The 115,343-nt window shown below is 42.5% G+C and carries 94 protein-coding genes and 2 pseudogenes (2 of these 96 running past the window's edge); 49 read left to right on the plus strand and 47 right to left on the minus strand.

The window, feature by feature from the left end:
- Positions 1-134 carry the 3' end of a DNA-3-methyladenine glycosylase family protein gene (locus tag IEE84_RS07225; protein ID WP_191113664.1) on the plus strand. The gene continues 499 nt to the left of window position 1, outside the view, so only the last 134 of its 633 coding nucleotides appear in the window; the start codon falls outside the window, past its left edge; its stop codon occupies positions 132-134.
- Between the two features lie 60 nt (positions 135-194).
- Here the strand turns inward: IEE84_RS07225 and IEE84_RS07230 are convergent, their stop codons facing one another.
- Positions 195-2,120 (minus strand): mechanosensitive ion channel family protein, encoded by a 1,926-nt coding sequence (locus tag IEE84_RS07230; RefSeq protein WP_416383487.1) that lies wholly within the window; start codon positions 2,118-2,120, stop codon positions 195-197.
- Positions 2,121-2,619: 499 nt separating this feature from the next.
- On the opposite strand from IEE84_RS07230, the gene IEE84_RS07235 reads away from it, so the two are divergent.
- The 8 genes from IEE84_RS07235 to IEE84_RS07270 all read left to right on the plus strand — a co-directional run bounded on the left by IEE84_RS07235 (position 2,620) and on the right by IEE84_RS07270 (position 17,522).
- A complete protein-coding gene (locus IEE84_RS07235; RefSeq protein WP_191113666.1) occupies positions 2,620-4,512 on the plus strand; it encodes a TonB-dependent receptor plug domain-containing protein in 1,893 nt (630 codons plus the stop codon).
- Positions 4,513-4,860: 348 nt separating this feature from the next.
- On the plus strand, positions 4,861-6,285 hold the full coding sequence (gene ahcY, locus IEE84_RS07240; protein WP_191113667.1) for an adenosylhomocysteinase: 1,425 nt from the start codon (positions 4,861-4,863) through the stop codon (positions 6,283-6,285).
- A gap of 13 nt (positions 6,286-6,298) precedes the next feature.
- Positions 6,299-7,147, plus strand: a complete 849-nt coding sequence (gene metF / locus IEE84_RS07245) for a methylenetetrahydrofolate reductase [NAD(P)H] (RefSeq protein WP_191113668.1) — start codon at positions 6,299-6,301, stop codon at positions 7,145-7,147.
- A gap of 360 nt (positions 7,148-7,507) precedes the next feature.
- A complete protein-coding gene (locus IEE84_RS07250; protein ID WP_416383488.1) occupies positions 7,508-8,329 on the plus strand; it encodes a 16S rRNA (uracil(1498)-N(3))-methyltransferase in 822 nt (273 codons plus the stop codon).
- 173 nt (positions 8,330-8,502) lie between these two features.
- Positions 8,503-10,215 (plus strand): putative bifunctional diguanylate cyclase/phosphodiesterase, encoded by a 1,713-nt coding sequence (locus IEE84_RS07255; RefSeq protein WP_191113670.1) that lies wholly within the window; start codon positions 8,503-8,505, stop codon positions 10,213-10,215.
- 698 nt (positions 10,216-10,913) lie between these two features.
- On the plus strand, positions 10,914-12,707 hold the full coding sequence (locus IEE84_RS07260) for an acyl-CoA dehydrogenase C-terminal domain-containing protein (RefSeq protein WP_191113671.1): 1,794 nt from the start codon (positions 10,914-10,916) through the stop codon (positions 12,705-12,707).
- A gap of 348 nt (positions 12,708-13,055) precedes the next feature.
- Positions 13,056-14,840 (plus strand): acyl-CoA dehydrogenase C-terminal domain-containing protein, encoded by a 1,785-nt coding sequence (locus IEE84_RS07265; protein ID WP_191113672.1) that lies wholly within the window; start codon positions 13,056-13,058, stop codon positions 14,838-14,840.
- Positions 14,841-15,077: 237 nt separating this feature from the next.
- Positions 15,078-17,522 (plus strand): site-specific recombinase, encoded by a 2,445-nt coding sequence (locus IEE84_RS07270; protein WP_191113673.1) that lies wholly within the window; start codon positions 15,078-15,080, stop codon positions 17,520-17,522.
- Positions 17,523-18,396: 874 nt separating this feature from the next.
- On the opposite strand, the gene IEE84_RS07275 is transcribed toward IEE84_RS07270, so the two are convergent.
- Together IEE84_RS07275 and rsmA are read right to left on the minus strand one after the other, a co-directional pair.
- Positions 18,397-19,233: a symmetrical bis(5'-nucleosyl)-tetraphosphatase gene (locus IEE84_RS07275; RefSeq protein WP_191113674.1), complete on the minus strand. Its 837-nt coding sequence runs from the start codon at positions 19,231-19,233 to the stop codon at positions 18,397-18,399.
- Positions 19,234-19,374: 141 nt separating this feature from the next.
- Positions 19,375-20,238: a 16S rRNA (adenine(1518)-N(6)/adenine(1519)-N(6))-dimethyltransferase RsmA gene (gene rsmA / locus IEE84_RS07280; protein ID WP_057760387.1), complete on the minus strand. Its 864-nt coding sequence runs from the start codon at positions 20,236-20,238 to the stop codon at positions 19,375-19,377.
- A 519-nt stretch (positions 20,239-20,757) separates the two neighbouring features.
- On the opposite strand from rsmA, the gene IEE84_RS07285 reads away from it, so the two are divergent.
- A complete protein-coding gene (locus IEE84_RS07285) occupies positions 20,758-21,537 on the plus strand; it encodes a transglutaminase-like domain-containing protein (protein WP_191113675.1) in 780 nt (259 codons plus the stop codon).
- A gap of 167 nt (positions 21,538-21,704) precedes the next feature.
- Here the strand turns inward: IEE84_RS07285 and pdxA are convergent, their stop codons facing one another.
- Positions 21,705-22,805, minus strand: coding sequence for a 4-hydroxythreonine-4-phosphate dehydrogenase PdxA (pdxA, locus tag IEE84_RS07290; RefSeq protein WP_191113676.1), 1,101 nt, complete (start codon positions 22,803-22,805; stop codon positions 21,705-21,707).
- A 298-nt stretch (positions 22,806-23,103) separates the two neighbouring features.
- Here pdxA and dnaB point away from each other — a divergent pair, with 298 nt between their 5' ends.
- The 3 genes from dnaB to argF all read left to right on the plus strand — a co-directional run bounded on the left by dnaB (position 23,104) and on the right by argF (position 26,933).
- A complete protein-coding gene (gene dnaB, locus IEE84_RS07295) occupies positions 23,104-24,507 on the plus strand; it encodes a replicative DNA helicase (protein ID WP_057760393.1) in 1,404 nt (467 codons plus the stop codon).
- Positions 24,508-24,685: 178 nt separating this feature from the next.
- Positions 24,686-25,792, plus strand: coding sequence for an alanine racemase (gene alr / locus IEE84_RS07300; RefSeq protein ID WP_191113677.1), 1,107 nt, complete (start codon positions 24,686-24,688; stop codon positions 25,790-25,792).
- Between the two features lie 217 nt (positions 25,793-26,009).
- Complete coding sequence (argF, locus tag IEE84_RS07305) at positions 26,010-26,933, plus strand: ornithine carbamoyltransferase (RefSeq protein ID WP_057760398.1); 924 nt, start codon at positions 26,010-26,012, stop codon at positions 26,931-26,933.
- A gap of 136 nt (positions 26,934-27,069) precedes the next feature.
- On the opposite strand, the gene rpiA is transcribed toward argF, so the two are convergent.
- A complete protein-coding gene (gene rpiA / locus IEE84_RS07310) occupies positions 27,070-27,729 on the minus strand; it encodes a ribose-5-phosphate isomerase RpiA (RefSeq protein ID WP_191113678.1) in 660 nt (219 codons plus the stop codon).
- A gap of 306 nt (positions 27,730-28,035) precedes the next feature.
- Between rpiA and ilvA the strand changes: the two genes are divergently transcribed.
- On the plus strand, positions 28,036-29,589 hold the full coding sequence (gene ilvA, locus IEE84_RS07315) for a threonine ammonia-lyase, biosynthetic (RefSeq protein ID WP_101205019.1): 1,554 nt from the start codon (positions 28,036-28,038) through the stop codon (positions 29,587-29,589).
- A gap of 188 nt (positions 29,590-29,777) precedes the next feature.
- Here the strand turns inward: ilvA and IEE84_RS13125 are convergent, their stop codons facing one another.
- The gene (locus IEE84_RS13125; protein WP_224738028.1) at positions 29,778-29,999 is read right to left on the minus strand and encodes a hypothetical protein; all 222 of its coding nucleotides are present in this window, start codon (positions 29,997-29,999) and stop codon (positions 29,778-29,780) included.
- Between IEE84_RS13125 and IEE84_RS13130 the strand changes: the two are divergent.
- From IEE84_RS13130 to IEE84_RS07350, 7 genes and pseudogenes are all read left to right on the plus strand, one after another.
- Positions 29,941-30,081: pseudogene (locus IEE84_RS13130) on the plus strand (excalibur calcium-binding domain-containing protein); the annotation flags it as partial. The gene IEE84_RS13125 and the pseudogene IEE84_RS13130 sit on opposite strands and share 59 nt — an antisense overlap.
- 97 nt (positions 30,082-30,178) lie before the next feature.
- Positions 30,179-30,604, plus strand: a complete 426-nt coding sequence (locus IEE84_RS07325; protein WP_191113679.1) for an RNA-binding S4 domain-containing protein — start codon at positions 30,179-30,181, stop codon at positions 30,602-30,604.
- 207 nt (positions 30,605-30,811) lie between these two features.
- Positions 30,812-31,309 (plus strand): low molecular weight protein-tyrosine-phosphatase, encoded by a 498-nt coding sequence (locus IEE84_RS07330; protein WP_191113680.1) that lies wholly within the window; start codon positions 30,812-30,814, stop codon positions 31,307-31,309.
- A 315-nt stretch (positions 31,310-31,624) separates the two neighbouring features.
- Positions 31,625-32,665, plus strand: a complete 1,041-nt coding sequence (gene murB, locus IEE84_RS07335) for a UDP-N-acetylmuramate dehydrogenase (protein WP_267443141.1) — start codon at positions 31,625-31,627, stop codon at positions 32,663-32,665.
- A 49-nt stretch (positions 32,666-32,714) separates the two neighbouring features.
- The gene (locus IEE84_RS07340; RefSeq protein ID WP_224737680.1) at positions 32,715-33,443 is read left to right on the plus strand and encodes a YdcF family protein; all 729 of its coding nucleotides are present in this window, start codon (positions 32,715-32,717) and stop codon (positions 33,441-33,443) included.
- 115 nt (positions 33,444-33,558) lie between these two features.
- The gene (ccoS, locus tag IEE84_RS07345) at positions 33,559-33,819 is read left to right on the plus strand and encodes a cbb3-type cytochrome oxidase assembly protein CcoS (protein WP_191113683.1); all 261 of its coding nucleotides are present in this window, start codon (positions 33,559-33,561) and stop codon (positions 33,817-33,819) included.
- Positions 33,820-33,916: 97 nt separating this feature from the next.
- Entirely contained in the window at positions 33,917-34,816 is a 900-nt protein-coding gene (locus IEE84_RS07350; RefSeq protein WP_191113684.1) for a sulfite exporter TauE/SafE family protein, read from the plus strand.
- A gap of 106 nt (positions 34,817-34,922) precedes the next feature.
- Here IEE84_RS07350 and IEE84_RS07355 read toward each other — a convergent pair whose 3' ends face one another.
- Positions 34,923-36,077, minus strand: a complete 1,155-nt coding sequence (locus IEE84_RS07355; RefSeq protein WP_102091784.1) for a DEAD/DEAH box helicase — start codon at positions 36,075-36,077, stop codon at positions 34,923-34,925.
- Between the two features lie 290 nt (positions 36,078-36,367).
- Positions 36,368-36,583: a cold-shock protein gene (locus tag IEE84_RS07360; RefSeq protein ID WP_057760416.1), complete on the minus strand. Its 216-nt coding sequence runs from the start codon at positions 36,581-36,583 to the stop codon at positions 36,368-36,370.
- Positions 36,584-37,028: 445 nt separating this feature from the next.
- On the opposite strand from IEE84_RS07360, the gene aroQ reads away from it, so the two are divergent.
- Both aroQ and IEE84_RS07370 read left to right on the plus strand, forming a co-directional pair.
- Positions 37,029-37,565 (plus strand): type II 3-dehydroquinate dehydratase, encoded by a 537-nt coding sequence (aroQ, locus tag IEE84_RS07365; protein WP_191113685.1) that lies wholly within the window; start codon positions 37,029-37,031, stop codon positions 37,563-37,565.
- A gap of 123 nt (positions 37,566-37,688) precedes the next feature.
- On the plus strand, positions 37,689-38,990 hold the full coding sequence (locus tag IEE84_RS07370) for an ABC1 kinase family protein (RefSeq protein ID WP_191113686.1): 1,302 nt from the start codon (positions 37,689-37,691) through the stop codon (positions 38,988-38,990).
- Between the two features lie 33 nt (positions 38,991-39,023).
- On the opposite strand, the gene IEE84_RS07375 is transcribed toward IEE84_RS07370, so the two are convergent.
- Positions 39,024-39,854, minus strand: coding sequence for an ion transporter (locus tag IEE84_RS07375; protein WP_057760421.1), 831 nt, complete (start codon positions 39,852-39,854; stop codon positions 39,024-39,026).
- Positions 39,855-40,171: 317 nt separating this feature from the next.
- Here IEE84_RS07375 and IEE84_RS07380 point away from each other — a divergent pair, with 317 nt between their 5' ends.
- Complete coding sequence (locus IEE84_RS07380) at positions 40,172-40,921, plus strand: YebC/PmpR family DNA-binding transcriptional regulator (protein WP_191113687.1); 750 nt, start codon at positions 40,172-40,174, stop codon at positions 40,919-40,921.
- A 74-nt stretch (positions 40,922-40,995) separates the two neighbouring features.
- On the opposite strand, the gene IEE84_RS07385 is transcribed toward IEE84_RS07380, so the two are convergent.
- Together IEE84_RS07385 and ftsY are read right to left on the minus strand one after the other, a co-directional pair.
- Complete coding sequence (locus IEE84_RS07385) at positions 40,996-41,562, minus strand: methylated-DNA--[protein]-cysteine S-methyltransferase (RefSeq protein ID WP_191113688.1); 567 nt, start codon at positions 41,560-41,562, stop codon at positions 40,996-40,998.
- A 54-nt stretch (positions 41,563-41,616) separates the two neighbouring features.
- On the minus strand, positions 41,617-42,528 hold the full coding sequence (gene ftsY, locus IEE84_RS07390) for a signal recognition particle-docking protein FtsY (RefSeq protein WP_227526712.1): 912 nt from the start codon (positions 42,526-42,528) through the stop codon (positions 41,617-41,619).
- A gap of 762 nt (positions 42,529-43,290) precedes the next feature.
- Here ftsY and IEE84_RS07395 point away from each other — a divergent pair.
- From IEE84_RS07395 to IEE84_RS07405, 3 genes are all read left to right on the plus strand, one after another.
- Complete coding sequence (locus IEE84_RS07395) at positions 43,291-43,437, plus strand: hypothetical protein (RefSeq protein ID WP_191113690.1); 147 nt, start codon at positions 43,291-43,293, stop codon at positions 43,435-43,437.
- A gap of 65 nt (positions 43,438-43,502) precedes the next feature.
- On the plus strand, positions 43,503-44,999 hold the full coding sequence (locus tag IEE84_RS07400; RefSeq protein WP_191113691.1) for a M16 family metallopeptidase: 1,497 nt from the start codon (positions 43,503-43,505) through the stop codon (positions 44,997-44,999).
- 67 nt (positions 45,000-45,066) lie between these two features.
- Complete coding sequence (locus tag IEE84_RS07405) at positions 45,067-46,644, plus strand: M16 family metallopeptidase (RefSeq protein WP_191113692.1); 1,578 nt, start codon at positions 45,067-45,069, stop codon at positions 46,642-46,644.
- Positions 46,645-46,794: 150 nt separating this feature from the next.
- On the opposite strand, the gene IEE84_RS07410 is transcribed toward IEE84_RS07405, so the two are convergent.
- The gene (locus tag IEE84_RS07410; protein WP_191113693.1) at positions 46,795-47,370 is read right to left on the minus strand and encodes a hypothetical protein; all 576 of its coding nucleotides are present in this window, start codon (positions 47,368-47,370) and stop codon (positions 46,795-46,797) included.
- 266 nt (positions 47,371-47,636) lie between these two features.
- Positions 47,637-48,584, minus strand: coding sequence for a D-Ala-D-Ala carboxypeptidase family metallohydrolase (locus IEE84_RS07415; RefSeq protein WP_191113694.1), 948 nt, complete (start codon positions 48,582-48,584; stop codon positions 47,637-47,639).
- 284 nt (positions 48,585-48,868) lie between these two features.
- Here IEE84_RS07415 and rodA point away from each other — a divergent pair, with 284 nt between their 5' ends.
- Together rodA and IEE84_RS13265 are read left to right on the plus strand one after the other, a co-directional pair.
- Positions 48,869-50,011, plus strand: a complete 1,143-nt coding sequence (gene rodA, locus IEE84_RS07420; RefSeq protein WP_057760433.1) for a rod shape-determining protein RodA — start codon at positions 48,869-48,871, stop codon at positions 50,009-50,011.
- A 1,107-nt stretch (positions 50,012-51,118) separates the two neighbouring features.
- A pseudogene (locus tag IEE84_RS13265) lies at positions 51,119-51,460 on the plus strand (septal ring lytic transglycosylase RlpA family protein); the annotation flags it as partial.
- Positions 51,461-51,622: 162 nt separating this feature from the next.
- On the opposite strand, the gene radA reads toward IEE84_RS13265, so the two are convergent.
- From radA to IEE84_RS07480, 11 genes are all read right to left on the minus strand, one after another.
- Entirely contained in the window at positions 51,623-53,059 is a 1,437-nt protein-coding gene (gene radA / locus IEE84_RS07430; RefSeq protein WP_102094543.1) for a DNA repair protein RadA, read from the minus strand.
- A 393-nt stretch (positions 53,060-53,452) separates the two neighbouring features.
- Entirely contained in the window at positions 53,453-54,163 is a 711-nt protein-coding gene (gene lptB / locus IEE84_RS07435; RefSeq protein WP_370587250.1) for an LPS export ABC transporter ATP-binding protein, read from the minus strand.
- 143 nt (positions 54,164-54,306) lie between these two features.
- Complete coding sequence (gene lptA, locus IEE84_RS07440; RefSeq protein ID WP_416383466.1) at positions 54,307-54,864, minus strand: lipopolysaccharide transport periplasmic protein LptA; 558 nt, start codon at positions 54,862-54,864, stop codon at positions 54,307-54,309.
- An 89-nt stretch (positions 54,865-54,953) separates the two neighbouring features.
- Positions 54,954-55,538 (minus strand): LPS export ABC transporter periplasmic protein LptC, encoded by a 585-nt coding sequence (lptC, locus tag IEE84_RS07445; RefSeq protein WP_057760443.1) that lies wholly within the window; start codon positions 55,536-55,538, stop codon positions 54,954-54,956.
- Positions 55,535-56,101: a KdsC family phosphatase gene (locus IEE84_RS07450; RefSeq protein WP_191113695.1), complete on the minus strand. Its 567-nt coding sequence runs from the start codon at positions 56,099-56,101 to the stop codon at positions 55,535-55,537. The genes lptC and IEE84_RS07450 overlap by 4 nt, the downstream gene beginning before the upstream one ends.
- A 63-nt stretch (positions 56,102-56,164) precedes the next feature.
- Complete coding sequence (locus tag IEE84_RS07455) at positions 56,165-57,157, minus strand: KpsF/GutQ family sugar-phosphate isomerase (RefSeq protein WP_191113696.1); 993 nt, start codon at positions 57,155-57,157, stop codon at positions 56,165-56,167.
- Between the two features lie 219 nt (positions 57,158-57,376).
- Positions 57,377-57,904, minus strand: a complete 528-nt coding sequence (hfq, locus tag IEE84_RS07460) for an RNA chaperone Hfq (RefSeq protein WP_160022674.1) — start codon at positions 57,902-57,904, stop codon at positions 57,377-57,379.
- Positions 57,905-58,231: 327 nt separating this feature from the next.
- Positions 58,232-59,398 carry a tRNA (adenosine(37)-N6)-dimethylallyltransferase MiaA gene (gene miaA / locus IEE84_RS07465; protein WP_191113697.1) on the minus strand — a complete coding sequence of 389 codons (1,167 nt, stop codon included), beginning with the start codon at positions 59,396-59,398 and terminating at the stop codon, positions 58,232-58,234.
- Between the two features lie 82 nt (positions 59,399-59,480).
- Positions 59,481-61,265, minus strand: a complete 1,785-nt coding sequence (mutL, locus tag IEE84_RS07470) for a DNA mismatch repair endonuclease MutL (RefSeq protein WP_191113698.1) — start codon at positions 61,263-61,265, stop codon at positions 59,481-59,483.
- Between the two features lie 53 nt (positions 61,266-61,318).
- Entirely contained in the window at positions 61,319-61,849 is a 531-nt protein-coding gene (gene tsaE, locus IEE84_RS07475) for a tRNA (adenosine(37)-N6)-threonylcarbamoyltransferase complex ATPase subunit type 1 TsaE (RefSeq protein ID WP_191113699.1), read from the minus strand.
- On the minus strand, positions 61,842-62,459 hold the full coding sequence (locus IEE84_RS07480) for a 6-pyruvoyl trahydropterin synthase family protein (protein WP_191113700.1): 618 nt from the start codon (positions 62,457-62,459) through the stop codon (positions 61,842-61,844). Before IEE84_RS07480 ends, tsaE begins: the two co-directional genes overlap by 8 nt.
- A 351-nt stretch (positions 62,460-62,810) precedes the next feature.
- On the opposite strand from IEE84_RS07480, the gene IEE84_RS13185 reads away from it, so the two are divergent.
- Entirely contained in the window at positions 62,811-62,933 is a 123-nt protein-coding gene (locus IEE84_RS13185) for a hypothetical protein (RefSeq protein WP_021815223.1), read from the plus strand.
- Between the two features lie 108 nt (positions 62,934-63,041).
- On the opposite strand, the gene IEE84_RS07485 is transcribed toward IEE84_RS13185, so the two are convergent.
- On the minus strand, positions 63,042-63,374 hold the full coding sequence (locus tag IEE84_RS07485; RefSeq protein WP_102091506.1) for a YnfA family protein: 333 nt from the start codon (positions 63,372-63,374) through the stop codon (positions 63,042-63,044).
- A gap of 221 nt (positions 63,375-63,595) precedes the next feature.
- Here IEE84_RS07485 and htpX point away from each other — a divergent pair, with 221 nt between their 5' ends.
- Positions 63,596-64,513 carry a protease HtpX gene (gene htpX, locus IEE84_RS07490; protein WP_191113701.1) on the plus strand — a complete coding sequence of 306 codons (918 nt, stop codon included), beginning with the start codon at positions 63,596-63,598 and terminating at the stop codon, positions 64,511-64,513.
- Between the two features lie 62 nt (positions 64,514-64,575).
- On the opposite strand, the gene IEE84_RS07495 is transcribed toward htpX, so the two are convergent.
- Positions 64,576-65,850, minus strand: a complete 1,275-nt coding sequence (locus IEE84_RS07495; protein WP_191113702.1) for a saccharopine dehydrogenase family protein — start codon at positions 65,848-65,850, stop codon at positions 64,576-64,578.
- A gap of 297 nt (positions 65,851-66,147) precedes the next feature.
- Positions 66,148-67,389, minus strand: a complete 1,242-nt coding sequence (locus IEE84_RS07500) for a carboxynorspermidine decarboxylase (protein WP_191113703.1) — start codon at positions 67,387-67,389, stop codon at positions 66,148-66,150.
- Between the two features lie 99 nt (positions 67,390-67,488).
- On the opposite strand from IEE84_RS07500, the gene IEE84_RS07505 reads away from it, so the two are divergent.
- Positions 67,489-68,154: a DUF924 family protein gene (locus IEE84_RS07505; protein ID WP_191113704.1), complete on the plus strand. Its 666-nt coding sequence runs from the start codon at positions 67,489-67,491 to the stop codon at positions 68,152-68,154.
- 136 nt (positions 68,155-68,290) lie between these two features.
- Here the strand turns inward: IEE84_RS07505 and IEE84_RS07510 are convergent, their stop codons facing one another.
- The 3 genes from IEE84_RS07510 to lpxB all read right to left on the minus strand — a co-directional run bounded on the left by IEE84_RS07510 (position 68,291) and on the right by lpxB (position 72,097).
- Positions 68,291-69,544, minus strand: a complete 1,254-nt coding sequence (locus tag IEE84_RS07510; protein ID WP_191113705.1) for a CAP domain-containing protein — start codon at positions 69,542-69,544, stop codon at positions 68,291-68,293.
- A gap of 335 nt (positions 69,545-69,879) precedes the next feature.
- A complete protein-coding gene (locus tag IEE84_RS07515; protein WP_191113706.1) occupies positions 69,880-70,758 on the minus strand; it encodes a ribonuclease HII in 879 nt (292 codons plus the stop codon).
- Between the two features lie 22 nt (positions 70,759-70,780).
- Positions 70,781-72,097 (minus strand): lipid-A-disaccharide synthase, encoded by a 1,317-nt coding sequence (gene lpxB / locus IEE84_RS07520; protein ID WP_191113707.1) that lies wholly within the window; start codon positions 72,095-72,097, stop codon positions 70,781-70,783.
- A 429-nt stretch (positions 72,098-72,526) separates the two neighbouring features.
- Between lpxB and IEE84_RS07525 the strand changes: the two genes are divergently transcribed.
- Positions 72,527-73,609, plus strand: a complete 1,083-nt coding sequence (locus tag IEE84_RS07525; RefSeq protein WP_057760477.1) for a 3-deoxy-7-phosphoheptulonate synthase — start codon at positions 72,527-72,529, stop codon at positions 73,607-73,609.
- 234 nt (positions 73,610-73,843) lie between these two features.
- Here the strand turns inward: IEE84_RS07525 and pepN are convergent, their stop codons facing one another.
- Positions 73,844-76,444: an aminopeptidase N gene (pepN, locus tag IEE84_RS07530; RefSeq protein ID WP_224737998.1), complete on the minus strand. Its 2,601-nt coding sequence runs from the start codon at positions 76,442-76,444 to the stop codon at positions 73,844-73,846.
- Positions 76,445-76,864: 420 nt separating this feature from the next.
- On the opposite strand from pepN, the gene IEE84_RS07535 reads away from it, so the two are divergent.
- From IEE84_RS07535 to IEE84_RS07550, 4 genes are all read left to right on the plus strand, one after another.
- Complete coding sequence (locus tag IEE84_RS07535; RefSeq protein WP_191113709.1) at positions 76,865-77,473, plus strand: DUF6231 family protein; 609 nt, start codon at positions 76,865-76,867, stop codon at positions 77,471-77,473.
- Between the two features lie 141 nt (positions 77,474-77,614).
- Positions 77,615-78,133 carry a peptidoglycan-associated lipoprotein Pal gene (pal, locus tag IEE84_RS07540; protein WP_191113710.1) on the plus strand — a complete coding sequence of 173 codons (519 nt, stop codon included), beginning with the start codon at positions 77,615-77,617 and terminating at the stop codon, positions 78,131-78,133.
- Positions 78,134-78,341: 208 nt separating this feature from the next.
- Positions 78,342-79,154, plus strand: coding sequence for a 4'-phosphopantetheinyl transferase family protein (locus IEE84_RS07545; RefSeq protein WP_191113711.1), 813 nt, complete (start codon positions 78,342-78,344; stop codon positions 79,152-79,154).
- 654 nt (positions 79,155-79,808) lie between these two features.
- Entirely contained in the window at positions 79,809-81,737 is a 1,929-nt protein-coding gene (locus tag IEE84_RS07550) for an acyltransferase family protein (RefSeq protein WP_191113712.1), read from the plus strand.
- 611 nt (positions 81,738-82,348) lie between these two features.
- On the opposite strand, the gene IEE84_RS07555 is transcribed toward IEE84_RS07550, so the two are convergent.
- Positions 82,349-83,191 carry a hypothetical protein gene (locus IEE84_RS07555; RefSeq protein ID WP_191113713.1) on the minus strand — a complete coding sequence of 281 codons (843 nt, stop codon included), beginning with the start codon at positions 83,189-83,191 and terminating at the stop codon, positions 82,349-82,351.
- Positions 83,192-83,784: 593 nt separating this feature from the next.
- Here IEE84_RS07555 and IEE84_RS07560 point away from each other — a divergent pair.
- Positions 83,785-84,543 (plus strand): IclR family transcriptional regulator, encoded by a 759-nt coding sequence (locus tag IEE84_RS07560; RefSeq protein WP_191113714.1) that lies wholly within the window; start codon positions 83,785-83,787, stop codon positions 84,541-84,543.
- A 203-nt stretch (positions 84,544-84,746) separates the two neighbouring features.
- Here the strand turns inward: IEE84_RS07560 and mmsB are convergent, their stop codons facing one another.
- The 8 genes from mmsB to IEE84_RS07600 all read right to left on the minus strand — a co-directional run bounded on the left by mmsB (position 84,747) and on the right by IEE84_RS07600 (position 96,548).
- Positions 84,747-85,664 carry a 3-hydroxyisobutyrate dehydrogenase gene (gene mmsB / locus IEE84_RS07565; protein WP_224737682.1) on the minus strand — a complete coding sequence of 306 codons (918 nt, stop codon included), beginning with the start codon at positions 85,662-85,664 and terminating at the stop codon, positions 84,747-84,749.
- 193 nt (positions 85,665-85,857) lie between these two features.
- Positions 85,858-87,132: an enoyl-CoA hydratase/isomerase family protein gene (locus IEE84_RS07570; protein ID WP_191113716.1), complete on the minus strand. Its 1,275-nt coding sequence runs from the start codon at positions 87,130-87,132 to the stop codon at positions 85,858-85,860.
- Positions 87,133-87,186: 54 nt separating this feature from the next.
- A complete protein-coding gene (locus IEE84_RS07575) occupies positions 87,187-87,969 on the minus strand; it encodes an enoyl-CoA hydratase (protein WP_191113717.1) in 783 nt (260 codons plus the stop codon).
- A 32-nt stretch (positions 87,970-88,001) separates the two neighbouring features.
- Positions 88,002-89,162 (minus strand): acyl-CoA dehydrogenase family protein, encoded by a 1,161-nt coding sequence (locus IEE84_RS07580; protein WP_191113718.1) that lies wholly within the window; start codon positions 89,160-89,162, stop codon positions 88,002-88,004.
- Positions 89,163-89,381: 219 nt separating this feature from the next.
- Positions 89,382-90,866, minus strand: a complete 1,485-nt coding sequence (locus IEE84_RS07585) for a CoA-acylating methylmalonate-semialdehyde dehydrogenase (protein ID WP_191113719.1) — start codon at positions 90,864-90,866, stop codon at positions 89,382-89,384.
- 339 nt (positions 90,867-91,205) lie between these two features.
- Entirely contained in the window at positions 91,206-93,227 is a 2,022-nt protein-coding gene (locus IEE84_RS07590) for a propionate--CoA ligase (RefSeq protein ID WP_224737685.1), read from the minus strand.
- Between the two features lie 313 nt (positions 93,228-93,540).
- Positions 93,541-95,211, minus strand: a complete 1,671-nt coding sequence (locus tag IEE84_RS07595) for a fatty acid--CoA ligase (RefSeq protein WP_191113721.1) — start codon at positions 95,209-95,211, stop codon at positions 93,541-93,543.
- Between the two features lie 212 nt (positions 95,212-95,423).
- Complete coding sequence (locus tag IEE84_RS07600) at positions 95,424-96,548, minus strand: MFS transporter (RefSeq protein WP_267442784.1); 1,125 nt, start codon at positions 96,546-96,548, stop codon at positions 95,424-95,426.
- Positions 96,549-97,138: 590 nt separating this feature from the next.
- On the opposite strand from IEE84_RS07600, the gene IEE84_RS07605 reads away from it, so the two are divergent.
- The 3 genes from IEE84_RS07605 to IEE84_RS07615 all read left to right on the plus strand — a co-directional run bounded on the left by IEE84_RS07605 (position 97,139) and on the right by IEE84_RS07615 (position 100,018).
- Positions 97,139-98,083 (plus strand): dienelactone hydrolase family protein, encoded by a 945-nt coding sequence (locus IEE84_RS07605; RefSeq protein WP_191113722.1) that lies wholly within the window; start codon positions 97,139-97,141, stop codon positions 98,081-98,083.
- Positions 98,084-98,392: 309 nt separating this feature from the next.
- Positions 98,393-99,139, plus strand: a complete 747-nt coding sequence (locus IEE84_RS07610; protein WP_191113723.1) for a hypothetical protein — start codon at positions 98,393-98,395, stop codon at positions 99,137-99,139.
- A gap of 132 nt (positions 99,140-99,271) precedes the next feature.
- Positions 99,272-100,018, plus strand: a complete 747-nt coding sequence (locus tag IEE84_RS07615; protein WP_191113724.1) for a hypothetical protein — start codon at positions 99,272-99,274, stop codon at positions 100,016-100,018.
- Positions 100,019-100,142: 124 nt separating this feature from the next.
- Here IEE84_RS07615 and IEE84_RS07620 read toward each other — a convergent pair whose 3' ends face one another.
- The 4 genes from IEE84_RS07620 to IEE84_RS07635 all read right to left on the minus strand — a co-directional run bounded on the left by IEE84_RS07620 (position 100,143) and on the right by IEE84_RS07635 (position 103,064).
- Positions 100,143-100,658 (minus strand): Rrf2 family transcriptional regulator, encoded by a 516-nt coding sequence (locus IEE84_RS07620; RefSeq protein ID WP_191113725.1) that lies wholly within the window; start codon positions 100,656-100,658, stop codon positions 100,143-100,145.
- Between the two features lie 285 nt (positions 100,659-100,943).
- Positions 100,944-101,111, minus strand: coding sequence for an NnrS family protein (locus tag IEE84_RS07625; protein ID WP_224738001.1), 168 nt, complete (start codon positions 101,109-101,111; stop codon positions 100,944-100,946).
- 51 nt (positions 101,112-101,162) lie between these two features.
- Complete coding sequence (locus IEE84_RS07630; protein WP_191113726.1) at positions 101,163-101,600, minus strand: DUF3429 domain-containing protein; 438 nt, start codon at positions 101,598-101,600, stop codon at positions 101,163-101,165.
- Positions 101,601-101,669: 69 nt separating this feature from the next.
- Positions 101,670-103,064, minus strand: coding sequence for a DASH family cryptochrome (locus tag IEE84_RS07635; protein ID WP_191113727.1), 1,395 nt, complete (start codon positions 103,062-103,064; stop codon positions 101,670-101,672).
- Positions 103,065-103,277: 213 nt separating this feature from the next.
- On the opposite strand from IEE84_RS07635, the gene IEE84_RS07640 reads away from it, so the two are divergent.
- Positions 103,278-103,526, plus strand: coding sequence for a hypothetical protein (locus IEE84_RS07640; RefSeq protein ID WP_057760515.1), 249 nt, complete (start codon positions 103,278-103,280; stop codon positions 103,524-103,526).
- A 115-nt stretch (positions 103,527-103,641) separates the two neighbouring features.
- Here IEE84_RS07640 and IEE84_RS07645 read toward each other — a convergent pair whose 3' ends face one another.
- Positions 103,642-105,120, minus strand: a complete 1,479-nt coding sequence (locus IEE84_RS07645; protein ID WP_191113728.1) for an aldehyde dehydrogenase family protein — start codon at positions 105,118-105,120, stop codon at positions 103,642-103,644.
- A 428-nt stretch (positions 105,121-105,548) separates the two neighbouring features.
- Between IEE84_RS07645 and IEE84_RS07650 the strand changes: the two genes are divergently transcribed.
- From IEE84_RS07650 to IEE84_RS07680, 7 genes are all read left to right on the plus strand, one after another.
- Complete coding sequence (locus tag IEE84_RS07650) at positions 105,549-106,148, plus strand: TetR/AcrR family transcriptional regulator (RefSeq protein ID WP_057760518.1); 600 nt, start codon at positions 105,549-105,551, stop codon at positions 106,146-106,148.
- Positions 106,149-106,519: 371 nt separating this feature from the next.
- Positions 106,520-107,731, plus strand: a complete 1,212-nt coding sequence (locus tag IEE84_RS07655; protein WP_191113729.1) for an iron-containing alcohol dehydrogenase — start codon at positions 106,520-106,522, stop codon at positions 107,729-107,731.
- Between the two features lie 166 nt (positions 107,732-107,897).
- Positions 107,898-108,947, plus strand: a complete 1,050-nt coding sequence (locus IEE84_RS07660; RefSeq protein WP_191113730.1) for an NADP-dependent oxidoreductase — start codon at positions 107,898-107,900, stop codon at positions 108,945-108,947.
- A 254-nt stretch (positions 108,948-109,201) separates the two neighbouring features.
- Positions 109,202-109,879: a type 1 glutamine amidotransferase domain-containing protein gene (locus tag IEE84_RS07665; protein ID WP_191113731.1), complete on the plus strand. Its 678-nt coding sequence runs from the start codon at positions 109,202-109,204 to the stop codon at positions 109,877-109,879.
- A 30-nt stretch (positions 109,880-109,909) separates the two neighbouring features.
- Complete coding sequence (locus tag IEE84_RS07670) at positions 109,910-110,539, plus strand: glutathione S-transferase family protein (RefSeq protein WP_191113732.1); 630 nt, start codon at positions 109,910-109,912, stop codon at positions 110,537-110,539.
- Positions 110,540-110,937: 398 nt separating this feature from the next.
- A complete protein-coding gene (locus IEE84_RS07675; RefSeq protein ID WP_191113733.1) occupies positions 110,938-112,626 on the plus strand; it encodes an MFS transporter in 1,689 nt (562 codons plus the stop codon).
- An 85-nt stretch (positions 112,627-112,711) separates the two neighbouring features.
- A complete protein-coding gene (locus IEE84_RS07680) occupies positions 112,712-113,974 on the plus strand; it encodes an HlyD family secretion protein (RefSeq protein ID WP_191113734.1) in 1,263 nt (420 codons plus the stop codon).
- A 142-nt stretch (positions 113,975-114,116) separates the two neighbouring features.
- Here IEE84_RS07680 and pdxH read toward each other — a convergent pair whose 3' ends face one another.
- A complete protein-coding gene (gene pdxH / locus IEE84_RS07685; protein WP_191115421.1) occupies positions 114,117-114,788 on the minus strand; it encodes a pyridoxamine 5'-phosphate oxidase in 672 nt (223 codons plus the stop codon).
- 109 nt (positions 114,789-114,897) lie between these two features.
- Positions 114,898-115,343 carry the 3' portion of a phosphoglucosamine mutase gene (glmM, locus tag IEE84_RS07690; RefSeq protein ID WP_191113735.1) on the minus strand. Its footprint extends 922 nt past the window's final position, so only the last 446 of its 1,368 coding nucleotides appear in the window; its start codon lies beyond the right edge, outside the window; its stop codon occupies positions 114,898-114,900.

The raw sequence follows: 115,343 nt of genomic DNA on the forward strand, positions 1-115,343 counted from the left end.
GCTTAGCAGAGCGCCCAACACCCAAGCAGCTTAAAGACTTAACTCAGCACTGGTCACCTCATCGCAGTGCTGCCAGCCTATTGCTTTGGTCGTACTACGGCTCATTACGTGATAAAACCGCAGTACCTTTATAGCTAATTGAGCAAAAATAGCACTAATATTACTAAACGCCATTCGGGATAAAAAAGTCTCTTTTAAGGCTGGTTCCATATAGAAAAGCCCGACTTATTTTTAGTATGCTTAAACTTACTTTTTCTTAGCATATGACTTTTATGCTTTAGTGCCTTAAGCGCACCACTTCTGCTGACGGTCGCCATAGAGAATTTGTGGTGACTTGCAACATCATTTTTAGCCTTGTCGCTATCTTTACGAATATTAACGCCATCGTCGTTGTAATCTTTCCTGTATACGCTTGTGTTTACTTCCTTGTTATCAGACACTTCATGATTAGCAGAGTTACTACTGTTATCTGATTCATTTCCTTCTGCTGATTCATCAGTGCTACTTCCCACATGATGTTCAAGTTCAGCTTGATTAACAATCAACTGCTGAGTCGGCAATGCATGTTCTACTTTATATTTCGCGACTTTCTTTAATATATCGACAAACAAAGCGTTTTGTTTGTCATAGAACTCAATGATACCAATAGCATTCACATAAGCTTGCAACTGAATAACATAGCAATCTTGGCGCAGCTCCAAAATATTGACCTGATTCCATTCTTGATTGGTCAAATCATGCTCTTTTATAAATTCATCCAAGTCATTAACCATTTTGAATATTACGTCAAGATCAGCGGTACGCTTAATATATAAGTAGTGGAAAAAACGAAACATATCGCGAGAGGTAAAGTTTTCGATCTGCATCGATGAAAAGTCACCATTTGGTACCGTAACAATCGTCCGCGACAAGGTCCGTACACGCGATGAGCGAATACCAATGTCGATAACTGTCCCTTCGTAAGTACCAAACTTACAATAGTCACCGATACGCACAGGTGAATCTGCGACGACGACGACACTACCAACTAAGTTTTCAATCGTCTTTTGCGCACCAAGGGCCAACGCCAAACCACCCACACCCAGTGCGGCAATACCAGTGGTCAAATCAAAACCCAAATTGCCAAAAATAACAATCACTGCAAATATCAGTAATAGCGCTTTGACGACCTTACGCAGCAGTCCCAAAATTGAGACTCGCTCAGTATAGTTTTTCTTGTAGCTCAGATTTACCGCTCGAGTAAATATCGCATCGATCACTCGTAATAGTAACCAAGTCAGCGCCAACCAAGAGGCTATATCCGTAAAGCGATTGACTGGCTCACGTAGTGTTACCGATACGCCTGCATAAACCATCACCTCTGATAGTATCAATGCCATAATGACCACAGAGAGTGGCAATATTACTTTGTTAGGTAACGGCAATGGCGTACCACGCAAATACGGATAAACAATCCTTAATAAGTGGTATAGCAACCATACCGCGACATAAGTAAGTACAAAGCTAGTCACAATCATGGTGAGCGCGGCGACCAAATCAGCTAGTTGATAACCGAAAAGCTTTTTGCCATCTAAAGAATCAACCGTATAGCGCGAGACTAAGGTCGGCTCAGTATTCTCTATCACTTCTGGTACTGAGGTCAGCGTATCGCTAGAGAATTGCCAATATTGTTCGTTCTGTTTTGAGACTACCCTTTCTAGCAATAGCGGAACACTTCGCTCCCCGATATTAATCACACCGACATTTTCTTGGCTAGGTGGCAGTTGGTCAGTTAGATTACCCTCAGGTGAATTGCTAATCTGTAGATCCGGCTGAAAACGCCCCCCGGCATCCAGTGCTTGTTTGAACTGACGCACAACGGTCGTTGGGTTATCGGACTTAGATAAGTTGAGATAATTACTTGCCAGCAAATAATCATTTTCACCCAGCGCACTGATAAACCCTTGTACCGTATGACGCGGTGTATCTCGACCAAATGAGTCAGGCAATGGCGTACTTACTGTCTCTCCACTACTGTCATTACCCACTCCAAGCGCACCAGCCTCAACAGCATAAGCATTATTTGGCAAGGCAATACTCAACAGCATAGTCAGTAATAGCATTGCGACTATAAATGGCATTTTAGTAATAGCAGAGAATAAATTAGGCGAAGGACTGGGAGTCAGATTATGCTTGATAGACAAAACAAACCTCTTAGTTTAAAAATGGCACGATAAATGACAGGTGACGTCCATACTATAGTAACAATTATTTATAACAGCAGTGCTTTTGATTACGCAATTTTGTAGCTAACTGTATTGATATTTGGTTTCTTACTCTATGTGCGCTTCTAATATAGTAGGTATTTTTAAGGATAGGTTTCTCCTATAAAACTAAGAAGATGCTCATAGAATGTTTAGGTAAATTAATTTTTAATAAACTATTTAGCAAACTAACATGAATACCATTCAGCCTACCCTGAATAAACATTAGGTTAAAGTAGTTTATAAAGCGGGTTAATTTGTAGATAATGAGCGCAGTTTTGCTTATATACTGTTTTTTGTAACTTTTGACCCCTTTTACGTCATAATAGTTACCTCTCATTTCTGCATTTTTAACTTGATTACTTTGGAATCGACTATGTCTGTAACACGTGCATCTTCACGTACCTATCTTCGTTTAAGTATTTTGAGCGCGCTTGGTTTACTTGCAGTAAATACTGCAATGGCAGCTACCTCTGAAAACACTTCCATCAACGATAGCAATTTGCCACAAGTTGAGCTTGATGAAATTGTCGTAACAGCCACTCGCACACCTACTAAGACAAGCAATGTAATTGCGCAAACACGAGTAATTAATAAAGAAGAGTTACAACGTTATCAAGGTCAAACTGTTTTGGACGTACTCAAACGTCAGCCAGGCATTGCTTTTAAACAAAACGGTGGTCTTGGCGCTTCTTCAAACTTTTATATGCGCGGCTACGATAGCAAACAAGTCCTCGTATTGATTGATGGTATACGTTATAGCTCAGTCAGTGCTGGAGGCGCCGCTTTAAACTTGCTACCTGCTGATCAAATTGATCGAATTGAAGTTCTCTATGGTGCATCAGGTTCTAGCATCTATGGTGCGGATGCGATGGGCGGTGTGATTCAAGTATTCACTAAAGGCAGCAATATAGATCGAAGTAGCATGTCAGTTACCGCGGGTATCGGCTCAAACGATCATTACGTATATGGTGCAAGCGCACAACTTGCCAATACTAATGGTACTACATTAAGTCTTTCAGCCAGTCACAACGAAACAGATGGTATCAATGCGACCCGACCAGATCCCAGTAATCAAAACGACCCTTATAACAAAGACGCTGATGGTTTTGAGAGCGACAGTGTAAGCCTAGCAGTCAATCAGCGTTTTGGCGATACGTTACTGACAGGTGCTAGTATCTTGTATAGTAAATCCACTACTGAATATGACGACGGTATTTTTGAAGACGTTCATGCTGATCAAGAAAACGGCGCAGCGCAAGCTTATGTCGACTGGCAATATATGCCTGATGCCTCTGTTAAGATCCAATATGGTCACTCTGTTGATAAAAGTGAGTCTTATGCTAAGTATCCGAACGTATTCGATGGTACTCAAGACCAGATTAGCTTAGTTGGTAAAAACAAGCTGCTAGCTGGTGAAGCTGTTTATGGTCTCGAATACCTCACTCAAGACTTAGACAGTACGGCTTACAGTATTGATGACCGTAATGTCAAAAGTGCCTTTGCTGGCTATGTCGTCGCCAATGACCGCTTTGATGCCCAAGCTAACCTACGCTACGATGATGACTCACGTTATGGTGATGAAACCACCTATAATTTGGGCGGTGCGATGCATCTTAGTCCTAATTTTCGTGTTGGTGCGAGCTATGCTAAAGGCTTCCGCGCACCTGTCTTTAATGATTTAAGTCCTGCATATGGTGGCGATCTTAACCTTAATCCTGAGACTAGCGACAACTATGAAGTATTTGCTCAGTACGATAGCACTCGGCACAGCACACGTCTGACAGGTTATCGCAGTGATGTGGATAATTTAATTGCTTACTCTAATTTCAAAGCAAAGAATATCAATAGCGCTAAGATTGAAGGCATATCATTAACCTCTGACTGGGAAATGAACGACTATCTGTTTGGCGGCAGCTATGACTACCAGAAGGCAGAAGACAGTAGTGGCGGAAGTGATGATAGCAACTCTCTTCCCTACCGTCCTGAACACAAGGGCTTGGTATATGTCGGATACCGTCTGCCAAGTTTAGATATACGCGCTGAATATCAGTATGTAGGGGACTATTACAGCAGAATTACCAATACTGACTCTCAATTTGTAGACAACTATGGATTGCTGAACATCAGTGGTAACTACAAACTTACTGATAATTTGTCTATGACTGCACGTCTAAACAACATCACTAACGAAGATTATATAACAGATATTGGCTATAATACTGACGGTATTAACTACTTTACCTCTCTAACCTACAACTGGTACTAATTTTGGCTGAGTAGTATCAAAAAACATTAAAACAAAAAAGGTCATCAGTCGATGGCCTTTTTTATGGCTATAGATTCCTGTTTGAGGTTTTGTTTGTCTAAGGCATCAGCTATTTATCTCAGTCAATAGGTGACAATTAACCACTCATCTATTACAATAACGACCTCCGAGAGGTGTTGCGCCATAACAGTGATTTACTGCATTAACATTCTATAGTTATGCAATCACAGGTTATGTTAGGCTCGGTTAACTGTCGAGAGTCCATGTTTTTGGTCACTCACAGCGCAAACAACGGCACCTGCGTTTTTATTCTTTTTATCATTCGTTAACCACTGATAGGAGCATATTATGGACGCAGTGTCTACTACACCATCTGCCCATACGATCGATCCCTCTTTCACTGACTACAAAGTCGCTGACATCAGCCTTGCTGATTACGGCCGCCGTGAAATCACCCTTGCTGAAGCCGAAATGCCTGCCCTAATGGGCTTGCGTCGTCGCTACGAAGCCGACCAACCGCTTAAGGGCGCAAAAATCGCTGGCTGTATCCACATGACTATTCAGACTGCCGTACTTATCGAGACATTAGTCGCGCTAGGTGCTGAAGTACGCTGGACATCATGTAACATCTTCTCAACTCAAGACCATGCTGCTGCTGCGATTGCTGCTGCTGGTATCTCTGTTTATGCTTGGAAAGGCGAAACAGAAGAAGAGTATGAATGGTGCCTACGTCAGCAAGTACATGTTGGCGGCGAAGCGTCAGGCCAACTTTGGGATGCTAACTTAATCTTGGATGATGGCGGTGATTTGACCGCTTTGATTCACAGCGATTATGCAGAGCTGCTTGATAACATCCATGGTATCTCAGAAGAAACCACTACTGGCGTTCATCGCTTGGTTGAGATGCTTGGTAAAGGTACACTTAAAGTACCAGCCATCAACGTCAACGATGCAGTTACCAAGTCTAAAAATGACAACAAATACGGCTGCCGTCATAGCTTAAACGATGCTATTAAACGCGCTACCGATATGTTCCTTGCTGGTCGCCGCGCTTTAGTTATCGGTTATGGCGATGTAGGTAAAGGTTCTACACAAAGCTTACGCCAAGAGGGCATGATCGTACGTGTTTCAGAAGTTGACCCTATCTGTGCTATGCAGGCATGTATGGACGGCTTTGAAGTCTTATCACCATACATCGACGGTGACAATACTGGCGGCGCAGCCAGCATCAACAAGCGCTTGCTTGAAGACACTGATATGATCGTCACCACGACTGGTAACTATCACGTTTGTGACCGTCATATGCTAGCAGCCCTTAAGCCTGGTGCTGTGGTATGTAACATCGGTCACTTTGATACAGAAATCGACACACAGTTTATGCGTGACAACTGGCGCTGGGTTGAGATCAAGCCACAAGTTCATCAAATCTTCCGCTCAGACGATGAGAACGATTATTTGATCTTGCTTGCTGAAGGTCGCCTAGTGAACCTAGGTAACGCAACTGGTCACCCATCACGCGTGATGGACGGCTCATTTGCCAACCAAGTATTGGCTCAAATGTATCTGTTCGAAGAAAAATTTGCTGACTTGCCAGCTGACCAACGTACTGACAACCTATACGTAAAAGTACTGCCTAAAAAGTTAGACGAAGAAGTGGCCGCTGCGATGGTTGCAGGCTTTAACGGTACGCTAACCAAGCTGACCCAAAAGCAAGCTGAGTATTTGGGTGTGCCAGTTGAAGGTCCATTCAAGCCTGACGCTTATAAATACTAAAAGGAGCCTGACTGTGAGTAAGCCTGCTTTCTCCTTTGAGTTCTTTCCTGCAAAGACCGAGCAAGGTCACGAAAAGCTTCTCAGCACTTATGATGAGCTTAATAAGTTGTCACCAGCTTATTTTTCGGTAACTTACGGTGCGGGCGGTTCAACCCGTAGCCGCACCTTAGATATCGTACAGGCACTAAGTGCGCGTGGTACCACTGAAATCGCGCCGCACCTGTCTTGTATTGGTGATGATAAAAGTGAAATCGCTGAATTGCTCGAGTATTATAAGACTTTAGGTATTAGACGTTTAGTAGCGCTACGCGGCGACTTGCCATCAGGTCAGGTGGGCATGGGTGAGCTACCATTTGCGGTAGATTTGGTAAAGTACATTCGTGAGCATTCAGGTGATCACTTCCATATCGAAGTGGCCTCCTACCCTGAAATGCACCCACAAGCGCGTAGCTTTGAGTTTGATATCGATAATCTGGTAAATAAATACCAAGCTGGTGCCAATGCGTCGATTACTCAGTTTTTTTACAACGCTGACAGCTATCTGTACTTGCGTGATAAGTTAGAGAAACGCGGTATTGATACGGTAGCTCAGCCTTTGGTCGCTGGTATCATGCCAATTACCAATTCAAGCAATCTCTTGCGTTTTGCTGATAGCTGTGGTGCTGATATTCCGCGCTATGTACGTAAGCAGTTGACGGATTTTGGTGACGATAGTAAGGCTATTCGCGAGTTTGGATTTGATGTGGTTTATCGCTTGTGTGAACGCTTGATTGCCGAGGGCGTACCTGCCATGCATTTTTATAGCATGAACAAAGTTGAGCCAAACAAACGCTTGGTAGAAGCATTGGGATTGACTGCTTAAATTTGTAAGCATTCTAAAATATTCCTTAATTATTCCTGAATACATTATTAATAACTGGCGCTTCTAGGAGCGCCAGTTTTTTATTGTCAAAATTTTGACCAATAACCCTTTACCGTTTTATTCATACACTTTATCTTATTTGATTTTTAAAAATTTCTTCACTGTGTAATAATGCTGCTCTAAAAATAATTATCTTTATTAAGAAAAATTCTCATAAAACAAATGTCATTAATTGTCTCAAGTGATATTCTATAGATCTAATAATAACTATACTCAATCAAATAATAGGAATAAGACCACGTGCGACGTTTTTTTTATGCCGTTAACAACGACAATGCTGATGCCTCAGCACTACCTAAATTGGGTGAGTTGCCACTAGGTAGCAATGTCGAATTACCCGATAGTGTTGTCCATCACTGGTGCCGTGTACTACGAGCCCATATTGGTGATCAAGGGGTTTTGTTCGATGGATTTGGCGGCGAATATACAGTAAAGCTACAGGCAATCAGTAAAAAAAATGCCACTGCTACTTTGCTTACACATATAGACGACGATCGTACGCCGCCTACTATCACTCAGATTGGTTTGGTAATGAGCCGCGGTGAGCGTATGGACTATGCTATTCAAAAAGCAACTGAGCTTGGGGTGACTGCTATTCAGTTGCTCAGCAGCCACCATGGTGAAGTCACATTGAAACCCGCTCAAGTTGAAAAGAAACTGGCACATTGGCAACAAGTAGCGATTGCCGCTTGTGAACAATGTGGTCTTAATCGTCCGCCTCTTATTCTTGCGCCACAATCTATCAATGAATGGCTAAGCAATACCAATTCTGAGGCTATGGCTACTGGCGTTACGAAGGCGCAAATGGCCGTCAGTTCTATCGTTTCTGTGCTTAGTCATGATCCTTACTACCAAGTATTAGCAAACGCTGCAGATCTATGTATGCAAATGAGTGTACCAGCAGCAGGACAGCCTGCCATGCCTAACGCTCTATCTGATATTCTTAAACAACAGACCCCTTATATCAAACTGTTGATCGGGCCTGAGGGAGGTCTGAGTCAAGATGAATGTCAGCAGGCACAGAGTGTTGGATTTGAGCCTTGGCAGATCGGCACAAGAGTCTTGCGTACCGAGACTGCACCAGTGGTAGCGTTAGCTACTTTACATGCCTTAAGCACCTAGTAAAGACTGATAAGTACTAGTATGACTATCGTAGTTTTTATCTTTTATGCTTATAGTCAAAAATAACGTCTGTTCTGTATCGTACATAGTAAAACGCGATGCCAACTCAATGTTAATAAATTGATAATGCAGTTCTTATTTCTATAAGCCCTTATCTTTTGTGAGCCACTATTATGAGCAATTTTGACACTATTCCAGTATCAATCAAGCAGCAGTTGATGAGTACGCTATGTGAACAGCTTGAAGACGCCATATTTGTATTAGATGATAATTTACGTTATTTAGCGGTTAATGCCAGTTATGAGCTTATGATTGGCTACAAAGAAGAGTTCTTAGTTGGTCGGCCACTTGGTATTTATGCTGCTAAGTTTTTATCAGAAGCAGAGCAGCTGATCTTGAAAGACATCAGTAAAAACCTAGACAGTCATGGATTTTACGAACTTGATTTTGCGATGATTAATCGTTATGGCGAGCCTATTGATTGCCATGTCACTTATCGCAAGATTTATGTCGAACAGACGGCCTACCATGTCGGTATGCTGCGTGACATGTCATCCGTTATCAAAGACCAAAAACAGGTCGCGCATTTACTCAACTATGATCAGCTCACAGGTCTCCCTAACCGCAAGGTATTTTTGAGTCAGACAAGCGACATGCTATTAGATAGTTATCAAGAGGTTGTCCTTGTACGCTTAAATATTGATCGTTATCGCAATCTTGCCAGCCTACTAGGGCCTGATGGTGCCAATGACTTAATAAAAAACTTTGTAAAAGGAGTCGAAAAGCTCAAACTGCATAATTTACGCTCTTTTTCTCACTTTGGTGGTGATGATTTTGCGCTACTGTTTGAAGTTAAAGATGCCAATATGGTACGTCATCAACTAGACACACTCATGCAAATGTGTGAACGCCCCTTCTCTACTGATAAGAGCCATGCAACAGATACAAATATCTATTACCATATTTCTGTGGGTGTCAGCTGTTTTCCAAAAGATGATAACGAAGTAACCGGTTTATTGACCAAAGCAGAAAAAGCATTGGACTATGTCAAGCAGCACGGTGGCGATGATATACGTTGGTACGATGAGGCCATTGAAAGCGCCACCGCTGGTAGTTTAGAGCTAGAGTCTGAGCTTAGAACGGCTACCCTTGAAGGTCAATTCGTTCCTTATTATCAGCCAAAGTTCTCATTGGAGACTGGTGCTATCACAGGTTTTGAAGCATTGGTACGTTGGCAACACCCTACTCGCGGATTGCTCAAGCCCGTTCATTTTATCAATGCCATTATCGCGCACAAGCTCTCCTTTGATTTGTTTTCGCAACTGGCCATTAAAATTGTCAAACAACTAGCCATTTGGCAACAGCAAGGGTTTCATCAACACGTCTGTATCAACGCTGATGCCGCGGAATTTAGCCACCCTGACTTCTTTGATATGGTAAGCACACTACTGACCGAGAATGACGTTGCTGCCAATCAATTGCACATTGAAGTGACCGAGTCGTCGTTGATTCAGCGTCATGATAATGTAAAAAAACAGCTTAACTCGCTTAGAGAGCTTGGCGTACGTCTAGCGCTCGATGATTTCGGTACTGGTTATGCATCATTAAGCTACTTACAAGAATACCCATTTGATTTTATCAAGATTGATAAGAGCTTTATCTCCAATATTGAAACCGATCGTACCCAGCACGCGATTGTAAAAGCCATTTTAGACTTAGCAGTCGCTTTAGACATGCAAGTCGTTGCTGAAGGTATCGAAACTGAGCAGCAGCGCGATGTGTTGTTAGATATGGGGTGCAAAATTGGTCAGGGCTATTGGTTTAGCAAACCCGTGGCTGCTGATGTTGCCACTGCGATGCTGCTTAAACAAAATGCTTCTGAGTAAACGCTAAGCTATTCGTTATAAGTTATTAATCATAAACTACTATAGTCATCCACTATAAAATTATTACAGCGTTAACCTCGCTTGAAGTATCACATATACATCTGCACTCGGTTGCCTTGTACTACTTTTAAACTGAATCGACTATATGTTAAGACTCCTAGCATACGAGCATGTTTGATGTTTATCACGTTTATATCTGTGAAATAACTTACATTCCCGGTTCTACCAAATAGTGTTGTCATTTATACCGATGCGTTTGTCTTTATGGCGAACGTTATTTTTTTGGCTGTCGTTTTGTCACGTTAATACTAATCATATAAAGGACTATCTGTCTTAGTAACGTTAGGGTTTTCATATGCTTAATGCTGCTGTTTCCTAGCGCCTAACGTCGATTGCATAACCGATGCAAGATAGGTTCATGACTTATCAGTCCTGTCACCAAACTTGTATAATCACCTATGAAAGCCTATCTTTTATAGTGAATTTGTTAGAGCACATTTATTCTCTCATTGACTCTGACAATCACCACTCTTTTTAACACTATTTTATGTAATCGATAGCATGGTTGACCTGCTTTACTGTTTATCTTTTATTTAGATTTTCAGATTGGCTAGGTAAGAATAACGCACTAGAGGATAGTGCGACCATATGCTCATTATTGGCTATGATCGGTTACATTCCAAAAAGGACAGGAAGTTATGCAATACAAAGCGCCCTTACGTGATATCCAATTCGTTATGCATGAACTACTCGATAGTGAAAGCCACTACAAAACTTTGCCTGCGTTCCAAGAAGCTGACCGCGAGCTAATGGACAGCCTATTTGAAATGGCTGCAAGCTTTGCTGAAAACGAACTGTCACCATTGAACCAAAGCGGTGATGCTGAAGGCTGTAAGTTTGACAATGGTAAGGTCACCACGCCAAAAGGCTTTAAAGAAGCTTATGATGCGTATTGTGAGCTTGGCTTCCCTGCTTTATCTGCTGAAGAAGATTTTGGCGGTCAAAACATGCCGTTCTCATTGTCTACTGTCATCAATGAAATGGTTGGTACGGCTAACTGGTCATTTTCTATGTACCCTGGCCTATCACATGGTGCTATCCAAACCATCGAGCATCATGGTACTGACGAGCAAAAGCAAACCTATTTAGAAAAAATGGTTACTGGCGAATGGTCAGGCACCATGTGTCTTACTGAAGCACATGCGGGTTCTGACTTGGGTATTATTCGTACCAAAGCTGAGCCTAAAGAAGATGGTAGCTATAGCATCACTGGTCAAAAGATTTTCATCTCTGCCGGTGAGCATGATCTAACCAGCAACATCATCCACATTGTATTGGCTCGTCTACCAGGCGCGCCTGCTGGTACTAAAGGTATCTCATTGTTTATCGTCCCTAAAATGACGGTCAACGCAGATGGTAGCATTGGCGAAAGCAACAATGTCGTTTGTGGCTCTATCGAACACAAAATGGGTATCAAAGCCTCTGCAACTTGTGTCATGAACTTCGATGGCGCAACAGGTTACTTGATTGGACCTGAAAACCGCGGCCTACAGTGCATGTTCACCTTCATGAACGTGGCACGTATCGGTACTGCTGTGCAAGGTTTGACTGCAGCAGAGTATGCATTCCAAGGTTCATTGACTTATGCAAAAGACCGCTTAGCAATGCGTTCACTATCAGGTACGAAAGCACCAGAAAAAGCCGCTGATCCTATCATCGTACATCCAGCTGTTCGTAACATGCTATTGACTGAAAAAGCCTTTGCTGAAGGTGGTCGTGCGCTAGTTTATTATCTCTCACACTTTGCAGATACCGTTGCAAAAGGCGAAGGCGAAGAGTTGAAGTTTGCTGACCAAATGTTGTCACTACTGACACCAATTGCTAAAGCGTTCTTGACTGAAACAGGTCTAGAAGCTGCTAACCATGGTATTCAGATTTATGGTGGTCATGGTTTCGTTAGCGAATGGGGTATGGAGCAGAACGTACGTGATACGCGCATTTCTTGCTTATACGAAGGTACCACAGAGATTCAAGCGCTTGACTTACTAGGTCGTAAAGTCTTGGGTTCACAAGGTAAGCTACTTGCGAACTTTGTAAACGTTATCCAAGAATTCTGTGAAGAAAACAAAGAAAATGACGAGATGGGTCAGTTTATCCGCCCACTTGCCAAGCATCTTAAAGAATGGGGCGATTTGACTGCACGCATCGGTATGCAAGCAACTGAAACGCCAGACGCTGTTGGCGGCGCTGCGGTAGACTATATGTATTTCAGCGGTTATGTGACCTTAGCTTACTTATGGGCGCGTATGGCACTGGTTGCTCAGACTGCTATCGCAAACGGTACTGGCGAAAAAGGATTCTATGACGCTAAAGTTAAAACGGCTCAGTTCTACTTTGCTAAGCTATTGCCACGTACTACTACGCACGTACAGCGTATCAGCACTGGTGTAGAACCATACATGAGCATGGACGTTGATCAGTTTGCCTTTTAATTAAAGCGCTAAACTTCGCAATCGTATAGTCTTGAGCGGCAATATACTTCGGTGTGTTGCCGCTTTGTTTTGCGGATGCTTATGACGACTATCAACATAGTTTTGACTATAGCAACTGTCTATAAGTACCGACCTGTCTACCTTCTCACATTATAGTTATCAGCGAGGTGTCTATAAGTACTTCAATAGCCGTTGCTAACTTTTGGTGTACGCACAATTCACGAAGAAATACACTCGCTCACAAGCTTATTTGTTAAACTTTGATTATTAATCGCTAAGGTTATACCAAAAGAACAGTTGATAATCTTAACAACTTCAATTTTAATTATTTGAACCAAAGGAATGTTTATGGCTGTTTACAATGCCCCTCTTAATGACATGCGCTTTATCTTAAATGACGTATTCAAGGCGCCAGAGTTTTGGCAAAACAACGAAAACTTGGCTCATGTCGACATGGAAACTGTCGATATGATTTTAGAAGAAATGGGAAAACTGTCAAAAAACATTCTACTACCTATTAACCGTAGCGGTGATGAAGAAGGCGCAACTTTCGAAGGTGATGGCGTCGTCACTACGCCGACAGGATTTAAAGAAGCCTATAAGCAATATGCTGAGTCAGGCTGGGTTGGTTTAAGCGGTAATGCTGAATACGGTGGTCAGGGCTTCCCTAAAATGGTTACTATGCTCACCGAAGAGATGGTTTTCACTGCCAACCAATCATTTGCCCTGTATCCAAACCTAACAGTCGGTGCGACACTTTGTTTAAATGCAGCTGGCTCTGAAGAGCAAAAGCAAACTTATTTAGAAAAAATGTACAGCGGCGAATGGGCGGGCACCATGTGCTTGACAGAGCCACATGCTGGTACTGATTTGGGTATTATCAAAACCAAAGCCGTGCCTAATGGTGACGGTAGCTATGATATTTCTGGTACCAAAATCTTTATCACTGGTGGTGAGCACGACCTTACTGACAACATCATTCATTTGGTATTGGCAAAAACACCTAATGCACCAGAAGGCTCAAAAGGTATCTCACTATTTGTCGTACCAAAATTCTTGGTAAATGCAGATGGTAGCTTAGGCGAGCGCAACACATTAGCTGTCGGTTCTATCGAACACAAAATGGGTATCAAAGCCTCTGCGACTTGTGTCATGAACTTTGATAATGCTAAAGGCTGGATGGTTGGCGCGGAAAACACTGGTCTATCATCAATGTTCATCATGATGAACTATGAGCGTGTCACTATGGGCTTGCAAGGCCTTGGTGGTTCTGAGCTTGCCTATCAAAATGCAGCATTATATGCCAATGATCGCGGTCAAGGCCGTAGCGATACCCAGCTACAAAGCCCAGAAAAACCTGCTGATGCTATTATTCATCATGCTGACGTCCGTCGTATGCTATTGAACGCCAAAGTAAACACTGAAGCGTCGCGCTGTTTTGCGATGTACGTTGCCAAAAATCTTGATGAAGAGAAGTTTAGTACCGATCCTGAGTCAGCCAAAGCGGCTGCAGCTCGTGTTGCTCTACTGACACCAGTTGCTAAAGCGTTCCTGACTGATAAAGCACTAGAAGCAACTGTTGATTGTCAGCAAGTCTTTGGGGGTCATGGCTATATCCGTGAATGGGGTATGGAGCAGATCGTTCGTGATACACGTATTGCCCAGATTTATGAAGGTACCAACGGTATTCAAGCGCTTGACTTGTTAGGTCGTAAAGTTGCGCGTAACAACGGTAAGTACGTCACTCATTTCTTGGGTGAGATTCGTGACTTTGTTAACAACATGCAAGCAGACCACGCTATCAAACAAGCTACGTTAAATGCAGCAGATACCATTGAAGAGCTAACCACCACTGTGCTTAACAACATCGGCGAACGCAAAAACGAAATCAATGGCTGTGCGGTTGACTACATGCATGCGTTTGGCTACCTCGCCTACTCGTACATGTTTGCGTTGATGGTAGAAGCCGCTAATGGCAAAGAAGGCGAGTTTTATACCAATAAAGCCAAGCTTGCGGACTACTTTGTCGGCCGTGTCCTACCGCGTATCGATGCTCATGCACAAATGGTCAAAGCTGGTAGTGACCCAATGATGAACTTTGATCTTGCTTATTTCGACGTTCCTGCAAGCTAAGCTAGCTTTAAAACTAACCTAAAATACCTTGATTAAAAGGACAGTCGTGTTACTGTCCTTTTTTTTGTCAAAATAACTGCTAACAAAATAATTCAATATCAATTGGCAGTTCCGATTAAAATAACGCAAGACAAGATGTCGCTCGACTACAATTGAACGATTGGTAAACATTACTCAACCACTTATACCGACTTAAATAATAAAAACGATTGAAACAACCATGATAAAGGGTGCGACGTGTCAGAATTAAAACGCATTTTACAACAGATTACCGCCTTGAGCGACGTGCCAGACCCTGCGGTACTTAAACGCTTGATTGATGAGCTACGAGTCAGTGATAAAGAACCTGCATTGGCCAACGAAAAAATTCAATCCCTTATTGATATCATACATCAGCATCCAGAATATGGAGATGGGCTGTCTAGTTTCGTGCTAAAACTGATTATTCAATATCGACAAATTGCGCTGTATACCGATACTGGTATCATGTCCGACCAAGGTTTCTTCAATAGTTTACGCCGATTAATTGGCCATCGATTTTTACCATTACTACCACAAGATGACTCTGTCGTAGAATTGGTGGGCTACTTATTTAATAAACGCTCTGATGAACGCTGGCTGGCCAATATTGAAAAGGGAAAATGGGACAAACTGGTTGAGCTGGTTCGCGTAGAAGAGAAACACTTAAATCTAGTCGCTACCGCAAAAAACAGTATTCTAAACGCCATTATCATTTTGTCTTATCGCATCAGCGGTATCGGCTTGCATCCTGATTTGATGGAGTCCTATCCACAAATACTGAACTACTCAGCATCTTTCGTTGCACAAAACCAAGAAGCCGTACTCTTCGTCAATCAATATCGTCAAGCACATGAGCTTGATACCTTGACAGATATCACGCCCGAGCAAGCAGTCGATCCTGCACCTCTATTGGTCATGCTTGAACAGTGCGAAGATATCGTCGCTACCGTACGCAAGCGGATTTATAAAACTGGTATCTCTATCCGTTTGACTAATATGATGCTGCGTTTAGATCAAAGCTTGCAGCGTATGCGGATTTTGACTGAGTTGGTCACAGACGATAATCAAAAGCGAGATCGTGCTGTTATCGAACTGATACAGGCGCTCATTACTACAGCCAATCAGCGTTATAGTATTGGTTATTTGATTGATAACAATACCAAACTACTCTCTCGCAAAGTCACAGAAAATGCCAGCCGCGTCGGTGAGCATTATATTAGTACCGATAAAGCTGGCTATCAAAAAATGCTCAAAAAAGCCTCTATCGGTGGCTTTGTCATTGCATTTATGGCAACCATAAAAATACTGGCGTATCACTTAGCGCTTGCACCCATGGGACGCGCGTTCATCAACAGTATGATCTATGGTTTGGGTTTCGTATTTATTCATGTTATCCGCGGCACAGTCGCGACCAAGCAGCCAGCCATGACCGCGGCTGCAATCGCCTCTACCATTTCTGAAGGCTCTGGCAAAAAATCGCATCAGTTGACCAAGCTATCAGAATTGGTCGTCGATATCTTGCGTACCCAGTTTATCGCTATTATGGGTAACGTTATGTTAGCCGTACCCGTCGCTTTGATTATCTCTTTTGCTTGGTTGCAATATACTGGCGCGCCAATGATCGATACCGAAAAAGCAGGACACTTGCTACATGATCTCGACCCGTTCCACTCATTAGCGCTGCCCCATGCTGCCATTGCTGGGGTTTACTTGTTCTTATCTGGTTTGATTGCCGGTTACTACGACAACTTGGCAGTTTATAACAACGTAGGCGCACGTATACAACGTCACAGATTGTTGAAATACATATTGCCTAGCTCATGGCTTCAGCGTTTAGGCGGCTTTATAGAAGCCAATTTGGGCGCTATCATGGGTAACTTCTTATTCGGGGTGTTCTTAGGTAGTACCGCGACTATCGGCTATATCTTCGGCTTACCAATTGATATTCGTCACATTGCCTTTGCTTCAGCAAACTTGGCACACGGACTATTCAACATATCTGCTGATGATATCAGCTGGAGCCTCATTCTAATTTCTATACTTGGTGTGGCACTTATTGGTCTGGTCAACTTAATCGTTAGCTTTTCGTTGGCACTGTTTGTCGCCCTACGTTCTAAAGAAGTTCGCTTTTTTGAATGGAGTCGCCTCACAAAACTGGTGTTTGGCCATATTATTAGTCATCCGTCTGACTTTTTCTGGCCACGTGATAAGCCAATGAAATATGCGCGTATCGATAGTCAGGGTCACATGATATTTGATGACACTTCAGCACAAAAAAACGGCAAATCTATACCAAGTAATTATGTGGTAAGGCGTCTGTCTGATGTCAGGATACTGCCTGAATCTAAACATGCTGATGCTCAACATTCACAGACCAACACCGACATCAATTATGAAAAGCAGCCGACAGATGATCATACGCAGCCGTATAGCTCTCCTGAAAAGGTAATGGATCTGGATGATGGTTTAGTCGATGACGAACTAAACAGTGTTCCTTATACCGATGATATTCAATACGATAAGGCCACCAAAACGATAAGTGCGATCAATAACGATATCGTTAGTGATGAGCCATACCACACTGACTCTGATGATAAGCAAACTGGTGACGCAAAAACACCTTTACCAAAACCTAAAAAACCACCAAAGCTACCTAGTTAAATAGGTAGTTGCGGTGGGTTTTTGCTCGATCAACTGTTGATATTAAAATTATTTGTCATAAGACCTGTTATGAGAGTATGTTCGGTGCGCTATACAGGCATCGAACACTTTGGAAAATTCTTTTATTCCAACCTCCTTTATATCTAGAAGATTTCCACAACTCAGGCATATGAGGGAAATTTACAAACTCTTCATCTATTCTCTCCATATATGTTAATCCATCTATAGCAACATAGTTTTCATCGAACAAATAGCTCCATAAATTAAGTAGAACATTTCATTACATTATTTACGCTAGTATTTAACTAAGTTACAACCAATACAGTTAGATTGAGATGCGTCAAGCGACATTGAATACATGTAAAATAATGGATTAGATATGACCGCAAGAGTAACCAACAAAGCAATTTTCAGTAGTAGAATTTTTTCAATTAATTATGTTACCTACCCTATTAACCATAGCGTTATGAAGCACTATGACCCCGTGCAAAAAGGCCGTTATTACAAATTAAATTTTGTTTTAATTCAGCCTAAAGTTGGTGGTGTGTTCGAGTGTTCAAACTGCATTGTAAACCTGTTCGACAGAGTTTATTTATTTCGTCCCGATAAATATGAGCACAGTGTTTCACGAATTCAGTCTGGTAAACGCGTGTTATTGAGTTTTGCTTTGAATATTTAGCCAAAGCTTATTAAAGCTGGGCAAACTGTCGAGTTATTTTCCTTTGATTGGTTTGCCATAGGTATACCTCCAAAGCAACCAGCTATTTCACCCTTTAAGTCTATTAACAGACCACTTAAAACAGACTGGTATAATGGAACTACTTATAACAGACTGTTTATTTAGCCTTGTATATTAAGACGCTTATAACCCTCTTTATGGGCTCGGGCACTGTGCGCTTGAGGTTATTACCTTACCGTCACCCAATCTATAAGCCAATAGATAATTACCCCACACACAGCCCCCGTCAAGTGCGCGCGCATGTGGCAAATCAATCTCGCCTTTTAGCGCAGCCCAATGCCCAAATAGTATCTTACGAGTGCGCGGTACTTGCCACTTAAACCAAGGCAAAAAATCGGTTGGCATAGCCTCATCTAAGCCTGCTGAGAAGCTAAACTCAAGCGACCCATCCTGCTTACACAAGCGCATACGCGTAAAGTAATTAGCAATCGCCCGCATCTTGGTAAATCCTTCGATACCTGCATGCCATTCATCCGCTTCTTTGCTATATAGATTCGGCAGCAATTGGTCGAGCTGCGCTAAATTACTTTGCAGCTGAGCTTCTAATTGCTGCGCGTATCCTGCGGCGGCTTCAATACTCCAATGCGGTGGAATACCCGCATGTACCAACACCGTTTGCTCATCAGGATAGGCCAATATCGGCTGCCTGCGTAACCATTCGAGCAACTCATCACAGTCATCCGCAGCAAAGATAGGTGCCGTTTTGTCTTTATTTTTAAGCTTGGCTGCCCCGCGCCAAACTGCTATCAAATTAAGATCATGATTGCCCAATACCGTTGCCGCAGCGCCCTGCTCACACAACGCTTTGACATGACGCAGCGTATTCAATGAGTCCTCGCCGCGTGCTACCAGATCACCAGCAAACCACAATTTGTCTTGTTTAGGATCAAAATCCAGTGTTTTTAGCAATTGTAGATACGCAGCATAGCAACCTTGCAAGTCACCGATAACATACTGATGGCGAAAACTCATAATATCTCAACGATTTGAACACGATAGTTAAAGACAGCTCGATAAGAAATAAATACCTAAGCACTGGTCATAAAAATAAAGCATAAAAAACCGCCATTATAATTGACGGTTAGTAGCATGCTTTTATGTATCAAAAATACATTATACGTCTAGCTGTTGTGAATGATTGCTTAGGTTCACAAAATCTGTGACGCTTAATGTCTCAGGTCGTGCCTGCGGATCGATACCACAAGCCGCAAAATCGTCTTCGCTCAATGTCGGCAGCAACGTTGATTTTTTGAAGATAGCACGTAGCGTCTTGCGACGATGGTTAAAGGTCTCACGTACGACAATGGCAAAATGCTCTTCATCATTTGCGACTACTGGTTTGTTGATATGCGGTGTCAGGCGGAAGACAGCACTGGTCACCTTGGGTGGTGGATTAAACGCACCGCGAGGAACGGTCAGCAAATAATCTGTATCACAGTGGTATTGCATGATGACCGATAAGCGACCATAAGTCTTGCTACCCACATCGGCCGTGATACGCTCGACCACTTCTTTTTGCAACATAAAATGCATGTCTTGAATCACATCGGCATAGCTAAGCAGATGAAATAAAATAGGCGTAGAGATGTTATACGGCAGGTTGCCCACCACGCGCAGCTTACCGCGCTCTTCACTATATAGCTCACGGTAGTCCACATGCATCGCGTTGTCTTTGATAATCTCAAAGTTTGGATGGCTATTGGCACCGATACGAATACGCAAGCTATCTGCCAAATCACGATCCAGCTCTACGACTGTCATCGCATCCACTTCTGCTAATAACGGCTCGGTCAATGCGCCCATACCAGGCCCAATCTCGATCAAATTGTCATCGCGCTCTAGACGAATACTTTCGACGATTTCGCGAATGACGCTAGTATCATGCAGGAAATTTTGGCCAAAGCGCTTACGCGGCTGATGTTTGGCAGCACGTAAGCTGTTAGAAATAGTTTGAGCATCAAATGAAGTTTTGGACATAAAAGAGTCTTAATGTATAAAAGATAAATGGGCGATAATAGTGTAATGGCAGCGATACGCTGACTTTATAATGGCGAATTATACCACAGCTCATAATTAGGCTGTGTTTTTGAATAATTATTATCGATAGACGAGTCATGCTTTCGAGTAACCGACCCGGTAACTTTTTACCTCTACATCCATTTAATATAAACTCTGATTATGCTAAATGGCAGCGTCAAACCGAGCGCTATCAGACAGAAATAAATCCAAAATCGAGTCATGACAACGATTGCGGCGTAAAGTTAAATCGATAATTAATCGATTTTTAACCCTTCTTAGGTTTAATAAAGCCCGACTGCATAACGCAATTGGTTATGTCTCACCTTTTGAGTTTGAAAAGCGGTATTATGATAATTTAACCCTGTCAGGCATTGCTGCCTGACTCCAGTAAAGTAAGCCAGTCTCTGATATAGTCGAGGCGGTTCAGCCCTACGCGATCGTCAGCCCGCCAGATAAATACCCTTAGGGAGTTCAAACATGATCCTGAAACTTAACGTCACACTCCATTATCGACTCTCAGAGCCTATGGATCTTTTGCTTCAGATCGAAGCCGCCGATCTTGCGGATCAGCGGGTGCGTTCGACCGAGATTTGGACATCAGACGTTGCGCATTTTTCACGGGTCACCGCCGATGATGGCATAGGAGAGCGGATTTGGATTCATGCTGAAGGGGATTTTAGCTGCACTTACCTCGCAGAGATCACCGTTGACCGTCCTGCCTTGGACATATCGGCACTGTCCCAAACGCCCCTGCATCTTTTGCCCGGAGAGACGATCAGGCATTTAATGCCGTCTCACTATTGCCCGTCAGAACAGTTCCATGCCTTCGTGGACGCCGAGTTTGGCAATCTCGCTGGCGGCGCACGGATTGCCGCGATGCGCGACTGGATCGAGTCGGCATTTAGCTATGTACCCGGATCGAGCCATGCACAAACCACCGCGCTCGACAGCTTTGCTCAACGTCAGGGCGTATGCCGCGACTTTGCGCATGTTCTCGTAACATTAGCACGCGCGTCGTCGATACCAGCTAGGTTTGTGAGCGTTTATGCGCCCGATGTGACACCACAAGACTTTCATGCCGTGGCCGAGGTCTACCTTGAAGGGAGCTGGCATCTCATTGATCCGACTGGCATGGCAGGTGCCGACACAATGGCCCGCATTGGTGTTGGGTCCGATGCGTCAAACGTCGCATTCTTAACCTCGTTCGGATCCATGGAGCTCGTCAACCAATCAGTATCCGTGACCAGACAATCTTAGGGTCTTGACCCTAGGATTGCGGGCCTGTGTTTAAGACAGACGCTGCCCGTCATACACGATATAAACTTTACTAAATCGTCTTAAGTAGCTGCCTTTTTAGATAAGTATTGTTGATACTAACGTTGCCAAATACTAATACTGCGTGAAAAATATCTATAAGCACTGACTTATACAGCAGGTACATCAATAAGTGATTTATCAGCCATCTCATTAGCCATACTTAGTGCTTGATATAAACTGGTCGCACTCGCACCGCCGCTTCCTGCCAAGTCTAACGCCGTACCATGATCAACAGAGGTACGAATATAAGGCAAGCCTAAGGTTAGATTGACCGTATCGCCAAAACCGTGCGACTTTAATACTGGCAATCCTTGGTCGTGATACATGGCAATGACCGCATCACAGTTTGCTAAATGTCTGGTGGTAAATAACGTATCAGCTGGCATCGCTTCTGATATGTGTACGCCTGCATCGATAAACTCTCTCAGAACTGGATTGATAATCTCAATCTCCTCACTTCCCAAGTGACCACCCTCGCCTGCATGTGGATTGAGGCCACAAACTAAAATACGAGGCTGCGTGAGACCAAACTTTTCTCTCATATCATCGATGACAATTTGTACCGTTTGGCGTACATTATCGGCAGTAATCGCAGCAGGGATGTCCTTTAATGGTAAATGCGTAGTGACAAGCGCTACTTTCATCGCTTGATTGGCAAGCATCATGACGACTTTCTCACAGCCACTTTGCTGCATAAAAAACTCAGTATGACCACTAAACATGGTGCCATCTAATAGCTTGATGCCAGCATCTATCAACGCTGATTTTTGCAATGGCCCAGTGACGATGGCAGAGACTGTATTATTTATTGCCAGTTTATGAGCAATATCTAACTGCTGAGCCACCATCGCTGAGTTAGCGATACTGATTTGCCCGCAGACAACTGGTGCCGCACAAGGAATATTCAGTAGGATAAAAGCACTATCAGCGTCTATATTCTGCTGTGATATCTGCTCTACCAAGTTAACAGCGAAGTTATCGGCATTTATATCTGTATTGATAGTATGCCAACTAGGTATGCTTTTGAGCATGCCAGCCGCGACCAACTCCTCTGCGCGAGTTTGCATCGCTTTAGCATCAGCAGTCACCCAAATTGGCCGAGCAAAATCTTGCAACTTACCCTCTGCTGCTAGTCCTAGTACTACGTCCATGCCAATACCCGCAGGCTCACCTGTGGTGATTAATAGTGGGCGTTTTTTTTCTGTCATAACAATAGCCTTACGTTATTCAAATTATTGATTTTATTATATTTATAATTAATACCTTAAGTTTTGATACTTAGATATTGTATGGTATCTCTTACTTCATAAAAAACAATCACTTCAGATTTAGTTCTTTATCAAGTCTAAAAAACCACATTATGTGTTAAACTTTCGCATCTGATTGTAGCATTTACAGACAAACCTGAGACCGCGTTTTGGTACTTCTATCGTAGAGGCGCGCTACGTTTGTATTGCTCTATCATCGACATCTTTTTTCATACCCATTTTAACTCATTAGGCACTCATGGCAGAAAACGACAAAACCGACGACTTACTCAATCAGACACCGCCGCACAATATTGATATTGAGAAGGCATTGCTCGCGTCTTTGATGAGTATCGAAGAGGCGTACGACAAGATTGCCGATATTGTCACCAAAGATGACTTTTATGCTGGGCGACATCAATATATTTTTGATGCCATTGCCCATTTGGCGGCAGTGAATGAGCCTTATGATACGGTCATGGTACACGACTGGTTAGAAGCGCAAAAGTTACTCAAAGGCGCAGGTGGTGACAGTTATTTGGCCGATATTTTGAGCCAAAGTCCTGCGACCTTGTTTAACCTAACTGCCTACGCCCAGCGTGTGCGTGAACTATCAACCCTACGCCAGCTGATTACCACTGGTAACGACATGCTGACGCTTGCCTATAATCCAAAAGACCAAAGCGTTAGCGACATTCTAGACAATGTCGAGGGTAAGATATTTAGTATCAATGAGCAGCACAATAAACGCGCAGAACAGCGCGGACCTGTCGGTATCACTTCTGTCTTGACCAATGTGATCGATAAGATTCAAGAACTAAAATCTAATCCCGATGGCATGATTGGTTTGCAGACACCATTTGCCGAGCTGAATAACAAAACCCAAGGCCTACAAGCGGGTGACTTGATTATTGTCGCTGCGCGTCCTTCGATGGGTAAAACCACTTTTGCGATGAACTTGGCAGAAGGGATTTTGTTTAATGAAGATTTGCCAGTCGTCGTATTTTCGATGGAGATGCCTGCGGAATCTATCGTCATGCGTCTGCTGTCCTCATGGGGCGCGATTAACCAGACGCACCTACGTTCTGGGCAAATGAATGAAGATGAATGGGCAAAGATGATGAACGCCATTCAACATTTGCAATCAAAGCATTTGTATATTGATGATAGTACTGCCCTACCGCCGTCTGAGATGCGTTCTCGCTGCCGCCGTATCGCCAAAAATCATGACGGTCGCTTGGGTGCTATCGTAGTCGATTATCTTCAGCTGATGAAAGTGCCAAGTCTAGATGGTAACCGTGTTGGCGAGATTTCCGAGATTTCTCGTAGTCTAAAGGCGCTCGCACGTGAGCTTGAATGTCCAGTGATTGCGTTATCACAGCTTAACCGTAGTCTAGAAAACCGTCCAAATAAACGCCCTATCATGTCAGATCTACGTGAATCTGGTGCGATTGAGCAGGATGCTGATTTGATTATGTTCATCTATCGTGATGAGGTTTATAATGAAAACTCAGACCACAAAGGTGTAGCGGAAATCATCATTGGTAAACAGCGTAACGGCCCTATTGGTACTATTCGTCTAGGCTTCGAAGGTCAATTTACCCGCTTTATCAATCTAACGCCAGAGTACTACCAAGGCGTGAGTTTCGAGAATGATGAGTAACCAACCTTATAAATTTAAGCCTAATCAAGACTAAGCCTTATATAGACTCAGTTTAAATTATAGGTTAATAAATAATTTTACATAACCAGTTTTTAATACAATAGCCAGTACCGCATCAACCCAATCGATGCAGTACTGGCTTTATAACTTCATAATTCTACTCATATAGAAGGCGATTATGCGCACAATTACTATAAAACCAAAAGCCCTTACTCATAACTTAAATCAAGTCAAACAACGAGCACCTCAGTCTAAAGTATTGGCTATGGTCAAATCCAATGCTTACGGGCATGGCGTGGCGGCAGTCTTGCCAGCCCTGCAGCAAGCAGATGGTATCGGTGTCGCTACGTTGACTGAAGCGCTGGAAGCCAGACAGTTAGGTTGGGAGAAAACCATCGGTCTAGTAGAAGGTGCGTTTACCGCTGATGAGTGGCAACAAGCGATTGATCATGATATTAGCTGCGTGATTCACCACAGACCACAGCTAGAATGGGCACTACAAAATATCCCGCCAGCTGGCAGTGCAACTAGAGTCGCTTGGCTCAAATACAATACGGGCATGAACCGTTTGGGTTTCAATGCTGAGGGTGTGCTATCAGCAGCAAAACGCCTATATGAAGCGGGTTATCAGCTGATTCTAGCCACGCATTTTGCCAATGCTGATGACCACGATCACCCATTAAATGCCATACAGATTGAGCGCTTCTCAAGCGTACTAGCGACTTTGAAAGACACCATTAGCCCAAATATCCAAGGCTCATTATGCAACTCTGCTGGTATCGTCAACTTCCCAGAACATCATTATGACTGGGTACGTCCAGGCATTATCTTATACGGTAGCTCGCCTGTCGTTGATAAAAGCGCACAAGAATTAGACTTGCAGCCCGCGATGGAGTTTAGTGCTCAAATCATTGCTCTACAAACCGTTAGCGCCAATGATGCGATCGGCTATGGTAGCCGCTGGCGTGCGCAGCAAGACACCAGAACCGCTTTGGTCAGCGTTGGATATGGCGATGGCTACCCACGTGTGGTCACTGATGATGCGTATGTCACTGTCATCGATGCTAACGACAGCCAAAGCTACCGCTGCCCAGTGATTGGGCGAGTGGCTATGGATATGATTGTCATTGATATCAGTAGCACACCTGAGAGTCTTGCTATAGATAGCAAGGTCATGCTCTGGGGCGATGCGCCGCGTGTCGATGAAGTTGCAGGTCATGCTGGGACGATTAGTTATGAGCTATTATGTCGCCTTAGCATACGTCCAAACCGTACACAGGCATAATCATTAGCGGCACAGTCATTAGCATATAAGGTATCGTGGCTTGCTAAGGTGATTTCGGTCTATTTGGCAAGCCATTTGATCTTGATAAAAATGAACGTTTACATTGAAAGTAAATACGCTATACTAAAAGTTTGTTGTCAACCCAGTATACGCACTGACGCGATGCTATTGAAGACTGATGACGTTTCACTGACTGCGATCGACTGCTAGGATTACTATGAGTTTGCGCCATTTTTTAACCTTATCTGATTTAACCAAACAAGAACTAGAAAACTTAATCAAACGCGCAAGCGAATTGCGTAAGATGCAACACGCAGGCGAGATATATCAGCCTTTTGTTGGTCGTACGCTTGGCATGATATTTGAAAAATCTTCAACGCGTACCCGTATCTCATTTGAGACGGGCATGGGTCAATTTGGTGGTAATGCCATATTTTTATCACCAAACGATACGCAGCTCGGTCGCGGCGAGCCATTAGAAGACTCAGCGCGCGTGATTTCTAGCATGGTTGATATCATTATGATTCGCACCTTTGGGCATGAAAAAGTTGAAACCTTTGCTGAATACTCAAGCGTACCGATTATCAATGCGTTGACCGATGACTACCATCCTTGCCAGTTGCTTGCTGATATGCAAACCTATTACGAGCATCGTGGTAGTATCGAAAATAAAATCGTCACGTGGGTCGGTGATGGCAACAATATGTGTTCGTCATTTATGCAAGCTGCCAATCAGTTTGGTTTTGAACTACGTGTGGCAGCGCCTTATGGATTCGAGCCTGATCCAAAACTTATGGAGCGCTTCTCACACTGCGTCAGTCTGGTAGAAAACGTACAAGACGCAGCAAAAGATTCTAACTTAATTGTCACTGATGTGTGGGCAAGTATGGGTCAAGAGTCAGAGCAAAATACGCGTGCACGTCGTTTTGCCCCTTATCAAGTGACGCCATCTTTATTAGACAAAGCCGACCCTGAAGTGGTATTTATGCACTGCTTGCCAGCCCATCGCGGCGAGGAAATCTCTCATGACATGCTTAATGACCCACGCTCTGTCGTTTGGGATGAAGCTGAAAACCGCTTACATGCCCAAAAAGCATTGATGGAGTTTTTACTTAAAGACAAAATCAAGTTGCCTGCATAACTTAGGCTATTCTATCAAAAGACAGTGAGATCAATAGTAAGATAACTTGCTAGTACACTCCTAAATAAGTTCCTATATAAAAAAGCCGTCCAGATCTGGACGGCTTTTTTGGTTGTACAAATGATTTGATCATAAATTAACGCGTGAGCGTTGTCACACCATTAGCACCTGCTTTTAGCAGAACGTCTGCTTGGTTTGCTGCAAAGATACCATTACAGACCACACCTACGATATTATTTAGCTCTTTTTCGAGCGCGATTGGATTACTCACATCCAAATCATAAGTATCTAGAATGACATTACCATAATCAGTGACAAAGTCTTCACGATATACTGGCTCACCGCCCAATTTGGCCAATTGGCGAGCCACATACGAGCGTGCTTGTGGTAATACTTCAATCGGTACTGGAAACGCGCGACCTAATATATCAACGCTTTTACTATCATCGACCATACAGACGAACTTATTTGAAGCTGCGGCCACAATCTTTTCGCGAGTCAAGGCACCGCCGCCGCCTTTGATAAGTTGCAAGTGCTCATTGACTTCATCAGCGCCATCGATATAAACATCTAACGTGCCAGCAAAGTTTAAATCGACTATTTCGATACCAAGCGCACGAAGTTTGTCTTCTGTCACCTGTGAGCTAGCGACAGCGCCAGCAAGCTTTAATTGTGGCAACAACTCAATCAAACAGTTGACCGTACTACCTGTCCCTACCCCAAGTATCATCTCGTCTTTGATATAGCTTAGAGCAGCTTTGGCCGCGGCTTGCTTTTGTGCTTGCTGATCACTCATCATAAATCCTTGGAAAATAAACGTATGGTCTTAAAAAAAGTAAAAGGCTAAAACAGATAAAATGCGCGGCTATTATAACCGATGATATTAATGGATGTTAGCGCATCATGACGCTAATTTGTGAGCCCTATCGTGCCTACCTAAGACTTAACTTAGGCAAATACCTGCACTTCATGTAAATTCAAGCACGAAATCCCAAGAAAACTGCAATTGAGTCTTGCAAGATACTAAAAATCGGCATAGGCTAATCTATTTCATTTTTATATTCATCTACACTTTTTATATTCACTCTGTTTAGGGATTACTATGCTGTCACACTGGGTACGAGCCATCTTACAAGCCACCGTCTATGACGTTGCTATTCAAACACCACTTGAAACGGCGCCCAAGCTGACCCAACGTTTTGCCAATGACATTAGATTTAAGCGTGAAGACTTACAACCGGTCAAATCATTTAAATTGCGCGGTGCCTATAACCGTATCAGTCAGTTGAGCGATGAGCAAAAAGCGCGCGGCGTCATCTGTGCGTCAGCAGGTAATCATGCGCAAGGCGTGGCGTACTCTGCACGCAAATTATCACTAAATAACATCATCGTCATGCCAACCACGACTCCTGATATCAAAGTGGATGCGGTAAGAGCACTTGGTGGCAATGTAGATCTGCACGGTGATAGCTTTGATCAAGCAAACCGTTACGCAATTGACCGCGCTGAACGCGAAGGACTGACCTTTATTCCACCTTATGACGATGAACTGGTCATCGCAGGACAAGGTACCATCGGTCTTGAGCTGACCCAGCAGTGGCGTAACATGGACTATGTATTCGTTGCCGTTGGTGGTGGCGGCCTAATCTCTGGTGTAGCCGCATTCTTAGGCGAAGTTGCACCACATGTAAAAGTGATTGCGGTAGAAGCTGAGCAGTCAGCTTGTCTAAAAGCGGCGCTTGAAACAGGTGAACGTGTCAAGCTCGAGCAAGTAGGATTGTTCGTCGATGGCGTGGCAGTCGCACAGATTGGCGAATTACCTTTTGACGTCGTCCGTACACAAAAGAGCGATAACTCAGGCCCTATCGTTGAGCCTGAAGTGATCACTTGTACCAATGATGAAGTGTGTGCGGCTGTCAAAGATATCTTTGAAGAGAATCGCAGCATCGTTGAACCTGCTGGCGCACTGTCAGTCGCTGGCATGAAAAAGTATATCGAAGCCAATAATATTCAAGATAAAAACTGCGTCGGTATCATTTGCGGTGCCAATATGAATTTTGACCGCTTGCGTTATATCGCTGAGCGTACTGAAATTGGTGAGAAAAAAGAAGCCATCTTTGGGGTTACTATTCCTGAACAAACAGGCGCTTTCTTGAACTTCTGTCGCAGTCTACATGGCCGTAATATCACAGAGTTTAACTACCGTGCCGACAGCAAAAAGTCACCAGACTCAATGGAACCTGCCTCAATCTTCGTCGGTATTGCTTTAAAAGAAGGTGAAAAAGAGCGTCAAACCATCAGTAACCAATTGTCAGACGATGGCTACACTGCTCACGACCTGACTGATGATGATATCGCCAAATCACATATCCGTCATTTGATCGGTGGTCATGCTCATGTCGAAAACGAGCAATTGCTACAAGTGGTATTCCCAGAACGTCCAGGCGCATTGCTAACGTTCTTAGAAAAATTGGGTGATGACTTCAATATTACTTTATTCCATTACCGCAACCATGGTGCCGCTGAAGGTCGTGTACTGGTTGGCCTGCAAGCCTCTGAAGGCAATTCTCGTCAGTTACAAGACGCACTTTTAGATATTGGTTATGACTGTGCCACGGTCAATGACAACATTGGCTATCAGTTGTTTTTGAGATAGTAAAAATAGACGTAATATTTCTTATCTAATGGCAGTTTTTAAGTCGATTGAAAACTGCCATTTTTATATTAATAATGATTATGAGCTGGCAGGTATGGCACAGTGATAAACAAAGTATTAGTGATATTGACCTGTCTGATTTTCGTGCTTATAGGTTATAGAGTCCTTCAACCTAAAAACACGGTACATCAGCCTGCAACCAATGCAGCAGCAGATATCCTAACGCAACCTACTCTTACCTCTACTGACGTTGATAATATTGATGATATAGCGCCAACATACGTTGATTTAGGTACCACTTCAACATCAGTACCAACTGTAACCCCAGCCTTATCCACACAACCAGCCTCAAGCTTTTCATGTGACGGCAGAACACATTGCTCACAAATGACATCCTGTGCAGAAGCCACTTATTTCACAAACTACTGTCCTAATACCAAAATGGATGGTAACCACGATGGTGTACCTTGTGAACAACAATGGTGCAACTAACTACAGTCATCAAATTTATTTGCAAATATCAAAGTTGCCCTAATATTGTTTATATAAAACTATGATTTAATATAAAAACGAATGCAGAGTGATTCTTATGAAGAAAAATGCTAATGCTGATAATAACCAAGGCTTAGTGAAAATCCGTCTCGATAAATGGCTATGGGCAGCTAGGTTTTATCGTACACGCACCCTTGCCAAACAAGCGATTGAAAGTGGACGCGTACACTATGCCGGTAGCCGGGTAAAAACCAGTAAAGAGATTTCAGTCGGAGATGAGCTAACCATTCGTCAAGGCTCAGCGACCGCTATGACTGAAAAGACTGTCGTTGTTGAGGCGCTATCTGCACAGCGTGGCAATGCGACTGCCGCTGAGGTACTATATTCAGAGACAAAAGAGAGCGAGACGCGCCGTGCTTACTATGCCGAACAGCGCAAACTGGCCAACCTTGCTCGTCCTGATAACAAGCCCAACAAAAAAGAGCGACGCGATCTACAGCGTTTTAAAAGTAATCAAGATTAAAACCGTTTCACTATCTCGCATTTTGGCCATGCATCATATGGCCAAAGCTTCATTGTTAAATGACGCTATTGTTTAGTCTCTATCCTTGCCATTCCAAGCATTAAGCGTTACGCTAGCAGCTGATTCAATCGATTGCATGCTAATAAAAGCCGCATTAACAATGCCGGTCTCTTATAGCATGTTTTTTTTGTTATAGAAGGTCATATTATGCTGATGAAAGCCTGTACTCCCTCGTCTGTATTATTGGTATGTTTGGGAAATATCTGCCGCTCCCCTACTGCTGAAGAAGTTTTTCGTCAGCAAGCAGCGATTGCTGGACTATCCATAAAAGTAGACTCAGCAGGCACCAGTGATTGGCACGTTGGCAGTGCGCCTGATGCTCGCTCACAACGTCATGCTAAATCACACGGCTATAAAATTAATAAGCTGGTCGCTCGTCAAGTCAGTGCCAATGACTTTCGTGATTTTGATTTAATCTTAGCCATGGATTCACAGAATTTAGCTGATCTACAAGCTATCAAAGACAGCATTGCAGAGTCAGAAGATAGTTTGGCAACACTAGCCCTATTCAGTGAAGAAGACCCTACCTATTGCGGCAGTGATGTGCCAGATCCCTATAAGGGCGATAACGATGATTTTGAAGAGGTGATCGAGCGTATCGAGTCAAGCGCCCAAGCTTGGATAGAAAGCTGGAAAGCCTGCTAGCCATACCGTCTATATTTCTGCTACTCTTGCATCCGGTATCCTCTATAATATGGTTAAGCTTCTACAAAAGAGCTACAGCGTTAACCTCGCTTGAAGTATCACAGTTACATCTGCACTCAGTTGCCTTGTATCTCTTTTAAATTGAAACAACTATAACTACCTTATTACTTATTATCCTTTTGCCACATAGGCTATGTTATGACCCAAGCTGCACGCCTTGACCACAGTACTCAGTCTACCATCAGCTCTGATGTTTCGAATGTTTCATCGACTGCCGTAGTCAATGATTCAATCGACTTGTCATATGACAATACTATGGCATTGGCCTGTGTTGCTGACTCTGTCGTGACGTTAGAAAATGAGGCGCAGCTTGATGACTTTATGGCAGCTTATATAGAGGATACAGCAGACAAGCTACCACTGTTTGTACTGTCTGGCGGTAGTAATGTCTTATTGCCTGCCGCTTTGAAAGCCATAGTATTACAGCCAAAGATGCGTGGTATTAATCTGACCGAACAAACTGACGATTATGTTGATATCGAGGTAATGGCTGGCGAGAACTGGCATGATTTGGTCGTTCATACGGTCAATCAAGGTTGGTATGGGTTAGAAAATCTTGCACTAATACCAGGTCTAACTGGCGCGGCACCCATACAAAATATCGGTGCATACGGCGTACAATTAGAAGACCGCTTACAGTATGTACGCGCCTATCATTTGCCGACACAAACTTGGCACCATTTATCAGCTGCTGATTGCCAATTTGGCTATCGTGACAGTATCTTTAAACGTACGCCAAACACATGGCTTATTAGTCGTGTAGGTTTCAGATTACATACTGATTCTGCCAATATTTTAGCCAGTTACGGCGATGTACAGACTGTGGCGCAGCGCTATGCGGAGCAACAAGGGCGCGAGCAAGCAATGCCTGCTGACGTTATGCAAGCTATTATAGATATTAGACAACAAAAGCTGCCAGACCCTAAGCAGCTACCTAATTGTGGCAGTTTTTTTCAAAATCCTATTATCGCTCAGGAGCAATTCACGGCGCTGCAAGTAACTTATCCAGCTATCGTTGGTTATGCGATGCCTGATGCAATGGTAAAGGTGGCTGCAGGGTGGCTCATTGAACAAGCGGGATTAAAAGGCGGCGGTATTGCACCTATTTTTACTCATAAGCAGCAAGCACTAGTACTGACCAACCATACGCCTCAACAAGCCACACAAGAGGATGTAGCTATAGCGCAAAAACATATCGCTGCTACTGTCTATGAAAAATTTGCCATTCAATTGTCACGTGAGCCAGTCTGGGTAAATGCTGATGGCTCAATTGGATATGCTGAGCATGTGGCCTAAAAAATCATGGTCTAAGCGGCTATTATCTAAACGATTATGGCGATATTACTTGCGATTTTCTGAACGCATGGTGACGCTTTTTCGCATTATCAATATTACTTTTATACTAGGCTCCACGTCTGTCATTTTAGTGATTATCAGCCTATTTACCCCGCTGTTTTCGCAAGCAATCGTTTATATCTTTTCCCTATTGCCGCTACCTGACATGCCTGCTGCTGCCATGAGCTCACCGCCTACTGCCTATGTAGTCTTAGGCGGCGGTCTGACCAATGACCACAACAACCAAATTATCTTGAATCGCTATAGTCTCAATCGTGCCCGTACCGCTGCAGGTGCTTACCATGACTTACCCCTACCGATCGTACTGAGTGGTGCTGAAGCTCCATGGCTCGGTCAATGGTTGATGGAACATGGTATCGATGGACTGATCAGTGAAAATGCCAGCATGAATACATGTGAAAACGCCCGTTTTACGGCCAAACGTATTCCGCTACGCCATGTATATCTGATTACTGATAGCTATCATATGGCACGTGCACGTAGACAGTTTGCTTTAAATGGTATCAATAGCACACCACTCCCTGCGCCACTGCCAGTTAGACGCGACTGGATGAAGCCTGCGCACAACTTAAGTCACTCACGGCGCGCTGTCTATGAGGTCGCAGCCTACCTGCGCGATGTGATACGTCCACAGATGGACTGCCGCCATGCCAATGATGTGACTTCACAGCAGCTATTGACCCCAAGAGGCAGTGTTGCAAAAAACTCTGACGAATAAACGTTAAAGATGTATACGATACTATTGAGAGACTCGTTCTAAATGCTACCGATCATCCACTACATCTGTGATGGGTGTATAATAACAAGAGACACTGCTATTTAAGAGATTTGCCATGCTCAGTATATTTTTATTAATTCCATTAAGTCTCATGCTGTTTGTGGTTGCTATTTGGGCAGTGCGTTATGCGGTCAAGTCAAATCAATTCGAAGATCTGGACAATGCATCACAGCGTATTATATTGGATGACCGTCAAGAACGCCGCCAAACCATACAAGCTCATGAACGCTCAGCACCTACCCAGAAAAAATATGAAACAGTGGCAACTGATGGAAAAAATGATAATTCTGAGATAGATAAAAACTCAGAAGTCTAATTTATCTACCTTATAAATGCGTAATTTATTGGTGCCGTTTTATCAAACAGTTCAGCACTAGCAAGTTCGCACTTTACCATTCTTAGGAGACGCATTCATGACCATCGCTTTACTTGTGGCGGCATTACTAATGGGATTCTTTGGTTCACCGCATTGTTTAGGCATGTGTGGCGGTCTTGTGACCGCGTTTGGTCTGTCTATGAAGGATGTTAGCCCCGCCAAACGCCGTGCTTTGGTAGCCACTTACCATCTTGGGCGTTTAACGAGTTACGCATTATTGGGTTTAATCGCAGGGCTTATCGGTATTACCGTATTAAAGCCATTGATGATGGGTAATAGTACACCGCGTATTTTATTGGGATTGGTACTGGTATTCGTCGGTGTGACGATGCTTGGTGCGCCGTTTTTGACTAAGCTTGAACGTTTTGGTATGCGATTTTGGCAGTATCTTAGTCCATTGCGCCAAAAGGTATTTCCACTCAATACTTTTCCGCGCGCCCTAACAGCAGGTTTGCTTTGGGGCTTTTTGCCTTGTGGTTTGGTATATGGCGCTCTACTGATTGCGGTCGTTGCTCATAATCCACTAAGCGGTGCTGCGTTGATGTTTGTCTTTGGTCTAGGAACCATACCGATGTTGGTTGCGACGCACGAAACGGTCGGTTGGCTACGTGATAAGATCGGACGTTTTCGCTTAAGACAGTTAAACGGTGCGGTTATGGTAATATCAGGTTTGGCAGTAGCGGTCGTGCCGATGGTCATGGCAAATATGCATGGCAGCCATGGTGAGATGAATCATGGTAGCCACACTGCTATGATGTCTGATATGGGCTCTCATGATATGAGCCAAATGAATCATGATATGGATATGGCAGCAGACATGGATCATAACATGCAAAATATGGACAACCATATGGACCATAGCATGCATGACACGAGTGATGAATCAATGGACATGAATCACCATGAGCATACTGAGATGATGGAACACGCTCAATAAAATCATCTAAACAGATACTATTAACACTTAGCATATAAAAAAGCCCTCAATACCATTTTCGATATTGAGGGCTTTTGCTTGTTGAATAATGCTCAGTTTATAGCAATTATTCCTGCCATTGCTCAAGCGTAAACTTGGTTTCTAAATGCTTCTCTAATGCCGGTATATTAAAGGCATCATCCTCACTCACAAAGCTGATGCTAATACCTGTCTGTCCTGCACGGCCCGTACGACCGATACGGTGTACATAATCATCTGGCTGGTCAGGCAAAGTGAAGTTGACCACATGACTGATATCATCGACATGGATACCGCGCCCTGCTACATCTGTCGCCACCAAAATAGATGCATGACCATCTTTGAAACGCTGTAAGTATTTCTCACGTTTTTGCTGAATGACATCACCTGAGAGCATCACAATATTATGCGCTTGACGCAGTTTGTGATATAGACGCTTTACTTGGTCTTTACGGTTGGCAAAGACGATGACCTTTTCTACTGCTTCATCACTGATAATACGCTGTAGGGCGTCTAGCTTTTGATCTTCTGTCAGCAAATAAAAATGCTGATCTACTAACTCGCTGGTCTTGTGTTCAGGCTCAATTTCAACAAACTGAGGCTCATGTAACCAACGGTAGGCCAAATTCATAACATCTTGGTTAAAGGTTGCAGAAAACAGTAAGCTTTGACGATCCGTATTGGCAGGCATTCGACCAACTAGGCGTTTGATATCAGGAATAAACCCCATATCTAGCATACGATCGGCTTCATCGAGTACCAGCACCTCTACTCTATCTAGATACACCATGCCTTTATTAGCAAGGTCAATTAGACGGCCAGGCGTCGCTACCAAGATATCAACGTATTGACGTTCAAGCTCGTGCTGCTGAGTTTCATAGTTAGTACCGCCCATAATACAGACGCTATGTAGCGAGGTATATTTGGTTAATGCAATACAGTCATCAAATATTTGCTGAGCCAGTTCGCGAGTTGGCGCCATGACCACAGCGCGCGGCTCACCAAGATAGCGCTCTTCGTCGTTGGTAAATGGACGCTTAAGCAAGGCTTCCATAATAGTCAGTAGAAAAGTCGCTGTTTTACCTGTGCCCGTTTGTGCCTGTCCAATAGCATCTTGATGTGCCAATGTATGCGGTAGTATCTTTGCTTGAATGGGCGTCAATTCAGTAAAGCCTAGATCACTTACTGCACGCAGGGTCGCTGTTGAAAGTGGCAAATCAGTAAACGTTGTAAAATTGCTCAAAAAAATATCCTTTTAAATGAATTACTTGTATTTTATTAATTATAAATAGGCTCACAATGAACCTTTATAGTGTCGAGTGTAGTGTTTAAACCGTGAGCAGTAAGAGTAGATTTATCAAGTCTGCAAACTACCATCAGACATATAGGCATAAAAAAAGCCAAGCCCGAATCCAACCCTACCAAATATGCTGCAGTTCACTCAACATAGGTAAGATAAGATGGGCTTGACTCAGTAGTATATCAGTAGTTTGTACAGACATTATAACTAAACCGCTTTAATGTCTGGGTAAATTACTCTTCTATCTTTCTGACTTCTTCAGCTTGCAGACCTTTGTCACCTTCTACTACGCTGAACTCAACTTTTTCGCCATCTTTTAGAGAACGATAGCCATCACCCTGAATCGCGCGGAAATGGACAAAAATATCTTCTCCGCTGTCACGTTGAATGAAACCAAAGCCTTTTGAGTCATTAAACCACTTAACGATACCTTGCTCACGAGCTGACATAATATTACTTCCTAAAAAAGTCCGCTTAGCCCTAGCTTCCTTTGCGACATTGCATATAAACAGGGTCTAAGATTATGAAATCAAAAATTAAGAGTATTACTACTCTACTTACCATCATCTATGTAGTACTTTAATTACCTACATAGTATTTCCATAACAAATTCGCCAAACGCACTTATCGTCATGAAATTTGATGATAGCAACAAACTTGCAATATTTATTGCATAAAAAATATCATAGCACGGGTTTTTAGCAACATAAAGACTTTTAATATGCTTTTTAATATCTAAATAATTTTTTAGACAAATTTTTATAACCTAGCTATCAAGCTGTTATGATAAAGAGCAAAATGCGTTGAAGCTGGTTTAGTCCGGTGACCCGCACCTTAGATTATTCATATATTATAATAAATTATTAATATCGCTCAATAGTTACCGAGACCATTATGACCTCCTTTACTCCATCAAAAACAGCCGAACAATCGACTAACGAAAATTCAAATCAAATATTGACTCATAAATTACTACTAGTAAATGGGGTAAATCTAAATTTACTAGGTAAGAGGGAACCGCACATTTATGGTCATACGACACTTGCTGATATAGAAAAGCAACTAGTTGAGCACGCCGCTCGCCACGGTGTAGAGTTAATATGTATACAGTCCAACCATGAAGGTAAGCTAGTAGACGACATTCAGCATCATGGATTATTGGCGGATAAGTCTGCCCAAGTTGATGCTATTATTATTAATCCAGCTGCATTTACGCATACTTCAGTGGCTTTGCGCGACGCGCTATTGGCCACCCAAAAACCATTTATAGAAGTACATTTATCCAATGTTCATGCCCGTGAGCCTTTCCGCCATCATTCATATCTAAGTGATATTGCAGTCGGAGTTATTTGCGGCTTGGGACAATTGGGTTATCAAATGGCGCTTGATTACTGGTTGAGCAATATGTATGCAGTTGACACAAACAAATGATATGACGGCGCTTACTTTTTTATAAATGATTACTCGCGTCTTCACACATTAGTCAAACAGTAATCTTGCAATTAAAATAATAGAATTACGACTGAGCAAACAACCCATTATACGGTGACATGAATGGCAAAATCGTCCGGAAAACGCTTTATGAAACTCGCTGGCATGACAGCGAGTATTGCTGGCAAAGCCGCCAAAAACTCATTTAAGCATCTCTCAAGTGACGAAGAAAAACGTCTGCAAGCTCGCTCAGACCTGATGCAAGACGTGGGCGTTCAAATTGCCGAGACATTGGGTGAGATGAAAGGCGCGGTAATGAAGGTCGGACAGATTGCTTCACAATATAAGGATGTTTTCCCGCCTGAGGTTGCGTCAGCACTCGAAAAGCTACAGAAAGATGCGCCGCCAATGCCGTATGCGCAGATACAAGCCCAAGTTGAACGTGAATTGAAAGCGCCTATTTTAGAATTATTCAGCGAGTTTGAAGAGACACCTTTTGCCGCAGCATCTATTGGACAAGTGCACAAAGCGACGTTGCCATCGGGTCAAAAAGTAGTGGTCAAAGTCCAGTATCCTGATGTCGATGAAAACTGTGATAGCGATCTCAAACAAGTACGTATGGCATTAAAAATCGCTGGCGTGCTCAATATGAGTAAACAATTACAAGAGCAGCTTTTTAATGAGATTCGCCAGAGCTTGCATGATGAATTGGACTATGTCAAAGAAGCTCATAACTTACGCGTGTTTGGTGCTTTTCATGCAGAAGATGAAGGCCTTATTATTCCCAAAGTGATTAGCAGCCATTCTTCTAGACGGATTTTAACGCTGACCGAAGAGATGGGAGAGACATTGACTGTCGCCGCGACGTGGGACAATGACGTCAAACAAAAAATAGCAGAGCGTCTGTTTCATTTTACCGCAGGGCAGCTGTTTGGGTTGTACCGTATGCACTGCGACCCTCATCCAGGTAACTTTGCGTTCCGTCATGACGGCAGTGTCGTGGCATATGATTTTGGGGGTATCCGCAGTTATAGTGATAGCGAAGTGCAGCTATTTAAACGCTTTGTCAAACATGCGCTAAGAGGTGACGTTACTGCACTTGAGCAAGATTTGATTGCCCTAGATATTCGCCGCGAAGATGACAAAAACATCCCTGGTGATTTTTATGAAAAGTGGCTATCTATCGGACTCAAACCTTTATCCATTAGCCCCTATCAAGAAGGCGAATTTGATTTTGGCAGTAGCCAAGTCCATCACGAGGCCATTGCACAGATGCGTACATCTTTAAAGTACTTTGGTCAGTTTCAACCCTCAGCTACCACTATGATGCTAGACCGTACTGTATCAGGACAGTACTGGAATCTGGTCAATCTAGGCGTCGAGATCGACCTGTCACCACTGGTTGATGAATATATCGATGCGTAGTAGGTATATTGACTGCCACGATTAAATCTATCTTTAGATATGTAGCGCATGTCCACAACGATCGCAAAAGTCTGCCCCTACTGCATGGCCGAATTTACCACAGTTTGGACAAGTCACTGGGTTCAACTGTGGACGCATGTTACGCGCTAACTCTGACGTAAAAATACCTGTTGGTACCGCAATAATCGAATAACCCGTGATCATGACCATGGTTGCAATTGCTTGGCCAAGCGGTGTTTTGGGTGACATGTCACCGTAGCCTACTGTCGTCATGGTGACAACTGCCCAGTAAATAGACAATGGAATACTGGTAAATCCATTTTCCGGCCCTTCTACCACATAAATAATTGAACCAAAGATGGTTACTAACAATACAAGCGATAGGAAGAAAACCGTGATTTTCTGCTGACTGGTTTTTAATGCAGACGCTAAAAACCCAGCCTGCTGCATATAGGCCTTGAGCTTAAGAACGCGGAACACACGTAAAATACGTAATACCCGTATCACGAGTAGATACTGCACGCCCACAAACATGAGGCTCAAATAACTTGGCAATACAGACAGTAAGTCTACTATCCCAAAGAAACTAAAAGCATAGCGTAAGCGGTTGGGTGCTGAAAATAGCCTTAACGCATACTCAATGGTAAACAAAATGGTAAAAAACCACTCTGCATAAAAGAACAACGTGCCATACTGCAAACGCATATATAGCACACTATCAAGCATGACGACGGCCACACTGGCTAAAATTGCAATCAGCAATACAATATCAAAGAGCTTACCCAGACGAGTATCTGTGCCTTCAATAATGATATGCGTACGGTTACGCAAGTGTGTAAGAGCTTCGGCGGTTGGTTGCTTCATAGAATCAGTACTTTATAAAATCAATGGCTTGATAGCACGCAATGACTTAAAATGTGATGGATAAGGGCAAGTTGGTCAAAATAGCTAAAACTGGTTTATAATATCGCTCACCTATCACAGTGAATACAATCTATAAGTTGCCACAGTGTAGCAAAAAAGCACTCTCAACAACATACAAATCGTTAACGTGCCAGTAGCGCTACTACCTCAAATAGACAAAGTAATGATAGTATAAAATCAGGCAATCAGATACCGAAGGTTGTTGTTAATCACTTTTTTTACCCATAAAAATAGTACGTAGAACTTAAGGATGTTATATGGCAGGCCATTCAAAATGGGCAAATATTAAACACCGTAAAGCCCGTCAGGATGCAGTAAGGGGTAAGATATTTACCAAGATTATTCGCGAAATCGTTTCAGCTGCCAAACAAGGCGATCCCGATCCTGACAAAAACCCACGCTTACGTGCCGTTATCGAAAAAGCCCTATCCGTCAATATGACGCGCGACACAATTAATCGTGCTGTCGACCGTGGTACAGGTGGCGGCGATAATGAAAACATGGAAGAAGTCAGTTATGAGGGTTATGGTGTTGGTGGTGTGGCTGTATTGGTCGAAACCATGACGGATAATCTTAACCGTACGGTCAGTGAAGTACGTCATGCTTTTACCAAAAATGATGGTAATCTTGGCACATCAGGTTCAGTGGCGTATCTATTCACTAAACGTGGCGAAATCACTTTTAACGATGTTAGTTTAGAAGATGAGGTCATGCTCGTTGCACTAGATGCGGGCGCCGTTGATATCGAAAATGATGGTGAAAGCTTGCTCGTTATCACTGAATGGGAAAGTTTCGGTCAAGTTCAAGATGCCCTTAATGCGGCCGGTCTGATTTCTGACAACGCCGAGGTCACTATGTCACCATCTACCACGGCTGAGATCGACAATGTCGATGATGCTGAAAAGATCATGAAGATGATTGATATGCTAGAAGATGCTGATGATGTACAAGAAGTTTATACTAACGTGAACTTCTCTGCTGAGGTCATGGCTCAGCTTGAAGCATAAACTTATTAATTGTTCAGTAAAAAGGGCCAGATGCTAAAAGTATTTGGCCCTTTTTTATTAAGATAGATTTAGTTTTACGTCCAACTTCCTTCTAATGCTAGTAAATACTCTTTTTTATCTAGCCCGCCTGTATAGCCACCGAGCTTACCGTCGCTTGCAATCACTCGATGACAAGGCACGATAATGCTAAAAGGATTTTTTCCATTGGCCTGCGCAACCGCACGGAATCCCTTTGGACTGTTGACACGCTGCGCGAGTGTGGCATAGCTGATGGTTTCGCCATACTCAATACCTTGTAGTGCCTGCCATACTCTTTGCTGGAACTCAGTACCCATAGAGAAGTCTAAAGGCAAATCCAATGTCTTACGTTTACCATCAGCATAGTCTTTAAGTTGAAAAATCGTTTCTATTAATAACGCTTGAGCAGGTTCATTCATGCTTAGGCTATTTTTATCTATAAAGGTAAAGTCTTCATCTGTCAGACCATAGTACTTTTTAAGTTTAGGTACAGATTTTGAGCTATGCCATGAGTTACCTGCCAGCAGCCAGTTGGCTTCAACGAGCATAGGCTGACCATGTTCATTGATACGAGCAATCAGTGTTAATAGATGTGACCCAAAGGATGCTGTGGTAACTATCATAGCGTCTACTTCCCTATTCTTTTAAAAATGATTTACCAGATAAAACTGGCTATCTTATTCTTTATCGTCGGTCTCGAACAAAGCGGCGACAAATTGCTTCGGACTAAAAGAACGCAAGTCGTCAATCGACTCACCCACACCGATATAGCGGATAGGCACATCTGTCGTTTCGGCAATATTAAATACCACGCCACCTTTAGCAGTACCATCTAACTTAGTAATGGTGATGCCTGTCAGCGGCACAACTTTATTAAACAGTTCAACTTGGTTGATAGCATTTTGACCCGTGCCAGCATCCAGTACAATCATACCTTCATGCGGGGCACTTGGATCCGCTTTACGCATGACACGTACGACCTTCTCTAACTCTGCCATCAAATGTGTCTTGTTTTGCAGACGTCCCGCAGTATCAGCGATGAGCACATCGATATTTTTTGCTTTGGCTGATTGCATCGCATCAAAAATGACAGAAGCGCTGTCAGAACCATGACCTTGCGCCACTACTGGAATATGATTGCGCTCACCCCAAATCTGTAGCTGCTCAGTAGCTGCCGCACGGAATGTATCACCCGCTGCCAGCATGACTGACTTACCCTCACCTTGTAGACGCTTGGCAAGCTTACCAATCGTTGTGGTTTTCCCTACGCCATTGACACCTACTACCAATATAACAAACGGCTTTTTGCTAGTATCAATCACCAATGGCTCAACTTTTGGCGTTAGGATATCAACCAGTTCACTTTGCAATGCTTTATATAAAGAATGAGCATAGATCAAGTCACCACGATCTGTCTGCTCGGTGAGGCTCTTGATGATACGGTTCGTCGCGTTGACGCCAATATCGGCTACCAATAGCTGATCTTCGACTTCTTCTAATAGCTCGTCATCAATCTCTTTACCACCGATTAAGATACTGACCATGCCTTCAGCTAAGTTTTTGCGTGACTTACTGAGGCCCGTTTTCATACGGTTAAACCAGCTGCCCTTTTTCTTATTTTCTTTTGTCTCTTGTGACTCTGTAGCAGGCTCTTTAATAGTAGCTACCTGTGCGTCACTGTCAGCCACTGGGTTTACACTTGGCGTATCACCCAATTGCTCCTGCAATGGCATAGCAGGAATAGTCGACGCAGTATTAGTTTGACTTGTAGCGGCTGTCTCTGTAGCGCTTGAAAAGCTTTCAGAATTACCTTTAGGGACGTTATGCTCTTCTGTCATAACAATTGGCGTCGCCAAAGCAATATTATCCGCAGCATCATTACTAGAGACGTCTTGGTTTACCGTACTATCCTTTTGTGAAGCAATACTCTCTGTTTCATCAATAATGGGCACAGATTGCACCGGTAGACTGGGTAAGGTAATATCATCGTCATCTAAGTCATCAAGACCCGCATCAAGGTTAATGACTACGCGGTTGCTGTTGTTTGGGTTGTTCATAAGTTTGCCCTAAAAGTTATCACGATCAATTATTTGTTTATTGTTAATGGATTTATAGGTTGTCATCTGGCTACGAGCGACATGACGCTTAATTTTGACCTATTTTAACATAATTCAAGTCATGCTCAGCCCTTACCCTATTAGACTATTGTCAAAATTTATCTGTTTAAAAAATCACTCAATGATTTGAGAAAGTTTTGCTTAAGGTTTGGACACAAAATTCTGACCTGTTACTTGTCAGACTTCGCCTACTCTACCAAGACTTATTCGATAAATACTTATTAGGAATCCGTTATGTCATTATTCTCTAAGCACTATAAGAAAATTAGCATCAGTGTGGCGGTTTTATTAACGACGACTATATTGGTGACCGGTTGCACCACGACGCAAGAGTTTAGACCGACTGCTAGCGTTATGGTTGGTGCTCAGACCTCTTTGTAATGCCATTTATTACTATGATTAGCATTTAATTCTTCAGTTATTATTTTATATAAGTAGACCATACCATGTCATTGTCTTTACCTCTAGCAGCTGCGCCATTACGCATTGCTTGTGCCTTAGCAGTAGCAGCGTCACTTACTGCGTGTCAAACCAACACGGTGCCTACTAATTCTGCAACTGCGACAAGCTCAACCGTAACCGATAGCTTGGCTCAAAACATATCAGATGAAAATAAAACGAGTAAAGACACACAGTCGTCTGAGTTGACAATGGACATGTCAGGTCGACATGAATATCAGTTAAAAAATGGTCTAAAAGTCGTCATAAAAGAAGACCACCGTGCCCCTGTCGCTATGACACAAATCTGGTACCGAGTGGGCTCGGCAGATGAGCCTCTTGATAAAGGCGGTATCTCTCATTTACTCGAGCACATGATGTTTAAAGGCACGACCAATGTCTCTAGTGATGATTATGAGCGACTAATTGCTAAGTTTGGCGGCGTCAACAATGCCTTTACCAGCTATGACTATACCGGATACTACGAGCTATTCCCTGCCAATCGTATGCCGTTAGCGCTAGAGCTTGAAGCAGATCGCATGAAAAACCTTATATTCGATGACAAAGAATTTGCCAAAGAGCATCAAGTGGTCATGGAAGAGCGTCGCCAACGTACTGACGACAATCCGCTTGCCAAAGCGTATGAGTCATTTCGTCTGCTAGCTTTGCCTGACAGCCCAAAAGGCGAATCTGTCATTGGGCCTATGAACGAGCTAGAATCGATTAAACTTTCAGATTTAAAAGACTGGTATAAGACATGGTATGCACCAAATAATACAACGTTAGTCATCGTCGGTGACGTGCAACCACAAGAAGTACTTACTCAAGTCAAACGTTACTTTGGTGATTTAGAAAAAAGCAACCTACCCAAACGTACCTCTGTAACTCAAAAAGGCTTCCGTGGTTATCAAAAGGTAGACTCTGAGCAAGCCGTACAAGTGCCCGTTCTACTGATGGGTTACAACGTGCCAAGCCTTGCCACGACAGGCTCAAACAATGAAAAACAAGCTTACGCCCTGTCACTTGCGCAAGATGTGCTCGATGGCGGCTTATCTGCACGCTTAGAGAGTCGACTGATACGTGAGCAAGGTCTTCTAACCACAGTTGGTACTTCTTACGACTTGTTAGATCGCGGCGATGGGCTGTTTTTAATACAAGCAACACCTCGTGAAGGCGTCAGCTTAGAGCAAGCACAACAAGCCATAACTTCAGAAATAGAAAAGCTAAAAACCGATCCTATTGCCAATGACGAGATTAGTCGCGCCAAGACCAATACGGTTACTGGTTTGATTTATGCGCAAGACAGCATGGAAGGACAAGCACGTATGATAGGCTCGTTACAATCTATCGGTCTAGATGATAGATTACTTTCTAAGTTACCAGCTAAGCTCGATGGTATCAGTGTGGCTGATATTCAGGCTGCCAGTAAAAAATATTTGGTCAAGGACAACTTAACGGTGATGCATGTCGTGCCACCTAAAGACAATAAAACCCCAGCGAAATAGTCGCTATCTATTATCAAACATCTCATAAAAATGGCCATAACACCGTATTCTTAATAAGAAGAAACTCATGATTCAGAATAAATACGACTCTAAAGCAAAACAAGAATCTTTTAAGGATGCTTCATCTTCTATAAGAAGCACCATCGCATCTAAAAAGCGATCCTACCTCAGTGCTAGCGTAATTTTTGCTTTTAGCGTCTTGGCTACTACTACGCAGGCTAATACAACGACTGCTGAAGATTACCGCTCACCTGCTGCAGTCGATGCAAGTGCGCCAATTGCTGCCTTATCTAAGCTAACCAGCTTAGACGATGACAAACCTTTAAAAGTCACCGTACCGACCATTCAACAGTTTAAGACCAAGTCTGGCGTACCTGTTATGTTTGTACAAACGACCACCTTGCCAATCGTCGATGTTGATTTGCGTTTTAATGCTGGTAGCGCGCGTGATGGTAGTATCAAAAAGGATGGTTTTGGTATTGCGAATATGACAGCGACGATGCTCGAACAGGGCTCAAAAAGCCTAGATGAAAACGCATTTACACGTGCAGTGGAAACGTTGGGCATCAATCTAAGCAGTAGCGCCTATAAGGATATGTTCATCGTTTCACTACGTAGCTTATCCGATGACAAGCATCTCCTGCCAGCCATTGATTTAATGACACAGATGGTGAGTGAGCCTACGTTTGACGAGCAAGTTCTAGCACGCAATAAAGCAAGACTGTTGGTAGGCCTGCAGCAACAAAAACAAGATCCTAATAGCTTAGCAAGTATCGCTTTCAATGATGCTTTGTACGGTACTCACCCTTACGCGCATCCATCAGTCGGCACACTAGAAAGCGTTCCTACGATTGAGAAACAGCAACTGATAGACTTTAAAAATAAATATCTAGTGGCAGCAAATGCATCTGTTGCTATGACAGGCAACCTAACATTAGACCAAGCCAAAAAACTGGCAGAAGACATCACTGCTAAATTGCCTACTGGCCAAGCTGCCACTGATTTACCTGAGCCGAAACCACTTACTCAAGCGCAGCATGTTCATATTCCATTCCCAAGCACTCAAACCACTGTCCTTATGGGACAATTGGGTAGCAAACGAGCTACCGACCCAATAGCACAGCAGCAGCAGACCAACTTTGCTGTTGGAAACGAAGTCATGGCAGGCAGTGATTTTAATGCACGGCTAATGACGGAGGTGAGACAAAACCTTGGCTATACTTATGGAATCTCAGGATCGATGAATCCAATGCTCTCTCGAGGCCCCTACCAAATTGGTTTTTCGACACGTAATGACAGGGCGCGTGCAGCTATTGATGCAAGCTTAGCGGTTATTAACGAGACACTGGACAAAGGTATCACCAATGAGGAGATGCGCTTAACTACAGATAATTTGAAAAATAGCTTTCCAATGGGATTTGCGAGCAATGCAGGTATTAATGGCTTACTCGGAATGATGAACTTTTACCAATTACCGAATAATTACTTAGCTGACTATACCAATCGCATTGATCAAGTCACACTTTCAGAGGTCAATCAAACCATGCGAGATACGCTAAAGCCTGATAACTTTTTAATAGTTACGGTTGGGCAAGAAGATCCGTGGAAAGAAAAGCAAGCGGTAAAGAAAACCAGTAAGAAATAAATCGCTAAGAAGTAGTTTAGAAAAAATAAGGCTCATTAATTTTGTGGACGTATTATAAGTGGTAAAGAATACTGCTTATAATATGTCCATTTAAATATTTAGATTACTATGATTTCTAAATAAGAAGCAGAACATTCTTAATACTTAGTATTAGGAATGCTTGGCGTCAGAAATTTTTAGTGCAACATCATAGACAAAATGCTCAGGCTTATGGGTGGCCCCGTTATAGCTCAGACGGATAACGTGCTTATCATAAGACGTCACTTTATAATTACCATTGGCAAAGTTGTGTAGCGTTGGCACAATTAATAGCGCTTCTATTTGACGGTTATCTACTTTAACATTGAGGCGCTGACCCTCTCGCGGATATAAAAAATAATCACAGTAGTCATTTACCATGACCTCTGATATACGTTCAATAACCTGATTACCCGTTTCTTCTTGAATTAATTTTGGACAGACATCAGAGCGCTTAGATGCCAAACGAGCATAAGAGTTCTTGATACTATCTTCTATCTCTTTAGAGCTTTGTACATGTCTATCAGACTTATCCGTCACTATCATATTATTTTCAGAGGACATCTCTGTACTACACGCACTAATCAATAATACCGACATAAGTGCAGAAGTAAACAAAACGCCATACTTATAGTTCGAGTGCAAAAAACTTTGCTTCTCGTTATTTAATTTATGATAGCTTTTCATTGTCGAGCGCTGATTTTTCATAGTTTTCGCTTAAAGTAAATTTGGTGGTTTTCTTTATGAGCCATGAAAATATAAAGGCGATTGATAACACATATTATTAAAGCATAGTCTTTAAAGACTAAACAAATTTTTAATGAACTCATGCGTCTATCCTATGAATCCTACCAAATAATTACAAAATTATTATTTTTAGTAAACACCGGAATAGTATATATAAAAATGAATATATATAGCGTTATCTCGGCTAACTTTATATTCATTTGAACTTTCGATTCTTGATAAATCAATTAATAGCGGCAAGAAGAGGAACTACTAGCGTGATTGAATCCCCATTTGCGATAACCATCAGTATCTAAATGAATAGCCCCTGTCGCATATAATCCTAAGCCAAAGTTATAAGGCTGTCCTTGATACTGCCAAAACTGACATAAGCCATCATGCATGGTACTCAAGCGCCATAAATTGTCTTCGTACTCAGGTACCCAGATATCGATAGCACTTGCATTCATATGCTTACTACCATCTGCCCCGCCTGCACAATCATTCAAACCCGGGTTACGATATACCGAACGTATCTCACTGCTGAGTGGTAAAATACCTTGGTTTTTCAACTCACTATAAAGGCGCAATGTTGGTACAATGTTAGACCATAGCTCTTGAGGTGGCAATTGATACGGCTCATACCCGCATTTACTCCAGCTACGGGCAGTCGTCAGCAGTTGAGACAATGGCGGTACATTCTGTGACCCGACTCGTGCGCTGAGATAGCGTTCGTACTCTGCTACTTGTCTGGCACGATAACTATTGCTATTTGACCATGCTTTAAAGTCCATACTCATAGAATCGTTATAAGCACCATTATAGGTGTTGTTTGCTGTACTATAAGTAGCACCGCGTCTTACTACATTCACACGTTTGTTTTCTTCAATGGACAACCTAGCATCAATCTCGAAATCACGCTGTTTTTGCACAATCAAGTTTTGCATACTGTCGCCATTTGATGCATTCGCACCACTCAACATGGTGACACCAGGACGCTGATTTGAGCTGTTAGTAGATGGCGTTATATACGCATTACTGTTATTGCTTGTACTGCTACTTTGACGTATTTGAATACGGCGCTCACTATCGTCGCTGATAATAACGGCATGAGCACTGACACTGCCAGCACATAGGATAAGGGTGATAATAGGTTGGCAAATTTGCCTATACGCATGGATTTTTGATTTTATCATTGCAAGAAACTACCGCTAAAAACGTTTTATCGATACTATCAAATTTTCAACAAGCAGGCTAAACTATCGCTTCTAATTTGAAGTCCAATATTGATAATTAACACTTATCCTTACAACTTTTATAATTGAGTGACTTTATTATTATTTGTGAATGATATAGCCATCGCGTGCTCGCATAATTTTATTAAAGTCGGTACTTTTTAGTACGATTCTCATCGTTGTTTATAATGAGATAATTTAGTTAGTACTTCCCTCCTACACCAATTGTTAGCCAAATTCTGCCTATGTCTTCTAACCCGCAATATCGTTTTTCACGTCAAAGCCATCATTTGGGTCAAGGTCATGCACCGACACTATGGCAACGCATTCATATCGACCCATGGTTAACTTTACTGTTATTGACGGTTTGTTGTATTGGTCTGACGATTCTATACAGCGCCGCCAGCCAAGATATTGGTATGGTTATTCGCCAAATGGTCAGTTATGGGGTGGCATTCGCTGTGATGTTTACCATGGCGCAGATACCGCCTAGTCTCTATCGTACTTTTACGCCTATATTTTATGTCTTAGGGCTTATATTATTAGTGCTGGTAGATATTATCGGTGAAGTACGTATGGGTGCTCAGCGCTGGATCAATTTGCCTGGGTTCGGTAGTGTGCAGCCTTCAGAGTTTATGAAGCTTGGTATGCCAATGATGTGTGCTTGGTTTTTGTCTAAGCGTGATTTGCCACCGTCAGCATCTAGCATTGCTATTACCTTGGCATTAATCATTGTACCGGTGCTATTAATTGCTAAAGAACCTGATCTTGGTACATCACTACTGGTCGCTGCCAGTGGCATATTTGTGCTTTTCCTAGCAGGCCTTTCATGGCGATTGATTTCTGCTGCTGTAATTTTGGCTGTACCATTTATTGCCTTTGCTTGGAACTTTTTACTCCACGACTATCAGCGTACGCGGGTATTGACACTCCTTAATCCTGAAGCAGATGTGCAAGGCGCTGGGTGGAACATTATTCAATCGAAGACAGCTATTGGCTCTGGTGGCCTCACTGGAAAAGGTTATCTGGAAGGCACACAATCACACCTACATTTCCTACCAGAAGGCCATACTGACTTTATCATTGCCGCCTTCTCCGAGGAGTTTGGTTTGCTCGGTGTGATGCTACTGATGTTCATTTACTTTTGCCTTCTGTCACGCGCCTTATATATCGCTTTCACCCATCCTGATGTTTACAGCAGATTGTTGGCTGGTGCTATCGCCATGTCTTTCTTTGTTTATATATTCGTCAATGTCGGCATGGTTGGCGGCATTTTGCCTGTCGTAGGTGTTCCACTACCATTTATTAGTTATGGTGGTACGGCTATCGTGACTTTGATGGCAGGATTTGGCCTACTCATGTCTATCCATACACATAAATCCGGCTAATTTGTATCAGGTACTTTTTATACAAACCAACTTTAAAGTAAGTCGTTGTAATAATTATGGTAGTACCATTAAGATAAATTGTTTTGTACTACTAATGATTTGATAAAAGACAATGAGCCATAGCGCGAAGAAAAGTTTTATTCTTCGCGCTATGGCTTTTTTATTTTAATGGTCTTCATATAATTTATGTTCATATCAGTCGCTATAATAGTTACAAATCTGAAATAATTATTCGTTTTAGCGCCCCTTATTTTTACTAGAAAATTGACGTAATTTCCGATATTAGTTAACCACCTATAAGTTCAGAAAGATTTTATTCCTTGTTTTTTACAAAAAATTGCGTTAACCTCGTTTTACTGTACTCTGATACATAACCCGTACATAGCTACTAATAAACTTTGCATTTAAATATATTTAGGTTGTAGCGTAGCCGTATAGTTAGCATCTTGTAGATTCCAGACTTTCAAATACACTACTTAATTAACGGTTTGATAACATAGCGATACGCGATGTCCTACGAACCTTTTAGTAACGTATCATTCTAATGAAGTTTGTATATCGCACATCATGTAAATACGACATATAGTGACATTGTCACTCAGTCCTGATTTTGGACTTTGTATTCAATGCTTATCGCTAACTATCATTTGAGCGTATCGTCAGTCACTCTATCTATTAGAGGTACTGAATACTGATGATAATGAAATGAAAAATTACCATATATTAATATCTATAAGAGCCATTCGTTAATCAATATGAAAACAATAGATTAATGCCATGCTCAATCTAAAATACTTAGAGTTAGGTTTTGATGTATAAGTTATAGAGGTATTTATGAACAAGCGTTTATCTGGTTTACTTACAATGTCAGCAATGTTATTTGCTGGCTCTGCAGTCGCTACCAATGCAAATGCTGTAGAAGCAAAGACCACACTTGCTATGATTTCGCAAGATAACGCCTCCCACATTGACCGTGTACTTGGTGAATTAAGCCGTCAACATGATGGTGCATCAAGTTTGGTAAAGTCAGCCCGTCAGCCTACTTCATTGGCACTTAGCAGCTCGTTGTTAGCCAATGATACGACACAAGTCACCAATGATGAAGACGTACTAGAGCGTCTAACAGCTGTCGCCTCTAACTCTGTCAGTAAGTTCAAGCAGACTGGCCTTGCGTCTTGGTATGGTCGTAAGTTTCATGGTCGCAAGACTGCCAGTGGCGAAACTTTTGACATGAACGGTTTAACTGCAGCGCATCGCTCATTGCCATTGAACTGCTATGTCAAAGTTACTAACAAGACCAATGGTAAAAGTGTCGTGGTAAAAGTGAACGATCGTGGCCCATTCCATGGCAACCGTGTTTTAGATTTATCTTATGGTGCTGCCAAAAAACTCGGTATTACGAGCAAAGGCGTGGGTAACGTTGCTATCGAGCGCGTTGCAGGACCTTAATTTTAGGTATCAGTTTTAAAGACCAATAATATTGCTAGCCTATATAGCAAAAAAAGCCTAACTAATCATTAGTTAGGCTTTTTTTATGGTCTATATTTATCGCTCTAGGCTAATAGTAGCGACTGAACTACTCAAAATAAAGTACTATTAGTTCGATATATCTTATAACTCAAATGCGCTTTCGATAGCATCATCAAGACGTTCAACAGCAATCACATTGATACCTTTGAACTGAGGCGCATCTTTAGCAGGTGCATTGGCCTTTGGAATAATGGCATGCTTAAACCCATGCTTCATCGCTTCCTTTAGGCGCTCTTGTCCGTTAGGTACTGGGCGTATCTCACCCGATAGACCGACTTCACCAAATACGGCTAATGAAGATGGTAACGCTCTCTCTTTAATACTTGAAGCACAAGCCAACAGTACGGCCAAATCAGATCCTGTCTCTATGACTTTAACGCCACCAACGACGTTGACATAGACATCTTGTCCACTGGTATGTATCCCGCCGTGACGATGCATCACCGCTAGTAGCATGGATAAACGCTGAAAATCTAGACCTAGCGCCATTCTTCTAGGTGAGCCTTGTGAATCATCGACCAAGGCTTGCACTTCTACTAACAATGGCCTTGTACCTTCACGACTGACCATCACCACAGATCCAGCAACAGGTTTGTCATAACGACTTAAAAATATCGCTGATGGATTAGCGACTTCTTTGAGTCCCATATCAGTCATACCAAAGATGCCCAACTCATTAACCGCACCAAAGCGATTCTTGACCGCACGAATCATACGAAAACGCGAGTCAGACTGGCCTTCAAAATAGAGTACCGTATCAACCATATGCTCCAATACTCGCGGACCCGCTAGCGTACCTTCTTTGGTTACATGTCCTACTAAAAATAGCGCTGTCCCTGTTTGCTTAGCATAGCGCGTCAAAATCGCAGCAGACTCTCTAATCTGACTGACACCACCTGGTGCAGAGTTGATAGCGTCTGTATAAATTGTCTGAATAGAATCAATAATAGCGATGGCTGGCTGCTCTTGCGTTAATGCAGCACAGATAGTTTCTACGTTAGTTTCGGCCAGTACACGCAGTCTATCAGCAGGCAAGTCTAAGCGTTTGGCTCGCATGGCCACCTGTGCAAGTGACTCTTCACCCGTCACGTATAATGCACTACCTGCCAATGAATCAGCTCGTGCCATATTGGTCGCGGTTTGCAGCAGAATCGTTGATTTACCAATACCTGGATCACCACCGATTAACACCACAGAACCCGCCACCAGTCCACCGCCAAGTACGCGATCGAACTCACTGATACCGGTTGGTAAGCGTGTGTCGAGCGTCACACTTACTGCGTTAAGCGGCATGACAGCACTGTGAGTACCGGAATAGTTACCAGCTGGCGCACTGGTACCACGAGTAGCAGCTCGTGCGTTATTAGGCTTCGCGGTGCTCTTATTATGATGGGGCATGCTGACATTTGGGGCTTCAACCAAGCTATTCCATTCCCCGCAATCCGTACACTGCCCAGCCCATTTACCAAAATGCGCGCCACAATGCTGACAGACATAGCTGCTTTTATTTTTTGCCATAGCTTATAAGCCTTATTCAGAGGGTCAATCGAGAATAATGAAGAAAGTATTGTCACGCTTTATAAGCGCTGATTCAAAAATATTTGTTATGATAAGTCAGCTATTGGTTTTGCAAGCTGTACTTGAAAGAGGATGATGTTAATTGTAGAGATATTAATTGTAGATATAAGTAGTAACTGGCTTCTAAGCTCTATATAAGATAGTTTTAGCCAGCTCTATTAGTTAATTAGAAAATACAAAACTATTGGTATGAGTTTTAAGCAGCGTTTGGAAAGCAAAATGCATAGGAAGTAAGGAAAATCTATAACAGCATAACTCTACTTTAACGGCATCTTTTTGTTTTAAGCGCACTATATAAAATAGAGTATGAGATAAGGGATTTAACGCTCTCACTTATACTTGGAAGTCTTTACCTAGATAAACAGATTTTACTAAATCATTTTCTAACACTTCAGCCGAAGTGCCTTCTGCAATGATAGCGCCTTCTGATACGATATAAGCCTTTTCGCAAATAGCTAATGTATCTCGAACATTATGATCAGTAATTAAAACGCCAATGCCGCGATTTTTAAGCGTCAAAATAACGTCTTTGATATCGCCGACAGAGATAGGATCTACCCCTGCAAAAGGTTCATCCAATAATATAAACTTAGGATCAGCGGCCAATGCTCGCGCAATCTCACAGCGACGACGCTCACCGCCTGACACGCTCATACCCTGAGACTTGCGCACATGTTCTAAATGGAACTCGCCAATCAACTTTTCAAGCTCTTGCTGCTGTTCAGCTTTATTTAATTCTGTGCGAGTCTGTAAAATAGCTAAGATATTGTCTTCGATAGATAGTTTACGAAAGATTGATGCCTCTTGCGGCAGATAGCCGATACCCGCACGCGCACGCTCGTGCATTGCGTATTTAGATAAATCCATTTTACCTAGCGTAACACGGCCCTTATCCATATTGACTAGTCCCACCACCATATAGAAGCTAGTCGTTTTACCAGCACCATTAGGCCCCAACAGTCCGACGACTTGACCCTGTTCGACAGAAAACGACACGTCTTTGACCACCCAACGCTTTCCATAGCGCTTGCCTAAATTCTGCATAGTCAATCGAGCGACAGGCGCCGTATTGGTGTTTGATGCCGATAGGTCTAGATTTTTATCATCGCTCATAACTTACTCTTACTTTCACAAAATTTTAGCATTGCTAAAGGCAGACTTATTTACTCATAGCCTGTTTATTTGGATTAACGTACGCCACTTTGGTTTGTACTATTGTTAGGCGGGAATACCAATTCAACGCGCTGATTGCCACCAGCAGTCGCTTCAACATCACCTGCTTTTAGGCTATAACGGATAACATTACCAGCGAAGCTTGCACCATTTTGAACCAACTTTGCATTGCCAGTTAGCGTAATAATCCCAGACACTGCGTTGTAGTCAATCTTATTAGCCTGCCCTTTTGCCAAGCCCTTTTCTGGCGTGACTACTTGCTGCATAGTCGCTGGACGGCCAGTTGCTACCGCTGAGTTAATGCTACGCTGCTGAGATAGATTGACCGTGATGTTGTCGGCCGTCATCTTAAACGTACCTTGAGTAATAATGACATTACCTGCATAACTGGTCACGCCGGTACGCTCACTATAAGTGGCTTTATCCGCTAGCAATTTGATCTGCTGATTAGAATCTGATGGCAATGCATGACTATATAGCGGTAGCGCCAATAACATCACCATTGGCAGTGCGCGCAATTTGTGCAAGCAGAGTGATGATGCGCGTAAAGTAGGCAAAAATTTAAGTTTCATATAAATAACTCATTTCATAATAGGTGGTAGGATTTGCAAACTTTATGCTAGCTGCTATTTTTTGACACAGTAAATAAGAAGTACTTTGATTAAAATAATGCTTTATCTTGGCGTTCAGATGGAGAAAAGGCAACAGCAACTTGGCCAAATTCATACTCTCCCGTCTCAAGATTGGCAGTCATACTAGAGGCTTCAAATCGATTCATGCCTTGTTCGATTTTCACAGGCGCGTCACTGTATACTTTGCCTGATTTCGTATTGCCCTTTAGCGTACTACCAGTTACTTTTATTGGTTCGATATCAGGGGTACTCTTATTGCCTTCGCTCACCAGTGTAAATCCACCTGATAAACTAAGCTCCCCTGTCTGTTGACTAATAGCTGCACTGCCCGCTTGAATACGATAGCGTTGCTCTGCAGATGGTTCCCAATTCATGGTAATGCCTGACATTTCATCCTGATTGGTCTCAGGATTATGCGTCAAAGACTCAGCGGTAAGCTCGTATTCGGTTTCGCCTTGCTCATTCGTCTGCACGGCTTTGATATCAGTGGCTTCATAATCGACATCTGTCGTTTCAATATTGACTGGCGGCGTTACGTCGCCTTGCTGCTGAAAAAACCAACCCGCGATACCGGCAATAATTAAGGCTAATACAATTAAGACACGTGTATTCACGACTGGTTATCCTGAGTTTGCGCCTCATCAAGCGTGTAATGCGCGATAAAGTCTTGATAATGTCCATGACCTTTTAAAATAAGGTCACATATCTCGCGCACCGCTCCAGTACCGCCAGTACGAGTCGTTACCATGTCACTGCGCTTGATAACTTCAGCATGCGCGTTAGGTACGGTGGCCGCAAACCCTACTGTTTGCATCGCCTTAATGTCTGGTAAATCATCACCCATATAGGCACAGTCGGCAGCAGTGATATTCAGGGCAGGATCTAGAGAGGACAGCAGCTCGTTTAGCGCAATTAATTTATCATCACGTCCTTGCACTACATGGTTGACGCCCATTTCTGCTGCGCGCTTGTTTACCATCGCACTACTACGGCCAGTAATAATGGCTGTCAAAATACCGTAACGCGCTAACGACTTAACACCCACACCATCCTGTACGGAGAATGCTTTGGTCTCAACACCATTGGCATCATAGATAATTTGACCATTGGATAAAATACCATCAACATCCATGACCAATAGTTTTACTTGTCCGGCTTTCTGTATCAAGTCCTGCATTATTTGTCTCTTTTTAATATTTATTCTATATAGCTTAACTATTTCAACGGCAACTCACAAACCTTATTTGACACCAGCTTGCAGCAAATCATGTACGGTAATAATAGCTTCTAAACGATCTTCATCATCGATAATCAATAACTGGCTAATACCACTCTCATTCATGACACTCAGCGCATCTGACGCACGCATCGTTTTACTGATATGGCGTGGATTGCTGACCATTACTTCATGCATTGGCGTTTGTAGGTCGATGCCTTTTTCTAACCCTCGGCGCAAGTCACCATCTGTGAACACACCGACGACCTTATTATTATCATCAGTTACTACTGTCATGCCTAATCGTCCGGCAGACATAGTAAATAAAGCTTGTTGCAATGGGGCCTGCTGATGAATCAAAGGCAAGTCTTCTGACTTGGTATGCATCAAGTCTTCGACACGCGTCAATAGCTGACGACCCAAGGCACCAGCAGGATGCGATAATGCAAAATCTTCAGAAGTGAAATTACGTGCGTGTACTAAAGCAACCGCCAATGCATCTCCGAGCGCTAAAGTAGCTGTCGTACTGGAGGTAGGCGCTAGATTAAGCGGACAAGCCTCTTGCGACTGACCAAGTGTCAATACAATGTCAGCTGCTCGTGGCAACATACCGCGTTTATCACGACTGATACTAATGAGAGGAATATTTAGATGCTTAACAACTGGCAGTAGCATCTTGATTTCATCTGACTCACCTGAGTTTGAAATAGCAAGTAGCACATCACCTTTTACAAGCATCCCCAAATCACCATGTCCCGCTTCACCAGGATGCATAAAAAAAGCAGGCGTACCAGTTGAGGCAAAGGTCGCTGCAATCTTGCGTCCAATTAGACCTGACTTACCCATGCCCGTGACTACCACTCGACCCTTGCAAGTCAAAATAATGTCACATGCTTGTGCAAATCTGTCGTCAATCTGCTCTGTTAGCAGTGCTAACGCAGATATCTCTGTGTTAATGGCCTCGATAGCAGTGGTAATAAATTGCTCATGGGTTAAGTTGTTTTTGGTATCACTCATGAATCCGCTCTATTTTTATAATGAATCAATACGCTATTTTACTACACTATGTTTGATATTAGTAATGGTCTACAAAATCTACACTAATATAGTGCTTTATACTGAATAAAGAGCTTGCTGCTATCTATACAAAAAAAACCCACTATATCAGCAGGTTTCAAACGAATAAATCATGTCTTAATACTTTGTTCAGACAATATGCTCGATTAGGGCAATGAGTTAGCTGTTGCTATCATTAGAACCGTCGTTTGGCTTATCTTCGAAGCCTGTATTATCTGCCGTGGCATCAAAGCCACGATCTTGACCGAAGCCACCACGCTCAAACCCGCGTTCTTGACCTTGTCCAAAGCTACCTCGTTCAAAGCCACGATCCTGACCTTGGCTAAAACCACCACGATTGAATCCACTACGACTCGATGCAAAACCACGTTCTTCAAAGCCGCCAGCAGCAGGGTTGCTACCACGCTCAAAGCCACCGCCTTGATATCCAGTTGGTGCTGCACTCTGAGGCTGAGCACTTGTACCTGTCGTCGTACTACTACGCGGGTTACGTGCTGGTACAACTGTTGAAATGGCATGTTTATATACCATTTGGCTCACTGTGTTTTTCAGGAGAACAACATATTGATCAAATGATTCAATTTGGCCTTGTAGTTTAATACCGTTTACCAAAAAAATAGAGACAGGAATGCGGTCTTTGCGCAGCGAGTTCAAGAACGGATCTTGTAAAGTTTGTCCTTTTGACATGAAATCTCTCCTAAATATTATATAGTTATGTTTTGAGTGCCAATTATTTTAAGTGTTAATTTAATTATAATGGCTAAAAGGTAGATACAATAAGGTGTTTTCTTTATAAAACGTATCTAAATAAATATTCGTTGCTCTTAAGTGATTCCACTTTATCGCGAATACGTTATTATTGTAAATAATTAAGTAACTAGTTGTTTCGTTAATAATTTATGTCTACAAAAGTTCATAAACCAGACATCATAACAATGCTCAATGCACTGAGCTAAATTATAACAGCTATCTATGCCAATTTTTGAAACTAATTGTGTTAGCTATTATTGTACCTTAAGACAAGTACTCTCGTGCTTCGGCCATGGTTTCAAACGTTTGTAATATCATACGACTGCTATTATCAGTCCCACTCTCAGAGTCTGCTATCCCATTTGATGTTGCACTGGGCAACTGCATTACCTTTCTTAGCCATGTGTACTGACGTTTTGCTAGCTGCCTTGTAGCATATAATGCCTTATTTTGCATTTCCTGACAAGCAAGCGCCTCGGTCTCTTGGCTAGCCATGTTTGGTTGAGCAGCTGACTGAGCAACATTATTTGTGATTTCTTTTTCTTCGTTGACAGCTGAATGCTTTCCAAAAGCTTCATAAAATTGAGCTTTATCCAGATGAGTCTCATTAAATATCGGATGATCAATGTGCACCAAGTATTCTAGTACTTGCCTGTAACCCACACAGCGCATCGAAGGCATATTAGGCGTGAGCGGATACTTTTTTAGTAAGTCTATGACTTCAGCCACTAGCCCTTCATTCCACATGATATCTAGACGTTGTTCGATACGATCATGTAGCCATGGACGATCTGGCATTACCGATAGTGCATGCCATTGTTGATTCGGATTATGTGCCAATGCTTGCTTTGGCTTGCGCTGCCAGTCACTTATTGGAATATTTGTCTGTAGATAGACTTCAATTGCTCGCGTGATACGCTGAGTATCAGTAGCATTCAAGCGCTCATGACTTATAGGATCGATACTCCCCAAATAATCATATAGAGCGCTAATACCTTCCTCTTGACGCCACTGCTCTACGCGCGCGCGTACGCTGTCATCGCTATCGGGCACAGGAGACAACCCATCGAGTAGCGCCATGTAATACATCATGGTGCCGCCTACTAATAATGGTATCTTGCCATTTCTATGACATTCGTCAATAAGACGGGCAACGTCACTAACAAACTCAGCCACGCTATAGCTTTGCATAGGATCAATGATATCGACCAAATGATGTGGATAACGCGCCAGCTCAGCCACTGTTGGCTTGGCTGTGCCAATGTTCATGTCACGATATATCAGCGCTGAGTCCACAGAAATTAACTCAAAACGGCCAGTATCGTATAGCTCGTACGCCAGTGACGTCTTGCCACTAGCGGTTGGTGCCATAAGACAAACCACGCTGTTATCCGTCAGTTTGTGAGGTAGGCTATCAGACGAATGTTGCATAAAGTGGCCTTTCATAATATATGGATAACTCAGATAACAACTGGTTTGATTGCTTTAAGATGTTGTAACCGTCTTGAGATATTCAGGATAGCATTAGCTTTACTAAGCGGTGACTGTCTATCGTCTTGATAGCATTGTTCATAATTATTTCAGTAAGATCATTCACTAAAACCATTGAATCTTGCGCAGACATTTGCGTATTGACCGTCATAAGTTGTTGATTAACCTCAGTAGCCCTGTTTGGTAATCTATCTTTTTTGAATACTTGCTGACTAGAGGTAAGTGACTCAAATAGCTGGCTTATTTTAGACTGCCAATCTTTAGCACTTATCAGTACGCACTGCCCTTGGTGATAAAATAACAGCCAAGGTAGCTTTTTATCCTCTGCGCTTGAGTCAATACCAATAGTCTCTACTTTTTCAATAATATCTAAGCAAATTGGTAAAGATGCAAAAGTACCTGCTCCATCAGAATAATGTGACGTGCTGTTGTTACTGTTGTTACTTTGGTCTGATCGTTCATTGATATGAGATTGCACTGACTCTTGCAATAAAGGATTACTTGAAAGTGATTGGTTTGCAGTAGTCTGATAAGACTGTCTAGTAGCTTTTACTTGATTATGCTGCCTTGGGTTATTGCTAGACTGACTACTTGAGATGGGCACTTCAGAAGAACGACTTAAAGAAGCATCATTATTTGCCCGTTCCGCAGATATGTATTGGCTATCAGCTTCGGTCGTCGCTACGGACGCAGATGCAGAAACAATTCCAAGCCCAAATTTAGCTACGTCGATCGTTTTCAACTGCGTACGAACTGTATGGCCTAAATGCGCCATGATATTATTCAATGGACTGATTTTGATACGTTGTTTAGATGGATGTACATTGATATTTAACCATTGCGTTGGTAAATCAAAATACAGTGCATACCCCATACCTGCTAGCTGCGCACCTTGTGCCAGTTGACGTATCTGATTGCTAATCAATGCTTCTTTTACCAGTCTGCCATTTACATAAATCAGCTTTGGTAAGTCAGATTTGTCATGATGTAGCGGCCATAACCAACCAATAATCGCTGCCTGATTAACATTGCTATCATCGTACGCTACAGACGATTGTACTAGACTCGATAAATCTATGGATATTGCTAATGCATTATCTGTCAATGCCATACCCGTTGCTTGTTCTAGACGCGGCAGTGGCAAGCGACTGTCATTGTTACCACTAACACTCGTAGCACTTGCAGATAATGATAGCCGCTGTTTATTGTCGTGAAAGAGTGTCAAAGCAACATCGGCACGCGCCAGTGCGACTTCTCGGACGATGGTCTCGATATGACCGAACTCAGTAGCAATAGATTTCAAATTACCGCGGCGGGCAGGCACATTGAAATACAAATCTTTTACTACAATCGTAGTACCGCGGTTATGCACAACTGGTAACAGTTTCGGTGTATCATCTAATACGCCAGCGACCTGTAATTGACGACCGATACCGCTCTCATCATGACTACTGGTTAAGGTTAAACGCGAGACAGCAGCCATCGCCGCTAATGCTTCACCGCGAAAACCCAATGTCGTAATACCATGCAAGTTAGCAACGTCAGCAACCTTACTGGTCGCATGACGAGTGATGGCCATGACCATGTCGTCAGGATAAATGCCGACCCCATTATCTACCACTTCAATCAGGCCCATACCGCCTTGAGTGATGCGCACCTCAATATTGGTCGCACCAGCATCGATGGCATTTTCCAGCAGCTCTTTGACCACTGCTGCTGGACGTGTCACCACCTCACCTGCTGCTAATTGATTGATTAGCAACGGCGATAGTTTTTTGATGCGGGTATTAGGATGATTATCTGGCATAGATAGATGTCATGTTTTTGGAAAGTAGCGATTGGTGTAATTTAGATATTCATTTAGATGATAAGTTGCGATAGTTCCAAGCCCTGCGCTTGACCTGCCTTTGACACTCTCAACTGCACTTGGCGTGCTTCAGTGTCGTTATCATCGCTTACACTTTGAGTCATATCGATAAATAACGTGGGCGGCGGAAGATAGCTATCAGCACGGCTAGCCCATTCGATGATGACTAATGCTTCAGGCTCATCCAGATACTCGTCAAATCCAATAAAAGACAGTTCTTCTGGATCTTGGAGACGATATAAATCTGCATGATAAACTGGCTTGATCGAACCATCTTTTCGCTGAATACTATAAGGCTCAACCAAGGTATAGGTTGGGCTTTTCACCGCACCTGTATGACCAAGCGCTTGTAACCAATAACGCGTCAGTGTCGTTTTACCAGCGCCCAAGTCACCTGCCAGCCACACGCTGCCTGTTAGCGGCAATGTCGCTAATTGCTCAGCCAATGATTGAGTATCTTGCTCAGAATTGAGTATCAGAGTCTTTAAGTATTTGCTATTTTCTATAGATTGACCATCACACATCAGACTGAACCTGCTCTGTCTGTACCTGCATGGTCACAGTTGGATTGGTAAAGCTTTCACCGCGAATCAGTTTGGCATACAGCTCAGAGTCAGTCCACTCAGCACGAACCTGCTCACTGAATTCAAAATCTTCTAGAACTAGTTTACCCATTTGATCGTTTGCAACATCATCAGCAAAACACTGCGCATACCCTGTCGCCGTCTCGTGAGCAATTACTGAGTACACGCTGACATCTGCTTCACCATTTTGCATTTGTGTCTGACGTAGTATTTCTTGTGCCCAAAAAAATATCACTCGTGAAAACTGCTCTGCCGATGGTGAAACTGGTAGGCTGATCCAACGCGCGCTAAATTTCTTACACGCTGCGACATACTCAGGATCATCTTTGTTCCAAAAACAAATGGCATGATCAAAGCTATCAATAATGTCCTTGATCGAAGACTTTAGTAGACCAAAGTCATAAACCATTTGCCCATGGTCTAAACGAGTGGCTTCAAGAATCAGCTCAATTTGATAGCTGTGGCCATGAATCGAGTGCTTACAACGCTCAGAACTACAGTTACGAACGATGTGAGCATTTTCAAATTTGAACAGTTTACGAATACGCATAATAATTTGACCAAAACAGTAAGCACTATGGTGCTAAATGTTAATAAATAAGAGTTTGCCGCGTTTATGAATCGGTTTATGACGCATTATAGCAAATCGCCATGTATCCGTAAGTAAGCACTTATTAATACAATGATTGATTGAACGAATCAATTGGTAAACTAGGACTAACCGTAAACATAAAGAATTTGAATGATACTTGAATCGTAGACGAATTGTGCGAGCGCTATCTATTACTAAAGCTTAAGCCTATACTCTATTCAGTAAACAGCTATGTTAGCTGTATTCACACTGTCTTAGATTCGCTTAACTTGGCGTAATGAGTAGTGTGCTGTAAAAAAGGAAACGATGATGAGCAAAGGTCAAGACAGCAAGAAGAACGTTAAGAAAAAGCCCCTTTTGACTGCTAAAGAGAAGAAAGCTGCCAAACAAGCCAAGAAAGACGACAACGGTAGCATCTTAGGCAAACATTAATAATAAATACATCAATATGCCAATCTGACTTAACCGTTTGATTGGTATTTTTTTGGTTCGTCATTGACTTTTAGCTAAGCACTGTCTTTAATTAAGCTTAGGTTTTTATTAAGCTCCGCGCGGCGCAAACATAATAATCGCCATTCCTAATAGTGCAACTATCGAACCCACTATGTCCCACATGGTTGGTCGTATACCATTGACCGTCCACAACCACAAAATCGCCATACATATATAAACGCCACCATATGCAGCATAGACCCTGCCTGCAGCAGTTGGATGTAATGACAGCAGCCAAACAAACGCGACCAAACTCAGCGCACCAGGTATCAGTAGCCAGATTGACTTGCCTTCTCGCAGCCACAGATAAGGCAGATAACATCCTGCAATCTCAGCCAATGCAGTAAGCGCAAATAGCCCAACCGTCTTTAATTCTGTCAAAAATCACTACTCCTCATCTAGTACTTTTCTAATCTGATAAAACCATTCAGACATTGTACGGCATTCTTCAAAAGAATCATTCTATCTCTGTCACCTCTTATAAAAGACTATTTTGTCTAACATTCCAGTCAAAATCACAGTAAAATCTATCATAACAAACAAACCTCTTAGATAACCGTCTATCGAGGCCATACCGACATTGTAAATAGGAAGTTAGCATCATGATGCGTATTGGATTATTTTTATTAACCAACTTAGCAGTGATTGTGGTATTTAGCATTGTGTTTGGTATTTTATCGAGGTTTTTTGGAATCGGTGGTGTGCACAGCGCAGGTGGTCTTAACTACATTAGCCTTGCTGTTATATGTGGTATCTATGGTATGGTCGGCTCGATGGTGTCGCTATTTATATCGAAGTGGATGGCTAAAAGATCTACTGGTACGGTAGTTATAGAATCGCCACGCACCGCTACTGAGCAATGGTTAGTTGATACAGTCGCCAAACAAGCGCGAGCCGTAAATATCGGTATGCCTGAGGTTGGTATTTTTAATAATTCGCAGCCAAATGCCTTTGCGACTGGCTGGAATAAAAATAAAGCACTGGTGGCAGTATCGTCTGGCCTACTACAAAATATGAATCAAGATGAAGTCGAAGCCGTATTGGCACATGAGATTGGCCATGTGGCGAACGGTGATATGGTAACCCTCGCCCTCATTCAAGGCGTGGTCAACGCGTTTGTGATGTTCTTTGCACGTATTGTTGGTAATTTCGTGGACCGTACTGTGTTTAAAAACACCAGTGATCGCCCAGGTGTTGGGTACTTTATCACCAGTATTGTGATGGATATTCTACTTGGATTTTTGGCGTCTGCCATCGTGATGTGGTTCTCACGCTTACGTGAATTCCGTGCGGATCAAATGGGTGCAAAATTGGCCAGCCGCGAAAAAATGATCAGTGCGCTTGATGCGTTGCGTCCTTCTGCACAGCGACCGGATCAAATGCCTGAGAGTATGAAAGCATTTGCGATCTCATCTGGGCAGGCTCAAGGCTTTAGTATTGCAAACCTATTCCGCTCACACCCCACGCTTGATGACCGTATTGCGGCGTTAAGGAATTATAATCCTAGTGAATTTAAGTAGAAGCCCAGACATAAAAAAAGCCTATCTATATAAGACAGGCTTTTCTAAATAACATTTGCTAATTAGATATCAAACTCAAGCGCTCTATCACCATCGGCATCTTTAATACGCGTTGGCAGACCAATTTTATTCAGCAGATTGATAAATGGCTTTGCATCTAGCTCTTCGACGTTGACCATCTTGCCTGCATCCCATTCGCCAGTAGCAACTAGTATCGCAGCAGCAACAGGTGGCACGCCTGCGGTATACGAAATCCCTTGGCTACCAACTTCATTGTAAGCATCCTTATGATCTGAGACATTGTAGATAAATACTTCAGTATCAACACCATTGATCTTGCCTTTAACTTTGTCACCAATGCAGGTCTTGCCTGTATAGTTCGGTGCAAGCGAGCTTGGGTCTGGTAGTACCGCTTTAACGACTTTTAGTGGCACCACTTCTTGGCCTTCAGCAGTCATCACTGGCTGCTCAGACAACAATCCTAAGCTCTGTAGGACAGTGAAGACATTGATGTAATGCTCACCAAAACCCATCCAAAAGCGAATGTTTGGTACATCTAGATTGGCTGACAATGAATGCACTTCATCATGACCGCTTAGATAGCTGTTTTGCACGCCCACAACTGGCAAATCGTCCGTACGTTTGACTTCAAACATTTTATTAGACTGCCACTTGCTGTCTTGCCAAGAGTAAACCGTACCGGTGAACTCACGGAAGTTAATCTCTGGGTCAAAGTTGGTCGCAAAGTATTTGCCATGGCTGCCCGCATTGATATCAATGATATCGATATCCGTCACAGATCCTGCATCCATCATGTCATAGCCCAGACGCGCATAAGCGTTGACCATACCAGGATCAAACCCTGCACCTAAGATGGCAGTGACATTGTTGTCTGCACAGCGCTCTTTACGTTGCCATTCATAGTTGTTGTACCACGGTGGTGTCTCACAAATCTTACGTGGATCTTCATGAATAGCCGTATCTATGTAGGCAGTACCTGTCTCAATGCAGGCTTCTAGTACGGTCATATTGATAAATGCCGAGCCAACATTGATGACTATTTGTATTCCAGTGTCTTGTATCAGCTGCACGAGTGCTTGGCTGTCCATCGCATCGACTTGATGCGTATGCAAGACCGCAGCCTGCTTAAAGCTGTCTTTTTCTTTTACACTTTGGGCGATGGCATCGCATTTGTCTTTTGTACGTGAGGCAATATGAATCTCACCAAGTACATCATTGTGCATCGCACATTTATGCGCGACCACTTGAGCGACACCGCCTGCTCCGATGATCAGTACATCTTTTTTGTTGGGCTTAGCTTGTTGGTTTGTGTTCAATGAACAATCCTCCTTTGTGTCCCTGTCGATACCATTGATAGCGGCTATGCAAAACAGAAACGAGTGAATGATATGCGTGAATTAAAAAGGAAGACCGAGGAAAACCCACGCACCCGTCGGGCAAAGAATACTCCATTATTTGCCCGACGCGATTATAACAATTTTTATTCCCTTATCGGTAAAAAATATGTATAAAAAGCAGAGATATTAAAATATCTACTAATAAAGGTTAAGTATTTGTTTTTTAATAATTAAAGTACAAAAACCCGACAATAGCATAGTCTTAAAAGCTAAGGCTTAAGACAAGCTGGCTTTATAATCTTGATAATCAAACTCACGCTGGATATCGATACTGCCATCCAATCGGCGGATGACTATCGCTGGCATGTTGACACCATTGAACCAGTTTTTCTTAACCATCGTATAACCGGCAGCATTGCCAAAGGCAATCTTATCGCCTATCTGCAAATTATTCGGTAATGCATACTCACCAAAGATATCCCCTGCCAAGCAAGAACGACCGTAAATAATGGTATGGTCTGCCGACTCAGCATTCGCTCCAGACGGTGCAGCTTCTGCAGGATTGCCGATAGGCGCAATATCGACAGCTGTATGGTTAATCGCAGCAATCGGTGCGGACTCACGATAAATCAATAGATCAAGCATATGTGCTTCAATAGAAGCATCAACGACTGCTAGGTTTTTTTCGTTATGCATGGTATCCAATACAGTAGTTACCAACGTACCTGCGCCATGGATACTTGCCTCACCTGGCTCAAGATACACTTGCACGCCATAAGTTTCGCTAAACGCTTTCAAACGTGCAGCCAATTTTTCTAATGGATAATCAGGCGCAATAAAGTGGATCCCACCGCCCAAGCTCACCCATTCAAGCTGCGCTAAGATATCACCAAATCTAGCTTCGATATCTGTCAAGCTTTCACTAAAGGCTTCAAAGCTGTCATTTTCGCAATTATTGTGAATCATGACGCCAGTGATATCGCCAAGTACTGTTGCGATTTTATCTTTATCGTGCTCACCAAGACGGCTAAATGGGCGTGCAGGATCAGCAATCAAAAACGATGAGTTGCTGGTCTTTGGATTGAGTCGTAGACCTACAGGTATATTTTGTGCGGCAGCTTGCGCTTTAAAAGCGTTGAGCTGTGAGATTGAATTAAAGATTATTTTATCCGCATAGTTCAGCACTTCAGCTATTTCATCTGCACTATAGGCGACGCTATAAGCATGCGTTTCTTTTTTATCGCTACTACTGGCATCATCGTTACTGCCAAAGGTCTCATAGCCCAATCTCACTTCATTAAGTGAAGACGAAGTCGTGCCATGCAGATAAGGCTGCATCACATCAAACACGCCCCATGTGGCAAAGCATTTTAGTGCCAATAATGCTTTTGCACCAGATAGCTCACATAGCCTAGCGATGATTTTCATATTGGCAACGATGGCCGCTTCATCAAGCACGTAGTAAGGCGTTGGTGGCAATGTCGCGTTGATAGAATTCTCTAGATTTTTTGCATTCATAATAGATTACCTAATAGACACTCTGCTGTTGGTATCTTGACAGACAGATATAAATATTTGCGCTATAGTAGACTAAATTCATCATAATTAGAATATCTTATGGCACTCTCAACCGATTATTCCACCTCAGCCAGTCGATCCCATTCATCACAATTGGATCCGAAAAACATAGATTTGACTTATCTAGATCCTGATGCGCGTGCCGTGTTGGATTTTTGGTTTGATAAAAACAATGAAGCTTACTGGTTTGAACGAAACGATCGTTTTGATAAGCAGATACAGGAGAAGTTTGGCAGCATTTGGGAAGCAGCGAAACAAGGCGAATGTGTCACTTGGCGTATCGCAGAGTCCTCATTAGATGGTAATAGCTCGATAACGGCATTGGCAGGACGCTTGGCAGAAATTATTGTGCTGGATCAGTTTTCACGCAATTTATGTCGCGGACAAGCAAGTGCATTTGCGCAAGATGGTATGGCATTAGCACTCGCCCAAGAAGCCATTCAACAGCCTTATTTTGACACCTTACCGATGCAATGGCGTAGATTTATTATCATACCGTTTATGCACTCTGAGTCGGCCATGATTCATAAGCGTTATCTACCGCTATTTGAACAATTAGATGATGCAAACACATTAGATTTTGAACATCGTCACAAACAAATCATTGATCAATTCGGGCGATATCCACATCGCAACGAGGTACTAAATCGCGACTCAACCGAAGATGAAAAGAACTTTTTAAAACAGCCTAATTCATCGTTTTAGGCGAGATTCCTAGTACTACTTGAAGATACTCAAGGTTATTACAGAAAAAATTATCACATAAAAAGAAGGTCTGAATCATAACACTGGTTCAGACCTTCTTTTTTACGATAAATATTTAGAGAGTATTAAATACTTATTAGTAATTTACCTTACCAGTAGTAAACGTAAATGACTGCTGCTCTAATACTTTATCGTCAACCAAAATATCAAAGCTGACCTTATATTTGCTATTACCATAAAGTCCACAATTACCACCTTTATTACTACCTGATTCACAGCTTTTGAGCGCATCCGTTAATGGCAAAATAAATGCTTCATTCGTTGGTAGCGCATAATTCGTACCTTTGTACGGATCATTGTCAGAATCAAGCAATTGAATCGGTACATCTATATTACGCTGCACATCTCTGAATTTAACATTACTCACTTTAACTGTATCAGCGGATGGCATGTTGATATAAACCGGCTGTCCGATAGGATCAGTACGTAAATTACGCCCAGAGCCTCTGACAGGATTTGGGGTTTCGTTATAAAGTGCAGTAACTGTCCCCGTCACATCTTGACATGGGTACGTAAAAACACCTTCAAGCGTTTTATTTGTCGTGGTTTTTGTCCCTGCAGCATTGCTTACCAAAACATATCCTTTATTGTTAGTAGCATTTTTACTACTAGGCGTATAGGTAACCACTCCTGTTCCTACTACACCTGAGGTTGGCAACATTAAAGAGCGTAGATGATAAGGCGCTGACAACAACGACTTTGCCAAAGAGCTTGCCACGGCTTCTGTACTCAAAAAATTGCCTGCCGAACTGTAATAGACAGACTGGGCAATGTTTTCAGTAACACTATATTGCGATTTGCCATAGTCTGCATTGATCAATCGATCTGCCAGATCTAATCCACTAAAGAAAGGATTGTTAGGACCTGTCACACTAGCAATATCGCTAATCTCGTTTTCGAAATGCGCGTTAAAGCTGGTTGGTGAGCTATTAGCAAATACATATTTAATATAATTTGCATGCTGAATAGCTATATTGTCTAGCTCTGTATCCACGGATAAACCATTTAGACCACAGCTGGTTCTTGCTAGACTAAACTGATTATTTGCACTTAATGCTGCTTGTACATTATTAACGGCTGACCAATTTTCTTCCTCATCAGGAATACTATCGCTTGGCTCGTCACTCTGACTAGTAGGCGTCGCTATAATCGGAGCAGAAGTAATAGGTTCTGACGTGGTTGGCTCGTCAGTTTCATCACTTTGTGAACTGTCTGGTGTATTAGCAGATGTAGAACTGCTGTCAGAATCACCGCCTCCGCCGCAAGCGCTGAGAAATATCGTTAAAAATAGCACTGCAGCAAGATTTTTCTGAGAAGTATAAGAAGTCATCGCTCATCCTATAAAATAATAACCTGCTTATGAAAAGCAATGAGAATAAAAATCAATTACAGAGTAGTTAGTGGTTGATTTAACAGTGTTTTATTTCAATATAATATCTATTGTATTACAAATTATGAACTTTTGCCCATTATTTTGTAAAAAAACATGCTACTCGCTGATTGCAAGTAACAGGTTTTTTTTAGGTCTATAAATTAACACTAAGCATAGGCTATTTTTAAGGCAAAAATATCATCTATAGAGTACGATTCCTTTGTATCCGCTATAGAGTCACTTTTTCATGAACACGTTTCTATAATCACTTTTCTATAACCACTTGTTTATAGCTACTGTATTTCTAAAGCCTTTCTCACTGGTGCAAAACTACGTCTATGCGTTGGCAAGACACCATATTTTTCGATTGCTTCCATGTGCGCGCGTGTCGGATAGCCTTTGTGTTTGGCAATACCGTATTCCGGATATTGAATATCCAGTGCATACATCGATTCATCACGACTTACTTTTGCCAATATACTGGCCGCTGCAATACTAGTATGACGCGCATCGCCTTTTACCCACGCTTGGCAATCAATCGCAGATGGCGCCACCTCTAGCTTTTTAAAACTATCATAGTTCAAATCAGGGCAACGATTTCCATCAAATAGTACTTCGATTTTGAATTGATCGAGCGACGTACTGTTATCATTTCCAGTAGTCGAAAAGCTTTTAAAAATTACTTCTAGCAATGATTCAGTACATAAGCGCATACCAAGCATTGTTGCTTGCAAGATGTTCACTTGATCGATTACTGCTGCCGGTATATCGGCGATGATATAACCGATAGCATGTTGTTGAACCAATGGATAAAGGATATCGCGCTTTTTTTCACTCAGTTGTTTGGAGTCTGTCAGTATCGACAACGGCGTTTCTTTAAGCGGTTGTTCTTCAATTAGACCTGACCAAGTCGCCGGTAATATTGCCGCGGCAACATTGACGCTGCCTAGTAACGGCCCGCGTCCTGCTTCATCGACACCGATTTGTAGTATTGATTGCTCCGTCATTTGGTTATCATTAGTCAGATATTGAGTAAGCAGCTCAGCGGTATTCATTTGCCCATATAAACGTATGGGCGCTGCTAACTGAATATATTGTCCTTTGACATCAATGTGCTCAATATTGATGTCAATTACTTGAGCTGAGCTTTCTGTACTGTTTTGAATATACATAATATTAGAAGGTCTTTCTTGTTTAATTAGGATGGATGGTATCGGTATTTTGGATAAACCACTGTTCAATCACGCTGTTTGCAGGCTCATGGTTACTTTGCTGTTGTAATGACTGCTTTGTCACTAGTAAGTCATGTAATTGCTCGACATAAGCGCGTGGTTGCAGCAATCGCATTACGGTGCGGCAAATATTGTCACCGCTCGCCTGCTCTTGAATCAGCTCAGGTACAATCGGTGCATTAGCCAATATATTGGGCAATGCCACATATGGTACCTTTACCAGACGCTTGGCTATTTGGTAAGTCAGCTGATTTAATTGGTAAACCACTACCATCGGCCGTTCAAGCAGCATTGCCTCCAGCGTTGCTGTCCCAGATGCCAGCATCACGATATCTGATGCCGCCATGGCATGTTGGCTAAATTCCGGCTGGGTATCATCATAGACCACCACAATTGCTTCACGTAGCTGTTCTGAGCGTTGGTCGATCACTTCTTGTACGATATATTGATGGTTTTGATCGACCGTTGGAATGATGAAGCACAGCTTAGGATCTAACAGGATTAACTTTTGGATGCCATCAAGCATCAATGGCAGAATAGCTGTAATTTCACCGCGCCTAGAACCTGGCATTACACAAATAAGCTGACTTACATCATCGAAGCGTTCAATAAAAAACTGCTGCAACCCATCGTTGTCCCAAACGAGCTCACTGCGACGTTGATTGATTGGTGTATCGATTAGGTTCTGATCAATGGTTCGCAGTAATGGATGACCCACACAGATCGCTGGATGGTTATGTCGCTCATAAACTGGCAACTCAAACGGGAATAGACATAGCACCAAATTGGTCGCCGCTTTAATATTATGGATACGCGACTCGCGCCATGCCCAGATAGAAGGACTGACGTACTGCACACAGAATACGCCTTGGGGCTTTAGTTTTTTGGATACTCGCAAATTAAAATCAGGCGCATCAATACCGACGAACCAATCAATATTGGCAGCCTTAAATGCGCTCAGTAGCTCACGGCGCGCTTTAAGCAAATCGGGTAGCTGCGACATGACTTCAACCAGACCCATCACTGCCAAACGCTCTAATGGGAAAATACTCTGTAGCCCTTGCGTCTGCATTTTCGTACCGCCTACGCCTACCCAGACAATATCATCACGTAGATTATTCATTTGCCGCATAAAATCTGCACCCAAACTGTCACCAGATACCTCACCTGCGACGATGCCTATCACTAGCGGCGTAGCATTTATATTTGCTACTTGAGAATCCGTCTCGGCTTGATGAATGAGGTCAGTATGGTGATGAGACGTAGCAGAATCTGTCATGACAAGCTCTCGATATTAGAAATACACAAAATAAAATAAACCGTTATTATAAAATATAACGTAATAAATCAGCGATACGACCTCACGGATAATGTGCACACTCATCCGTACTGTTTTAATGCCACAGTTTGGGCCACCCATCGCTAATGTTGCTATCATACTTGACGATGATACAAATAGCGAAATTCACGCATAAAATCTGAGCGTTATGCATCAAAAGCTCAACCAACTCTTATTAATAGATAGAAAAACCAAATGCTAAACGTGCATTTAGAACGTCAAATATCATGCTAAGTCTCTATAAGTATAACTAAGTTTTAGTTTTCTCATTCCAGTTATCAGTCAATTAACTGCTCGACTACCCTTGTCAACCAACACTTTTGTCCGCATAATGAATGTTCCTATAAATCAGCTAGACGATATATAACCATGACAACATCAGTTACCCATAATGCAGATATTGACGACGTGAATATTGAAAAATTTATTCCTTTGATTACCCCCGCCGAGCTAAAAGCCGAGCTGCCTCTGTCAGACGACGCGTATAACACCGTACTAAAAGGTCGTAATACTATTCAAGATATCTTGGACGGTAAAGACAAGCGTTTGTTTGTGGTCATTGGCCCTTGCTCTATTCACGATATCAAAGCCGCTCACGAATATGCCGATCGTTTGGCCGTATTGGCAAAAGAAATCGAAGACAGTGTATTTGTGGTCATGCGTGTTTATTTCGAAAAACCTCGTACGACGGTTGGCTGGAAAGGCATGATCAACGACCCTGACATGAATGACAGCTTTGATATAGAAAAAGGTTTGCGCACGGCTCGTAAATTGCTACTTGATCTGAATGAAAAAGGTCTACCTTGCGCGACCGAAGCACTTGATCCAAATACACCGCAGTACATTCAGGATCTAATCAGCTGGTCAGCCATTGGTGCACGTACCACTGAGAGCCAAACGCATCGCGAAATGAGCTCTGGCTTATCATGTCCAGTTGGCTTTAAGAACGGTACTGATGGTGGTATGACGGTTGCTGTAAATGCCATGCAAGCGGTTAAAGAAGGTCATAGCTTCTTAGGTCTATCATCAGATGGTAAAGTCTCTATCATCAAATCTAAAGGTAATCCTTACGCGCACGTGGTACTTCGCGGTGGTAACGGCAAGCCTAACTATGATGAAACTGCGGTAGCCCAAGTTGAAAATGAGCTAGCAAAAGGCAAGACCAATAGCAAGATTATGATTGACTCAAGTCATGCTAACTCAGGTAAAGACCCTTACTTACAACCGATGGTTATCAAAAACGTTGCTGAACAAATCCAAAATGGCAATAAATCAATTATCGGTATGATGATTGAGAGTCACTTAAAAGGCGGCAATCAAAAACTGACTGCTGATTTGAGCCAGCTTGAGTATGGTAAATCAATCACCGATGGTTGCCTAGATTGGGATAGTACCGTCACAGCATTACGCGAATTGCGGGATATGGTAAAAGATGTACTACCAAATCGCTAATAGCTATTCGCGATAATTTATCGTCGAGCAAGCAATAAAAAGCCCCTTTTGCACTAATGCGAAAGGGGCTTTTTATTTATGAACATCTTATAAGAAACACTCTATTCTAAAACTTGATTAGCAATGACTAGCAACGATACATGTTTCGTTAATTGGTCAGAGCTAACCTTATTCTGGAGATGGTATTTTTATAACATTAATATTGCATTTCAATGCATATTGCACTGCTCTCAATTAGCTATTTGCAGCACCTAATACACTCTCCAAGCTTTCGAGCACATGTTTAGATGAGACATTCTTCTGTAAATCTACCAGCTGCTCATGCGCCATTTGACGGCGAGGCTCAGTCAACGTATTCCAGCGGGCCAGTACTTGCAGTAAGCGTGAGGCTAATACAGGATTGGCATCATCTAATTTCTGAATCACGCCTGTATACATCTCTAGACCTTCTGCCGTCCAGAGTACCGTCGGTTGCGAGCTAAAAGCGCTGACAACTGAACGGACACGGTTAGGCGTATTCCAATCAAAGTCCGTGTGCGTCAGTAGCGACTTGACCATATCAGGCGTTACATCGTCAGCGGCAGCTTGTACACTGAACCACAGATCGATAACCAAATCATTTGCTTGGAAACGCTCATAGAAGTCTGCTAAGTACTTATCTGCACCTGTCAATTGATGATTGACCATGGCCTTCAATGCACCAAAGCGCTCAGTCATACAGCTCGCATTATCATACTGCTGCTGTGCCCAGTCTGCTGCATCATCCACATTGGCAGTCAACGCCATATCGAGTACGACATTACGCAGTGCACGAATACCTCGAGCTTCAGCGCTGTCCTCATAAGACTGCATTGGCAGGTTATTGTACAGCTCAGCCCATTGGCCTTTTAACTTATCAGCCACTTGCTTGTATAGCCCATCGCGCTGCTCTTTAACCAACACTGGATCGTAGTCTTGAGAAATAGCAGAAGCCAACTCTTGCGCTGATGGAATATCAAGTAACCGTGCCGCTAGCATCGCATCGTCAGCCGCTAAGACAGGCAGCGTCTGCGCCAATGCTTCTAGGTATACATCAGGGCTGCTCTTCTTACCTTGGCCTTCCAGCAAAATACGATTTACCAGCATTTGAGTAACCTGCCAGCGGTTAAATCCATTAGTTTCATGCTTAAGCAAAAACGCTAAGTCTGCATCTTGGTAGTCATAGTTAAGCTGTACTGGCGCACTAAAATCACGTAGTAATGATACGACAGGCTCGCTCGCAACGTTTTCAAAGACAAAGGTTTGCGTCGCCTCGTCAAGCAATAACATACATTCAGCGACGATAGCGCCTGAGTCTTTATCAAACAATGCCATTGCTACAGGTATCGGCAATGGTTTTGGCGCATCAAAGCCTTTGACATGGCGTGTTTGCTGATTCAAAGTGATGGTCAGCGTCTGTGCTGCGCTATCATAGGTTTGAGAACCCGATACCACTGGCGTACCAGGTTGACGATACCAATCAATAAAATTCTCGATTTTGTCATCAGTGATACTCAGTGCTGATAAAAAGTCCTCAACCGTTACCGCTTGTCCATCATAACGACGGAAATATTCGTCTGTTCCTTTGCGGAAATCATTTGGCCCTAACGTATTGGCAATCATACGCACAATTTCAGCGCCTTTCTCATAGACAGTCGTCGTATAAAAATTATTAATCTCAACAAAACTCTCTGGACGTACTGGATGCGCTAATGGACCTGCATCTTCGCTGAATTGATGTGCACGCAAGGTCGCCACATCATCAATACGCTGTACCGCACTTGACTGTTGGTCTGCTGAGAATGACTGATCACGGTAAACGGTAAAGCCTTCTTTCAAGCACAGTTGAAACCAATCGCGGCAGGTAATACGGTTACCAGTCCAGTTATGAAAATACTCATGAGCAATAATGGCTTTTACGCTAAAACTGCGTGCATCGGTGGTTGTTTCAGGGCTAGATAACACACAAGCGGTGTTAAAAATATTCAAACCCTTATTTTCCATTGCACCCATATTGAATTGGCTGACCGCCACAATCATATAGCGATCTAGATCGTAGGCTCGCCCGTAATTGACCTCATCCCATTTCATCGCATCTTTTAGGGCTTGCATACCGACATCACATTTATCGATATCAGCAGACTTGGCATACAACTCAAGCAAGACTTCTCGACCTTCGCTGGTCGTATAAGAATCTGTCAATACATCTAAATCGGCAACCACACAGGCAAATAGATAGCTTGGCTTATTGGTTGGATCATGCCAGATTGCGTAATGACGGTCGGGCGCATCGGCTACTTCACCTGCTTCGACTAAGTTACCATTGGCCAATAACGTCGGATAGCGCTTATCTGCTTCAAGTCGCGTGGTAAATATCGCTAGCACATCAGGGCGATCAGGATAGAAAGTAATCTTACGGAAACCTTCTGGCTCGCACTGCGTCACAAACATCGTGTCGTCACCACTACCTGCCATATATAAACCTTCAAGCGCGGTGTTGGTCTGTGGGCAGATACGCACTTGAATGTCTAAAGTAGCTCGCTCAGGGGCATTATAAATCGTCAGCTTACCCGCTTCCTGCTGATAATCCTCAGTGCTCAGCGTCTTACCATTCATCGTAATCGTTAGCAGCTCTAATGACTCACCAAATAAAACAATATCCCCTGCCGTTTGGCGTACCATCTCAAGCTTACTGTCTACCTGCGCGTAGTCTTCAAACAGCTTAATATCTAAATGTACTGTCTCGACATCAAAACTTGGTTTGGTATAGTCTTTTAGATTAATCTTACTTGGCGCATGAGGCGGTACATCTGGCATTTCAGGATTGATGATTTGTGCATCAGTTTCAGCAGTAGACATATGGTGTCCTATTATTATCAGTGATTTGGTTATAAGTTATTTTTACTGGGAATGAGTAATATCATTTCGCTATTTGCAGAAGGCACTACTGTTAAGAAAGACTTAAGTCTTTAAGCTAACTAATCAGCTAAGCGCTTAATAAGCTAAGCACATACACAAAACTTTGCAATGATTAAGCTAATTTTTATTACTAATTTGGTTTTCTCATCAAGCTTATAGCTAGATTGACCTAAATCGCTAAATTTCAAGTATGTAGAATAAGATATCGTCGGTTCAAGATGATTTAAATATGAAACATACGTTATCAATTGGATAATGTCGTTGAAAATGATTTAATAGTCATACTGATGACCAATCATTTAACTAATGGCCTATTATATGACAAAAAATACGGTGAAACGCGCAGACATTACCCTACCTTTACTTATAGAGTATGTTGACGCGCTACTACCCTCATTGACGACTCAGGCAGAACAGTCACCTGAGCATAACAAAGATAATAATGAGGCTTTATGGGTAATACATAACCATGCGGATTTATTAGCACTACAAGCACAACTTGACGATACTACATCTACTAATGAGAACACTGAAGCGAGGCTGAACGCACGACACTTATCAACGTTATCAGATCTTGCTAAACAGCATGTACCTGATCGTTATGAGCTTGCTTGCTTTTGGCTTCCCACCTTGTCAGAAGAGCTGACTCAACACTATGTGCCTCTACTCATGCGCTACCGTGACCTGTATGCCGCGCATTTGCTTATTGCATTGGACAGCTCGATAGACTTAAAACCTTACGGCTTTACGCCATTTGATATATTGAATGAGCTATCTCTAAATATTGATGATATTCAATCTATTACCTCATCAACCGTTACTGCGACGCTTTGGCAGTTTAATCTATATGACTACAAACAGCTGCCAAATTGGCTCAATGCTGACTACTGGGCCAACCCTGAAAACTGGGGCAAGCACCGCTGGTAATACACTCAATTTTATCTATCGTAATTTACAGTAAAAATACTTACATAAATTAACAGTTAGTATATGATAGATAGAGATTGCCTAAGTTTTATCGGAAGCAGTTTAAAAAAACAAATTTAATTAAAATTTTAGGAGCTCGTCATGTCAATCAGTTTTTCTAAGATCGCTGTTCTTGCTGTGCTATCAAGCGCTGTTGCGATAACCACCGGTTGTGCTACCAAACGTTCTACCTCAGAAGTTGTCGTTGCCCCACTAGGTATTCCAGGTGGCCAAGTTGGCTACAATGGTGCGGTTATCGTTGATAACTCAAACGCTGTCATCACTGGCGCTGAGAATATTCAAGCAGTGGTCTACTTTGCCTTTGATAGCAGCGAAATTACTGCTCAATCAGCGAGTGTCCTTAACCAACACGTAAGCCTGCTCAATTCAAACCCAGCAGCGACTGTCGTTATCGCAGGTCACACTGATGAGCGCGGTAGCCGTGAATACAACATGGCACTAGGTGAGCGACGCGCACAAGCTGCACGTAACTACCTTGCTGCTCAAGGTGTCACTGCAAACAACATCCGTGTGATTAGCTATGGCGAAGAGCGCCCTGCAGCGGCTGGCAACACAGAAGATGCGTATGCACAAAACCGTCGTGCTGAGCTGTCTTACTAAGCATTGTTTATAGCGTTCGATAGTTTAATAAAAGCCCAGTAATAATATATTACTGGGCTTTTGATATTTTTGACCCGATAATTAAATATAGATTATTTAGACATAGCTATTGAGATATGACTATCTACGTATCAAATACATAGCGTTCAGACTTACGCAATTTTATATATTCAATTCTATAATAATCGTTTTTGATAACTAGTAATATATGCCGACTTCCAACCTTACCCAGATACAGTACACTCAACTCGACACCACGACATGGTGTGTGACGGCTCAAGTGAGCGAGTCAATCAGTCATTTAGTCACTGGAAGCTTGTGGAAAAAGTCATTATGGTTGTCATCGTGTAATACGTCGTATAAAGACATCATCAAGCTCAATAGTCTAAATTGGTACTATCAGGTGGCGACAGCACCTAAACACTCAGTACCTGCTCTAGCGCGTAAACAACGTCAGCAGCAGCGACAAGGTGTCAGGCAACTATTGCAAGAGCTGCTCAAAAAATTAGAAATAGATGACACCTTGGATGAGTCAAGCTTTCCCTATCGGCTCGTCAACAGTCAGCATTACGTATGCTTTAGCCATACAGGAGCTGGTAGTTCAAAGCAAACCACAGAATCGAATCAGACAAATTTTACGTATTTACACAGTAAAATAGCGGTTGTTATCAGTCGTCAACGCCCTGCTGGTATCGATATAGAGGCCAATAATATTGCATGGCATGTAGTCAAGCGTTTCTACTCAGAGAGTGAGTTGACTATTTTACAGGAGCTATCTACAGATCAGCGAGAACGCACTGCCAAACTCTTGTGGCAAATAAAAGAAAGCTTTATCAAAGTCAACCAATATACATTAGCTCAAGGCTTGGGTATGGATTACTCTCACCTTATTCCTGGCTTGATTGAAAATAATAAAGAGATTAACGCTTCTTCCCTACTCAGTAATATCGAGGATACGAAGCGCCAATCTGTTTACCGTATTGCCACGTTACAATCGCAGCAAACTGTCATCGTTTTTTGAGCAAGGTTTTCTGAGCAAAGTTCAACCCTGATTTCAGAATATCTTTCAATACTTTATCTTAAGCATAAAAAAACGACCCTAAAAAGGATCGTTTTTCTGATGAATTATGCTCAACTCTAATTATCTTAACCTCTTAATAATAAAAAATTTTAAATATATGTCGTTTAAATATATGTCGACTGATTATAAGAATGGAGAAACTATAGTTTTATATGCCACTTCTCCCTACTTATCTTTTATTATTAAAGAAGTAAAACTCTATCACTCATATATAATAATTCGTTAGTAGCTTAGAATATATTAAAGATGTAATAATTCAAGAGCAGCAACAAATACATCATATCTATAGCACTTAGTTAAAAATCCTCATCCCCAAACGTACAATCCTTATTATTAGAAAGTACAACCTTACTACAATACATAAATACTCATATCCAACGTCCTAATTCTTATGGTATCCAAAGAATCATTTAGTAGCATTTATCAAAGTAATTTATATATTTTCAATAAAAAAATTTTAGTAACTTAACTCTACACAAATAATATGCAAGACTATTTAGTAACCTCAATTCTCATTAAAGTCAATTCTGTATACATACACTTACATTATATATATAATTATAGAATTTTGTCATGCTTTGTTAGGGAATAAACATGAGGTTTAGAAAGGATATTAATGGCCTTAGAGCACTTGCCGTCATCGCTGTTGTGCTATTCCACTTTAACGCATCTTGGATGCCTGGTGGCTTTGCTGGGGTTGATGTCTTTTTTGTGATCTCAGGTTTTTTAATGACTGGGATTATATTTAGAGGGATGGAGCAAGATAATTTCTCAGTTCTTAATTTTTATGTTGCTCGAGCCAATAGAATCATTCCTGCATTAGCACTACTTTGCTTGGCATTATTGTTCTTTGGCTGGTTTTATCTCACGCCACTAGAATATAAGGCACTAGGCAAACATGCTGCGAGTAGTGTGGGCTTCTTATCTAATTTTGTTTATTGGAAAGAAGCTGGTTACTTTGATGCAGCGTCTCATGAAAAATGGTTATTACATACTTGGTCATTATCGGTAGAATGGCAGTTTTATGTCATCTACCCGTTAGTGCTTCTAGCTTTACGTAGATTTTTATCTATAAAGAAGCTGAAATTACTACTCATCGTTGGTACTGTACTTGGCTTTATATTCTCTGCTATTGCAACCTATAAATCACCTAATGCAGCTTATTATCTATTCCCTACTAGAGCATGGGAGATGATGATTGGCGGGGTTGCTTATCTCTATCCTTTTGCACTACAAGAAAACAGAAAGAAGCTCGTAGAGTGGACAGGTCTAATATTGGTTATTGCCTCTTACTTCTTGATATCAGCAGAAAATTTGTGGCCAGGTTATTTAGCCATCTTCCCAGTACTAGGTTCATTCCTTATTATTCAAGCGCAACGTAATGATAGCGCAATTACAGGCAATATCATCTTTCAGAAAATAGGAACATGGTCTTACTCTATCTACTTATGGCATTGGCCTTTCGTGGTAGCTATCTATACCTTTTACCTGTCTAATTATTACATTTATATAGGGATGGTACTGTCAGTATTGCTTGGCTTCTTAAGTTATAAGTATGTTGAGAAAATTAATTTCTCAAGGAGCTTTCCAACTCTCTTAAATTACTTGAAATGTAAGCCTATATACATTGCTGGAATTGTAGGGGTGCTAGGAAGTGGCCTCTTCGTAACAAATGGTTTTGAACAACACTATTCTGATAATGTTCTATTAGCTTCCAACGAAGCAAATAATAAAAACCCTTATAATTGTATGGCCGATAATAAGTTTCCTTGCTACATAGGAAAAAAAGATAATATCAAAGCTATTGTTGTTGGAGATAGTCATGCAGATGCACTGACTACTTCACTAGCTAGTGTGTATGATTTGAAAACAGAGGGAATAGTTGCGCTGACTAAAGCCTCTTGCCCGTTCATATTAAATATACAAGTTTTTGAAGAAGAGAAATGTCTAGAAGAAAATATTAAAAGAATGGAGTTTCTAAAAAATAATTATGCAAGCGTCCCTATTTTTTGGGTAGCAAGAACAGGAGTCTATATATATGGGCAATTAGACCCAAGCAGAATCAAAAACATTCAAGATACACAACCATTGATATACTTCACTGAAAAATATACTAGCGTCGAACCTGCATTACTTGGAGAGCTAGAAAAGAACCTTAATACTACAATTAGAGAGGCTGCTAAAAACAGGCCTATATATCTAGTCTTACCAACACCAGAAATGACATTTAACGTACCTAGAGTAGTTAGTAAAGAGCTACTACTAGGGAATATAAACAGCGAGCCATTCAGATCAGAAGAACTATACCTTAAAAGAAACGAACCAATAATTGAGATAATCAAGAAAGTTGGAGCTAGCAATAATGTGAGAGTTTTAGACCCCACCGATTATTTATGTGACAGCGGAAAATGTAACTCTTTATACAAAGGTAGACCGATATATTATGATGGTGACCATATGAGTGAATACGGTAACAAATTATTAACCCCTATGTTCGAAAGTGCGCTTTTAGTAAAAAAATGAACTATTAAAAAAGGACGCTATTAAAAAATAGCTTCCTTTTTATTGCTCATCATTTAGTTATTGACTTTTTAGTAGTAGGAAATTGATATATTTTTTAACCTCCCTACTGACTGCCTCGAACATCGAATTAAGGGCTAGGTTATAGCAGATAGATTCAGCTGTGGTAGTAACCAGGTGCACGTTTGCACGTAATAAGGCGCCTCTTAGGTAGCATAACGTATTATACAAGTCACCCCCAATAGGTATACCTGCGCTACTTATAAATTGCTATCTAAAGCCGTATATTCAAATGGAAGAAGCCATCTATATAGAATAAAAACTATTGATGACTTAGTGAATAATATTATATAGCAGCATAGAAACTTTTAATTACTTAAAAACTTAAAAGTTACTTAGGCAGCTTTCATTGCCGATAAAACTATGAATAATTAGACCTACCTATGGTTATCAATAGGCATAGGTAGGCTAGTTACTGCTACAATAACAGATATACAAACATCACTTAATAATAAAAATATTATTAATTATGAATTTAATACACAAAAAAAACGACCCTAAAAAGGATCGTTTTTTTGTTTTCTACTAATAACAGTCTTTAAACTGTAATTAGCTTAGAAACGGTAAGTTGCACCAACTTTAACGATTGGGAACCATTCAAGATAATCTTTATCTTCTAGCTCTTGCTCAGCAGCTGAAGCAGCAGCTGCTGCTGTAACTGCATTTGTGCCATTACCTGTAGCACGAACAGTAGCATCTGTTTTACCCATGTAAGCTGCACCAAGCTCACCAAATAAACCAAAATTATTAGTAATGTTAGGACGGAAACCAACAGTTAGATAAGGAGCTAATTTGTTACGATGTTCGATAGTACCTTCTAAAGTACCAACTTCATCTGCATCATAATCAACATCGTCAATTCTAAAGTTACCATCTTCAGCGTTTGCACGTACATCAATATCGTTGTCAGGAACAATAATACCAGCACCCATTGTAAACCAGTTGCCAGTAGGACGTAACTGTACACCTAAGTACGGGTTGCTGAAGTCAGCATCTACATCATAGTTTACATCATCTACATCAAAATCACCGCCGAAAAGGTCAGCAGCATCGCCACCTGCCCAACCAGCTTGCAATTCAGTTTTTTCATTAAGTGACCAACCGATGTTAGCACCATAACCTAAAGTACCAACTTCAGCACTAACAGATGCTGGGTTAATGGCTGTTTGGAACAAAGTTTTAGTGCCACCAAGTACCGCACCAGTAGTGTTGCTTACTACACCAGCGTCAGCATTGTATGCATAAGAAGCAGGTTCTGCTTGATAAGCAACTGCAACTGGCTCAGCTTCATATGCAACTGCAGCATTGTTATCAACAACAATAACTGGATCAGCAGCTAATGCAGCAGTTGATGCTAGAACAGCAGCAGAGATTGCCGTCAATTTAATCAATTTCATAATTATTCTCCTAAAGTGTGAAATAAACCCGCCCATAAAAAACGATGATTATGCTTTTTTTAAACCATCATTTTGTTGAGGTGATTAAAACAATTCTGACTTGAAAAGTCACCCCTACTGATGCTGTTTTTATTTGCCATTATGTAAAGATTGCATAGGTACTGTAATAATTGCTACACCAATCTGCAAAAATTCACCTTTATGTTACATAATGTCCTTAAAGTAACCAAACAGCGTAAACATGAGACTTCGCTTGCTTAATGTTTATGTAAGGGTATTGCAAAACATGTCCACATAATTATCTAGAACGCACTTTGAATCAATGATAGTTATATGGCTCAACCTTACAGAATAGTGTGCCTTGTGAGTTGACGTATCTATTGTTACTTATATTAGAAAATCTACACCAGCAAATAAAACGATATAAATGATCTCATATAACGCGACTAACGCTTGCCTCAAGCGAATATTATGCTAAATTAGTTGTTATAATAGATTTGTTATAGAACGTCCGTAATGTCACTATTTGTCTTATTTATGAAAATTTTGTGATGCTGTCTGCTCTATTTCTTTACTCCTACTGAGTCATATATATGCCTAAAGTATCGTCGATTACCCGTGTCCTAGAAATCATAGAAGCAGTGTCCTATGCTTCAAAACCGCTTTCTCCACTCGAGCTCTCACAAGAGCTAGATATCCCTAAACCGACCATTCATAGATTGATTCAAAACTTGGTTGATGATGGTTTTTTGACTGTTGATATTGGTGGCGGCATTATCCCTGGTAAGCGCGTACGCAATTTGAGCGTTGAGTTATGGCAACAACGACTGTTCTTTAACGAGCGACAGATGATTTTGCAAAAACTGGTTGATGAGCTAAAGGAAACGTGCGGTATTGGCATTCCCTATCATATGGATATGATCTATACCAACCGCGCTCAGACGACCTTGCCACTACAGATTTATCTTCCTGTTGGGGCAAAGTCACCCATGTGGTGTACAGCAACTGGTAAGCTCTATCTAAGCCAACTATCTACAACTAGCCGTATGAAAATACTACAAGGGTTGCCACTAGATAAGTTCACTAAGAATACGATTACTGATATCAATGAATTGAATGCCGAGCTTGATCGCATTGCTGATACTGGTATCGGCATTGATAACGAGGAGTTTATCTCTGAGATGGTCGCAGTGGCTGTCCCTATACTGGACAAAAAGTCACGCTATCTGGCTTCTCTCTACTTACATGCGCCCACCATACGGGTATCACTTGACGATCTGCTGACTCATGTACCACGCCTACAAAAAGCCGCGCAAGACGTTCAGACGCTCGTCTACGATCTACAAAGCTAATACTATCTATTAGCCATCAAAAAAGGTCTACGCTATGATTTTAGCGTAGACCTTTTTCTTTTTCGCAAATGCATTCTCTTAATTAACGCCACTTACTAGTAATACTAAAAATTCTTAATATTAGTATGTTTAAGAACGGGTATGTCTAAGAAGGTTACATTTAAGAGAGACAGTCAAGAGAGTCACAGTTAAGAGAGTCATGTCTAAGACAATAATGAGACATCATGACGTCCAATAATACTAGAAAAGTCTTTATCACTATTCTCTACAGTATGTGAGGCGTATAACTCTGTCGCTTTGGCACCCATCGGTGTATCCACCTGCGTGTCTTGAGCTGTCTGCATCGCAAGGTTTAGATCTTTTTGCATCAACTTGCTCATAAAGCCGCCTTGATAGCCATTGCTAGAGGGCACATTTTCCATGACTTTTGGATAAGGATTATAAACTTCTAGTGTCCAGTTACGCCCTGAGCTCTGTAGCATGATGTCTGATAGCACTTTGGGGTCTAAACCATTCTTGACGCCTAGATTAATTGCCTCTGCCGTACCTGCCATCAGAATACCTAACAGCATATTGTTGCAGATTTTTGCGACTTGTCCTGCGCCGTGCTCGCCAGCATGAAAGATATTTTTCCCCATTACAGCAAGTATTGGCTCAGCCTTAGCAAAAGCAGCATCATCGCCACCAACGATAAAGGTCAAACTACCAGCAACTGCCCCGCCTGTACCACCAGAGACTGGTGCATCTAAGAAGTCTATCCCAAGCTTACTTGCCGCCTCTGCTACTTTCCTTGCATCAGCTGCCGCAATCGTACTACTGTCAATCACAAGCGTGCCTTCTGGCAACTCTGCTAGCAGACCATCAGAGCCACTATCACCCAAGTACACCGAATGTACATGCTGACCTGCAGGCAACATACTAATCACAACTTGAGCATTACTTGCAGCATCTTTAGGACTTTTTGCGACACTAGCCCCTGCTTGTGCTAGGCGCTGGGTTGCAGCCTCAGACAAATCAAAGACAGATAGCTCGTAACCTGCCTTTAATAAGTTCTCTGCCATTGGCGCACCCATATTACCAAGTCCAATAAAGGCAATATCTGGTTTAGAGTTATTATTCATTGTACTTATATCCTTTGTACTCATCTCATCACTCCTTGATGATTTATGATGTAGCCATTGCTACATACTATTTAACAGTATTTATTAGTGAATATTGCTTATTAATGAATGCTGCTATCTTATGTCTTAGCACCTTTCTTTAGAACTTTATAAAATCGCTGATTGTCTTACGTTATAGATCCCTTTTAGGCAATTAGCCGACATACTGACTACCCAAGGCATCCTTACCCAGCCAACCGCCCAAAGGATGCTCACCTTTTGGATAAGGATTGACAAAATGCTGATCGATATACGCCTGCCCTTCTACACTTAAACAGTCTGCTAATGAACGCGACCATTTAGGATTTCTATCTTTATCAATTAACAATGCCCGCACGCCTTCTTTAAAATCAGGATTGGCCGCGCAATGTACTGCGACATTGGTCTCTAAATACAGTACTTGTTCGATGGATAGGTCAGCGACTTTGTGATACAGCGCATAGGTTAACACTGCTGTTACTGGGCAGCCATGGCGATAAGTGGCGACTGCGCGCTGCGTCCAGCTGTCTGCTGCAAAATCTTGGTTTAGCTGTGCGAGCGCAGTATCGCTTTGTAGCAGCGTATCAATATCAGCCAAACCGCCACTATTCATCAGTTGCTGAATAGGTTGCCAATATGTTGCAAGCTTACTATCTGGCAGCTCAGCGACTGGCAGCTCAGCAAGCGCACGGCTAACAATACTATGTGCACTATTGTTATGGTATTTATCTGAACTACTAACGCTATCTACCGTTTGCCAGTTGCTCTGTTTGAGACATTGGATAACGGCATCATAATCATGGCTGGCAATAGCATACTCTGCCAGATTAGCTAATAGCGCATCGTTGCCATTGCACATCGCACCAGTTAGACCTAAAAACAAACCCGTCTTAGCAGGCATACGCTGCAAAAACCAACTGCCAGAAGCATCAGGGAACAGTCCAATGGTGACCTCAGGCATGGCAAAACGCGTGCGCTCAGTGACCAGACGATGACTGCATCCTGCCATCAGCCCCATCCCGCCGCCCATGATGATGCCATCACCCCAAAGTATCAGTGGTTTCGGATAAAAGTGCATTTGACGATAGAGACGGTACTCATGACTGAAAAACTCAGTAGCATACGGGTTTGGCATTGATGCACTGGTAGACATGCTGTCATAGAGCTTACGAATATCGCCGCCCGCACAGAACGCTTTGTCGCCTGCACCTTTTAATACAAGCGCAACCACTTGGTCATCGGCTTGCCATTGCTCTAACTGTGCTGAGAGCAATTGACACATATCAACGCTGAGTGCATTAAGTGATTTTGGGGTATTGAGCGTCATGACCCCAATCAAATGTCCGCAATCCGTCGACTCAGTATTGAATAATACAGACGCTTCTTGTTCTGCATTATTTACTGATGTTTGCGCGTTAGTGTCGTTCGTCGGTGTCGTAGCTGCTGTCATAAAAGTGACCTACAAATTAGATAATAAAAATGGCTCAATTGTTTTGACTGCTGTTTATTTGTTTTGCCAATTGGGTTTACGCTTTTCTAAAAATGCTTGTACCCCTTCGCGCTGATCTTTGGTATCAAACAACTTCACGAAAGCTTCACGCTCATGGATGAGGTTCTGCGCAGGCGGGGTGTCTCTAGCCGCTTGAATAAGTTGCTTGGAATAACTGACGGCGACGGGTGATTGCTTAGCGACTTTTTTTGCCAAGGCCTGAGCGACTTGCAACCCTTCGCCTTTGGCCGCGACCTCTTCAACCAGACCGATACGCAATGCCGTATCTGCATCGACCCGCTCACCGCACAGTATCATGCGTTTTGCCCAACCTTCCCCTACTAACATAGGTAGGTTTTGCGTGCCGCCAGCACATGGTAATAATCCTACGCCTGTCTCTGGCAATGCCATCTGGGCGTGCGCTTCTGCGATACGGATATCACAGGCCAATGCACACTCAAGTCCGCCGCCCATCGCATAGCCGTTAATGACAGCGATACTGACACCGCGATAGGCAGACAATGCTTCAAACGCCTCACCAAATGCAATCGCCATACTTATTGCGCGGCCTTTATCGCCGTCTGAAAAATTATTTAAATCTGCACCAGCTGAAAAGAACTTTTCGCCATCTCCATGCACGATTAATGCGTAAACATCATCGTTGGTATTGAGGTCGGTAATGAGTTTCTTAAGTGCATGTAGACTGTCCATCGTCCACGTATGTGCCGGTGGGTTATTCAGCGTCAATGTTGCGGTATGGCCATCAATTGATAGCTGTAGATTTGTATAGTCTGTCATAAAACATCCTTGTTTTAGTAAAGCGAGATAAATTAGCGGAGCTGACTTAACCCTTCATCTTGCAAAACTTGACGTGAAATAATCACTCGCATGATCTCATTCGTGCCTTCCAAGATTTGATGCACACGTAAGTCTCGTACATGGCGCTCAAGCGGATACTCATTTAGATAACCATAGCCGCCGTGTAACTGCAGGGCTTCATTGGCAACATCGAAACAAAGATCCGTAGACAGACGTTTTGCCATTGCGCAGTAGGTAGACGCTTGCCCATCATTGTTGTCGACTTTATCAGCTGCTAGATACAGCATTTGGCGTGCGGCAATGGTCTGAGTCAACATATCAGCAAGTTTAAACTGTACCGATTGTAATCTAGCAATCGGGCTGCCAAATTGACTGCGCTCTTGCACGTAACTGGTTGCGGTCTCTAACGCCGCTTGTGCCGTACCTACCGCACAAATGCCGATATTAATACGACCACCATCTAGTCCTTTCATCGCGATACGAAAGCCTTGACCTTCCTCACCTATCAGGTTTTCTACAGGGACTTTAACGTCTTTAAAACTAATCGTGCGTGTCGGCTGTGCTTTCCAGCCCATTTTATGCTCGTTTTTGCCATATTCGATACCAGCACTATTGGCATCTACGACGAACGCTGACACGCCTTTTGGCCCAGCAGCACCAGTACGCGCCATCACCACCAATACATCGGTTGAGCCTGCGCCAGAAATAAAGGTTTTCTCACCGTTCAGTACGTAATGCTCGCCTTGCTTCTCCGCTTTGGTACGTAATGAAGCTGCATCAGACCCTGCATTTGGTTCTGTTAGGCAATAGCTGCCAAGCCACTCACCGCTGACCATGTTAGGTAGATATTTTTTGCATAGCGTATCGCTGCCATATTCACCAATCATCCATGCGGCCATGTTATGAATACTCATATACGCTGCTACAGCCGTGTCGCCCCATGCAAGCTCTTCGAATACCATCGCTGAGTCCAGTCTTGGGAGGCCCAAGCCATCATATTCTGGATTGGTGTACAGTCCCAAAAAGCCAAGCTCACCAGATTTCTTGATTACATCTATTGGGAAATGCGAGTTGCGATCCCATTCGGCAGCATTTGGCTTTAGCTCTTTTTGCGCAAACTGACGGGCCGTTTGGCGAAAGGCGACTTGGTCATCGGTCAATGAAAAATCCATAGGGTCATCCTTGTTCTTATAGATCAAATAGAGGGCTTCAATCTCAGATAAACGTTAGTAAAAATGTTAGTAAAAATGCTGATCAGAGATTTTATAAGACATTAGCGCGACATGATAGCGGCATAACGATAATAAAATTGCGTTTAATAGTACCGCAAGTCGTATTATCGTCATACCGAAAACACAAAATGTCATAATGAAACAACAATGAGCGGACGATTAAATTGAAATCGTTGTGTTGACACCGCGGCTCGCTTCATCATCAAACCAACGCGCAGTCACGGTCTTTGTCTGAGTATAGAACTGTACGGCTTGCTTGCCATAAGGCCCTAGGTCACCAAGCTTGCTGCCACGTGACCCTGAGAATGAGAACATAGGTAGTGGCACAGGGATTGGCAAGTTAATACCGATTTGACCAACTTGAATGTCTTGCTGGAATTTATGTGCAGCTGCCCCTGACTGAGTAAATATCGCCGTACCATTGCCATGTGGATTGGCATTCAATAGTGCAATCGCTTCGTCCAAGCTATTAGCACGCATAATACATAGTACTGGACCAAAGATTTCTTCTTTATAAATTTGCATATCACTTGTGACATTATCAAAGATAGTTGGACCGACGAAGTTACCCTTTTCAAACCCTTCAACGGTAATTCCACGACCGTCTAGAATCAAGCTCGCGCCCTCTTCTACCCCAGTCCCAATCAAATTCTCGACACGGGCCTTCGCAGCAGGTGAAATCAGTGGGCCCAAGTCCTTGTCATTTTTGCCAGCTGAGACCACTAAGCTTTCTGCTTTTGCTTTAATCTCATCAATCCACTCGCCAGCTGCGCCTACTAGTACGACGACCGATAGCGCCATACAGCGTTGACCCGCTGCACCAAATGCTGCGCCTGCTAACTGATTGAGCGTCTGCTCTTTATTGGCATCTGGCAAGATAACGCCATGATTTTTGGCACCCATCATACACTGTGCACGTTTACCTGACTGGCTTGCACGCTCATAGACGTGTTTGCCTACATGAGTAGAGCCTACAAAAGAAACGGCTTTGATATCTGGATGGTCGCAGATAGCATCGACGGTTGCTTTGCCGCCATGTACTACGTTTAGAACACCTTCTGGTACGCCCGCTTCAATCGCTAGCTCTACCAAACGCATAGTCACCATCGGATCCTGTTCAGACGGTTTTAAGATGAATGTATTACCCGTAGCAATCGCCATTGGGAACATCCATAGCGGAATCATCGCTGGGAAGTTAAACGGTGTGATACCGGCGCAAACGCCGAGTGGCTGCCAAATGCTATAAGTATCGACACCTGACGCAACGTTTTCTACGAAGTCGCCGATTTGCAGATTGGCGATACCAGCGGCATGCTCTACCACTTCTAGGCCACGGAACACATCACCGCGTGCATCAGCAATCGTCTTTCCTTGCTCTGCGGTCAAGATTTCTGCCAACTCATCCATATGATCACGAATCAGAGACTGATATTTCAAAAAGATACGCGCACGCGTGGTGATTGGCGTTTTGCGCCATGTCTCAAACGCTGTCTGTGCGGATGCGACCGCTTGATTAATCTCATCATTGGTGGTTTGTGGCACTTTGGCGATGACTTCTTGCGTCGCTGGATCAGTAATATCAATCCATTCGTCGGTGTTTGACTGTACGAACTGACCATTGATGAGCTGTTGAACGTGGTGCATAAGATATCCTTATCTTTTTTGCGAGACTACCGTGTGACGGCACCTATTTATTAGAAAAATAAAAGCGATGAGTGTTTGTCTATAAAACATTATTAAAAATCGAATTTTAAAATGATTTATTTTGTATCGTTATTGACTATAACAATAAACCATTTTTACGGTCAAGCGCTTTATCAAAATTTTATCTAAGTTTATTTTAATGACACGTGTTCCTATAAAAATTGTTTAAATAACAAAAACAAAAAAGCCCATGATGACTCATGAGCTTTTTAAAGTTAACCTGACTTTGATACGCGATGAACAACATCACTATTTTTGTATAAGGCTAATTTATACCAATCAATAATCCTTCATCGCTTGCTTGATCGCATCGATAGCGGTTGGGTTATCAAGCGTTGACATATCCCCTGTCGGTTGGTTTTCCGCCAGAGCACGAATTGAGCGACGTAAGATTTTACCAGAACGAGTTTTTGGCAGTGCCTGCGGGAAGTAGATAGCAGCTGGTCGGGCTATACCGCCCAAAGATTTGACGACAGCGCCTATCACTTGTTGCTCGATACGGAAACGGTTTTCGGTGGTTTCAATTTGCGTCTGATCTTTTAGGACGCAGAATGCAATAGGTAGCTCGCCTTTTAGCTCGTCTTGAATACCCACTACGGCACACTCTGCCATCTCTGGATGCGTACTGATTGCCTCTTCAATCTCTTGCGTGCCTATACGATGTCCTGCGACGTTAATCACATCATCGGTACGCCCTAAGATGTAGAAATATCCTTCTTCATCTGTCACTGCATAGTCCGAGGTTGAGTACTGCTGACCATCAAACAGACCAAAGTAGCTACTGATAAAGCGCTCGTCGTTACGCCATACCGTGGTGAGACAACCAGGTGGTAATGGTGCTTTAATTGCAAGCAATCCTTTTTCGCCAGCCTGACAAGGATCGCCAGTCTCCTCATTGATGACATGCGCCTCATAACCATACATTGGGTAACCAGGTGACCCTTGCTTGTGCGGCTTATGATTGAACTTTGGCGTATGGCTGAGGATTGGCCACCCAGATTCTGTTTGCCAATAGTGATCTAAAATTGGTACGCCTAGATGCTGAGTCAACCAACTAGCCGTCGATTCATCAAGCGGCTCGCCTGCCAAAAAGAACGACTTCACACTGGAGACATCGTAACGCGTCATCCAGCTTTCGTCTTGTTTTTTGAGCATGCGTACGCCTGTGGGTGCGGTGAATAAAATATTGACTTTGTTAGCTTCGACGATACGCCACCAGATACCAGGGTTTGGCATATGCGGCAATCCCTCATACATAATACTGGTCATACCCGCCAGTAACGGCGCATAGATCGTATAAGAGTGCCCTACAGCCCAACCAATATCAGATATCGCCCAGAACGTCTCGCCAGCCTTGCCGTCATAGACATAGTCTATCGACGTCGTCAGCGCGACGGCATGACCACCTGTATCGCGTTGCACCCCTTTTGGTGTGCCAGTAGTACCAGAAGTATAAAGCAAATAGGACGGGGTATTTGACTCGAGCCAAACTGGCTCCACGACTGCATTGGCCTCGCAGCTATGACGACGTTCAGTTGCATAATCAACATCGATCGCTTTGGTTTCAAATGGCAATATACCACGATTAATCACTAGCACATGCTCTGGTTTGACAGTCGCTTGCTCGACGCCTTGATTGACTAGGTTTTTATAATTGACGACCTTACCGCCGCGTAGCCCTGCATCTACTGTAATGACCATTTTGGCCTCGGCATCGTCCATACGGATAGCCAAATTATGGGCGGCAAACCCACCAAACACGACTGAATGGACGGCACCAATACGCGCACACGCCAGCATGGCATAAGCGGCTTCTAATATCATTGGCATATAGATAATGACACGGTCACCCTTGCCAATACCGTGACGCTGTAGCACATCAGCGAAATAATTAACTTCTTTATGCAAGTCATTATAAGTCAGGCGGCGCTTGGTATAGTCTGTATAAAACTCGACGTTATTGCCCAAATCTTTAAACGAATCAACGACCGCTGGAAAGGTTTCTATCAATTCTTGATTAATTTCTGATGACACCCACACAAAAGCATCTTGCTCTGCACGGTCTGCCAGATGACGATCGACACAGTTATAACAAAGATTGGTCTCACCGCCGATAAACCATCTGGCAAAAGGCAGATTACTGTCATCTAGAATTTGCTCAGGCTCTTTATGCCAATAGATACGCTTCGCCTGCTCAGCCCAAAACTGCTCTCGATCCGTAATAGACTCATGATAAATATCAGCGAAGTTTGGCGTGTCTGTCGTTTGAATAGAAACTGGAGATTGGGAATGATCGCTCATAGTAGCTGTCCTTAGCATAAACGAGAAATGAGGCAGTAGTATTTTATAGTTAAGACACTCAATAAGTTATAACGGTATTCACCTCGCGCGGCGCACTGTCTGCGTGCAACTGGCTGATACTAACTCTAAAATGCTTCAACTATAAAAAACCATGTCTTAGTAAATACTGGTCATCCTTGCCAGAATTAAAAAACCGATACATATTGTATCGGTTTAAAATGTAGCAGAGCCTATCGGAAAGGTCAACTATTAAGCGTGTAATACGCACTACATTTTGACGAATACAAATATTTGAAAATCTAACTAATACTAATTAAATCTCAGTTTGATTGGCATACATCTCACGCATGACTTTTTTGTCATGTTTGCCAACAGAAGTTTTTGGTAGCTCATCAACGAACTTAAACTGACTTGGCACGCCATACTTAGGAATGATACCGCGCTCTACCGCTTTTTCTGCAATCGCTTTGATATCATCAGCACTGGTATCCTTAGCATCAGGCTTTAGCACTACTAAAGCCAACGGACGCTCGCCCCATTGCTTATCACGTACGCCAATTACTGATACATCAGCCACTGACGGATGTAATGATAAAATAGTCTCAATCTCTAGTGATGAAATCCACTCACCACCTGATTTGATCACATCCTTTAAACGATCGGTAATTTTGATATAGCCATCAGGACGTATGTAGGCGATATCTTGGGTATGCATATAGCCATTTTCCCACAGCTCTTTGCCAGCGTCGTCATTTTTAAGATAGCTTTGGGTCAACCAAGGCGCGCGTAGTACCAGCTCGCCTGTATTGTCTGGTCCAGTTCCCACTGATTTGTTGCCTTCACCCCATACCTGAGCATCAACCATGAGTACGGGTTTACCTGTCATACAACGACGGGCAATATCTTCTTCTTCAGTCATTTCAGGCTCATCGAGACTAAAACCCGTTAAGCTAATAAGCGGCGCGGTCTCTGACATACCATAGCCTGTATAGACCTCAATGCCTTGTGCCATGGCCGTTTTGGCCAAACCTTCTGTCAGTCTTGAACCACCAATAATCATTTTTAGACCATTAAAGCTGGCGTCACGATCTTGTGCTTCTTTAAGCACCATTTGCAAAATCGTTGGTACACAATGGGTGATACTGACCTTTTCATTGACAATCAAATCCATCAACGTATCAGGTGCATAGCGACCTGGATAGACTTGCTTTAGACCTACCATCGTTGCTGTAAACGGAAAACCCCATGCATGCACATGGAACATTGGCGTCATCGGCATATAGACATCACCATAGCTCACACCTTGCTTATCAGGCAGCATCCCCAAGGTTGCCGCTTCTGCTAGTGTATGTAGCACTAGCTGACGATGGCTAAAGAAAACCCCTTTTGGATCACCTGTCGTGCCTGACGTATAAAAAGTCGTTGCGATGGTGTTTTCATCAAAATTCGGGAAATCAAATTCGCTATTGGCAGCTTCTAATAGCGCTTCATATTCGCCTGTGACACGGCTTTGATTACTACCAAAGATACCTTCAACAGTGACACCGTTGTCATCAAGCCAGATAATATGCTCAATACTTGAGTTCTCGAACTGATAGTCTTTCACCAATGGCGCAAACTCAGAGTTGAGCATGAGCACTTTGGGTTTGGCATGGTTGATGGTGTAGAGGATTTTTTCAGGTGATAAACGGATATTGACGGTCTGTAAAACGTACTCTGACATTGGCACGGCAAAATAAGACTCAAGATAGCGATGACTATCCCAATCCATCACGGCAATCACATCACCTGCATCAAGCTTTAGGTCTGCCAATACATTGGCAAGGCGATTGATCCGCTCAAACAACTCTTTATACGTCAGGCGCTTTTTGTCCGCATACACAATCTCTTGATCTTGGGATACCGTTTTTGCACGGCTTAATAATTGCTTGACCAGTAATGGATAATCGTAGGCAGATGGTGCACTGTGGTAAATGTTTGACATAGATCTGACTTCCTTGTTTGTCGTACTTATAAGGGGTAAATAACAATAATAACAATCAAGTTAATAGCAGCATAAAATCTACTGCGCTAACCATTTTAATTTTTATAATAACATCGTTATTGATAGTAAGAAAAAAGCAGCGCTGTGTAAAGCGGTCTTACATTAAGTATCATAAGATGGCTAACTAAACATATGCTACATTAGACAGCCAATCACTTCGTACATACTGTGGTTTTAATCATTCCAAAACTGGCTATTAATAACGCCAGTACCTGCACAAACAATAACAACCATACGGTAAGAGACCACTGCCCTCGCGCATAAGCTATGCCACCCAGCCATGCCCCTAGCGTACCGCCTGTATAGTAGCCCATATAATATAGACCCGAAGCCAATGAGCGACCCTTTTTCACATTGACCGCGATATAGCTGATGGTCGCCGACTGCGTGATAAATACACCAGACGACATAATGGCTAGTCCTATAATCACCCCCCATAATGGCGTGACCAGAGTCAATAACACCCCAACCATAGACACGACGATAGCCACCCGTACTGTACGCGCCGATCCAAATCGGCGTAGCAATGTCGTCGATAATGGCGTGATAATAACACCAAGCAAATATACTGCAAAAATATTGGCGAGCGCACCAGTACCAAGCTCATAAGGCTTATCCGCCAAATGTAAATTGATAAAAGTGAAGCAGCCTACAAGGGAGAACAGCACGCAAGCGCCAAGCAGACATGCTGTTACCACATAGCGATTGGTGACATGCTCACCCAGCGTCTGTATCGCTGAGCGAAAATTGGGGTTTGCCACAAAGTGACGAGACGATGGTAGCATCTTGCCGACCCATATTGCCCCCAGTAGCGTCATCGCCGTCATCACATAGTAACCATGACGCCAGCCTATCAGCTCATGCAAATGCCCTAACAAGAACCGACCCATAAAGCCGCCAAGCACGCATCCTGACACATAAAAGGACATCAGCTCAGTCATTGCCCGGCCCTCAAACTCCTCACCAATATAGGCAATCGTCACCACCGTAATACCCGGTACAGAAAGTCCCTGCATAAAACGCCAAATGCCGACCCATTCAATGCTCGAGCTCTGGGCAATAAGCGCTGTCGGTATCGCTAAAAACAATAAAGCACCAACGATAAACGACTTGCGCCCGACTGCATCTGAGAGCATGCCTAGAAATGGTGACATAATCGCAATGGCTAACACAGTGGCACCAACGATCATGCCAGCCTGCACTTCGGTCGCAGCAAAGTCCACCATCATGACCGGTAGCACCGCTTGGATAGAGTACACTTGCAAAAAAGCAAACATACCTATCAGGCCAATTGTAAGCTTCAATATCCACGACGTTGAATGATTGGAGGGAGCTGGTGGCACAGCTGTTATATCTTGGATCTGATCTTTAGAATTATTCACAGAGGATCTGACTATATTGGTTATACCATGACTGTAAATAATAACCGTCACTGGCGTGGATGATAGAGAGGAACAACGGTGATTTATGCTAAATGTATAAGCAAAAGCATCGTTATTAAACGATAAATGTTCATCATAATGACAAGCCGATTATGGTAGCACACTCACCAATATACTCAGGTTTAAAAGTGTTATTAACGCTTGATAGATTCTTTATTTGGATTCGAGATTATCGTAGAAAAACTTGACTAGGAATCACATTTCGACTTGAGACGGTGAAGACAGTTTTCGACTCACGAGGTCAAGATCAAAGTTACGTTTATTGCACATACAGGATAGTATGGTTAGATGCTATTTGCGCACTTGTTAAGTACTTAACTGCTTTAACGATTGATGACGTTGACAGTTAACAATCACTACCTACGTTTATCTTTTCTAACCCATAGACATGCACGACCACACAACCTTTTAAAATACAATTTACTATGACGAAAAATATATTGCTTTCACAACTTATTATCGCGATGAGTATATTGGTTTTCTCTACAATGGCTGTAGCAGAAATAACTGTCTCCGAGACTAGCGTTAAAAGCCTCAACCCAGTTGGATCATCACTCGACGCTACAAACTCACTAGCGGCAGTAGACTGTATAAAGGATGACGCTATTACTGCTACTGAGCTCACTAAAACACGTGATAATGGTCCGTTTTCTGTAAAGTCCAAGCACGTAAGTCGCCAATCAGCCAATGGCTTTGGTGGCGGTACCATACACTATCCAACAGATGCTGCTAGCTGTGGTCTGCTAGGTGGTATCGCGGTAGTGCCAGGTTACGTGTCTTATGAGTCTTCTATCAAATGGTGGGGGCCGCGTTTGGCCTCTTGGGGATTTGTCGTTATTACTATTAATACTAGCTCTATTTACGACAATCCAGATAGCCGTGCTGAGCAATTGAGCGCGGCTCTCGATCATCTCCTCGCTGATGAAACAGTAGGTCATATGATCGACTCAAACCGTTTGGGCGCGATTGGCTGGTCAATGGGCGGCGGCGGTGCGCTACGATTGGCAACTGAGCGCAGTACGGTGCAAGCCATCATTGCACAAACGCCCTATCACGATACGAGCTATGGTGCGATGGATACGCCTGCTCTATTCATCGCTTGTGAAAATGACCGTATCGCCCCGAATAAAAAATACACCAATACTTTTTATCAAAAAGCTGACGGTCCAAAAATGAAGGTCGAGATTAACAACGGCAGTCATTTTTGCGCCAGCCATCGTTTTAACGAAAAGCTATTAAGTAAACCTGCTATTGCATGGATGCAGCGTTATATTAACGGTGACACACGTTTCGATAAATTCTTATGTGGCAATGAAAGCTACAAAGATGATCCTCGTATATCTGCCTACGATTACGAAGACTGTTCATAAGTTATTTTTAACCTACTTACGAAAGGAAAGACAGCTTTCACTGCTGATGATGACATTTGAATAACGACACTTTTTTATTTTTACACATTTACATTGCTTCTATCTTTTTTCTTACAGACATTACTACCATAAAAATCAATAATCATATAGTCAATCCTCTATAAATTGGATACGGTGTCAGGCTCGCTTAGTCTACAACTTGTAGTACTTTCACTCGCCTTCCTTGTATCCAAATTATATTGAACCGACTATAGGGTGCTACAAACAAGTAAAACGATTGAATAAATGAACGATTAAGGAGCAATGTTGATGACTGATGAAATGTATGATTTGGGTGCAGGGTTTTGGAGTATTCGAGGCTCATTTATCAAAAACGGTATCCTTGATATTGGGGTTCAATGTGCGCTCATAAGACTATCATCAGAGCGATTTATCTTTATAGATAGTTATACATTAACTGGCGATGTGCGTCAGCAAGTCATGGCATTGACTAATAACGGTCAAAATGTCGAAGCTGTCCTCAATGTTCACCCGTTTCATACAGTACACTGTGCTCAAATGGCAAAAGATTTTCCGCAAGCGACGTTTTATGGCAGTAGCCGACATCCAAAGCAAGTACCTGAAGTCAATTGGGCAAATGATTTGGTCGAAAGCGATGCCGTTGCTGCGCGCTACCCTGAACTCCAATTCTCTATACCTCAAGGCATCCATTACATCTCACCTGACGAGACGGTTCATGCCAGCTCATTATTGGTCTATCATCCTGCTAGCCAAAGCATCTATATCGATGATACCTTTGAGATACCCCCTTCTAAGTTAATAAATGCCGTGCAGCCTAACCTAGGCTTACACCCTACTACCAAAAAGGCACTCAAAGATGAGCCAAACGCAGCGAAACACTATTGTAGTTGGGCTATAAATCTGGCACACGAATGGCGTGATGTTCGTCATTTTTGCGGCGCACATTCAGGCTTAGTGGTATTTGAAGAGAGTCAGTTTGAGACAGCACTTATATCAGCGATTGATTTGGCTTGCCCTGAGCTTGAGAAAGTATAAAAACAAATATAAAAGCGTAAAGAGTTAGAACACATACCATTAAAACAACTCGAAAGATGAAGCTTACAGTGAAAAATTAGCTTTGTTTTATTTACATATTCTATTTCATTTACTAGACGAGGAAAATTATAAATGACTGATCACATTCATGATTTAGGCGCAGGATTTTGGAACATACGCGGAACATTCCGTCTCGGTGGCGTACTAAATATCGGCACTCAATGCTCGCTAGTCAAGCTATCATCAGGAAAATTTATCTTTTTGGACAGTTACGCCCTAACGGGTGATGTTCGAGATGAGATTATGGCATTGACCAATAATGGTCAAGATGTCGAAGCTGTCCTCAACGTACATCCGTTTCATACAGTCAGCTGTGCTCAAATGGCCAAAGACTTCCCGCAAGCGACGTTTTATGGCAGTAGCCGTCACCATAAAAAAGTACCAGAAATCAATTGGGCAGATGATTTGGTAGAAAGTGACGCAGTCGCTGCACGCTATCCTGAGCTTAAGTTTTCAATGTCAGAGGGCATTTACTATATATCGCCCAATGAGATGATTCATGCAGGTTCTTTATTGGCTTATCATCCTGCCAGTCAAAGCTTGCACGTAGATGATACTTTTATGAGTCCACCATCGAAGTTATTAGAAACTGTATTACCTGAGCTAATACTGCACCCTACGACCAAAAAAGCACTGAAAAACGAGCCAAACGCTGGTGCGCAATACTGCGACTGGGCGACCAATTTGGCTCATGAATGGCGTGACGTACGCAATTTCTGCGCTGCGCATTCTTATCTTGTTCAGTTCAAAGAAGGTGGGTTTGAGAAAGCACTGGTGAAAGCCGTTAAGAAAGCACGTCCAAAACTAGAAAACGCCTAATTTCTCACACTTTAAACATATATTCTTAATAAGCATAAAAATGGGTCGCTATTACTGTATTTACTAGTGTAGTGACCCATTTTTTGAGCCAATGACTTTATGAAATATGCGATTATCGAAGCTGTTACCGAAATAGTAATGTCGCAAGCTCATCCTCATTGCTGAGGATGTCTGCCAATGTATAACGCTCTAGCACATTAATAAATGCGGTGAGCGCTTCAAAGAACACGCTTTTAAGCTGACAGGCTGGACTGATTACACAGCCTAGTGATTTATTCTTTTTTTCTTCAATAAAAGTCACCGGCAAATCCGCCTGATGAGCATCCTGCTCACTATCATTGCGGGTCACTGGTACTGCAAAGCATTCAACCAAATTGAAATCAGGCTCTATCTGTTTGATCAATACGCCCAAGTTGATATCCTTAGGCGCACGTGCCAATCGTATGCCGCCATTTTTGCCACGCACACTCTCTATATAACCGAGCTGGCCCAGCTGATGAATAATCTTGGTCAAATGACTTTTGGAAATACCATAGCTGTCAGCAATATCGCTAATATTAGCCAATAGTGATGGATCTGGTCTCACGGCTAAATAAATCAATGAGCGTAGCGCGTAGTCACTATAATTGGTCAGTCGCATGTACTTGCGCTCCTATTTTTTATAAACTTTATATATTAAGCTAGGGCGTGTCCTCATTTTAAAAATGGTGATAAAAATGAGATAAATTGCCGTCAAACGAGGAAAATAGTGCAGATAATATCGAGATATTAACCAACTATTTGACGATTTTTGGCAAAATTTAGCTGTTTTTAGCCCATTTAAAGGACACTCGTTTGAATTGATGACACGCCCTAAACAAAGTAAGTCGCATTTTTGGTAATAACATTTAGACATAGCATTTGTAAACAGTATCGTTAGCACGCTTTAACCAAATAAACCATCAGGTCTAGGACCTGCCAGCATCGGTAAATAACTGATGCAAAATAGCACAAAACACGCAATCCAAACACTTTGCGCCATCATAATCCATATTAGGTAATGACTCATATCTACTAATGGTAGTAACACACGGCTGATAAATACCAATACCATCAAACCGTACAAATAGAGAAAGCAATCTAGCTGTTCTTTAGCTATTATCACTTATAACTGTAATGCCGCAACAACTAACGATACGACGACTATAGCTGTGACATACTTTCTCACTTTAAAATATACCTCACTAATAATCTGCGCTCGATGAAGATTGTAATCGATAACTAGCAGGCTTATAAAACCAATCACTAATAGCCAAATAAAACTACTGGCGGATAAGATTAAAAAACCAAGCCAGAGGCCAAGTGCAATGACATTGCTATACAGTGGAAGTCTAATAGCCCACTTATTGTCGTCAGCTAAATCTAAATGATTACCCCAATGCGCGCCTGCCATAAATGATGCAATCACTAGCCCATAAGCACTTAATACATCGCCTACTGAACCAAGCATAGGCACGGTAACAACGTCTACCATCAATAAAAATGCACAGGCTATAAATGGAATCGTACCTGCAAAAGTGAGATAAGGACTGGGCTTTTTCATTGTTTAAACCTATCTTATGGTTAATCTAATAATAGCTATCACCTGTCGAGTGGGAGTTTTTAACATACATTAATCGCTCTTTTGAGTGTTGCCTTGCCACTGACGAATAAAATTACCGTTTGGATCGTATTGCTGGGTTTGCTTGTCGAGATTAAACTGTCTGCATCCTCTTGGATCAGCGCCGACGCCTGCCAGATATTGCCAATTGCCCCAATTACTGCCGACATCATAATCAACAAGATATTGCTCAAAGTAAGCTGCCCCGTAACGCCAATCGAGCCTTAGCTCATGGATAAAGCAGCTAGCAACCAGTTGTCGTCCGCGATTCGACATGTAACCTGTCATGCGCAATTGGTTCATACAAGCATTGACGATAGGATATGGTGTTGTACCATTTTTCCATTGCGCTAACAGATTTTCGTCCAATTGAGTTGAAGGAGCGTGCTGAGCGACGCCTTTAAACCAAAATAACTTTTGCCGATGGGTGACAGCATACCAATAGAAATACTCACGCCACAGCAGCTCGAACCATATCCAGTAGGTAGAGTCATTTGCGATAATATCGCGCTCATAGCGACGTAGACGATTTAATATCGTGTTTACAGACAGTGAGCCGTTTGCCAGCCAAGCGGAGAACTTTGTGGAATGCGCCCACTCATCTAGCGCGTTTCGGGTAGTTTTATAAGTGCTGGGCGCATCGGAATCGAAATAGGCATCTAAGTGCTTGAGGCCATTTAACTCACCACCTGCAAAGTTAGATGCTTGCTTTAATGTCTTATTGACCTCTGTCTCACTAGACAACTGCGATTCAAAAAAGCACTCGTTCCTACTCTGCATATTGTCAGGTAATGGAGCAAGTGTTTCTGGCGTTGGAAAAATGGCTATATCTTTTTCTGCATGCAGCAAATCATAATCGGTTTCGATTTGTTTACGAAATTGCGTAAAGCTTTTGGGTAAGCTCTCTAGCGGTAACTCGTCAAACAAAGTCGCCGTTGTTTGAATGTGCCACTGTATCTCTGGATATTTTGCCTGTAGAAGGTCATATACTTTGTTTTGATTATAATCTGCCGTTTGACTGATGCAGATATCTGTCACTCGTTGCTGCGCTATTAGATCACTCAACTGAGTAAAGACGTCCAATGCTTCATCGCCTTTCTGTAAATACAGCAACCTATTATCCCGCTGCATCAATGACGCATTCAAATCAGCCAAGCTCTCATGTAAAAACTGCTGGCGGGCTCGACCCATAGCCTCATAACGATAGGCGTCGTAATGGTCTTTATCATCTAATATATCTGTCAACGATGAGGCATAAACCAATAGCAGCTTTCCATTAATGGATATCTTAGATGCCTTTGATAGAGTGGCATTGTCCGCTACCCGCAAGTCATTGTGAAATAGCACCATTGTGACATTTCTGTTCGCTGAGTTACTCTCTGAGTTGTTCGCTACTTGATTTGACATACCCTATCCTTCTGGCTGTTTAGCGCTTATCTATTATTTTTAATATTTAGTCTTTAGTCTTGAAATATCATATACGATGTAAAACATACTTAGCATTCAACTATGATGCGAGCCTAATACTTGTAAGGCAATGCGCTCAGCCCCAGAAACTACTTATAAGCACTGACTCTCATGTGTCTGACTGCTTAAATGGCTTACCTCTAGGAGAACACCATGACTCAAAATAATACTACGACTGAAGAAAATAAATCAGATGAAAAGCGTAAACTTATTAATCGATTTTTGATGAGATTGACAAAGGAACAGCCTCAAATGTATTACGCGACCACCTCTGAGATATCGCGAAGTATTCATACAATGATAAAAGAGCACACCAACCGCCTGTCGGTAGAAGAACAAGCACTGGTAAGACGAATGACGATGGAAGAAATTGAAGGGTTACTTGGTTTTCATGCCAGATAAGAGATTGACCAACTTCAAATACGTCATTATCAGTAAGTTGCCAAATGACACACAAAAAAAGACCGCTATCAAAGCGGTCTTTTTTATTAGCTATTAGCATTCTATTTTAGGACAATTAGAATGGATATTCACGTGGCTCATTTTGCATTGAGATCCAATGTGTTCTAGTGAACTCTTCTAGTACCCACTCACCGTTGAAGCGGCCGATGCCTGAGTTTTTCTCACCACCGAATGGCGTATTGCTTTCATCATTGACCGAGATGTCATTGATATGGGTCATGCCAGCTCTGATACCGCGAGCGAAACGTAGACCTTTTTGCATATCAGCAGTGAACACGGCGCTAGACAGACCATACATAGAATCATTGGCAATCGATAGCGCATCGTCTTCGTCTTTAGCACGAATGATACCAACCAATGGTCCAAACACTTCATTACGTGATAGATCCATTTCGCGAGTCACTTCGGTAAAGATGTGCGGCGGTACGACTTGGCCGTCGATCTCGCCACTGAGTATCATTTTTGCACCTTCTTCCTGCGCTTTAGCGATTTTTTCTTTAAGCGATTTAACTTGTTTTTCGTTGATGATTGGGCCAACAGCGGTATCTTGCTTATTAGGATCACCGACGTTCAATGTTTTGACGTGTGCTAAGAAACGCTCTACGAAATCATCATATATTTCATCTTCTACAATGACTCTGTTAATCGCGATACAAATTTGACCTTGATGCAAGAACTTACCAAAGGCGGCCGCTCTTACCGCTTGCTCAATATCAGCATCTTTTAGTACCACAAATGGGCTGTTACCACCTAGCTCAAGCGCCACTTGTTTGATGTATTCGCCGCCATTTGCCAACTCACCGATATGCTTGCCCACTGAGGTCGAACCTGTGAATGACACTAAACTTGGCGCTTTGTGTTCAACGATTGCATCACCTATCTCACTGCCTGATCCGACCACGACGTTTAATAAACCTTTTGGTAGACCCGCTTCTTCGAACACTTTGGCCAATAGCAAACCACCTGTCACTGGTGTATCGCTAGCAGGCTTGAGTACCACGGCATTACCAAGCGCTAAGGCTGGCGCGATAGAGCGCTGGGTCAAATGCAGCGGAAAGTTCCATGGGCTAATGACAGCGACAACGCCGATTGGCTCACGATAAATGAAGTTTTCTTTACCAGGGGTGTTCGATGGACGAATCTCACCATGGACACGGTTAGGGAACGTTGCTGCTTCAAGGGTAATCGCGCGCGTCGCACCGAACTCGACCATGGCTTTGATACGAGTACTGCCCGACTCTTTGATTAGCCAATCAACGATTTCTTCTTGGCGCTGATCGAGTATATTTACGACTTTATACAACACTGCGGCACGTGCTGCTGGTGTCTGCTTGGCCCACGCTTCTTGAGCTTGGGTCGCCGCATCATAGGCTTCGTTCAACTGATCTTTGGTCGCTTGTTGGATCTCTACAAGCGTATCGCCGTTATATGGGTTGGTATTGGTGTTGGTGCTATCGTCTTTACCGGTTTGCCATTCACCAGCGATGAACTGTAAATGAAAGTCACTATATGCACTCGTAGTATTGGTTGACATAATCATCCTTATTTTTGATTTATTGTGTTAAGTATTGGTTTTCGATTATTAAAATAAAATTGTTAAGTCGGCGATATCTTAATGAGAAAATATCTGGCAGGTAGTAAGTCTGAAATCGTTACCAAGCTATCAATCAATAGTCATCAATTAAAAAAAGCTCTAATGAAAAATGATCTTTAGCAATAAATACTAACGGTAACGGATAACAACAAAACCTACCTTGCTAGACGACTGGTCTAATGCTACCATAGCTACTAATAAAACAAGACTATTTTGTCAGTGAATATTGTTGATAAAACGTAACACATATAAATATATCCTATTACAATACGCCATCAACGTGACGTTCAAATGAACGTTAACTGTTTTAACTGACTGTTTAATACATATGCTAATACAAACGACTACTAAGGGAGACAATCCTGTTTATGTCTAATACAGACGCAACTACCCCAGATACCAAAGCTCATTTACTTGCTACTGGCTACCAACTAATCGCCAAAAAAGGTTTTACCGCTGTTGGTTTAAAGCAGATTTTAGATACAGCAGGTGTACCAAAGGGTTCTTTTTACCATTACTTTGCTTCTAAAGAGGCCTTTGGTGAAGCCATTATTAATCATTACTTTAGTTTATATAAGACTCGGTTGGATGTCATCGATGCACAAGATGTCAGTGCACAGCAAAAGCTATATGATTATTTTCAAAACTGGTATGACACCCAGCAGAACGGCTGTGACCATGAAAAATGCTTGGTAGTGAAGCTCAGCGCAGAGGTAGCTGATATGTCAGAAACCATGCGTAAGGCACTCGATACTGGCTATCAGCAGACGACCATGTGGCTCGCTAAGCAGATCAAAGCTGGCTGGCTCGATGAGTCCGTACCTCGTCACGATAACATCTCGGCTGAGAGTATGGCCAAGCGTTGGTATTTTGCATGGCTTGGTGCAAGCTTGATTGCAAAGATTAGCCAAACCAATACGCCTTTAGCAGAAATTTGGCAGATGACCACGACCCAAATGGGACGCTAATCGTTAACTGTTCGAGTTTCTAGCAACTGCACTTCTAACGTAACCATTAAAGCACATTGAATATTTACAACTCTCTCATAGATAGCAGCTGTCAGTACTATGCTTGAGTGTTCAGTGTGCTTTATGACCTTCTCTTTTTTAAACAAATCTCTGAAAAACATCTGCATACGGCTTAGACAGTTATACGAGAGTTTTGTAAATATTACTAGACGACTGGTCTAATTGGTGTACAATGCGCACAAATATTAAGAATGAATGTCTATACGAGCATTGCTTATCATTCATTGATTGATATTAGACAATATCTCATGTCAAAAAAATTTAATTGAACCGTTTTTATTAAAAACTTTTTATTACTAATTAGGAATCTTATGAATAACTTTCAATACTACAATCCAGTCCGTATCGTTTTCGGTGAAGGTCAAATCGAGCAACTATCAGATCTAGTCCCTACTGATGCGCGTGTACTCATTACTTATGGTGGTGGTTCAGCACAGCGTACTGGTACTTTAGACGAAGTAAAAACTGCCTTGTCAGCAAGCGGTAACCGTACTGTATTTGAATTTGGTGGCATCGAAGCCAACCCAGAATTCACTACGTTACTTAAAGCCGCTGATATGGTTAATGAGCACAACATTGACTTCTTATTAGCAGTTGGCGGTGGTTCTGTGATTGACGGCAGCAAATTTGTCGCACTCGTATCTTCATTGACTGAAGAAGACGGCACTGTCTCACGTGATCAAGCTTGGGATGCCCTAACTGGTTATTGCAAAAACATCGATTCTGCTGTCGACTTGGGTGCTGTATTGACCATCCCAGCAACAGGTTCTGAGATGAACTCAGGCGGCGTGATCAACTATAGTGAACGTCAAGCAAAACTACCGTTTGGTAACCCACTTGCCTTCCCTAAATTCTCAATTTTAGATCCAATCAAAACACTTACCTTGCCTGAGCGTCAGGTTATGAATGGTGTGGCTGATGCATTTGTTCATGTAATGGAACAGTATCTGACTTATCCAGTAAACGCTAAAGTACAAGATGCCTTTGCTGAAAGCTTGCTTAAAATTCTTATCGATGAAGGTCTAGTTGTTAAGCAAGATCCAGAAAACCTAGAAACACGTAAGAACATTATGTGGACAGCGACCATGGCATTGAATGGTCTGATCGGTACTGGTGTACCACAAGATTGGACAACTCATATGGTTGGTCATGAGCTGACGTCACTACACGCTATCGATCATGCACGTACGCTAACCATCGTATTGCCATCAGTTATGCGTGAGCTAAAAGAAAGCAAAAAAGAAAAACTGCTTCAATATGCGCGTAACGTATGGAACATTACCGATACTGACCTAGACGACGATGCTATCATCGAAACTGCTATTGTTTACACTGAAAACTTCTTCCGCGAGCTTGGCTTGCCAGTTAGCCTAGAAGACGTTGACTTGACGGAATCAGCGATTGATCCAATTATCAAGCAACTTGAAGTGCATAACATGGTTAAGCTTGGTGAACATGGTACCAACGACTTAGAAGTATCACGTCGTATCTTGCAGCGCGCTGTAACTAGCAAAGCGTCTTAATAAGCGCTATAGCAAGAACTGTCAAAAGAATTATAAGAAAAATCGCGACAGTAACAATAAGTACATATCGTTATGCTATTTATAGAGTAGCTATTCCATGCTGAGTAGCTACTACATTTACCACCACTATAATAATGACAATTAATAAATATAAAGGAGTCCTACAATGAGCTTCGACAAACAACAGAATCAACAAACAAACCGTCAAATCAAATTGGCTAGCCGTCCTAATGGCATACCTACTGCTGACAACTTTGACATGGCGACTAGCGACATTCCTACGCCAAAAGATAACGAGATGCTACTACGCACTGTATATCTGTCCTTAGATCCATATATGCGTGGACGTATGAGTGATGCAAAAAGCTATGCAGACCCATTAGAAGTCGGTGACGTCATCATGGGTGGTACCGTAGCGCAAGTGGTCGAGTCAAATATCGATAGCTTCGCGGTAGGCGACCTAGTCGTATCAAACTCAGGCTGGCAGGACTACAGTGTCAGTGATGGCGAAGGCGTCCTCAAACTGGACAAAAACATGTCAAACCCTTCTTATGGTTTAGGCGTGTTAGGTATGCCAGGGTTTACCGGTTACATGGGGCTGACTGATATCGGTAAACCACAAAAAGGCGAAACCTTAGTTGTGGCAGCAGCAACTGGACCGGTCGGTGCCACTGTCGGTCAAGTGGGTAATCAATATGGTCTGCGCACTGTCGGTGTGGCAGGCGGCAAAGAGAAATGCGACTTTGCGGTCAATGAGCTTGGCTTCGATATCTGTATCGATCACAAAGCTGACGACTTCGCTGAGCAATTAAAAGCAGCGTGTCCAGATGGTATCGACATCTACTATGAAAACGTTGGCGGTAAAGTATTTGATGCGGTAATGCCATTACTTAACGACCACGCACGTATTCCAGTATGTGGTCTGGTATCGCAGTACAATGCAACTGATTTACCGGATGGCAAAGATCGCCTAGGTATGTTGATGGGTCTTATTTTAAGCCAACGCCTAACTGTCAGAGGTTTTATTATCTTTGAAGAGTACGGCGACCACTTCCCAGAGTTCTTAGAAACCATGAGCAAATGGGTGGAGTCAGGCGAAGTAAAAACCAAAGAGCACATTACTGACGGTTTAGATAATGCCCCAGATGCATTTGTCAGTATGTTGAACGGTGATAACTTTGGTAAGACTGTAATCAAAGTATCTGACGTTAAATAGTTATTGGTTAAACATTCACTAGTTAAGTAGCTACTGACAGTTAGCAATCGTTGTGAATAACTACTTAACAACATAAATTGCTAATATCACTACTGAAAGTTGCTCACAAAGCAGGAATAATGCTAACAGTCATTATTTGCATTTAGGCTAATTAAGTAAAAACGGCTAATGATGTAACGGAAAACTTATGACTGTTGGCTATATAGTTACTAACACAACAGTTACTAACACATAAATAATAAACAAGGATAATTATGAACATTTTAATGGTACTAACTTCTCATGACCGTTTAGGCGATACTGGTAAGAAAACTGGCTTTTGGCTAGAAGAATTTGCTGCTCCTTACTACGCATTTCTTGACGCTGGCGTAAATGTAACTCTAGCTTCTCCAGCAGGTGGTCAGCCACCACTAGATCCTAGTAGTGACACAGAAGACACGCAAACCAAAGATACCACTCGTTTTAAAGACGATAAAGACGCTCAAGAGCATCTGGCTAATACCAAAAAACTTGCTGACATGAACGCTGAAGACTTTGATTCAGTATTCTATCCTGGTGGTCATGGCCCGTTGTGGGATTTGGCAGTAGATAAAAACTCTATCAATCTGATCGAGACTTTTGTTAAGCAAGACAAGCCTGTTGCTTTTGTTTGTCATTCTCCTGCAGCACTTAAAAACGTTAAAGTCGATGGCGAGTATTTGGTGAAAGGCAAAACAGTGACTGGTTTTACTAACTCTGAAGAAGACGCAGTTGGCCTAACAGACGTAGTACCGTTCCTAGTAGAAGACGCATTGAAAGCCAATGGCGGTAACTACGAAAAAGCGGCTGATTGGGAATCATTTGTCGTTGAAGATGGTCTACTAATCACAGGTCAAAACCCTGCATCATCGGAAGAAGCTGCTAATCGTCTAATGGCGAAGCTGAAAGGTTAGTCAAATTCACTACGCAATAAGGTCGATACCATGATTCGCTTACATCATCTCAATCAATCACGTTCATTACGTACGCTATGGCTCTTAGAAGAGCTAGGCGTTCCTTATGAAGTAGTCAGTCATCAGCGCGATGCCAAAACTCATTTAGCACCAGATTCTCTAAAGGCTGTACATCCACTCGGTAAGTCTCCGGTTATCGAAATGGATGGACAAATTTATGCTGAGTCAGGTGCTATCACTGAGTTATTGATTGAGCGGTTTGCGCCAGAGCGTCTGCGCCCTGCTACAGGAAGCTCAGACTATGGCTACTATCTACAGTGGATTGATTTTGCAGAAAGCTCGCTCATGTTGCCATTAATGCTTGAATTATTTACTAACAAAGCAGGCATCAATGACAATGAGTTTTTAAACGGCTACATCGAGACAGAAAAAACCAGACTGTTTAAGTATCTGGATGCCTCAGTTGAAGGTAAGTCGTTTATTGTAGGTGATAAACTAAGCGGTGCCGACTTTATGCTGTCATTCGATTTGATCATTCTTGCTAAGCGTCAGAAACTTGATGCCTATCCGCATATCAAACAGTATGCTGAAAAGCTGGCCAGTCTTGATAGTTATCAGCGTGCGATGCAGCTAGAAGCAAAATATGATGAATCGATTTAGTGTTTGGTATTAATTGATACCTTGGTATTAGCCACAATATTATGTATTAACTGACCAATTTTTCGATACACAAAGACAGCTCTGTATAGAGCTGTTTTTTATGCGTATAGTATTTTTTGCTTGTTGCATCGTTTGTTTTAATGTTCGTCGCATTGCATGAAACACTGCTATATCTTTATTCAGCAGCGCCAATGAGTTACGCGCTAATGACAAAAGCGCTTTAGAAGTTATGGTAAAATATGTCATGCATTTCTTAGGTTATCTTTCCAGTTTGACCAGCATTTATATCAGTAACTCCACTGCGTTTTAAGCTATGAACATTCATCGTACTGACCTGATTTTGCGTCTGGAATCTGTTCTATGCCATTCTATTTCCTTATACAGATTATGGTACGTCCATGAGTAACGAATATCAGTTTAAGCCCCACGAACAACCGATAATGGTAGGCTCTCCTGCCAATCCTGATCATCCTGCACGCCGTAAATTATTTTACTTACTGATTGGAATTTTCGTTGGTCTTACTGCTAGCTTCCAAAATGGTCTGCTCGTCGCAAATCTTACTCAAATTCAAGGTCAACTGGGCTTAACGCCAGCCGAAGGTGGTTGGATATCTGTTAGCTATAATATGACCAACGCCTGTATCACCGTTCTGCTGTACAAGATCCGCCAGCAGTTTGGTATGTCATTGTTTAGTAAAATCACTCTGTTCTTTTTGTTAGCTGCCACGAGTTTACAGTGGCTAATCAGTAGCCATTTGTTAGATACACCTAATATAGGAATTGAGCCTTATTACCTAGAGATTGTCGCCAGAGGACTTAGCGGTATGGTGGCAAGTGGCATGACCATCCTAGGGTTATTCTATTGCTTGCAAGGTATGCCGACCGTCAAGCGTACTAGTGGCTTAATATTGGGTTTTGGCTTGGTACAGTTTGGTATTCCATTATCACGAATCATCTCGCCCTATCTCGCTATCGACGGTCAGCTTGAGAATTTATTTTTATTTCAATTTGGTTTGGCACTGATTTGTTTTGGACTGATTAATATATTGGAGCTACCACCAGGCAATACAGAAAAAGTATTTGAGAAACTCGATTTTTTAAGCTTTGCTTTTTTTGCGAGCGGTTTGGCGGCACTGGCTGTTATTTTAGTGCAAGGTAGGATTTTATGGTGGACGACGCCTTGGCTTGTCTATCCACTGATGATTGCTATCGTTGGAATTGGCGTCGCTCTATGGATTGAAACGCATCGCAAAAACCCGATGCTACAAGTCCGTTGGATGCGTAGCCGCAATATTATTGCCTTTATGGTTACCGGCGCGGTCATGCGAATTTTGCTATCTGAGCAAAATGTCGGTGCTGCAGGACTGCTCGCTAATTTGGGCTATGGCAACGATCAGCTGGTTACTTTTTATGCTGTCATAATGGCTGCCAGTGTGTTGGCTTTGGTGATTAGTATTTTTAGTACCAATCCGATGGACTTGCGCCGTCCCGTTATTTTTGCAGTGGCATTGATTGCCTTAGGTTCTTGGATGGACGTTGGGGTCTCTATCAACTCCGCACCTTATATGTTTTATATTAGCCAGTTTTTGATTGCATTTGCCGCGGTATATTTTATGGGACCTTTGGTTTTCGAAGGATTTCTGCGAGCTATTGCCAGTGGCCCTGCTTATATCATTAGTTTTTCGGTTATCTTTGGTATTTCCCAAACGGTTGGCGGATTGGCAGGTGCAGCGGCTATTCAGGCATTTACGACCATTCGTACGCAAGTGCATTATACAGATATGGTCAGCTCACTGAATTTGGGTGATCCTACGTTCAGCGCTCAAATTGCTGGTACTCGTAGTGTATTGTCAAACCAAACCACGGACGCAGCGCAAGCGAATGTGGCTGCAATGAGCCAAGTGTTGCAAGGGATTCAACGCCAAGCAACTGTCTCTGCTTACAGCGATCTGTTCTTTTTGATGGCCAGTTTTGCTACTTTCGTTACAGCCATTTTATTGATTAACTATTTTTATAACCGTTACCACAAGCGTAATCCACTTGCTAAAGAACTTGCCGTTATTGCAAAAATGCGTGAGTCAAAATAACTCAGCTTATTATATTAATCATGTTTCACCCTATTCATTTATAGCCAGTCTATTTTAATATTTATTGAAAATTTAGGAGCACGTCATGAGCCAAGAAAAACCAAATGAGCTTAATCAAACACCTCAGACGGCCACTGGCGCTCCAGCAACAGACACACCTCTAGCGTCCGATATAAGCAAAGAAGAGTCTGCTGCAACTTCTTCGTCATCAGTAACTAAGACAGCAGAAGGTGATGTAGAAAACAGTTCAGACAACAATGAAACACCAATGCCGCCAAAAGAGCCAATACCCGATACTACTGGTTGGTCGCCCAAGAAAAAATCCTATCTAAACTTAGGTTTATTAATTTTATTGATTGTCATTGGCGTGGCATTGATTTTGTATGCATGGAAGCTCCCACCGTTCACCCCAACGGTACAGCAAACCAATAATGCTTTTGTCAAAGGTCAGACGACTATTATTAGTCCGCAAGTTTCTGGCTATGTAACTAAGGTAGCAGTGCAAGACTTCGCCAACGTAAAAGCGGGCGACTTACTCATAAAGATTGACGATCGAACCTTTCAGCAGCAGCTCGAACAAGCACAAGCAAATACAGAGGTGGCAGTCACTAACCGCTCTACTAATGAACAAGATACGCAAACCAGCCAAGCACAAATCGAAGCACGTAGAGCTGATTTGTATAGTGCCAAAATCAATGTAGAAAGTGCGCGTGAAGATGTCAACCGTTATCAAGGTTTAGATGCTATTGGTGCGGTATCAAAAGCAGAAGTTGCTCACATCAAGGCGCAATTGGCTCAAGCACAAGCAGGCGTACAGCAAGCAGAAGCCAATTTACAAGCCGCTCAAGAAAACCGTGAAAAGACTAGCGGCAGTCGCTCATCGCTGGACGCAAATATCAAAAATGCTGAAGCAGGCGTCAAGCAAGCGCAAATCAATCTAGATAATACTATCATCACTGCGCCTGAATCTGGCCAGCTAAGCCAAGTCAGTGTCAAAGAAGGTCAATACGTCAGCGCTGGTACGCAGCTTATGTATATCGTGCCAAAAGGCATTTGGATCATTGCAAACTTTAAGGAAACTCAAATAGCCAATATGGCAATCGGCGAGCCTGCGACCATTCACGTCGATGCGCTTGGCGGTGCCAAATTTACGGGGCACGTGAGTAATATCTCGCCAGCGACTGGTAGCGAGTTTAGTGCTGCTGCTGCCAACCCTGCGACGGGCAACTACATAAAAATTGCTCAGCGTATTCCTGTACGCATCGACCTAGACCAAAACCAGCCTGAACTGGCACGCTTACGTCCTGGCATGTCAGTCTCAGTAGATGTCGATACCAATATTAAATGAGAGGTTGAATAAAAAGTTAAATAAAAAATAATGCCAACTAAGGTCAATAGCTAACGTAAAAACGCCACTCTAGAAACCAGAAAAACTGGATTTAGAGTGGCGTTTTTAGTTTTCTATAATCTATAGCTTGAGGCTATAACAACTATGGTAATAAACGCTTGGTTATCCAGCCTGTCTTGCCTTCAATGACTTCACTGTTGTCGCCACTACTCTGCGTATACACAATTCGGTCATGCATTCGATTGGCGCGACCTTGCCAAAATTCAATACTTTCAACCGTAATTTCATACCCACCCCAAAACTCTGGCGTTGGTACAGTAGTATTGTCAGGGTGTGCTGCTTGAAGCTGTTCAAACGTTTGCTCCATGATTTCACGATTGGCCACTTCACCACTTTGCGGTTGACTGACCCAAGCGCCTACTTGACTATCATGGGGACGCTTTTGGAAGTAAGCAGCCGATTTATCAGCAGCAATTTTAGCGATACTACCGCTGATACGGACTTGACGCTCTAGCTCATGCCAGAAGAATAATGCTTCAGCGTTAGGGTTCTCTGCAATATCCTGCCCTTTTGCGCTTTCATAATTGGTATAAAAAACGATACCTGTCTCAGTAATCTCGCGTAATAACACAATACGGACACTAGGTTTATTGTCTGCGCCACATGTCGCCAAACTCATTGCATAAGGCTCTTGCACCTTTTGCGCTAGCGCTTCATTCATCCAAGCTTTAAAAAGCTCGAATGGTGACGTTGGTACTGACTGTTGGTCAAGCTCACCTTTCTCGTATGAGAGGCGTTGGTCGGTAAAGTCCATGCTCATGGCAGTTCCTTATTTGAAAACTATAATATTGTTGTCTTAAATACCAGTTATTATCTTGAATACCAGTTGCTATTTTGAATACCACTTATTGCCTCAAATACTATTAGCCTAGTACCGATTTTATAAGATCAGCTAAGTCATTAGCCATTACATCGCATTCTATCTCATCATCTGACTCAACCATCACACGAATCATAGGCTCTGTGCCTGACTGACGTATCAACAGACGACCACGACCCTCTAGCGTTGCCTGTGCTTTGTCGAAAGCAGCAACCAACTCCTCATGTTTGAATGGGTCTTGCATTTGAGACAAACGTACATTGACTAGCTTTTGCGGTAACACTTCAAAACCTTCAACAAGCTCACTTAACGCACGCTCTCTGGCTTGCATCACTGCCAGTACTTGCAAGCCAGCAATGATAGCGTCCCCTGTGCGACTTTTATCTAAGCAGAGAATATGACCAGATGGCTCACCGCCCAATATCCAGCCATTGGCTTCTAAATCCTGCATCACATAGCGATCACCCACTTTTGCACGGGTAAAGTGGA

Source organism: Psychrobacter sp. 28M-43 (genome assembly GCF_014770435.1).
GTDB lineage: Bacteria > Pseudomonadota > Gammaproteobacteria > Pseudomonadales > Moraxellaceae > Psychrobacter.

What these genes read in the sequence shown, in the direction of transcription:
- IEE84_RS07230 (WP_416383487.1), bottom strand. Translation starts at nt 2,120, where the DNA reads ATGCCATTTATAGTCGCAATGCTATTACTGACTATGCTGTTGAGTATT.
- IEE84_RS07235 (WP_191113666.1), top strand. Translation starts at nt 2,620, where the DNA reads ATGTCTGTAACACGTGCATCTTCACGTACCTATCTTCGTTTAAGTATT.
- ahcY (WP_191113667.1), top strand. Translation starts at nt 4,861, where the DNA reads ATGGACGCAGTGTCTACTACACCATCTGCCCATACGATCGATCCCTCT.
- IEE84_RS07255 (WP_191113670.1), top strand. Translation starts at nt 8,503, where the DNA reads ATGAGCAATTTTGACACTATTCCAGTATCAATCAAGCAGCAGTTGATG.
- IEE84_RS07260 (WP_191113671.1), top strand. Translation starts at nt 10,914, where the DNA reads ATGCAATACAAAGCGCCCTTACGTGATATCCAATTCGTTATGCATGAA.
- IEE84_RS07265 (WP_191113672.1), top strand. Translation starts at nt 13,056, where the DNA reads ATGGCTGTTTACAATGCCCCTCTTAATGACATGCGCTTTATCTTAAAT.
- IEE84_RS07275 (WP_191113674.1), bottom strand. Translation starts at nt 19,233, where the DNA reads ATGAGTTTTCGCCATCAGTATGTTATCGGTGACTTGCAAGGTTGCTAT.
- rsmA (WP_057760387.1), bottom strand. Translation starts at nt 20,238, where the DNA reads ATGTCCAAAACTTCATTTGATGCTCAAACTATTTCTAACAGCTTACGT.
- IEE84_RS07285 (WP_191113675.1), top strand. Translation starts at nt 20,758, where the DNA reads ATGATCCTGAAACTTAACGTCACACTCCATTATCGACTCTCAGAGCCT.
- pdxA (WP_191113676.1), bottom strand. Translation starts at nt 22,805, where the DNA reads ATGACAGAAAAAAAACGCCCACTATTAATCACCACAGGTGAGCCTGCG.
- dnaB (WP_057760393.1), top strand. Translation starts at nt 23,104, where the DNA reads ATGGCAGAAAACGACAAAACCGACGACTTACTCAATCAGACACCGCCG.
- alr (WP_191113677.1), top strand. Translation starts at nt 24,686, where the DNA reads ATGCGCACAATTACTATAAAACCAAAAGCCCTTACTCATAACTTAAAT.
- argF (WP_057760398.1), top strand. Translation starts at nt 26,010, where the DNA reads ATGAGTTTGCGCCATTTTTTAACCTTATCTGATTTAACCAAACAAGAA.
- rpiA (WP_191113678.1), bottom strand. Translation starts at nt 27,729, where the DNA reads ATGAGTGATCAGCAAGCACAAAAGCAAGCCGCGGCCAAAGCTGCTCTA.
- ilvA (WP_101205019.1), top strand. Translation starts at nt 28,036, where the DNA reads ATGCTGTCACACTGGGTACGAGCCATCTTACAAGCCACCGTCTATGAC.
- IEE84_RS07325 (WP_191113679.1), top strand. Translation starts at nt 30,179, where the DNA reads ATGAAGAAAAATGCTAATGCTGATAATAACCAAGGCTTAGTGAAAATC.
- IEE84_RS07330 (WP_191113680.1), top strand. Translation starts at nt 30,812, where the DNA reads ATGCTGATGAAAGCCTGTACTCCCTCGTCTGTATTATTGGTATGTTTG.
- murB (WP_267443141.1), top strand. Translation starts at nt 31,625, where the DNA reads ATGGCATTGGCCTGTGTTGCTGACTCTGTCGTGACGTTAGAAAATGAG.
- ccoS (WP_191113683.1), top strand. Translation starts at nt 33,559, where the DNA reads ATGCTCAGTATATTTTTATTAATTCCATTAAGTCTCATGCTGTTTGTG.
- IEE84_RS07350 (WP_191113684.1), top strand. Translation starts at nt 33,917, where the DNA reads ATGACCATCGCTTTACTTGTGGCGGCATTACTAATGGGATTCTTTGGT.
- IEE84_RS07360 (WP_057760416.1), bottom strand. Translation starts at nt 36,583, where the DNA reads ATGTCAGCTCGTGAGCAAGGTATCGTTAAGTGGTTTAATGACTCAAAA.
- aroQ (WP_191113685.1), top strand. Translation starts at nt 37,029, where the DNA reads ATGACCTCCTTTACTCCATCAAAAACAGCCGAACAATCGACTAACGAA.
- IEE84_RS07370 (WP_191113686.1), top strand. Translation starts at nt 37,689, where the DNA reads ATGGCAAAATCGTCCGGAAAACGCTTTATGAAACTCGCTGGCATGACA.
- IEE84_RS07375 (WP_057760421.1), bottom strand. Translation starts at nt 39,854, where the DNA reads ATGAAGCAACCAACCGCCGAAGCTCTTACACACTTGCGTAACCGTACG.
- IEE84_RS07380 (WP_191113687.1), top strand. Translation starts at nt 40,172, where the DNA reads ATGGCAGGCCATTCAAAATGGGCAAATATTAAACACCGTAAAGCCCGT.
- IEE84_RS07385 (WP_191113688.1), bottom strand. Translation starts at nt 41,562, where the DNA reads ATGATAGTTACCACAGCATCCTTTGGGTCACATCTATTAACACTGATT.
- ftsY (WP_227526712.1), bottom strand. Translation starts at nt 42,528, where the DNA reads ATGAAAACGGGCCTCAGTAAGTCACGCAAAAACTTAGCTGAAGGCATG.
- IEE84_RS07395 (WP_191113690.1), top strand. Translation starts at nt 43,291, where the DNA reads ATGTCATTATTCTCTAAGCACTATAAGAAAATTAGCATCAGTGTGGCG.
- IEE84_RS07400 (WP_191113691.1), top strand. Translation starts at nt 43,503, where the DNA reads ATGTCATTGTCTTTACCTCTAGCAGCTGCGCCATTACGCATTGCTTGT.
- IEE84_RS07405 (WP_191113692.1), top strand. Translation starts at nt 45,067, where the DNA reads ATGATTCAGAATAAATACGACTCTAAAGCAAAACAAGAATCTTTTAAG.
- IEE84_RS07410 (WP_191113693.1), bottom strand. Translation starts at nt 47,370, where the DNA reads ATGAAAAATCAGCGCTCGACAATGAAAAGCTATCATAAATTAAATAAC.
- IEE84_RS07415 (WP_191113694.1), bottom strand. Translation starts at nt 48,584, where the DNA reads ATGATAAAATCAAAAATCCATGCGTATAGGCAAATTTGCCAACCTATT.
- rodA (WP_057760433.1), top strand. Translation starts at nt 48,869, where the DNA reads ATGTCTTCTAACCCGCAATATCGTTTTTCACGTCAAAGCCATCATTTG.
- radA (WP_102094543.1), bottom strand. Translation starts at nt 53,059, where the DNA reads ATGGCAAAAAATAAAAGCAGCTATGTCTGTCAGCATTGTGGCGCGCAT.
- lptB (WP_370587250.1), bottom strand. Translation starts at nt 54,163, where the DNA reads ATGCAGAATTTAGGCAAGCGCTATGGAAAGCGTTGGGTGGTCAAAGAC.
- lptA (WP_416383466.1), bottom strand. Translation starts at nt 54,864, where the DNA reads ATGAAACTTAAATTTTTGCCTACTTTACGCGCATCATCACTCTGCTTG.
- IEE84_RS07450 (WP_191113695.1), bottom strand. Translation starts at nt 56,101, where the DNA reads ATGCAGGACTTGATACAGAAAGCCGGACAAGTAAAACTATTGGTCATG.
- IEE84_RS07455 (WP_191113696.1), bottom strand. Translation starts at nt 57,157, where the DNA reads ATGAGTGATACCAAAAACAACTTAACCCATGAGCAATTTATTACCACT.
- hfq (WP_160022674.1), bottom strand. Translation starts at nt 57,904, where the DNA reads ATGTCAAAAGGACAAACTTTACAAGATCCGTTCTTGAACTCGCTGCGC.
- miaA (WP_191113697.1), bottom strand. Translation starts at nt 59,398, where the DNA reads ATGCAACATTCGTCTGATAGCCTACCTCACAAACTGACGGATAACAGC.
- mutL (WP_191113698.1), bottom strand. Translation starts at nt 61,265, where the DNA reads ATGCCAGATAATCATCCTAATACCCGCATCAAAAAACTATCGCCGTTG.
- tsaE (WP_191113699.1), bottom strand. Translation starts at nt 61,849, where the DNA reads ATGTGTGATGGTCAATCTATAGAAAATAGCAAATACTTAAAGACTCTG.
- IEE84_RS07480 (WP_191113700.1), bottom strand. Translation starts at nt 62,459, where the DNA reads ATGCGTATTCGTAAACTGTTCAAATTTGAAAATGCTCACATCGTTCGT.
- IEE84_RS13185 (WP_021815223.1), top strand. Translation starts at nt 62,811, where the DNA reads ATGAGCAAAGGTCAAGACAGCAAGAAGAACGTTAAGAAAAAGCCCCTT.
- htpX (WP_191113701.1), top strand. Translation starts at nt 63,596, where the DNA reads ATGATGCGTATTGGATTATTTTTATTAACCAACTTAGCAGTGATTGTG.
- IEE84_RS07500 (WP_191113703.1), bottom strand. Translation starts at nt 67,389, where the DNA reads ATGAATGCAAAAAATCTAGAGAATTCTATCAACGCGACATTGCCACCA.
- IEE84_RS07505 (WP_191113704.1), top strand. Translation starts at nt 67,489, where the DNA reads ATGGCACTCTCAACCGATTATTCCACCTCAGCCAGTCGATCCCATTCA.
- IEE84_RS07510 (WP_191113705.1), bottom strand. Translation starts at nt 69,544, where the DNA reads ATGACTTCTTATACTTCTCAGAAAAATCTTGCTGCAGTGCTATTTTTA.
- IEE84_RS07515 (WP_191113706.1), bottom strand. Translation starts at nt 70,758, where the DNA reads ATGTATATTCAAAACAGTACAGAAAGCTCAGCTCAAGTAATTGACATC.
- lpxB (WP_191113707.1), bottom strand. Translation starts at nt 72,097, where the DNA reads ATGACAGATTCTGCTACGTCTCATCACCATACTGACCTCATTCATCAA.
- IEE84_RS07525 (WP_057760477.1), top strand. Translation starts at nt 72,527, where the DNA reads ATGACAACATCAGTTACCCATAATGCAGATATTGACGACGTGAATATT.
- pepN (WP_224737998.1), bottom strand. Translation starts at nt 76,444, where the DNA reads ATGCCAGATGTACCGCCTCATGCGCCAAGTAAGATTAATCTAAAAGAC.
- IEE84_RS07535 (WP_191113709.1), top strand. Translation starts at nt 76,865, where the DNA reads ATGACAAAAAATACGGTGAAACGCGCAGACATTACCCTACCTTTACTT.
- pal (WP_191113710.1), top strand. Translation starts at nt 77,615, where the DNA reads ATGTCAATCAGTTTTTCTAAGATCGCTGTTCTTGCTGTGCTATCAAGC.
- IEE84_RS07545 (WP_191113711.1), top strand. Translation starts at nt 78,342, where the DNA reads ATGCCGACTTCCAACCTTACCCAGATACAGTACACTCAACTCGACACC.
- IEE84_RS07550 (WP_191113712.1), top strand. Translation starts at nt 79,809, where the DNA reads ATGAGGTTTAGAAAGGATATTAATGGCCTTAGAGCACTTGCCGTCATC.
- IEE84_RS07555 (WP_191113713.1), bottom strand. Translation starts at nt 83,191, where the DNA reads ATGAAATTGATTAAATTGACGGCAATCTCTGCTGCTGTTCTAGCATCA.
- IEE84_RS07560 (WP_191113714.1), top strand. Translation starts at nt 83,785, where the DNA reads ATGCCTAAAGTATCGTCGATTACCCGTGTCCTAGAAATCATAGAAGCA.
- mmsB (WP_224737682.1), bottom strand. Translation starts at nt 85,664, where the DNA reads ATGAATAATAACTCTAAACCAGATATTGCCTTTATTGGACTTGGTAAT.
- IEE84_RS07570 (WP_191113716.1), bottom strand. Translation starts at nt 87,132, where the DNA reads ATGACAGCAGCTACGACACCGACGAACGACACTAACGCGCAAACATCA.
- IEE84_RS07575 (WP_191113717.1), bottom strand. Translation starts at nt 87,969, where the DNA reads ATGACAGACTATACAAATCTACAGCTATCAATTGATGGCCATACCGCA.
- IEE84_RS07580 (WP_191113718.1), bottom strand. Translation starts at nt 89,162, where the DNA reads ATGGATTTTTCATTGACCGATGACCAAGTCGCCTTTCGCCAAACGGCC.
- IEE84_RS07585 (WP_191113719.1), bottom strand. Translation starts at nt 90,866, where the DNA reads ATGCACCACGTTCAACAGCTCATCAATGGTCAGTTCGTACAGTCAAAC.
- IEE84_RS07590 (WP_224737685.1), bottom strand. Translation starts at nt 93,227, where the DNA reads ATGAGCGATCATTCCCAATCTCCAGTTTCTATTCAAACGACAGACACG.
- IEE84_RS07595 (WP_191113721.1), bottom strand. Translation starts at nt 95,211, where the DNA reads ATGTCAAACATTTACCACAGTGCACCATCTGCCTACGATTATCCATTA.
- IEE84_RS07600 (WP_267442784.1), bottom strand. Translation starts at nt 96,548, where the DNA reads ATGTTTGCTTTTTTGCAAGTGTACTCTATCCAAGCGGTGCTACCGGTC.
- IEE84_RS07605 (WP_191113722.1), top strand. Translation starts at nt 97,139, where the DNA reads ATGACGAAAAATATATTGCTTTCACAACTTATTATCGCGATGAGTATA.
- IEE84_RS07610 (WP_191113723.1), top strand. Translation starts at nt 98,393, where the DNA reads ATGACTGATGAAATGTATGATTTGGGTGCAGGGTTTTGGAGTATTCGA.
- IEE84_RS07615 (WP_191113724.1), top strand. Translation starts at nt 99,272, where the DNA reads ATGACTGATCACATTCATGATTTAGGCGCAGGATTTTGGAACATACGC.
- IEE84_RS07620 (WP_191113725.1), bottom strand. Translation starts at nt 100,658, where the DNA reads ATGCGACTGACCAATTATAGTGACTACGCGCTACGCTCATTGATTTAT.
- IEE84_RS07625 (WP_224738001.1), bottom strand. Translation starts at nt 101,111, where the DNA reads ATGGTATTGGTATTTATCAGCCGTGTGTTACTACCATTAGTAGATATG.
- IEE84_RS07630 (WP_191113726.1), bottom strand. Translation starts at nt 101,600, where the DNA reads ATGAAAAAGCCCAGTCCTTATCTCACTTTTGCAGGTACGATTCCATTT.
- IEE84_RS07635 (WP_191113727.1), bottom strand. Translation starts at nt 103,064, where the DNA reads ATGTCAAATCAAGTAGCGAACAACTCAGAGAGTAACTCAGCGAACAGA.
- IEE84_RS07640 (WP_057760515.1), top strand. Translation starts at nt 103,278, where the DNA reads ATGACTCAAAATAATACTACGACTGAAGAAAATAAATCAGATGAAAAG.
- IEE84_RS07645 (WP_191113728.1), bottom strand. Translation starts at nt 105,120, where the DNA reads ATGTCAACCAATACTACGAGTGCATATAGTGACTTTCATTTACAGTTC.
- IEE84_RS07650 (WP_057760518.1), top strand. Translation starts at nt 105,549, where the DNA reads ATGTCTAATACAGACGCAACTACCCCAGATACCAAAGCTCATTTACTT.
- IEE84_RS07655 (WP_191113729.1), top strand. Translation starts at nt 106,520, where the DNA reads ATGAATAACTTTCAATACTACAATCCAGTCCGTATCGTTTTCGGTGAA.
- IEE84_RS07660 (WP_191113730.1), top strand. Translation starts at nt 107,898, where the DNA reads ATGAGCTTCGACAAACAACAGAATCAACAAACAAACCGTCAAATCAAA.
- IEE84_RS07665 (WP_191113731.1), top strand. Translation starts at nt 109,202, where the DNA reads ATGAACATTTTAATGGTACTAACTTCTCATGACCGTTTAGGCGATACT.
- IEE84_RS07670 (WP_191113732.1), top strand. Translation starts at nt 109,910, where the DNA reads ATGATTCGCTTACATCATCTCAATCAATCACGTTCATTACGTACGCTA.
- IEE84_RS07675 (WP_191113733.1), top strand. Translation starts at nt 110,938, where the DNA reads ATGAGTAACGAATATCAGTTTAAGCCCCACGAACAACCGATAATGGTA.
- IEE84_RS07680 (WP_191113734.1), top strand. Translation starts at nt 112,712, where the DNA reads ATGAGCCAAGAAAAACCAAATGAGCTTAATCAAACACCTCAGACGGCC.
- pdxH (WP_191115421.1), bottom strand. Translation starts at nt 114,788, where the DNA reads ATGGACTTTACCGACCAACGCCTCTCATACGAGAAAGGTGAGCTTGAC.